We start from the raw sequence: 115343 nt of genomic DNA, 5'->3' as shown, positions 1-115343 counted from the left end.
CAGCATGTAGCCGCCGGTGGTGTGCTTCTTGATTTCGCGGGTATTGGGAATAGCATCATGGTTGAGCTTGATGCCCGGCACGCGCGACGGGTCGGAATACGATTCGGAGAGGATGAAGACGACGCTGCCGTCGCTCATCTTGCCGGTACGCGTCTTGTTGATCTTGGCGGCTTCGGCGAAATAGCGCTTGGCGACCTGTTTCATCGTCGCCTCGCTGTAGTCGCTCGGCTGGTCCATCACCTTGGGATGGGCCTGCCCCAAGAAGGAGACCAATGGGCCGTTGCGCTGCGCGTCATAAACGGAATCCCACATCGAGGGGATATAGCCCATGGTCTTGGCGAAGGCATTGGTGAAGGTATTGATCTGGCCGACCTGATAGCTGAAACCGGTGACCAGAAGCAGCGGCACGACGATAAGCACGATACGCAAGCCGGCGCCAAGGCTTTTGCGTTTGATACTGCCGTTGCCGCTTTTGGCGTCGAGCTTGGCATCGTTCTTATCCGCACGATCCGCACTCTGGCCATGTCCATGACTTTCGGCGACGCCGCCGGAGCGAGGTGCGAAACCGAATACCTTGCCATGCCGCATATCGAAATGGTTCAGCACCGCAAACAAGACGACAACCAGAACCATCGCGACCACGACCGCGGCGATCAGCCCGCCTGAACCGGAAGGGATGAAACTCATCAATGAACCGGCGTCCCCGTTGGAGACGAAACTCAGATCCGATGGAAGAATCGTCTCATAACGAACGTCGACCTTGAAATGCTCCACCACCGCAATCAGGATCACCAAGACGAGCATGACGGCAGTGGCGATCCAGAAACGGTTGAACACCATGATCACGGCAAGATAGATGAACCCCAGCAACAGCAGATTCAGAACGAAGACGAAATTGCCCTTCTCCCACATCTTGGAGACCATGCCCCACACGCCGGTCAGGGGGCTTGAAAGCTTCACACGGGTGTCGCTTTGGGAAACACCCTGCTGCAAAATGAGGGCCATGACGACGTCAAAAACCAAAAACAGCAGTGCATAGGCCCAGGCACGAATATGCAACCTCTTGGATTTCGTTTTCGCGCTATCAGACGAATGCCCGTCGGCGCCTACGACGTCATCGCGCACAGACGATAATCCATCGTGGATATCACGTGAATTCTTTTCTTCAGCGTTTTCCGTTTTTCCGTCCTTATTCATCGGTTTTCCTTCAGTCGATCACGTTTCATTGCGGCATCCAAATCCCGCACCCCTGTATCCATCATCCCCTTCAAAGCAAGAACAATAGCCATAAAACCTCATATTCCGGCTCTCGCAAGAAACGCCGGAAGAAAAACCATAGTGTTTCCTGCAGCGTTTTCAACAATCATAACGACACGATACTATATCCCCTTTTGAACGCTCTGCGGCAAATCCGCAATCATTCTTGCGGCTGATTGCTCTTGGCGAAGTCATGAGTCTAGAATCATGACGGTATATTTTAACGCAACAGGGGAAATGATGGACTGGTTTTTCAACATTCAACTGACCAAGGGCTGGCTGCCTACCTCGATGCTGATAGCTACCATCGTCGGTATTGCCCTCCTTGTCATTCTCAAATCCAAGGACGGCTGGCTCGAACCCCTTTTGAAACAACTCGGATGGGGCGTCGTCGGCGGCCTGGTCGGACGTGTCGTCGTCTGGCTGCTTTCCGACGTCTTCATGGTTTTCGGCGTCAGCCTGGGCAGCCTTGTGGAAACCAGCATCACCTACGGGCTTGCCGTGGTCTCGGCGCTTATCGCCGCGTGCATCGATTCCGGGAAGATTCGCCGAGTCATCGCCATCATCACCATCGTTCTGGCGGTGGTCACCTGCGCGTTGAAAGTCGACGGCATCTACGGCGAATACACCACCATAGGATCGGTCTTCGGCCACAACCAATTCTCCAAACTCGATCCAGGCACGGTCGGCAAAACAGACGGCAAAGCCGACAACACCGTCGAAAAGTGGAAAAAGCTCGGCAAGGAAGGCAAACTTCCGACGATGCCCAAGAAAGGCGCGGTGCATTCGGTCGATATCCCCGCCACCCTTTCGCATTTCAAGGCCCGCACGGCCAACGTCTACCTTCCGCCTGCAGCCCTGACGAAAAACCCACCAAAGCTGCCGGTCATGATCGTCATGGCCGGCCAGCCGGGCACGCCGGACCGCTTCTTCAGCGCCGGGGTACTCGGGGCTAAGCTCGACGCCTACGCGGCCAAGCACTATGGTCTGGCCCCCATCGCCGTCTCCCCTGACCAGAACGGGTCGCTGACCCACAATTCCCTGTGCGCCGACACACCAAAAGGCAATGCGGAAACCTATCTGACCCGCGACGTGACCCGCTGGATCAAGTCCAACCTTCCCGTGGAGCAATCACCAAGCAAATGGCTGATCGGCGGATTCTCACAAGGCGGGACCTGCGCCACCCAGCTCGGGCCTGCACACCCCGATCTCTACGGCCATATCTATTCCGCAGGAGGCGAGATCGAGCCGACCGCCGGATCGCACAAAAGCACGGTGAAGAAATATTTCGCCGGCAACGAAAAAGCGTTCGACAAGCATGTCCCGATCAACATCATCGAACGCCACTCGCCTTCGAAACAGACATGGTTCTCCGCAGCGGGCCAGGTCGATTCGAAATCGCAAAAGAACCAGAAGGCCATCTCGAAGGCGGCCATGAAGGCAGGGATGTCGGTGACCACGGTGGTCGTGAAAGGTACGGGACACGACTGGCACACCGTCAACGCCGGCATGAGTGCCCAAATCGACCTGTTCGGCAGCGAAACCGGTCTTGGCAAAACCGGCAAAAGCATCGATTCCTATCCTATGCTGGAAGTGGTCGCGGCCAATACCAATACATTCGGCGATTAAATGTTATTACAAAACAATTAAATCCATCATAATGTTATTATCAAATCAGTTATGCTGATCAAACGAGACGAAGAACGAAAGTCATTAAAGCATGCAGAATCACGAAGATCGGAAAAACAAAAAGACCGGAAGGGGCGGACCCTCAAGTTGGACGGTGCTTGGTCATGATCTCCTAAGCTGGACACGCAGCCATCTTTTCGCCATCATCGTCGCCGCAGTGTTCCTTGTCGTCAATATCTGCGACATGGTCTCCTCGGCCATACGGCACCTGCATGCTCCGGCCTATGGACGTAGCCTCAGCCTCACCGAAATCCTCTTCGGACGCATGCCGGGCGGCGGCAGGCCACACGACCCCTTCCAGCAGCCCCTGCACAGCCAGGACATCGTCCCTTGGCTGACGAAGATCCTGCGTTCCGCGGTGTTCGTGCGCAGCCCACTGATGCTCATCATCTATACCTTGCTGATTGTCGTCATCCTTTCCGTGGCGCAATCTCGGCTCGGAGCCCTGAAGACGACGTTTGCCGCACTGTTCAGCGCAGTCGTCGGGTCAACGCTTGGGATTCTGGTCTGCGTTCTTGTCGACATGGCCATGCACGACTGGCAGAGCATGGAGCGCCTGCCCGTCCTGCTTTCCCCGTTGACCATCATCGTCGGGGCGTTGATGGCGGAAAGCGCCTATGAATCCGTACTTTGGAGGCGGCGCATCCTGCTGCTCGGCTACACCGTCATCGGCACGCTGCTGCTTTTCAGCGGCAATCCCGGCGACTATTGCACGCTCGGGGCCGCGATTGTCGGCCAGCTCACCGGTCTGTTGATGCACGGCCCGGTCAAAGATCACATCGCGTGGAGCAACAGCACCGATTATGAGATCCGTCGTCTCTTCGCCTTCGCCCAGCTGGTGCTGGCTATCGGACCTCTGCTGGCGCTGACCTCGACCTCGCATCTGGGGCCATTGACCACATTCGGCCTTTTCACTTCCTCCATCTGGGGCGATTCCTCGCTGCTCACCTCCTGCAGCGTCAACCAATCGGTGACGAGCTGCCTGCGTCTGGTCGCGTCCCGACAGCATTTGGCGATAGCCGGCCTGTGGCTGCACCTGTTGCTGCCCATTGCCGCCCTTGCCTTGGTGGCATGGGGACTTTACCACGGACGCAGGCTGGCCGCGTGGGTGAGCATCGTGCTCAATGGCGCCGCCGTCGTATTTGCCGTGGTCTACTATGTCATCTTCCCCTTCACTCTTACGCCATTGACCCCGAGCATGGCCAGCCGCTACAACTTCATGCCTGCTTTCATCACCACTGCCCTGCCGCCGCTGGTGCTGATCATCCTGATGATTCGTGAGCTGCCGCATTTCAGCGTTTCGACCGGCTCGTCCAAGGTCCGCGCCGGCATTGCCGCCATAGTCGGCATGCTGCTGGTCACCAGCTGCGTCTATATCGGCTTTGCCGTGTCGGCTCCCGAGGACTTCAAGCCACGCCCGACCGTCAAGCTGTTGATGATAGACATGCTTCGCCGGCTTTTGCCCACCGGCTTCGGCGGCCGCAAACGCACCACGCTGATCGCGCCGCAAACCGAGTTGGCGGCATTGGTAAGCGAAGGTCTTACCGTCGTCTTTTGGCTGACGGTGCTTATCGTCTTCATCCTCTGGTTCCGCGACAACGTCACCCCCGACGAACGAGACCGCAAGAAGGCCGAAACGCTGGTCGCCCTCGGCGGTGAATCCATGAGTTTCATGACCACTTGGGAAGGCAACCACTATTGGTTCTCCTCCACCGGCCGTTCCGCCATCGCCTACCGCGTGCTGCACGGCATCGCCCTGAGTGTCACCGGTCCCTTCGGAGACGCGAGCGAATACACACAGGATCTGCGTGAATTCTCGAAGTTCTGCGACACAAAGGGCTGGTCCCCTTCCTTCTATGCCGTCCACGACGACCAACGCGAGCAGCTCGAAAAAATGGGCTGGTCCTCCATTCAGGTCGGCACCGAAATGGTCATCGACCCCAACAAGTGGGCGACGCGCGGCAAGAAATGGCAGGATATCCGCACCGCCATCAACAAGGCCAAGCGCGACGGCATCACCGACGTGCTGACCACCTACGACCAGGCCGGTTTCAATATCGACCAGCAGATCGTCGATATCTCCGAACAATGGGCCCAGTTGAAGGCGCTGCCGGAAATGAAATTCACGCTCGGCGGCATCGAAGAACTGAGAGACGACCGCGTGGCGCTGCTGTATGCCATCGACACGCAGGGCACGGTTCTCGGCGTCACCAGCTGGCTGCCCACCTACCGTGATGGCCGGGTCATCGGATGGACGCTCGATTTCATGCGTCACCGCACCGACAGTCCCAACGGCATCATGGAGTTCCTGATCGCCCGCATGGCCGAACGCCTGCGCGACCAAGGATTGGCGGACCCGGCCAACGCCATTGAATTCATGAGCCTTTCGGCCGCTCCTCTGGCTGGCATGGGTGAGAAAGCCGCCGTTGCCGCAGACAAGGCGGTCGAAGGCGATCAATCCGGGAAAGCAGAGGATCCGTCCGAAACCGGACAATCCGAGAATACGAATGATGACAACGCCGAAGCCAAACCGAAGACGGCATCACCCAGCGGAACGGAGATCATCGAACACGCGTTGCAGATCGCGGCCGACGTGCTTGAGCCTGCCTACGCTTTCAAGTCACTGTTCTTCTTCAAGAAGAAGTTCCAGCCCAGCCCGGCCCCGATCTACATCTGCTATCCGGATTCGGCCAAGCTCGCGCAGATCGGCATCGCCGTGGTCAACGCATACGTGCCCGAGCTCAAACCGAAGCAGGTCGTTGAAATCGTGAAATCCATGACTTCACCGGATAAAAGCAACAAAAAATAGGCGCTGTCCAAAACCTAACGGCACGTAAAAGGGATAGCGGCGAGTCATTATTGGCTGACTGCTATCCCTTACATTCAAAGGTTCATATTCGAAGCCGTGCAAATGATAAAAGACAGACAGCCGCGTAGAGGAATACAAGAAACTTCTACCAATGCGTCTGTGCAATTGTCACTTTTTACGTGCTTGCTTCGCTGCCTATGTAAAAGATGACATTTATTGCTGCTGTTTGTCATCTTTTACATAGCCCGATTCAGCAAGCACGTAAAAGTGACAAACAGACGAGCAAGACAACGTTCAAACTCATCGTCATTCCATCAATACACCAGCAGAAGAAAACGGGACGACACCTCCGACATTGCCACATGCCGAATCGGTTTTAGTCGTTTTCCGCACCTTCCAATCGCCGGCAATCCGCGCACAGCCCGAAGACTTCGAGGGTGTGCGAGCTGACGGTGAAACCGTGTTCTTCCGCGACTTTGTGGACCCATTGCTCGGGAGGTTCGATCTCCACCGTCTTGCCGCAGTTCTCGCAGACCAGATGATGGTGGTGCTCGCCGTCCTTGCAGATACGGAACATCTGCTGATCGTTCAAGTGGATGGTGTCGGCCCTGCCGTCGTCGGCCAGCGCATTGAGCTGCCGATAGACGGTGGAAAGGCCGATCCCCTGGCCGTCCTCGCTCAAAATCCGATAAAGGTCCTGTGCGGAAACGAAATCATCGCAAGCGTGAAGCGCCTTCAACACGGCGTCCTTCTGCCAGGTGTGCTGGCTGCCGCGTCTGCCACTGCGGGAAAGCATCCTCCGCGCAGAAGGCTTTCCATCATGCCGCTCGTAGGCTGTCACTATTCAAGACCTCTTTCATCACCACTGCTTGCCGGACGTAATCGCCCTCGTAAAACCGAAGAACGCCTTATAACGCACTCTGCATTTTACTCACATTTCTTCGACTTGAAAAGGAAAATTACGCTACTCTCATCGATTCAGATCGATTCAAATCGATTCGAGTAGCGTAATACATAATATGATTCTTCCTTGCCCCAACGTCAATACGGGAAAGTCACGTTGTCTATTGCCGCAGATCATCCCAGCAGCCGGTGGCTTCAAGCTCGTCGACCGTGCGCTGCGTATCGTCGGTCAACACCGTGATGTGCCCCATCTTGCGGTCCTGGCGCACCTCGGCCTTGCCGTAGTCATGGACGCACCACTCGGGGTGCTCGCCGATCAGCGCGCGCGTCGGAGCGACGTGCTGGCCCAGGACATTGGCCATCACGGCCGGGCTCAGGAGCTTCGGCTGCGGCAGCGGCCAGCCTGCGATGCCACGGATATGGGCGTCGAACTGGTCGATGGAGCAGGCCTCGATGGTGTAATGGCCGGAATTGTGCGGACGCGGGGCAAGTTCGTTGACCACCACGCGGCCGTCCTTGGTAATGAACAGTTCGATGGCCAAGGTGCCGGCCAGCTCGAACCCTTTGGCCAGACGCAGCGCGAGCGCCTTGGCTTCTTTGGTAATCTCGTCGCTGACCTTAGCCGGCGCGATGGTCAGGTGCAGGATGTTGTGGCGGTGCTCGTTGCGCACGATGGGGAACGTGACGAAATCCTTGCCGTTGCCGGAGATTAGAATCGAGGCCTCGAACGCGAAATCGACGAAGCCTTCCAAGACGGATGGCGGGAACGTTCCTTCCTTTTCGTCGCGCTCATGGACCTTCGCCAGATCTTCGGGGCCATGCAGAACGACCTGCCCGTGGCCGTCATAGCCGCCGCGACGGGTCTTGAGCACTGCGGGATAACCGATTTCCTCGATGGCCTTGTCGAGTCCCGTAAGGTCGTCGACCTGACGCCAAGGTGCGGTGGCAGTGCCGTGATCGTTGATGAACTGCTTCTCGAAGACACGGTCCTGCGTGACACGCAGCAGGTCGGTGCCTTGCGGCACGGCGACGCTGCCACGCACCTCATCGATCGCGTCGGCGTCCACGTTCTCGAACTCGTAGGTGAGCACGTCGCTGCGTTCGGCCAGTTCGCGGATGGCGGCCTTGTCGTCGTAATCGGCGGTGACCTGAAAATCGGCGACCTGGGCGACCGGGCAATCCGGCGTCGGGTCGAGCACACCGATACGGAAGCCGTGGTAGCGCGCGGAAAGCGCCATCATGCGCCCGAGCTGCCCGCCGCCGATGATGCCAATGGTCGCCCCCGGCATCAACTGCTTGATCTTCCCATTGGTCTCTTCAGACAAGCTCGGCATTGGATGCTTCCACCTTCCCCTTCGACGCCTCACGATAATCGTCAAGCGCTTTGGCTAATTTTTCGTCGTTGATGCTTAGAATGCTCACGGCCAACAGGCCGGCGTTCGTAGCCCCAGAATTGCCGATGGCCATGGTCGCCACGGGAACGCCGCCAGGCATCTGGACGATGGAAAGCAGGGAATCCACGCCGGAAAGCGCGTGCGATTTCACCGGTACACCGATGACCGGCAACGTGGTCTGCGCGGCGACCATACCCGGAAGATGCGCAGCTCCCCCGGCACCCGCGATGATGACCTTGATGCCGTTGCTGCGAGCGTTGTGCGCGAAATCCGCCATCAACTCAGGCGTGCGATGTGCGGAAATGACTTGTTTGGAATAGGAGACATTGAACTGGTCGAGGGTAAGGCAGGCGTGACGCATCGTCTCCCAATCGCTTGCCGAACCCATTATCACTGCTACTTGTGGCGTATGAGCTGCCATTGATACCTCCGGTATCCTTGGGGACAAACCCAGTCCCCACTCTACGCGACAGCTACGAAAAAGCTGGAGGACCCAACTGCATACGAAACATGCGATTTCATCAAAAATGCCACCGGCGACTACCGATGGCATCCAAGGCATAGTCTGATGGCTTATGACTATCGAACGAGCTCGATCTTCTCGGCTCCCGGCTTCTTCGAAGGCTTGTAGAGCACGAAACGATGGCCGATGACCTGCACCAGCTCAGCGCCGATCTGACCGGCCAAGGTCTCGCCGACCTCCTGCTCGTCGACCGGGCATCCGTCCTGCACCACGACTTTGAGCAATTCGTGCGATTCGAGCGTCTCCGAAGCCTGCTTGACCGCGGCGTCGGTGACCCCGTTCTTGCCGATCCACAGCAGCGGTGAAAGCTTGCTCGCCAGCGCCTTCAACTGTTTGATCTGTCGTTTGTTGAGTTTCGTTGCCATTGCCAAATCCTTTATTCCGATAGTTCACTATTCCCGCTTTGCCACCCACGACACCGCGGCACCTACAAAAGTGACCCCGGCGAGATTCGAACTCGCGACCTACAGATTAGAAGTCAGTTGCTCTATCCAACTGAGCTACGGGGCCAAACACCAAGTAGATATTGTAGCAGTACAGCCGAATGAGCGTTTTCGCTCTGCGATTTGCAATCGGATAGCAGACGCGAATGCCGGCAGCCTCTTTGTTAGACTGGAATCATTACTTCAGGAGCCAGGATGAGCAACAATACCAAGGCAAAGTCAACCGCGACACAAAGCCAGCATTCGTTGCCTGTCAAGCCTGCATCATCTCGTTTCCGCGCCATGTTGAGCGCACCGGCACGCGAGTTTCCCAGATATTCGATGCTGATTTTCGCTTTGGGATTCGTCTTTCAGTTCCCCGATTCCGCGTATATGGGCCGTCGCCTGCTGTTGTGGGTGCAACCGACACTGGCGCTTTTGCTCTATGTCGCCATGCTCAAGGCTCCCCGACTGGTCTGGCAACGTGTTGCGGCCTTGGCTTTGATCTTAGTGTGCATCTGGGCGTCGCCGTTTATGCGTCATGGCGGGCAGTTGCTGGCCTACATCGTCGAGGCAGAGGCCTCATTGCTCTTCGGACCACTTTTCGGCTACGTCGCCATTGTGGTGTCGGCTCCGTTGATGTGGGCACTGACCCCGATTTTGAATGACCTATCCGGCAACCACAGCATGTATTTCCTTGTTATGGCGCTCTATATACTGCTCGCCGGCATTCTGTTCATGGTCTATACCACCCAATCAACGAAGCTGCAGCGGGCCAACGCACAGCTCGCGCACGACGTCGACACCATCGAATCACTGACGCTTTCCCGCGAGCGCGCCAGCATGGCCAGTGAGATGCACGATTCCATCGGCCAACGCTTGACCGCCATGCACTACGCCCATGAGTCCGCGCTCAACGCCACGGCCGCCACTGAAAACCTCACCGACGACGAACGGGCAAAAATCGACAAGCCTATCGCAAGAGCCGACACCATCACTAAAGACGCCTTGTCCGAAGTCCGGCAAATGGCACGGGCGCTCGGCCCCTCGGCGCTGGGTCAGACGCTCACCAACGACTCCATCGAGGCAATGGCTCATTCCTTCGCCGATGCCGGCCTCAAGATGCGCACCGACATCATCGGCAACGTAAACCTACTCGATGCCGATATACAAACCCTGATATTCCGGGCCACGCAGGAGACGCTGACCAATGCCGTCCGCCACGCCCACGCCACCAAAGTCAATCTGACGCTCATCGTCAGCGGGGAAGAAACGACACTGAGCGTCGAGGATGACGGACCCGGCATCGATGCTGACGACATCGATCACGGCTTCGGTCTCTCGGCACTTGAAAAGCGCGCCCGACAAGCCGGAGGAACGCTCACCCTCGGCGAATCACAGGAACTCGGCGGTGCCAGCGTGACCCTGACGGTTCCGCTGACAGGCGATGCGGAAGCGGAAAGGACGGCACACAAATGACGGACGCTTCACCAATGGCCGGAACGAACAAGCTCATTCGCCTGCTGATCGTGGATGATCAGGAGCTCATTCTGACCGGCCTTGCCGAACTCGTTTTCTTCATGCCCGACGTCGAAATCGCGGCACAGAAACTCAGCGGCAAAGCAGTGCTCGCGTTGGGCAAAGCCACGCTCGATTCCATCGACGTCGCGCTCATCGACGCGCGTATGCCGCAGATGAGCGGCACGGAACTCATCTCCCGGCTGCACGCCGATTATCCCGGCATCAAATGCATCCTCTTGACAGCCTTCGACGAGGATGACAACCTCATCGCCTCAATGAAGGCCGGGGCCGTGGGTTATCTGCTCAAAGACGTCTCCACTTCCGAGCTGAACGCCGCCATCCATACCGCGGCTGCGGGAGGGAAAGTCATCGGCGCCAGCGCCACGGCACATGTCATGCGTCTTATCACACAGTCCAATAATGATGGCAACAGCGACGATAACAACAATGGAGAAAACACACGAACTTCGGCTCTGACACCACGGGACCAGCAAATCGCCTCGTTCATCGCCCAGGGCATGACCAATTCCGAAATCGCCTCAAAACTGTTCCTCTCGACCGGAACCGTGAAGAACCATGTCAGCCGCATTTTCTCGGCTCTGAATGTCCGCAACCGCACCGAACTGACCGCACTACTCAACGGAACGCTGGACTAGTACCCCGATACGGACGGGATAATCGGAACATACCGATTATCCCCTGAACATCAGCCACACATCATTCCCCGATTGCGGAGGCGATGATGCGCACGGAGTCCTGATACCGGGTGGCCATTCCCTGAACGCCCGTGGCCACGGCCCCTACGACAACAGCGATGACGAGGATGCCGAGCCAACCGGCCAGTTGCAGGTTCGGCACGCAAGCACCCACCAGTTTCAACAGGCCGGAATCAATGGAAAGCAACGCCACATTCGTGATGATGAAGGCGAGGAAAACCGCGCTTGCCGCCATGATCGCGCCGTCCAGGAACGACAAAACCCGCAGCTGGCCGACCTCGGCACCGGCCACGTAGGTCAACGCGGCGTCGACCCTGCGTTCGCCGGCCGAAATGCAGAGCCCGGCCACGACGCCGGCCAACGCCACCACCAGCGCGGGCGCCAAGATGGCTAGGATCCTGTCGAGCCCTGCGGCCTCATACCCTTTGACTCCCGGCGCGACATGGTCCATGGTCGAGGCGGACGTGGATATCGCGCTGGAGACAGTCATCGTCATGGCCAGTCCGATCACCAAGGGCATCACCGTGCCGCTCTGTCGGTCGATGCGGCCGCTCGACTGCTGCCCGGCCAGTCTCCAGGTGGCCGATGGCACAGGAATGGACGTCCACCATGAGGTGAACCGACCCAGCACGGCCGGTGCAGCCAAAGCCAGCGCGAACACCATCAGGAACATGCCGCCAATGACGGTCAGCAGCAGCATGGTCCCGGTCGAATCGGAAACAGCCTTGCCCGCCATGATCGCGGCGCGGCTCGCACGCTTCAGCGTCATACTCGACAGGGAGAGCAGCATCGCAGCCGCCGCCAGCAGCAGCACGACAAACGTCCAACGGCGGGCACCAAGGCGACGCGGCGGATTCTGCGACTGCCGCAACGCCTCGATCGGGCTGATCCGTGCCATGGAACGCATGGTGAACACCGTACCGACCAGCACCGTAACCCCGCCGAACTCCGCCCCCTTGACCAAGGCCGAATACACGCCCGTACCGACGTAGGGCAGGAAACTCCCCGTGTCCTGCAAAATCGGCAGGTAGAACCAATAGAAACGCCGAGCAACAGGCGGCACCAAGACGAACGCCACCACGTTCGCCAGCACGAACAAGACCGCCACCACCACGATCGTACGTATCAGCAGCTGGACCGGCGTGGCGCCCTGAAGCACCAACAGCGCCAGTTGACGTCGACGCTGTTTCAAGGCCGAGGAGACCACCCAGAGCACCACGAAGACGAACATCACAATCAGAAAGAACATCGGCAAGTCGATCATGTCGGCGATGGCATGACGGGTGCCGGTGCAGCCGGCATTGCAGGCCCGCTTCAGCGATTCCTGCAACGCCATGAAGAGCGACAATGTGTACTGGCCCACAATCAGCACCAAGCCAACCGCACCCCAGACCAACGGCGCGGCTTTCAAGTCCTTCAATATGCCTTTCATGCGTTCACTCCGTTACGGGAATCGTCGAGCCGTGCAGCCGGCGCGATCCTGCCGTCACGCACCTCGACAATCCGATCGCATTGTCTCGCGATTTCGGGGCTGTGAGTGACCATCACGACCGTTTTCTTGGGGTCGCGCGCCACGTCGCGCAGCACCTCGATCACCTTCCGGCCGTTGCCTTGGTCGAGCGCACCGGTCGGTTCGTCGGCAAAAATGATGTCCGGACTGGTCAAGAGCACCCGGGCCAGCGCCACGCGCTGCTGCTCGCCGCCCGACAGCTCGGTCACACTAGACTTGCGCTGAGCGCCCAGGCCGAAATAGTCCAGTATGCTCTGCGCCTTCTTGCGCGGGAAGCGCGAAGCACGCAGCGTGAACGGCAGGGCGAGGTTCTCCTCCACGCTCATGCTGGCCACCAGATTGTAGGACTGGAAGACGAATCCCAGATGGTTGCGTCTGAATCTGGTCAGCTTCGTGGGTTTCATACCGCCGATCTGCGTGCCAAGCAGCGAGACCGAACCCTGCGTAAACCTCTCCAGACCTGCCAGACAGTAGAGCAACGTCGACTTGCCGGAACCGGAAGGACCGACGATGGCCGTCATCTGGCCGGGGTAGGCGCGAAAATCGATGTCCTTGAGAATCGTGACCGAGTCGCCCTTGCGCGGCGAGACCGTCATCGTCAGTCCGTTGGCCATCACCGACGGCGTCAAGAGGCCGGGCTGGGTTGCGTCCATTGAAGCGGATGCCGGATACTGAGCGGCGTGCGGCATGTTTGCGGTGCGTGGCATATTCACGACGTGCGGCGTATTTGCGTTGTGCAGTGTATTCATATTGTTATCCTCACACGCCAATTGGCTCCACGCCCGGTGCCGAAAGTCACTGTTTTCCCCTAAGTGTTCGCAAATGGCGGAGGAAACCGGCCGAAAACAATGACATCGAAATGATCAATGGACAACGCCAGCTTCGCGTAAGTTGCGAATATGGCGGAATTGCAATGGAAATCCATGGTTCGTGTCGTAAAGCCACGATAAACTCGAGTCATGCATACGGACGAGGGAATGCCCCATACAGATGACCACAGCGAAGCCCGGCAGGCCACCGAGCCGTTTTCTGCGGCGCTTCCCTTCGACCATCGTGTGAGTGTGAATCAAAACCTGACCTTCGAATATGCGAAACCTGCGTTCGCTTCGGCCGGCATCGAATGGTGCGACGAAAACCTGGTACGACTGCATCTTTTCGATGCCGAAAAGCAAGCCACCAACACCGCTCTCCTGCTTTCCGAGCAATGCCCTTACCTTGTCAAATGTGCGGTCTTCGACGGCGAGACCAAATCGAAGCTTACGGAACGGCAGAACGTTTCGGGCTCTCTCCTGAATCAAATCGACGCCACAATGATGTTCCTCAACCGGCACAACCCTGAAAACGCGTGGCCGCAGACCGCCCTGCGCGAATCGCTTGTCAACGCCGTTTTGCACCGCAATTACGACAAGAACGGGCCGATTCTCATCAGTATCTTCGATTCGAGCATCGAAATCGTCTCCCCCGGCGGTCTGGTGGACGGTTTTGAGGTCAACGACCTGTTGAACGGGGTCAGCGAATCACGTAACGCATGGATTGCAGACGCATTCGAAGCCCTGCACTTAAGCGAGAACTGCGGCACCGGGGTGCAGCGAATCCTTGATGCCTATTCGCAGAGCCTTTCCAGCCCGCAGCTGCGTGTCGGCCCTGGATCGGTGGCGATGATTCTGCCCAAGCCGGTGCTCGACTCCGTATGGCCGGAGCAGACAGACGACGAAAATGCCGAAAGTGCCGAAAACGGCACTTCGAATGGCGCTAATCATGATTCCGGCAAGGAATCAGGCAGAGCCAAACGCTATACGTTCCCATTGGGCGGCCCGCATCTGTTCACCACGAATCCGGCCGAAGCGCTCAGCGGAAGCCGCGTGTTGGACGTGGCGCCTCTCCCCTCCGTGGTTTTTGCGGGTGAGAAAGCATGGAAGCTTCTTAACGGCGATTATGGTTCCCAGAAATCGGACTCGTTGCCCGGCAATGTCAAAGACGAATTGCGCGCATGGGCCAAAGGTGCGGAAACGGACCAATTGCAAATCAACACCCTTGAGGAGATCACCATGCATCTGATCTCAAAGAGAAAGAGCGCGATGAGTCTCAAGGAAATCCAAAGCCAATTGGGCACCAATTCCGGAGCAATGACCGACGTGCTCAAAGGCCTCACCGATCAAGGAAAGCTGCAAAGCATCACTTCGGCGGGAACAACAAGATACTCGTTGCCTTACTAGTGGCGAATTCGTAGTCTCACGCGTATTGTTTTACCTTGGCTGTCACGGCAATTCAGCGAAAAAATAGAGACAGACCAGTCGGCGGCACGAAATATGAAACCCTATTGAATCAAGAAGCCGGACACCCGTGATTCAGCATTGCCGCAACATACCATCAGTCAGTTGATGATCAGCGCCAGTCCGAGCAGCACAGCCAAAAACAGGACGTTGACGACGGTATAGACCAGCAGATAGCGGCCTTTCTTGTCCGGATACTTGCGTGCGATCTGCTGATAGGAAATGAGCGAGGCCATCGAGGCGATCAGCGTGCCCAACCCGCCGAGGTTGGTGCCGATAATCAGCTCACGCCACTGGCTGCAGAACCCGGAAAGCAGGATGGAGGTAGGCACGTTGCTGATGATCTGGCTCGAGGCGACGGCGACTTCCATCGGATGCTGGTTGACTATTGAGGCCACAAAATTCGAGAACTCCGGAACACGGCGCATGTTGCCGATGAAAATGAAGAACATGACGAACGTGAGCGGCAGACTCCAGTCGACCTTGAGGAACGCATGACGGTCGCAGACCAGGAACGCGCCGAACACCAAAACGCACATCAACCACAGCGGAATCGAACCACCGACCGTGAAAATGCAAATGAGGAACAGGATGGCATAAACTATCGCCCGCCAACCTCCGTAGCCTGCACCGTAGTTGAGCACGCGGATCTCATCCGGCTTCCCGTCGCTTTGCGGCGCGAACAGCGATTGCTCGATGCCCTTGTGCCCAAGCCCTGCAAAATCCGCCTGGCTGCTACGGCAACGGAACATGACGAGGATGACGGCCAGCAGCATGATCGCGGAAGCCAACGAGAACGGCCCCATGACATTGAGGAACTCCGAGGTCGGCATCTTGGAAACGGATTTGAGATACAGGTTATGGGCGTTGCCGACAGGGGTCAACATGCTGCCGGTATTGGCACCGATGGTCATCAATGTGGCGACGAGAACGGCCTTGTCCTCCATTTTCGCCATCACCAGCACCGAAATTGCGAACGGGATGAACGTGACCAGAGAGACGTCATTGGTTATGAAAATCGCCGAGAAGAACGTCAGGGAAACCAGCGCGATCACCAACGCGCTTTCGGTATGCACATGCTCGAGCAGCTTGGTGCCGATGATATGGAAGACGCCGATGCGCTGGAAGCCGCAGACCACGAGCATCAGGCAGACAAGCTGGGAAATGGTGTTCATGTGGATATAGCCAAGGTACTGACGGTCCGGTGGAACGATAAAACAGGAAATGATGGCGAGTATCGTCGCCACCACCAAGATGGTGTCGTTTTTCAGTTCCTTGACGATCCACTTGCGCATCAATACACCAGCCGAACCGGAAGGCGGAAATATCCGACATCATAACCGCGTCTCATCGATGCAGTCCTATCAAAAAACGCCATTGCCACATGGCACACCCAACCATCACCATCATCCAGTTTCCCCATCCATCACAGAGCCGATACAACGGCCGACGAAGACACATGCCGGCAAGAACCTAACCTTCACAGCAATGCGTGCATTCGTTCTCTTAATTCCTATTGTATGGGTATTTCAGAGTGGAAAAGTACGAAAAAACAGGCTTTTAGCGACCATTCCAATTTGCGACACGTAAAAACACGGGCAAAATCCTAGATTTCATTGGTCTCTTTTGTGTGATACAAAAGCGACCAAAATTTTTAAAAAAATCAAAGAAATTTATTGCGGCTTGTCGTATTGTGGGCGGCAGCGCACTCAGGCGACGGCGTTGCCATAGACCTGGGCCTGCAAATCCTTTCTGGCGGTCTCCATATTGGTGATCTCCCCCAAAATCCTGATTTTCTCTTCACCGTCAGGCATCTGCGCCATCTTACGCTTGGCCGCACCGATTCGGCGCATATAGCCCACATCGAGCAGCCGGGCGGTCAGTTCCGCAGCGTAGCGCTGTTCCTCCGGGGTCGGCGCACGAAGCTGTGCGGCGGCCGGATTGGGCACATCGGCGCCATTGACGGCCACCCCTCCGGTATTCGCATCGTTGGCATTGCCGTTCTGGTCGTCTCCACCCGGCAACGGCAGCGGCATGACGGCCAGCTCGTTGATGACCTGCTCAAGCATCGGCCCGCCTGCCTTGGTGAGGTTGTGCATCCAAAGCCCCTGCGGCGTGGCGTTGTCGGGCAGACCGCCGGCTGCGGCGATCGCCTGGAAGAGCGTTCGGAAAACCGGGGTCATGAAATCGGCAAGGGTGAGACGTGCGAACGCGTTGCCGTTGATGGCGCGTGGCACCTGAATGAGCACGGCCATGAACTGCTGCTCGCAGATGAACACCGCATCGTCCACACGGAAGTATGCCTGGTCTGCGGCATCCCTGTGTTGCAAGGCCTTGCGTGCGGCCGGGTTCGCATAGCCGTTTTCATCGTTGCGTCTATACGCATCAAAGCCATTGCCGCCACGGCGCTTGGTCGCATACGCGTCGTCGTCGCGCACGTGCAGCCGCCGCCTGGCGCTGTTGACCTCACGTCTGACGATGTCTAGATCGACGCCGATGCGTCGGGTCGCCTTGCGCGTGTAGATGTCAAGCAGTGAACGGTCACGGATCTGGGCGATCAGCGGCGCCGCGGCCTTAACCGCGCCCATCTGGCCGGTGGTATACGAGGTGTCGAAGCGGTTGATGGCGGTGTCGATGACGAAATCATACAGCGGTTTGGCATGGTCGATCAGCGAGCGAACCGCCTCGTTGCCTTGCTGGATGCGCAGGTCGCAGGGGTCGAGATTGTTGTCGGCGACGGCCACGAAGGTCTGCGAAAGGAACGCGGAATCCAAACCGAAGGCATGGATGGCGGCCTTCTGCCCTGCAGCATCGCCGTCGAACGTGAAGACGATACGCGAGCTCAGGGATTGGCCTTCGACCTTCAGCGGCCCGACGAGCTGGACGGCTCCCAAAGAATCGTCGGAGATGAGACGACGGATGATTTTCGCATGCTCCTCGCCGAACGCGGTGCCACAGGTGGCCACGGCGGTGTCGATACCGGCCAGATGGCACGCCATGACGTCCGTGTATCCTTCGACGATGACCGCCTGGCGTTTTTTGACAATGCTGGATTTGGCGAGGTCGATGCCGTAGAGCACCTGCGTCTTGCGGTAGAGCTGGGTATCGGGAGTGTTGATGTACTTGGCATTGATGTTGTCGTCGTCATAGAGCTTGCGGGCGCCGAAACCGAGCGTGCGGCCCGTGGAGTCACGGATAGGCCACGTGGCACGGCCGCGGAAATAGTCGTAGATGCCGCGCTGACCTTGGCGAGCCAAACCGGCGTCGAGCATCTCCTGCTGGGTGAACCCTTTGCCTGCCAAGTGCCGGACAAGATTATCCCAACCTTGGGGAGCGTATCCGCAGCCGAAACGCTCACAATCCGCCTGGCTGAAATTGCGGCCGCCCAGCAGCTTTCGCGCGGCGAGCGCCTCCGGTGTCATGATCTGGGAGACGAAGAAACGCTGCGCCTCCTCGTTGGCCTCGAGCAAGCGGGCACGCTTGGAGCCATGGTGTTCCTCACGGTTTCCGTCGCTTTTCTCGTAATGCAGTTCGATATGGTATTTATCGGCCAGAAGCTCGACGGCCTCGCGAAAATCGATGTTCTCACGGTGTTCGACGTAAGCGAAGACGTCGCCGCCGAGCCCGCAACCGAAGCAATGCCAGACACCCAGCGAGGGCCGGACGCTGAAACTGGGCGTTTTCTCATCATGGAAGGGGCACAGACCCATGAAGGTACCGGTGCCCGCGGCCTTGAGCGTCACCGTCGAGGAGACGATATCGTAGAGATCCGCCGTGGCACGCACCTTTTCCACGTCCGCTTTGAGAATCATTCCAGCCATAACTATCCACCTTACCGTGTGCCGTGCATGAGGGCAATCACAACGAATGCACCAAGGCAAAAATCAAGATTTCTTGATGACAAGACGCTGAAAAGACAGATATCGGCAAGCGCGAAGCTTCGACGCCGAACTGTTTCACCTTATCGGTTCAAAACAGGCTACCAGCAGCTTCAGCAGATCAGGGAGTGCAGGGTCATCGCCGAGCCGTCAGTCAAGCTGGCCACCTGGTCGATGGCCACGCGCAGCCGCTCGTCGTCGTTGGTGGACTCGTTCCAGTCTTCGAGGAACACGGTTTCCAGCGCGTCGGAGGGACGCGGGGAATCCGCCATCAGCACATCGACCAGGTCGGCGACGATCTGCTGTTCCTGGTCGTGCAGGGGCTCGCGTTCGCGCGGTGCCATGACGAAGTAGACGGCGATGCCCTTGAGCGCGACGATCTCGTAATTGGTCTCGTCGGGAATGACGACGTTGGCGCTGTAACGGGTCAACCTGCCCTGCCCGTACTTCTCGCGCGTCGCCTGCTCTACGGAACCGGCGAACCGGCCGATCAGCGAGCTGGTGATGTTCTTCAACTGTGCCAGTGCTTGCCTCGAACCGTTGAAATGCGAGGGGAACATATGTCGTTTCATCAAGCGGTGCAAGGCCTCTAGCAGTTCGTCCGGATCCCATTGCTGCCCGTACCATTCACGGGTCATCTCCACCACGCCGTCAAGCACGCGTGGGTCGGCCAGGGCCAGCGGGTTGAAGGTGCCGGTGGCGATGGCGTCCTCCACGTCGTGGACGCTGTAGGCGATGTCGTCGGAAAGGTCCATGACCTGGCATTCCATCGGCTTGGCGTCTTTCGGCGCTCCGGCCTTGAGCCAGTTGAAGACGTCGACATCATCCGGGTAGACGCAGAATTTCAGGCTTCGCTCCCCTTTCGGGTGTTTTGAGGCCTCGGCAAGCGTCCACGGGTATTTCACTGCGGCATCCAGCGAGGCGCGCGTCAGGTTGACTCCGGCGGAACGACCGTCGGTGTGAAAGACCTTCGGCTCGAGTCTTGTCAGCAGACGCAGGGTCTGCGCGTTGCCTTCGAAACCACCGATACCGGAGGCGATGTCGGCCAGCACACGCTCCCCGTTGTGTCCGAACGGCGGGTGACCGAGGTCGTGGGCAAGGCAGGCGCAATCGACCACATCCGGGTCGCAGCCGAGCATCGAACCGATCTGCCTGCCGATCTGTGCGACCTCAAGCGTATGTGTCAGCCGGGTACGTGCGAAATCATCGGTGCCGGCCACCAGAATCTGGCTTTTCGCGCCAAGCCTACGCAAAGCCGAGGAATGGATCAGACGCGCACGATCGCGCTGGAAGGCGGTACGGGATTGCGATTTCGGCGGTTCGGGAGCCCAACGCTCCTCGTCGAACGCGTCATAGCCCTCGTCCTGAAGCACTTGTTCGCCATCTGCGGTTTCCATCACACGCCTCGCTCCCTCAAACCATGCCATCAATCCAAGCCCCCAAGCCGGTTACGCAAGCATGGCCAATCGAATCCGTCGCTATGTATCCGATGATAGCCCACATCAGACGGCCAACCAATGAAAATTACGGAATCGACCGAGCTTTATGACGGAACAACACAAGCCGCCTGCCAAGTCTGGATGGCAGACGACTTGCGTTATCGCCGAACGCGCCTGAAACAGCAGTTTGAAACGATATCTTTTATCCTCCTACGATAGACAGCAGATACCCGGATTCCGCCGTTACCGGAGCTATACGCTGGCGACAATCAGCCTAGCAATTCCTTGGTGTCGGTCACGGTGATCAACGGCGTGAACAGCTTCATCGTCTCGATGGCCAGCTTCCGGTTTTCCGGGGTGCTGCCTGCGCACGCATCTTCGACCAGCCGGACGGCGACGCCGTCATCCGCCGCGGCCAACGCAGTCTGAAGCACACAGCAATCGGTGGCCACCCCGCACACCGCGATCTTCCTGGCACCTTGCACGGCCTTTTTCAGCTCATCACCCCACTTGCCGAACGTCGTTCTGCTCACCACAGGATGGCCTTTGGCAAGCTCGGCCGTCTCGTCGGTGAAGTCGTACATCGGGTCGTCCGGCGGCACAAGGAACTGCGGCCAGTCCTTGAAGTAGTCGACCCACGCGTCCCGCGGCTTGTCCGGCGCGATGTAGCGGGTGTAGGCCACCCGATCGCCGTAGGCCTTCGCAAGACGCTTGAAAGGCTCGTCAGTGGCATAATACGAGCCGTCGGCACACGCCCAGGTCGACCAATCGCTTTGCGCGAACACCTTCTGGCGGTCCACGACCACCAGCCATTCATCCTTGTCAACCATCAGTTGGCTCCTTCCTGTCGTTTGATGTCACTGCGTTGGAAAATCAAAGTGCCAAGCAGGCCGACCACAAGGGCCACGAACACGCCCAGATTCGCCTGCGCCCACATGCCGTCCTTGCCGCCGAACAGACCGAGCAGATAGCCCTGCCAGTTCAGCCAGCTCGCCGCCGAATTGACCACGAGCCCCCAGCCGAGAACCGTGCCTACCGCGAGGATCACCAGCGCCTTGACATTCCATGCGCCGTAACGGCCTGCGGGGTCGTAGAGATCGGTGCTGTCGTAATCGTGCTTGCGCATCAGCACATCCGCCACGAACATGCCGGTCCAGACGGCCATGGGCACGCCGAGCGTGATGAGGAAGCCTTGGAACGGGCCGATGAACGTGTCGGAGAAGAAGGTGACGTAGATGACGCCGATGACCGTGAGCACGGCGGTCAGCGCAGCCGCGAGCGTACGCGGCAGTTTGATGCCGAAGGAAAGCAGGTCGAGGCCGTTGGAATAGTTGTCCATAATCGCGCCGCTCATCAGTCCGAGCACCGCCACCAGCGTGAACGGCACCAGATACCATGTCGGCAGGATCGAGGCCATCGCGCCCACGGGGTCAAGGCCGACCTGCTTGTCGAGATTCGAGTTGGAGACCGCGAGCAGCAGACCGTAGACGATCAGAAGCACGTTGGCGATCGAGGCGCCGAACGTCGTCCATGCCACGATGCCGGCGTTGGATGACTTGCGCGGCAGATAGCGCGAATAGTCGGCGGCAACGTTGACCCAGCCCAGCCCGAAACCGGTCATGACGAACAGGCAGCATCCCAGCATCGCCGGCAGGCCGCCGGCGCGGGCCGAGCCGACTCGAGAAAAATCGATATTGCCCCAGCCCAGGATGAAGAAGCCGATGGTCACGATGCCGGTGACGATGGTGATGACCTGCTGGCATTTCATGATGAGGTCATAGCCGAAGATGCCGGCGACGACCACCAGTCCGACGACCACGATGGTCGAGATGAGCTTGGACGCGCTGGCGTTGCCCATGCCCAGCTTCTGCAGGGTCGACGACATGGCCAGCACCGCCGTCACCGTCAGCGAGATCTCCCAGCCCAATGTCGCGATCCAAGACATGGCTGCGGGCACCTTCGCTCCCTTGACGCCGAAAATGGCGCGGGTGATCACCATGGTCGGCGCGTTGCCGCGCTTGCCCGCGATGGAGACAATACCCACCAGCAGGAACGAGACCACGACGCCGATGATGGTGGTCAGCCCCGCCTGCCAGAACGAAATCCCGAAACCGAGCGCCCACGCCCCGTACGACATGGCCAGCACCGAGATGTTGGCCGCAAACCAAGGCCAGAACAGGCTCGAGGGCTTGCCCTTGCGTTCCGACTCATCGATGACGTCGATGCCTTGAGCCTCGACGCTCAGCGATGAACCCTTCGCTTCATCACTCATCATTCACCTTCCTGTTTTTCTTCGCCCGGCTATCTGCCAGGCAAAGGCCGTGTGGAATCACACAAGCACTTTTTGAAACCAGCCCTCGCTACGAAGCGGAAGCGAGACGGGGCACATGGCCACATCTCTGTCAGGTTTCATACAATCTTTCCTCTTTTTATATAGTCCTATCGGCTATCCGGATATGATAAAAACGTTTATTGTCACCTTATAGTCATTAAGACTATAACTAAGGATACAGAAACGCAATCGCAAATCAAGCCCCGGCATTTCATCGTTTACGGACTTTGACTTCCGCAAGCTCGTTCTAGGCCAGCCATCGCGTTCTAACGAGCCTCAATGCCTTGTCTTCATTGACTTTCAGCACAGCTTGGTCGATATGAATAATCGGTGGCCACCGCAACCCCAGCGGCCGCCGAACGAGAAATCCGTAGATGTTGTCTATAACTTCACAGCAACGACTTGGAGTTGAGTTTGCTCATATCCTGCGGATCGAGCACTTCCGAGGCATGCAAATAAAGCCGCGGGATGCGCGTGCGCAGGCAGGTGAAGATCTCGTAGCTGATGGTGTCGGCGGCACGCGCCCAATCGTCCGCGGTCGGCTCGGCGTAGTCCTCACCGCGGCCGGGCCCGAAGAGTTCGACGGTGTCCCCTTCGTGCACGCCGAGTCGTTTGGCATCGCCGTGCAGGTCGAGGATGAACTGGTCCATGCATACACGCCCGGAGACGCGCATCAGCTTGGGTCCCTCGGCGGTCATCACGCGCACCGGACCGCCCGGCTTGAGCGTATGCTTCGCGCCGGCCTCATCAAAGCCGGAGGCGGAACGGTGGATGCCGTCGGCATAGCCCAGCGGCACGATGGCCGTGCTGGTCGCCTTGTCGGTGATGTAGGTGCGTCCGTACGAAATTCCATGTCCCGCCTCGACACCTTTGACCGTAGCGAGCTGCGCTTGCAAGGTCATGGCCGGTTTCAAATCGTAATTTGCGGGCGTCCCCATCGCCGGATCGGCTTCATAGCCGTAAAGCCCGATGCCCGGACGGGTCAGCTCGAAGCGCGTTTCCGGTCGGGAAAGCGTGGCTGCGGTGTTGGCGATATGGCGGATGCGCGGCGGGATTCCGGCCTTTTCCATCCGCGCGGTGAACTGCTTGAAGCTTTCGAGCTGCTGGTCGGTCGCCTCCACGAATTCTGGGACGTCAGGCGCGTCGGCCACCGAGAAGTGGCTCCACTGTCCTACGATGTCGAGCACACCCTCGTGGGCGAGCGGCACCAGCTTGTCGAGCGCGGCCTGAAAGCCTTCGGCGGTGAAGCCGTTGCGGCCGAAACCGGTGTCGACCTTGACGTGCACACGTGCCGGCATACCGAGTTTTCGCGCCGCGGCGGCCACAGCATCGATGCCGTCGAGCGAACCCACCGAAATATCGATGTCACTGGCGATGAGCTCGATGAGCGGTGCGTTGCGTCCGTTGTACATCCACGTAAGAATATGGCAGCGGCTCGAATCGATGCCTGCCATACGCAGCAGCAGAGCTTCACGCGGCTGTGCGGTGCCGAGCCACGTCGCACCTCCCGCGAGCGCCGCCAGCGCAGAGGGAATGAGCCCGTGGCCGTAGCCGTCGGCCTTCACCACGCCCATCACGGCCGTGCCGGACTTCGGGCCGCCGACGACCTCGACCAAGTGACGCATGTTGTCGCGCATCGCCTTGAGGTCGACGATGGCCTGCCCCGGGTAACGTCGCAGCGCGGCGGCGTAGTTCGATTTGCCAAGTGCGGAAGAGTAAGGCCATTCGGGCAGTGCGTTCAAAGTCATAGTTCATATTGTCGCGCGCCAAAGTGATGAAGGCAAACAGGCGATACGGAACAATCACATGGACACGCGGAGGCGATGATGACCGAACAAGTCCGTGGGGTTTTCGGCACACCGCAAATACCTGCCATCCATTGGCATGCCCATTCACATCGCATCGGACACATGGCATCGAGCATACGGTAGGAAACCGAATCGTAGGTGGTTTTATGAGCGTTGGCAAAACATACAAAACATATCCGACGGTTCGACTATAGCCGCCAATGCCGCCTCACCTGTCGTGGCGCTGATAGACGATGCGCGTGTTGCCGCGATCGCCCATGTCGCTGACCGTAATGATCCCGCAACGCCGATACCCCGATTCCTCAAAGACGTGCTGCATCGCCTTGTTGTCCGGGTGGGTGTCGCAACGCACGTTTTTGTATGCCGCCGCCGCCCATTGCATGCACGCTCCCCCGCTATGGCCTTTCAGCCCGGAGGAAGCAAGGCGGTGCATGGTGGCGTATTCGTCGTCGTCCAGCCAAGCGCCCTCGGTCAGGTGCGCATATGTCGGCTCCACACCAAGAAACATCGCGAAATAGGCGAGTATACGTTCGGCACCGCCCTCACCTTCGGCATCGACCAACAGCATGCCGTTGCCGCCGCGAATATCCTCGTGGATCAGTTCGGCGGGAGGCCAGCTTTTGCCCCACTGGTTGGGGTTACCGGTGCGTCGCATCAGTTCGCGGGCCCGCTCGAAGATAGCCATAATTACATCGAAATCAGCTTCGCTCGCCCGACGCACGCGCATGGAACCGGTCAGAATTCCTGCCGTTTCCACGGTTGCTTCCGTGAGATCGCTCCCAGTATGCCTCTTGTGTTCTTCAGCCATTCCGTACCCCTTTTCAATAACTGATTATCATACTGACAGTCAACAAACAGTGGCGTGCATCAAATTGTTACGAACCAAGAAGGCCGTCAACTGGCAGTTTGTGCTGAATGGAATACGCACGAAGAAGACCGCTCGCGCAATTTTCGAGACGCTTGGAAAGCGCAGTCTTCATCCGGCTTGTTCATCACAAACCAAACGATATAGTTGTACATCGTTAAGTCCACTAGAAACATGTACGAACCGTTCCACGCTCTCTCCCTGCCTGCCCCGAACAACAAATACCGGGTTTCCAGAGCAACAGATTTATGGAACAGCGGCAGAACAGAATGACGATATATGCAAGAAAGCGGCATCGACGCCAATCGCCGGATGCCGCTTTCGTTTGTATTTCAATTTCAGCCCGCTTTCGCTCAGCGGACGCCAAAATCAGACCACCTTGCGCACGTACGGGTCGGAGCTGATGCCTTCGTCGAGGATCTTCTTGCACCATTCCTTCGCGGTGAAGAGGCTGTGGTCACGATAGTTGCCGCAGCTCTTGATGTCCGTGGCCGGCACGTCGTCCCAGGTCGCCTTGTAGGCGATGAACTCGAGCGATTCCTTCAGGGCCTTCGCCACGTCCTCGGTGCTGTGCTCGCCCCAGGTCAGCAGATGGAAGCCGGTGCGGCAGCCGAACGGCGAGCAGTCGATATAGCCCGGGATGCGCTCGCGCAGCAGCACCGCGATGGTGTGCTCGATGGTGTGCAAACCGCCGGTCGGGATGGCGTTCTCGTTGGGCTGCACCAGGCGCAGGTCATAATTGGAGATGACGTCGCCCTTCTCACCAGTCTCGGTGTCGATAAAGCGCACATACGGCGCCTTCACCTTGGTGTGATCGAGCTTAAAGCTCTCCGGTTCCGGCTTGTTTTCGTCTGCCATTTTCGGTCCTTTCGATTAGGTTCAACGTTTGGTTTCAGTGTAGTTGGCCGGGGTTATATTTCGGCGGGCCGGCGTCCCTACGAAACCCAAGCTCTAGCACAATTACTTGCAATACATCCGACAAAGTGATATAGTTTTTGTATGCAAAAGTTGCGCACTTACAAAAAATAAGCTGTTAGAAAGGCTTTGACATAATGAATTCTAGACATCGCACCTACGAGGAGCAATTAATACGAGATGAAATTGGCAGTTTATATTTTTTGCACGGAACCTTTAAAACTGCTGGGAACTTAACCGATTCGGCCTTTTCGGTTGGACATCTCAGTAAACTTACCGAAACCGGCCTTTGGGCAAAAATGTTCTTACGAGAAATTCAGCAAGATCTGAAAGCTAATCCTATCCCTGATTGGTATTTAACGAAAGAGACCAAAGAAAGTGTCCAACTTTCAAGTGAACGATCCTGCCTAAAAGTGAGAATCAACAAAAGAGACCCGTTTAACGAAAGCGGGCTGCACCCTGCAGGTCTTAGCAGAGCCAGACAAAGGGCATATACACAAGGCCCTTTGCGAGAAGAAAATTCTTTGCCACATGACCTAACAGATAATGCCACTCTGGATGGGGTCGAAATGTTTATCATCTGGTCACAGAATAAGGACGGCTCTTTTAATATCGTCGCAAAAAGACCGTATGGAAATATCGACTTCAAAGATGATACGCCTGTAAGTTTAGAAATTCCAATAGAAGCAACACCACAAAAACGCCGTATTTCTACGGCACATGCACCACTCTGGATTTTGGGAAATACCTTAAACTCAAAGAAGAAAGATGCTACGAAACTTGTCGCCCATGAACAGCAAAATAAAGATGATGAGTGAGCTCAATCCACAGAAAATAGATACGCTTCGCGAATTGAACGGTTGGACAATAGGACAACTTTCGGAAATCAGCGAGATTCCTAGACGCCGCATATCTGATATGTCGAAGTCTCTTACACCATTCAGGAAAGAGGATGCCGAAGCTTTGGCTTTGGCCAGCGGATTCCCAATATCCTTTTTCAGTACAGATGAAGAACAAACACCCGCAACTGAGCTAACATTTCGAGCACCCAGCAGAACAAATATTCGCGAAAAAAGAAGAGTTACGAGTGAATATCGAATGTTAAAAAATACCGCTCGGAAACTTACGAAAATCGCAGATTTAACGAGTCAGTGCAATTGGATCGATGCAATCGCCCCATCTGGGACACCTGATATAAATGATATCGAAGAATTGGCAGCTGAGATAAGAGCCCGACTTGGACTTTCCGCCTCAGGACCAATCGAAAATGTAATTTGGTCTTTAGAAGCGGGTGGAATCGTATCCGCCCCTTTGAGTGTTACTCCTAGCAACGAGGCAGCGAAGCCAGAGGGCGTATCGTTCCCTACTTCAAAATTCAATCCTGCGGTTATTGGATATTTTGCTCAGAGAAGGACTGGCGACGGTATTCGTTTTACCGTATGCCACGAATTAGGCCATATAGCATTACAACGTAAACGTCGTCCAGAATCACGCAAAATTATTGAAAGAGAAGCTTCATTATTCGCTGGAGCTTTTCTCATTCCACGTAAGGATGCGTTTTCGATTTTTACTCCCAAAATGACTTTAGACGATTTTATTCCTATTAAGATGCAGTATGCAACATCAATTTCGTCCGAAATCATGAGAGCAAAACAATTAGGAATTATAGATGCCGATCGACAAAAATCTCTTATGACACAAATGAGTATAAGGCATTGGAGGAAAAACGAGCCAGTAGAAATAGATGAAGAACATCCAGTTCTTTTTAAACAACTACTTGGAAACGCATGCGGAAATATAAATTCAGCTACCGATATCGAAATAAATCCCGGTCTTGCCGAACAATTTACAGGAGTTCCATTTAAATATTTGGATATTTGGTCCGACGGGGTACGGAAAAAAACTTCTGTTTGGGACACTGATGTCAATGAGCATGTTGAGAGCCGAAATAAAACCGAATAATCCTTTTATAGATAATTGAATATTAATGGGGTCTGCAATAAAAACTGTTGCAGACCCCACTTTTAAATTATTCTCTCCACGCCTGATGCCAGTTGACTGGCTGCGGAAGCTCGTTTAGCGGGGGTAGGGAGTCCATGATGTCTAGCGTTTTCATGCTGACAGTGATGACTCGTTCTACCAGATCGACTATGTAGCGTGGGTTGTCGCTGTAATCGTTGGGGTCGTTGACGATTCCGCTCTTTTTATCAGTACGGATTTGGTAACGGTCAATGAGCCAACCTATTGCACTCTTGCCGTTGACGACATAATCGTACGCTCGAAGAGGGATACCTTCGATGATGAGATTCTCGGCAACCTTGATGCAAAAGCAGATCTTTATCGCGCGATCGAGACCTACGGAATCGTCGGATGTTCTATGCATGTCTCATAACCGTGCTCACTTGTTCTTGCATAATACGTCGTTGTATTTCCCACTTTCTTATCGGACTTATCTTCAACCGATTATCTTATTCGAACTCGGGCTCGTAGCCGTCATCGACTTCCGACTCTTTGCCGAAAACTTCCACTTCGGTCAGACGTTTGCCGCTATCGTTCTTCAGTCGTTCCATCGCTTCCTGGTAGAGCACGAAATTCTCTTCCGCTTCCGTCAATCGTCGATAATCATTGGGACTGACGATGACAGCAGTGGGTTTATTGTTTTTCAAGACTACAACGGGATTATCGTCCTGTACACGTTTGAACGTCTGGCTTGCCTTACCGTGGTTGAATTCGCTCGCCGAGACCAAATTTTCTAAAAACACCGAACTTCCCATAACAACCTCCATAAATTATAATCCATATTATATACCATATATGTGTACTAATATCAATTACTTGTTTACAATCTCTTTGCTGCTTCTTTATAGACGGCCTCATCATCTCGGATTCCCACAATGATTATCGTCATCGATTCCTCGGTTCTTTCCAGAGAGTAGACGATTCTTATATCGTCATGTTTTAATTTAACTTTCATCAATCCGGTCAGGTTATTGCCACCTTTATTGCCAAGAGGCTTGCCGTATCCGCCTTCGGTAAAGGGCAAAGGGTTGGTCGAGATACGATGGATCGCTTTACGAACGTGACTGGCCCGCGGCTCGCCCAGCTTCTTGATATCTTTTCTCACTTCTTCTATATATCTGACACTCCACGTACCCAAACGAATCACCTCACTGTAATCTCAATGTCCTTATATTCAGGAGAGTATCAACCTCATGAGTAAAGACAAAATATTCTTGTTGAAATCTTTAAAAAATCAAGATTTTAGCCAACTAGTATTTAATATAGAGATAGTTATCTGCTCCATTGGATACGTAACCTATACAAAACAATCCTCTATCTCATTACATAACTTAAATAAACAATATCCGGCTTCCACAGCGATACCCACCGACGTTAGACGCTCACTTCATCTTGAGGCATTCAATGCTTTGCCTTTCAAATAATGGTTTGCTCCACGGCTTCATTGGTGTTTGCGGCGGAAAACTAGTAGAGTGGCGGAGGGACGCAAAATGAGATTTTCGTCACAGAATGGAAAAGGGTCAAAGGGAGAAAACGTCATGGCAACAGACAATGGTCGGGCAAATGACGGTCAGAAGCCCAAAACGACAGATGTGAACACCACGAATATCAACGCCAACAATGGCGACAACGGTAATCCCAAATCCCAAAGGACCGATGAAGTTACGGATTCTCAGTCCCCGATAGCACAAACGAACGGCAGCACTACACAAATGAGCGACAATATCCACGACAACGTCGATGACGATACCGACGACAGCACCGACGACGATACCAAAGCGTCCGCAACACTCTTGAAAGAGAAGGCCCTCGATCTGCATGAGAAGATACAGCAACGCCGCGTTCTCGTCATCTGGTCAATCGTCGCAGCAGTTTTGGTGGTCATCATCGTCATCGCCGGCTGCTACGCCTTCTGGTTCAGCAGGCACGGCGAGGAACGCGACTACCAGCAACTCCAGGCACTGGCGCAGAAGCCGAAGGGTATGACAAAACAAGGCGGTCTGCCCGCATTCAAAGCCAGTGATTACAACCCGAAGGCCCCAAGCGTTGACCTTTACGTCGATTTCTTCTGCCCGGGTTGCGCCACTGTCGAAAAAGGGCTTTCCACGCCGTTGGAAAAAATGCAGGAAGCCCGCCAAATCAATCTCTACATCCACCCGCTCAATTTCCTTGATTCCAAGACGGAAAACAAATACTCCACCCGTTCGGCGAGCGCCTTCGCCTATATCGCCTCGCAGGAGCCAGACAAATCGCTTGATTTGTCAACGGCCCTGTTTGAAAAAGGCTACCAACCGAACAAAAACAACAACCGCAACGTCAGCAATCAGGAAATCATCGAACAGGCCTTGAAAGCCGGCGTCAGCAAGAAGGTCGCTGAAGACGCGACGAAAGGCACCTACAACGATTACGTCGACAAGGCCACGAAATATACCACCGAGCGCAAGGAACTCTACGTTCAGATGCAGGATAATTTCCGCTTCTCGACCCCGACCATCTGCATCAACGGCACCATGTGGCCCTATCGTCATCTTCATGTGATTCAAGACATTGAACCCACGCTCGTCCATTCGCTCGGCCTCCACCGCGAGCAGGTCGGCGACGCCAAGATTACGCCTTCGATAGGCTCGGACGGCAAGGCGCTTGCAATACAGCAGAAGTATCTGTCATAAGCGAGTACGCGAAGACAAAAACCTCGCTGATATCACCGCATATCCGTTTCGTCACGGAAGCGTCAAACAAAGCCAAGAGGTTCCGCGGCAGCAATGAAGTTACAGCGGAACCTCTTTCATGGAGTTTCATCGGTTCCATAGAGTTTCATTGGGTTCCGAAAATCTCACAGAAGTCAGTCGGATTCCCCAATATTTAAGCTCTCTCAACCAATCCCACGGAACGTTTACCGCGCCAACCCTTCCTCGACGAAACCCGCCACCAGCCGTATAACGCCTACCTCGCACATTCAGACAAGGCTTGCCAACACATAGAGAACGGCGATGTGCGCGGGATAGAAGATGTAGAAGAAGTATTTGTCGCCCCGTCCTTTCGCACCGTTGTAGAGCAGGATCGGAATGATGGCGAAAATCATCATCCACTGCGTCTGGCCAGCCAGGGCATACAGCCCCGCGACCACGGCGATGGCCACACTCTGCCAGAGGGCGCTGTGCCTGACATTACGCAGCGCGTACATCACCGGGATGAGGAGCACCATGACGGTGTTCTCTGCCAGCAAAATCGCAGGATCGACCGCCGTCAGTATACGCAATACCCACATCATCACCGGGCTTTGCGTGCCGTCACCTTGAGCCATGAACGGGAGCAGAACGAGCGAAAGGAGGAACGGCAAGGCGAGCAACAGGATGCCTTCAACCGTTTTCTTCACACGGAAACCGCGGGTGACGGCGGCGGAATGCCTGCTCGCATATATCAAGTTCTGGTCAGGGACTGAACCGTTCTTTCCCGCTGCAGCGATATCGTCGCGGCCGGAAATGACACCGTGCACCGAGCCGGTGCGCTCATCGCCGCCCCGCACCCCTGCTCCAAATCCCGAAGCGGCTTTGTTTCCGCGCTTTTTGAAGGCGGCTTCGAAGCAATCGACGGCGGCCATGAAAATCGTGCCGATAAACAGGTCGCGGAAGATGTTGTTGACCAGTTCCGCCCCGTCATAGTTGACCACTTGCTGAAGCACCATGTCGAGCACGGCCATCAGGACCATGCACACGTAAAGCCTGATCATGTAGGTCTTTTTGCTGTGCGTGTGCGAGAAGCCGATGACACTGACGAAGAAGAACAGCGTGGCCACGGGCCGACCGAACCAGTCGAGCCAGTTGGGCGCGCCCTGCGAGGCGAACATCTGGTGGACGTGGTCGACCACCATCAGCACCACGCCGATCATCTTGATGTCGAAGGTCGTCAGTCCGAAACGCCGTTGCCGACTCGAGCCGGACAATCCGGACAATGCCGTTCGTTTTGGTTGATTCGTTACATCCATATTGCCGATACTGTTTTCCACTCAACTGTTCCTTATAGTCTGTACCATATATAAGTTCTTGTTTGGTTTAAATGTTCTGCCTACCGATTTTCCTCTGGAGCATTATGCAGCTTGTATGCACAAAGCTCTTCACCGATATTCGAGAATACGCTATTACGATCGCTTCGCCATCGTCCTTCAGGATGAAATTTAAGATGTAATATGTCAACGACCAGTAAAACTCTCTCCTCAAAACAGCTGAAAATCATTATCGCGTCTGTGCCTGTTACACGTTCACAACCCTCGTATCAGTAGACTTCCACGATATTTGTCTTGAGCGGACCACCGATTATCTCAACAAAGCGATAAACTTCAAAATAGTGACGTAATCGACAATTCGGCGACTTTGAAAGACACTTGGAAAGGAATCGGGTGATCAGGAAATGAGCGGTATCGGTAAACATTCCCGGTCGCGCGCTTCGTCAAAGCGTAGGATTCCATCCATTCTGACTTCCACGCCCCCGGACAGTGTCAGCGACGGCGAAACCCGTACACAATCCAACGGCGGCGTTATCGGACGCAACCAGTTGATCATCGGAGGCATCGCCGTAGCCATCGTGATGGTGCTGGTTCTGGTCATCGGCATTTCCATCGGCATCAATCAAGGCAAGAAGTCGAAACAGACACTTCCCGAAACCCAAGCCCAGGCCTATGACGATCTGCAAAGAGTCAAAGACAAGCCGACCAATTCCACCGAAGAGGGCGGACTCCCCGCCTACCGCGAAACGCAGCGCAATTCAGAAGCCCCGACCGTGGAAATCTATGAGGACTTCCTCTGCCCCTACTGCGGGGACTTGACTCGTGCGCTTGCGCCGACATTGGAAAAACTGCAGGAGGCGCGACAGATAAATCTGGAATTCCATATCGTCAATCTGTATGACACTCCTTCCACGAATCGGTATGCCACCCGGGCGGCGAATGCGGTGGCGTATGTATCCGAACACGATCCGAAACACGTCACGGCATTCGTGGGCGCATTGTTCGCCAAAGACTTCCAGCCCGACGCCGTTCATTACAAAGACGTCAGCGACAAGCAAATCGCCGCCCAGGCAATCAAGGCAGGAGTAAGCCGTGATGTTGCCGAAGCCGCGGTCAAGGCACCGTATGCTTCCTTCATCAGCAAGGCAACGGTCTATGACACCAAGCGGAAAGAGCTTTTTACCGATATGAATGGAAGCAAAGGGTTCTTCCCTCCGACAATCCGCATCAACGGAAAGGTCTCGAAACTCAACACCACCGACAACGACGGCAAAATCATCCAGCGGTTCATCACCAATCTGGGACTGCGGATACCGGATGTCGGAGTCCCCAGCGAGTTGCCGACAATCGGTCCGGACACTTCATACGAGGATTAGGAATAAAAGGCTTAGCGCTATCATGCAACGGCGGTTCAATCGCACCTGAACGTTAGCTCTGTAATAAAGCGATTTTTACGATATAAAAAGGGTTGTGGTCAACCGATGATGACACCGGTTGACCACAACCCTTTTCTCACCCTACCGAGCGTTGCCGCATTTCTGTTTTGCCACTAAAACAACGACGGCTGTTACTGTTTCGCGACGGTTACTTTCAGCTCGTCAGCGGATGCGTCGGCGTTGATCTCGAGCGTCGTTGCGAGCGTCTCGTGGGCGATCAGATCACGGAACTGCTCGGCCTTGGGCGCATCGGCCGCCGGCACATCGAGCTTGAGGCCGATGCGGTCGGTGATGTCGAGATCAGCGGCCTTGCGGGCGTCCTGCACGGCGCGGATGGCGTCGCGGGCGTAGCCTTCGGCGATCAGGTCGTCGTTGAGCTCGGTGTCGAGGATGACGAAGCCGCCGCCGGGAAGCGAGGCGGAGACGTCGTTGGCGCGGTCCTTGGCCTCGACCTCCTCGACCTGGTTGACCAGCGTGTACTCGCCCTCGACCAGCGCGAGGTCGCCGTTCGGCGTCTCGACGACGGGCGCGCCGGACTCGTCGACATGCCAGGCCCCGGACTTGGATGCCTTGATGGCGAACTGCACCTGCTTGCCCAGTCTCGGTCCGGCCTTGCGGGCGTTGACCTTGAGGTCGTACACGATCTTCAGACCGTGTTTGCCAGCGTCTGCGAGCGTAGAGAATTCCACGTCCTTGACGTTGAGCTCAGTCTTCAAGATATCGTCGTAATCGGCGACACCATCGGGATCGTCGACCAGAACGGTGAGCTTGGCCAGCGGCTGGCGCACGCGAATCTGGCAGGACTTGCGCAGCGAGAGCGTGCCGGAAACGACCTCGCGCACCTGTTCCATGGCGTCGACCAAGGCCGGCTCATCGACCAGCACACGGCCCAGCTCGGTCTCTTTACCTTGGTTGAGTTCACTGGTCGACTCGGCGTTCGCGCCGACATCGTGGGACTGCTCGTCGGCAACGGTGACAAACGGCCATTGCGCAAGGTGCACCGATTCCCCACCGGTCAGGCCGCGCCAGATCGACTCGGACTCCATCGGGGCGAGCGGCGCCATGACGCGCATCAGAACTTCGAGCACGGTGTAGAGCGTGTTGAACGCCTGCTCATCCTCGTTCCAGAACCGCTCGCGGTTGTTGCGGATGTACCAGTTGGTGAGCATGTCGATGAAGTCCTGCACCGTGGCACAGGCATCTGAGATGGCGAAGGTGTCGAGCGCGTGCTCGACCGCGACCACCAGGCGGCGGGTGCGAGCCAGCAGGTAGCGGTCCATGTTGGGCAGTCCGGCCACCTCGTCAGCGCGCAGCGCGCGTGCGTCGTAGCCCTTGCCGCCGTTGGCCGCATTGGCATAAAGCGTGAAGAAGTAGTACGAGCTCCACACCGGCAGCAGCACCTGGCGCACGGTGTCGCGGATGCCGTCGGCGGTGACGATGAGGTTGCCGCCGCGCAGGATCGGCGAGGACATGAGGAACCAGCGCATCGCGTCGGAGCCGTAGTCGTTGAACACGCCGTTGACGTCCGGGTAGTTGCGCAGGTGCTTGCTCATCTTCTGGCCGTCGTCGCCGAGCACGATGCCGTGGCAGATGACGTTCTTGAAGGCGGGACGGTCGAAGAGGGCCGCCGCCATGACGTGCAAGACGTAGAACCAGCCGCGGGTCTGGCCGATGTACTCGACCACGTAATCGGCCGGGAAGTGCTGTTCGAAGTATTCCTTGTTCTCGAAGGGGTAATGGAACTGCGCGAAGGGCATCGAACCGGACTCGAACCAGCAATCGAGCACGTCGGAGATGCGGTGCATATGCGACTTGCCGGTCGGGTCGTCGGGGTTGACGCGCGTGAGGTTGTCGATGTAGGGGCGGTGCATGTTGACCTTGCCCTCGCCATCACGCGGATAGTCGCCGAAATCGGCCTTCAGCTCATCGAGCGAGCCGTAGACGTCGACGCGCGGGTACTTCGGATCGTCGGAAACCCAGACGGGAATCGGCGAGCCCCAGAAGCGGTTACGCGAGATCGACCAGTCGCGTGCGTTCTGCAGCCACTTGCCGAACTGGCCGTCCTTGACGTTCTCGGGGATCCAGTTGATCTTCTGGTTGTTTTCCAGCAGACGGTCCTTGACCTTGGTGACGGAGACGAACCAGGAGGAGACCGGCTTGTAGATCAGCGGGGTGCCGCAGCGCCAGCAGTGCGGATAGGAGTGCACGTAGCTCTTCTCCTGGAAGAGCAAAGCACGATGGTCCTCGGGAACACGAGCGAGCGGGCCGTCGCCGGCACGCAGGTTGCGCAGGATCGGCAGGTTGGCGTCGAAGACGTACATGCCCTCATAGTCCGGGCAGGCGGAGGTGAAGGTGCAGCTGGCGTCGAGCACGTCGATGGAGTTGACACCGGCGGCGTTCAGCGTGTTCATATCGTCTTCGCCATAAGGTGCCTGATGGACCAGGCCGGTGCCCTCGACGGTGTCGACGTAGTCGGCGGCGAGGATCTGGTAGGCGTTCGGCCCGGGGACGTGGCCTTCGGACTCGGCCTCGTCTCCCGCGAAGTACGGGAAGACCGGCCAGTAGCGGCGGCCGACCAGTTCGCGGCCCTTGAGCTCGCGCACGACCTCGTAGTTCTCGCCAAGCTCCTTGGCGTAGGAGCCGAGCAGCGGCTTGCCCAAGTAGAACTTCTTGCCGGCGAACTTGCCTTCGGTGGGCCTGACCTCGACGTAATCGATGTCCTCGCCCACGACGATGAGGAAGTTGGTAGGTGTGGTCCAGGGCGTCGTGGTCCAGAAGACGGCGTAGGCGTCGTCCTCGTCGCGCATCTTCACGGCCACGGAGACGGTGGTGTCCTGACGGTCCTGATAGACGTCGGCATCCATGCGCAGCTCGTGCGCGGAAAGCGGGGTGCGGTCCTTCGGGCAGTACGGCAGTACACGGTAGCCCTTATAGGCCAGGCCCTTGTCGTAAAGGGTCTTGAACGCCCACATCACTGATTCCATATAGGTGGTGTCAAGGGTCTTGTAACCGTGCTCAAAATCGACCCAGCGGGCCTGACGGTGGACATAGTCCTTCCACTCGTTCGTATATTTGAGAACAGACTTGCGGCAGGCGTCGTTGAACTTCTCGATGCCCATCTCCTCGATCTGGTCGACCGATTCGATCCCCAGTTCCTTCTGCGCCTCAAGCTCGGCGGGCAGGCCGTGGGTGTCCCAGCCGAAAACGCGGTTGACCTTGCGGCCCTTCATGGTCTGGTAGCGAGGAATGACGTCCTTGGCGTAGCCGGTCAGCAGGTGACCGTAGTGCGGAAGGCCGTTGGCGAACGGCGGGCCGTCGAAGAAGACGAATTCGTTGTCGCTGTGGTCGCCGCTGGGATTGCGTTCGACGGATTTGTTGAAGGTATCATCCTTGTCCCAATAGTCGAGCACCGACTCTTCCATCTTCGGGAAGCTCGGGTTCGGCGCGACGTGCGCGCTCTGCTCGCCTACGGACGCTTTGGGGTACACATGTGAATTGGTGGTTTCGTTCACCGCACTCTCCTCGCTTGCAGGTTCCATTGCCATGTCCTGCGAGGACGATGCAGCTTCACCGCGCCATTGACGCGACACCCGCACACCGCGGTACCACCCCGCTTGTCGTATTGGTTCGCATTCCCGAATCAATCAGGCCATCGACACCATCGAGACCACAATCCCCCGAGATCGCAATTTCATACGACCGCTTGAAACAGGCTGTTTCGGGCCACCCCGTCGGTTCTAATAAGCCAGCCACACACCGTGCGGCACAACCGTTCTTCCGAAAGCTCCCCGCCGATAACGGATCCGCGCTTATGTTGCATACTATAACACCGGACGAGGATTGTGAAATCGCTCTGTCCGGTGCATGAACAATAAATATATATGGCTTTTATCTCTTTAGAAGACCTCGAAACCGTGGGCCTTGAACTGGTCACGGACACGCTTCTTCAGGTCCTTGGACGGCCCTTCCTTGGTCTCCAGCGGATAATCGTAGTGGAGCTCGTGCCACTTCGGACGACCAAGCTGGTGGAACGGCAAGACATCGATGTGCTCGACGGCATCGCCAAAGCTCTCGCAGATCTTGGCCACGTTCTCGACGTTCTCGACGCTGTCCGTAAGCCCCGGGACGAGCACGAAACGCACCCAGATCTTCTTGCCGGCCTTGTTGAGCCTCTGGCCGAAATCGATGGTCGGTGCCAGCTGGCTGCCGGTGACCTTGTGATAGGTCTCTTCGTCGCCGGACTTGACATCGAGCAGACACAAGTCGATGTCGTCGACCATCTCATCGGTCCAGTCCTTGTTCAGAAAACCGGAAGTGTCGAGGCAGGTGTGGATGCCTTCCTGATGCACCGCGTGGAAGACGCGGGAAACGAACTTGCCCTGCATCATCGACTCGCCACCCGAGAAGGTGACTCCCCCGCCGGTGCTCTGAAAAACGTCTTTATAACGCGTGACACGCTCGATCATATCGTCGAGATAGACCGGCTGGCCGTCACGCATCTTCCATGTGTCCGGGTTCTGGCAGAACTGGCAGCGCAACGGGCAGCCGCTCATAAACACCGTCATTCTGGTCCCTGGTCCATCGACCGACGTGTTGATATCCCATGAATGCACGAAGCCGATGTCGCCGGTGCGCAGTGCATTGATGCGATCGTGACGGTCCAATCCTATAGGAGATTGAAAGCCCGAAAGCCCGCCCATCAACGTGTGCTTCGCATATACTTTCGAAACCTTCAGCATATGCTGCGTCGTGGTTCTAAATTGAGTCGTTTCGGACATCATTGCCCTCCTTGTTAAATTCTTCATTCCATATTAACGGATTTTAAAGTAAAATCCCAGTCGCCCGGTGCGCCTCAAGCGCAACGTGATGCATGTGATATTCCATAGATAAACCGTCGCTTGTATCCCCGTCAAAGCCTGTTGAAAAACCTATGAAACATGAGTGAAGGGACGGAGCTGACGCTCCGCCCCTTCAGATCAATTATTCACCACGTTACTACCGTGAGTTCTGTCACTCGGTGACAGCACCCTGATGGAACGTACGGGAAATCACGTCGAGCTGCTGCTCGCGGGTGAGCTTGACGAAGTTCACCGCATAGCCCGAGACGCGCACGGTGAGGTGCGGATACTTCTCAGGATGCGCGACGGCGTCCTCAAGCTGCTCCTTGCGCAGCACGTTGATGTTGGCGTGATAGAGGCCGTGGCCATTGCCGGAATCCAGGATGCCGACGAGGTTGGTGACGCGCTCTTCCTCATCGCGGCCGAGGCCGTCAGGGGTAATCGTGTTGGTGAGGCTAATGCCGTCCAGCGCGTCGTTGTAGTTGATCTTGCCGACCGAGAACATGGACGGCAGCATGCCGTGCGAATCCATGCCGTTCTCCGGGTTGGCACCAGGGGCGTAAGGCTCGCCCTTCTTGTGTCCGCTCGGGAAGGAACCGGTCGCCTTGCCGTAGACCACGTTGGAGGTGATGGTCAGGATGGACTGGGTCGGAACCGCGTTGCGGTAGACCGGCAGAGCCTTGATCTGATCCATGACCGTGGAGACGGTCCACTTGGCGAGGTCATCGGCGCGATCATCGTCGTTGCCGTAGATCGGGAAGTCGCCGACCGTGCGATAGCCGACCACCAGGTCGTCATCCGCGCCTTCGACATATTCCTTCTCATGGCCTTCGAGGTTCTTCGCATCCTTGTTGTAGATAGGATAGACCTTCGCATACTTGAGCGCGGAGAGCGAATCTGCAGCAATCGACAGGCCGGACATGCCGCAGCCCAAGGTGCGGTAGACTTCCTTGTCGTGCAGAGCCATCTCGATGGATTCATATGCATACTTATCGTGCATGTAATGAATGATGTTCAGCGCTTCGATGTAGGTCTCCGAGAGCCACTCAAGGGCCTTCTCGTAGTTGTCCTTGACCTTCTGATAGTCAAGAGTGCCGTCGGCTTCGGGCTTGATCGGATCGATGATGCCCTTGTCGATGACCTGCATACCGGTCATTTCGTCACGGCCGCCGTTGATCGCGTAGAGCAGAGCCTTCGCGGAATTCACACGGGCGCCGAAGAACTGCATCTGCTTGCCGACACGCATCGGAGAGACGCAGCAAGCGATGGCGGCGTCGTCGCCCCAGTGGTCGCGAATGTCGCGGTCGGACTCATACTGGATGGCCGAGGTGGCGATGGAGGTACGAGCGCAATAACGCTTGTAGCCTTCAGGCAGCTTGGAATCCCAGAAGATGGTGATGTTCGGCTCTGGTCCTGGTCCCAGGTGATCGAGGGCCAAGGTGGCGAGCAGACGGAACGAGGTCTTGGTGACCATGTGGCGTCCGTCATCGGCGAAACCGGCGTCGGACCAGGTGGCCCAGTACGGATCACCGGAGAAGATGTTGTCATAGTCCTTGGTACGCAGGAAGCGGACGATACGCAGCTTCATGACGAGCTGATCGATGATCTCCTGAGCGTCGGACTCGGTGATCTTGCCGGCCTTGAGGTCGCGCTCGAAGTAGGAATCGAAGAAGGCGGAGACACGGCCGAAGCTCATGGCGGCGCCATCCTGGCTCTTGACGGAGGCGAGGTAGCCCATGTAGGTCCACTGCACGGCTTCCTGAGCGGTCTGAGCCGGACGAGAAAGATCGAGGCCATACTCGTTGCCGAGGTTGATGAGCTGCTTCAGCGCGGTGATCTGATCCGAATGCTCTTCGCGGAAGCGGATCCAATGCTCGATCTCGGCCTCGGTGAAGTCGTTGCGATAAGGAATCGAATCCTTGTCTTCCTTCTTCTTGGCGATCAGATAGTTGACGCCATAGAGAGCGACACGGCGATAGTCGCCGATGATGCGGCCGCGGCCGTAGGCATCGGGCAGACCGGTGAGGATCTTGTTGTGGCGGGCGAGCTTGATCTGCTTGGTGTAGACGCCGAAGACACCGTCGTTGTGGGTCTTGCGATACTTGGTGAAGATCGTCTTGATGTTGGGATCAGGCTCTTTGCCTGCTTCCTTGATGGCCTGCTCGACCATACGCCAGCCGCCGTTCGGCATCATGGCGCGCTTGCAAGGCTCATCGGTCTGAATGCCGACGATGACATTATCATGCTCTTTGTCCATGATGTAGCCGGGGCCGAAGTTGTCGATGCCGGCCGGGGTGTGGGTATCGACATCATACACACGCTGCTTGCGCTCTACGGCAAGCTGGTTGTTGTCGAGGTACTCCCACATTTCCTTCGTCTTCGGGGTCGCCGTGGCGAGGAAGGACTCATCGCCATCGTACGGCGTGTAATTCTTCTGAATGAAATCGCGAACATCGATTTCCTTCTGCCAGTCTCCTCCGACGAAGCCGTTCCAGGCCTTCGCCTGCAGCTCCTCGGCAGATAAAGCAGTCTGATCTACTGCGGTCATTTAGCACTCCTTATTAGTGGAGCAACGCATCTTCACGTTGCGTTCGATTCCCATTGTAGAGTGGTCTTCGTCACAAACACAGCCAAATAAATGTGACCTACATCACTTTTTTGCCTTTTTGTATGCAGCTTTGCTTTTCAAAAATGTTGGGAAAATACAAAAAGCCAATAACGACAACGGTTGTGGGCATTACAGCCGATTCTGAATTTGACGTATCAACAACTCAAAAAAATGTGATGTACGTCACTTTTTATATCAAGGGATAAAAAACTGGCCAATATATCCATACTTGAATATTGACCAGTTATTGGTTCCCCACCGAAGAACGGCAATCATGCCTCTTGGTTTTCAGACTCGGCATCATCCGAATCATTGTCCCAGGCATTCCATTTACGGTTCTGCTCATCCCAGATCAGGTTGCGTTCCCTGACGATCTTCCAAGCGTCCTGCGCATCCTTTCGGGACTTGTATGGACCACTTCGCTGACCTACGGGCGAAAGCTTGCCCAGCTCGGGCTTGCCCGTTGCCGTATTGAAATACCATTGTCTGCTCTCATCGTCATTCGTGTCTTGCGTATCATCGGCCATCGCAATTCCCCTCTATCGGCAACATGGTCTTTCTTACCTTAGCCCGGATCGGTTTCCCGTCGTCTTCGACTCGCCCGAAGGCGTAGCCGACAAGCTCAGCCACGCTGGTTGTAGTCGGCGCAGAGTGTGTTGATCGCATTCAGATATTTGTAGAAATAAATAAACGGACCGACGATAATGAGGGAGCCGAGGAAATCCCAAAGCCAGAAATCGGAAGCGGAGAGTTCACGGGCATAGCCGCGACGCTGCAGTTCATCGCCGATGCGATTGCTCATCTTGTGGTACCAGACCAATGAGGCGATTCCCAAAGTAATCGGACCGACCAGGAAGTAGAGCAGGCAGTAATGCATCGTCTTCTTGCCGTCGTAACGGCCGGCGACGGTATTGAGCGAATCGGTGGCGCCGGTCATAATGACGATATTGTAAATGCCCAAGGTAATGATGCCGAGCAGAATCCACTTGACCAGACTGCGCCCGGTATAAAGCTGACCGACCGGCGCCATGCCGGTCTGAACCGGGACGTCGTATCGGGGCTGGTATTGCTGAACCGTGGGATCGATCGGAGGATTCTGCGGTGCCGGCTGCGAGGTGGCGTACGCCGATTGGCCTTGCTGATATTGTCCGTCATTAAACTGCGAAGTCTCCTGCTGCTGAAATTCCGGCGAAGCAGGAGCATTGAACGGTTGCCGGCCCGGGCCTTGCTGCGGTTGCGCAACAGGCTGAATCGGCTGGAAATTCTGATTGCTTTGCGAGGTGAATTGCGGCTGGCCGGCCTGCGGGCCGGTCATTGCCTGCGGCATCGGCACCGTACTAGGCTGGGAAGACGGCGCGGGAACGCCTCCAACGGGAGAACCCGAAGGCTGCGGAATCGAGGGGAGCGGAATATTGGGCTGAGGCATCGGATTGCTCATGGTAGTATCTTTCTTCTCGCGGGCTGACGGTCTCTGACAGACTTCTTCGCCCAAAGCATAATGATAACCAGTTGGCACCACCAAATGCAAGCCGCTTCTGTCTTCGCTGATGTTGTGGAAGCGATCACTGATTTTCGGTCTGCCGATTAGAGCACACGGGAACCGGCAAACCGCCGTGTTTCCGCCCGACGCCACGTCTATTCGCGGAAAGCGCTGGTCACCGGCAGACGACGGTCACGACCGAACGCCAACGAAGTGACTTTGGGACCGAGCGGATACTGACGACGCTTCCATTCGGCACGGTCGACCAAGCGCATCACCGTGTCGACAGTACCCTCGTCAAAACCGTCTTTCAGCAGATCGGCACGACCGTGTGCCTTCTCGATGTAGGCCGCCAGGACCTGATCGAGCAGCGCATATTCCGGAAGCGAATCGGAATCCTTCTGACCGGGACGCAACTCGGCGCTGGGGGCTTTTTCGATGCTCGAGACCGGAATCATCACCCCGTCTTTCAGGGGCACGCCCGCTCCCCCGTTTTCGTTGCCTACGATTTTGAGGCCTCCGACGCCAACACCCGCGGCCGCCGCGCGGTTGCGCCAACGCGAAAGCTCCCAGACCCGGGTCTTGAGCAAATCCTTGATCGGGGCGTAGCCGCCGACCGCATCGCCGTAAATCGTGGAATAGCCACAGGCCAGCTCGGACTTGTTGCCGGTGGCGAGCGCCAGCAGGTTCTTGGAGTTCGAATAGGCCATCACGATGACGCCACGGATGCGCGCCTGCAGGTTTTCGGCGGCGATGCCGTCGAGCTCGAGCTGGCCTTGGAACGCCTTGAACAACGGCTCGATGGGCTGGATGTCGTATTTGGCGCCGATGTTGCGGGCCAGGTCGGCCGCATCGTCCTTGGAGCCGTCGGAGGAATACATGCTGGGCATGGAGACGCCCTGCACGTGCTCGCCGCCCACCGCGTCGGCCGCCATCGCGGCCACCAACGCAGAGTCGATGCCGCCGGAAAGGCCGAGCACGACACCGGTGAAATGGTTCTTGGCCATATAATCCTTAAGCCCCAGCACGCAGGCCGCATAGACCTCTTCATCGGGGTCACGCAATGCGGCAAGCGTGCCGACCTGTTGATGGCCGGCCGCGGAATCGAAATCGAAATAACTCAGGTCTTCGACGAACATCGGCGAGCGCTCGACAAGCGTGCCGTCGGCATCGACCACGAAGCTGCCGCCGTCGAAGATCAGGTCGTCCTGCCCGCCGACCTGGTTCAAGTAAATCAGCGGGGCATGGACCTCGTGCGCACGCCTGACGGCCAAATCAAGCCGCGTATGGGTTTTGCCTTCCTCATACGGCGAGCCGTTGATCGTCAGCAACACGTCGATGCCTTGTTCAGCCAGCTCGGCCACCGGCCCGCCGTCCTGCCAGATATCCTCGCAGATGGCGACGCCGACCTTCAAGCCCTCGATCTCGAGAACGACGGAATGCTGGCCGGCCTCGAAGATACGGAACTCGTCGAACACACCGTAATTGGGCAGGAAATGCTTGTCGTAGGTCGAGAAGACCGAGCCTTCGTGCAATACCACCAAGCGGTTGGTCGGTTTGCCGTCGACGTCACTCGCCTCGGAGGTCCCGACAGTTCCGACCACCACGTAAAGCGAGCCCAAACCTTCTTTTTGCAAGGTTTGCGCCAGTTCGTCGGCCTTGTCTGCAGCGGCCTTGCGGAAGGTGGCCCGGAATGCGAGATCCTCGATCGGGTAGCCGGTCAGAGTCATTTCCGGGAAAACAACGACCTGAGCCTTCTTGAGCGCAGCCATCCGGCTGAATTGCAGGACGGTGGCGGCATTGCCGTTGAGGTCACCCACGCAGGTGTCGATCTGGGCCAAAGCGAAACGTAGTTGAGTCATGTTTTCATCATATCCGCTGGTATGGCTGAGAAATACCCAATGAGCCAAACGTGGCAGAGCAGCGATCAGCGATGACTCCATTCATCGCCCAAGCGCAATGCGGCGTTGGCATAGAATTCCGCTGCGGGTTTGATGGCCCCATCAAGCGCGACGAACTCGGGGTTGTGCAGGCCATGACGGCCCGGCTGCCCGTTGGATCCGATGAACGCGAAGACCATGGGAGCCAGTTCGCCGTAATTATAGAAATCCTCACCGGCCATGGACGGCTTGATGGGCGCGAGCTCGGCGTAATCGGGAACGTCACGCGCGACGACTTGCGCCAGATGTGCGTCGCTGACCAGAGGGCCGGCAACGGTGTCGTATACGATATCCGCGGTGATGCCGTACGCGGCAGCCGTGGATTCGACCACTTCGCGGAATCGACGGGCCACCAGATCGCCGTCGTCCTGATAGAAATAACGAATGGTGCCCATGAAACCGGCATGAGCCGGGATGACGTTCCAGACGTCGCCGCCCTGCACTTGAGTAACCGACAGCACAACCGGCCGGAACGGAGAGACGTTACGGCTCACGATGCCCTGCAATGCCAGAATAGTCGAGGCCATCGCCTCCATGGGGCCCGTGCCGGCCTCGGGATAGGCACCATGGGTGCCGTCGGCGTTGAAGGTGACGCGGAAACGCACACAGCCGGCCATCATGGGCTCTTCCCCGACGGCGATCTGACCCGGCTTATAGTCGGGGTTGTTGTGGGTGCCGACGATGGCGTCGAGATGGCCCAACGCATCTGCGGCGATGACATGTTGCGCGCCCTCGCTGGTCTCCTCGGCCGGCTGGAAGAGGATGACGACCGAGCCTCGGATGCGATTGCTGTGCTCGGCCAACCAGAAGGCTGCCGCGAGCAAACCGCTCATATGGATGTCGTGGCCACAGGCGTGCATGACGCCTTCGTTTTTGGAAGGACGGTCCACACCGGAACGCTCACAAACCGGCAATCCGTCGATGTCGGCGCGAAGGGCGATACGAGGCCCCGGATTGTCTCCCTTGATTTCAGCCACCAAACCGGTTTCCAACGCGGTGTCAAGCACCGTGATGCCGTGCGACTGCAATTGGTCTCGGAGGTATTTGGTCGTCTCGAATTCCTTGAAACCCAATTCCGGATATTCGTGGAGATGACGACGTATGGCGATCAGATCATCCTTGATATCGATATGAACCGTCTGATCCGTCTGATCCGTCATAGCAACCTCATTTCCGTTAATCTCTTACTCTGTACCGCTTTTAATCACATCATCAAACATCATCAACATGTAGAGATGACGATTCCGCGCCTTTGTTACTGCTGACGCTTGAGAATGCGCTTGGCCAGCATGTTGGCGATGGCCTGCACCACCTGAACCAGGACGATCATGATGATCACCGCGGTCCAGGTCACCGTCGGATCGAACTTCTGATAGCCGTAGGCGATGGCGAAATTACCGAGTCCGCCGCCGCCGATGTAGCCGGCCATGGCCGACATGTCGAGGATCGAGATGAACAGGAAGGCGTAGGCCAGGATGAGCGGGCCGAGCGCCTCGGGGATCAGCACGGTGCGCACGATAGTGAATTTGGAGGCACCCATGGCCCGGGCCGCCTCGATGACGCCGGAATCGACGGGTACGAGATTCTGCTCGACCAGCCTCGAAGTGGCGAACGTGGCCATGATGACCATCGGGAAGATCGCCGCCATGGTGCCGATGGAGGTGCCTACCACCTTGATGGTCAACGGCTGCATCGCCGCCAGGAAGATGATGAACGGAATGGGCCGGACGATGTTGACGATGATGTCAAGCACCCGGTAGACCGTGGCGTTGGCGAACAGGTTGCCCGGGCGCGTGCCGTAAAGCACCACGCCGAGCATAAGGCCCAGGATACCGCCGAGGAGAAGCGTGACGAACACCATCTCCAGGGTCTGGGCGATGGATTGGAAAAGCATCGGCCTGAGCACCGACCAATCCTGCGTCGACGCCAAGGTCACGACGCCGGAAGCCGTGTTGTTGATAGCGCTGATAGCGTTCATCGTGTCTCTCCCCCATCATGATCTTCGTCCGTCTGCCCTGCCGATCGCCCGTCGCCATCCGCCGCGGCCGAAACCGTGCCGGCCTTGCGCGGCATGGGGCGCAGCACTGCCTCGCCGTACTCCACCGGCGCCTGCCGTGTACCGAAATCGAAGACGTCGCTGTTCAGGGCGAGCTCGCCGAGGAAGTCTTCGACAAGGGCGGCGTCCCCGGCCAGCTCGTAGGTCATCGCGCCGATGGCGGAGCCGGCCACGGTGTCGATGCCGCCGTAGACCAGATTGGTGGGTATCGCGTATTTGGAGATGAGCTCCGAGATGTTCTGGCCGGAAGCGGAAACCCACGAACCGTTCAGCTCGTTGCGCGCCTCCTTCTGACGGATGAGCACCGTGACGATGCGTCCGGCCCACTGGCGGTGGATGTCGACGACGCGCTCGGCGTCGGGAAGCCCCGAGATAGCCGTGGCGATGAAGCGCTTGGTCACCTCCTGCTCGGGAGAAGCGAAGAGGCTGTAGGCGTCTCCACGCTCGACCACTCGGCCATCGCTCATCACCGCGACATGGTTCGCGATCTGCTGGACGACGTTCATCTGATGGGTGATCAGCACGATGGTGACGCCAAGCACCTGGTTGACCTGCTTGAGCAGGTCGAGCACCTCGCCGGTGGTCTCAGGGTCGAGGGCGCTGGTCGCCTCGTCGGCCAGGATGATCTCGGGATTCGTGGCCAAGGCGCGAGCGATGCCGACACGCTGTTTCTGGCCGCCGGAAAGCTGCGAAGGATACTTGTCCGCCTGGTCGGCAAGGCCGACGAAACGCAGCAACAGGTTGACGCGACGCTCCAGATAGTCCTTGCGCCAATGGTCGAGCACCAAGGGATAGGCGACGTTCTGTGCCACCGTCTTGGTGGAGAAGAGGTTGAACTGCTGGAAAATCATGCCGATCTTCTGACGCAGCGGCCGCAGCGACGACTCACCCAAGGAGGTGATGTCCTGCCCGAGCACGCGCACCGTGCCGGACGTCGGGCGTTCCAAGGCGTTGATCATGCGCACCAAGGTCGACTTGCCCGCGCCCGAATAGCCGATGATGCCGAAGATGTCGCCCTTGTCGATGCTCAGCGACACGTCGTCGACGGCACGGGTCGACGTTCGGGCGCCTTTCGCCCTGAACTCCTTGACCACATGGTCAAGCTCGATGATTGGTTCCGCCATGTTCCTGTTTTCACCTCGGCATTTCGTTGTTCGCACGCCCTGTCCGGGCCCGTTCAAATCCTATTGACCGTCTGTCGACGGGTATCACTTGGCCTGCGCCGCGTCCTTCTCGATGTCCTTCATGAAGCCCTGCAGATCGGCGGCGCTGTACTTGCCGGCCAGCGACGCGCTGCCGTCGGACTTCTTCATGACCCCGTCCGAGACCTTCTTGGAATGGAAGATCTTGATGAGTTTGAGGTATGTGGGATTGCTCACGTCGGCGGCGCGGGAGGCGAAGATGTTGATGTAGGGGCGGGCCTCCTTGCTCTCGGCATTGTCCTGATAGATCGCGTCGGTGGCCTTGAGCCCTGCGTCCTTGACATAGTCGTTGTTGACCACGCCGGCGGATACCTGTGGATCCTTCAGCGCATTGGCGACCTGTTCGGCCTTCAGCGGCGCCACTTTCACCTTGGAGTCGGCAGTGTCGATATCAGCGGGCGTGGTGAACGCGGTCCAACGGTGCTTGAGCTTGATGAGGCCGGCGGATTTCAAAACGCCCAACGCGCGGGCCTGGTTGGTCTCGTCGTTCGGCACCGGGACGGTGGTGCCCGCCGGAATGTCCTTGATGTCCTTGTATTTGCTGGAATAGATGCCAAGCGGATAGACCGCGACTCCGCCGATGGGCTGCAGGTCCTTGTGGTTCTTCATGTTGTAGTTGGCCAGGTAAAGGATGTGCTGGAACTCGTTCAAATCAAGATTGCCGGCGTCCACGGCCGGGTTCTCGGAGGTATAGTCCTGGAAATCGACCAGATCGACATAGATGCCCTGCTTTTGCGCTTCGGACTTGAAAATCGGCCATTCCGGGTTGGTGACGCCGACCACGCCGATCTTGACCGGGTTGGATGGCGACCCTTTGGCCGCTCCGGCCTGGTTTGCCGTGAAACCACGATAGCCGAAGAAGGCGATGCCGACGACCAGAGCCGCAACCACCACGGCGATGATGATGTTGCGCGGGGTATGGTTGACCCTAACCACTTCATCCGAACGTTGAAAATCGGCAAGCAGTTCAGAGATATCCGCGGAATCGTCGTGCTGATGAGTATCGGATGACGTCATAAACTCTCCCTGAAATAAATCACAGTCGCTACCATACCCGAATATTACAGTCAAACACGGCCCGAACTGACTAATACCTTATAGATTCTGGTGATGACGCGGACAATAATCGCGTAATGACGACGATTCCTGCCGCCCCCCTCCCAGAGGCGGAGCCCATAGCACTTCGCCCACAGTCGGCGAGTTCCTTAGTCTATCGGCTTATCGACCTGGCAAGTCCTCAATCGGTGTGAAAATGAAACCTATGACTAATGTAATCATGCATACCACAGAGGGCGACATCGTCCTGAACCTCTTCGACGACAAAGCGCCGGAAACCGTCAAGAACTTTGTCGGCCTCGCAACCGGCGAAAAGGAATGGACCGATCCCGCCACCGGCGAGAAGTCGAACAAGCCCTTCTACGACGGCCTGACCTTCCACCGCATCATCAAGGACTTCATGATCCAAGGCGGCTGCCCGCTGGGCAACGGTACCGGCGGCCCGGGCTATGAATTCGACGACGAGATCGTCGAGGACCTGAAATTCGACGAACCCTACAAGCTCGCCATGGCCAATGCGGGACTGCGCCGCGGACGCGACGGCCGTCAGCATGGCACCAACGGCTCGCAGTTCTTCATAACCACCGTGCCTTGCCCCTGGCTCAATGGCCACCACACCATTTTCGGGCAGGTGGCGGATGACGCCGGCAAGTCCGTGGTCGACCGCCTGCAGAACCTGCCCACCGACGGCAACGACATGCCGCTGGAACCGGCCGGCATCGTCTCGGTCGAAGTAGTGAAGTAGAGTCGCCGTCATCCGTCGAACCCATGAAATGCCACGCCAGCAAAAGCAGCGTGGCATTTCGCATTCATACCTTCCTGTGCGCCGCCCCTTTTCATCCGAGTTCACCATCGATCACGTCGTGCGGAGCGCATATACAGAGAAAATCACACTTTTAGACCCATTTTCGTGATTATCTCTGCATCTGCACTTTCCATGCAGAGATAATCACGATTTTGCAGCATTTTTTGTGATTATCTCTGCATATTTGCCATGGACGCGGAGATAATCACACTTGCAGGGACCTAATAGAAAGGCAAACCGTCCCTTACATCTTGCGCATGTGCGGGACGGCGGAATCCTTGGCGCCGGTCAGGCGGTAGACGTCGAAAACGCCGTCGATCTTACGCACCGCGCTCAAGAGCGTGTTCATATGCTGCGGGTCGGCCATCTCGAAGGAGAACTGGCTAGTGGCCACGCGGTCGGAGCCGGTGGCGACGGTGGCGCTGATGATGTTGACACCATGGTCGGAAAGCACCTGGGTGACGTCGGTCAGCAGGTGCGGCCGGTCGAGCGCCTCCACTTGGATCTTGACCATGAACAGGCCCTTGGCGCTGGTCCAGGCGACCTCGACCACGCGATCGGGCTGTTGCTTCTCAAGATTGAGCATGTTCTGGCAATCGGCGCGATGCACCGATACGCCTTCGTTTTTGGTGATGAAACCGAGAATCTTGTCTCCGGGGACGGGCGTGCAGCACCGGGCCAGCTTGACCCAGACGCCTTCCACACCCTTGACCGAAATGCCAAGCTTATTGGTATCGCGGCGGCGCTCGACGTGCTTTAAAGGCAGGGCTTCCTGCTCGACGTCCTCTTCCACCTCGTCCTGCCCGGCGTCTTTGACCAGTCGCGAGATGACGTTCTGTGTGGAGACCTGGCCATCGCCGATGGCAGCGAACACGGCGTCGGCGTTGTCGAAATTGAGTTCGTCGGCCACTCCGACCAACGCCTGCGGCGTCAGAAGGTTCGAGACCGGCAGGTTTCGCTTGCGCATGGCGCGGGTGAGCTCGTCGCGCCCCTCGTCGATGGCCTCGCTGCGCCGTTCCTTGCTGAACCACTGGCGGATCTTGTTGCGCGCCTTCGGGCTTTTGACGAAGCTCAGCCAGTCGCGCGAAGGCCCGGCTGTTTCTGATTTCGAGGTCAGGATCTCGACGGTGTCGCCGCTTTCGAGCACGGTGTCGAGCGGGACGAGACGGCCGTTGACGCGCGCACCCATGGTGCGATGGCCAACCTCGGTATGCACCGCGTAGGCGAAATCGATCGGGGTGGCGTTGGCCGGCAGGGAGATAATCTTGCCCTTGGGTGTGAAGACGTAGACTTCGGCGCTGCCCAGATCCTCTTTCAGGGAACCGAGGAATTCGTCGGAATCCGGAGTCTCGCTGGTCCAGTCGGCCAGCTGCTGGATCCACTTGAGGTTGTCGGCCTCGCTCAGGTCCTGGTTCTCTTCGCTTTCGCGCTTCTTGTCGGTCTTGTCGGGCTCGCTCAACTTGCGTCCGGCCTGCCCGTTTTCCTTGTACTTCCAGTGGGCCGCGATGCCGAATTCGCTGCGCCGGTGCATGTCCCAGGTGCGGATCTGAATCTCGACAGGCTTGCCGCCGGGGCCGACCACCGTGGTGTGCAGGCTCTGGTACATGTTCATCTTCGGCATGGCGATGTAGTCCTTGAACCTGCCGGGAATCGGGCTCCAGCGGGCGTGGACGGCACCGAGGGCCGCATAGCAGTCCTGGATGGTATCGACGATGATGCGCACGCCGATCAGGTCGTAGATATTGGAGAAATCATGGCCTCGTACGATCATCTTCTGATAAATCGAGAAATAGTCTTTCGGCCGGCCGGTGACGGTGGCCTTGATGTGCTGGTCGGCGAGGTCTTCGTTGATCTCGCTGACTATCTGCTTCAGGTAGACGTCACGCTGGCCGGCACGACGGTTGACGAGCACGACGATTTCGTTGTAGATCTTGGGATAGAGGACTTTGAAGCTCAGCTCCTCAAGTTCGGTCTTGATGGCGTTCATGCCGAGTCTGTTGGCAAGGGGCGCATAGACGTCAAGGGTCTCCCGAGCCTTGCGCTGGGCATTGGCCGGTTTGACGTAGCGCCAGGTACGTGCGTTATGGAGGCGGTCGGCCAATTTGACGACCAGCACACGCACATCGCGGCTCATGGCCACAACCATCTTGCGGATGGTCTCGGCCTGCGCCGAGTCGCCGACCTCCATGCGGGTCAGTTTCGTGACCCCGTCGACCAGACCGGTGACGGTATCGCCGAATTCTTCACGACACTGATCGAGCGTGTAATCGGTGTCTTCGACGGTGTCGTGCAGCAGGCCGGCGGCGACCACCAACGACCCCATGCCGAGATCGGCCAGAATCTGGGCGACGGCCAGCGGATGGATGATATACGGTTCGCCGGAACGACGACGCTGGGTGCGGTGCTGCCAGACGGCACGGCGATAGGCGCGCTCAAGGATAGCAAGGTCGGCATCCGGGTGATGGGCACGGCAGGCACGCACGATGGGCTGCAACGGGTCGAGCGGGTCCGTGCTGATCTCGCAGCCCAGCATCTTCGCCGAATTGTTGTCAGAAACCGTATCGCCCATTCCCGCTCCCATCACCGTATCTCTGGTTTCATTCTATCTGATTAAAGGACGGAGCGTCGCTATCTGCTCGCCAACCCGGTGGAACCGAACCCGCGCTCGGCCCGATCGCTGCCGGGAAGCGTTGCCGCGGGGACGAACCGCGCCTCAACGTAACGTTGGATGACCAGCTGCGCGATACGATCGCCTGCGTGCAAAACCACGGTATGTTCGGCGTCGAGATTGATCAGCGGCACCTTGATCTCCCCGCGGTACCCCGCATCGATGGTGCCTGGCGCGTTCAAAACCGTCACGCCCGACTTGACCGCCAACCCGCTGCGTGGATGCACCAGCCCGACATAGCCGCAGGGAAGCGCGATCGAGACGCCCGTCGGCACCAAGGCGCGTTCGAACGGCTTGAGCTCGACGTCCTGTGTGCAGGTCAGGTCGGCACCCGCATCACCCGCGTGCGCATAACGCAGGGCAGGCACGTTTCCGTCGGCATCGGCCTTCAGGAGCACTTCGACGTTTTCCGGTTCGTTGTAGCTTTCGGCATAGGCCATCAGGCGGCGCACTCCTTGCAGACCGGGCCGTCGGGGCCCATATGGTCAAGTTGGCTGCGGTGCTTGACCAGGAAGCACTCCGAGCAGATGAACTCGTCTCCCTGCATGGGGATGACGGTCACCGAGGAATCCTCGTTGCTCAAATCCGCACCGGGCAACTCGTAATCCTCAGCGATGGCGTTCTCGTCGTCGTCGATGTCCTCGGCGGAGTCCCTGCTGCTTTTACTCAACGCCTGAAGGGATTCCTCGTCCTCGTCCTTGTTGCGAGGGGAATCATAATCTTGGGCCATTTCGCCTTCCTTTCTTTTGGTTCTCGGTATGTGCTACCGATGGCTGGCACCTCTAAATGTCTTTTACGGGCAAAAGGATACACGATTTCGCAAATTCGTAAAGTACGACACGAGGGACATAATGGAATAAAGTAAAATTCTTGTAGTTTTATTGTTGTAGGAAAGTGGTGCTCGCATGTCAATCAGTTCAGTTACGGATGCTCGGTTCGACCATGTCGACGAGGATGGCGAGCTGGTGTTCGTTTCGAAGGGATTGAAGTTCCGGATACCGGTGGATGACACGTTGGAGCATGCCATTCTCGAGGCACGCCAAATACTTAGCGAGGCCGAGGAAATCAATAGTCCAGGACTGGCGCAAACCCTACCAATATCAAGCATTCAGGCACTGATCAGAGCCGGCGCGCAGCCTGAAAAAGTGGCCGAGAAATACGGTCTGAGCCAGGCGTTGGTACGACGTTTTTCCGCCGCGGTCGAGACGGAAAAGCAATACGCCATCGAACAGTTCCTCGCCGTTTCCGCACCCAAAGGGAGCAAGGTCCACTCCGTCGAAGATCTGATCGCACGTACGCTCGCCGCCGCCCGCATCGGCATGGAATCCGTCAAGTGGGGCGCGACACGCCGGGGAAGAGAACCTTGGCTGATTACGGCGACATTCAGCACCCAGCGCAATCGTATACGCGCCGAATGGACGTGGAATATGCATGACAACACCGTCGAATGCCAGAACACGGCGGCGCAGATACTGCTCGGCGAGACGGACACCACGCGACAATCCGATCAGGTCAATGACAGAACACCTGATGCGAACGCCCAAAGCGACGGCTCTGGGCAATTGCAGGGAAACACGGATCGGACGGCCGCAGCAAGCGAGAAGACGGCACTAAACCACGAAGACAGGGAAACGGCCGCTTCGGCGTTCAGGACCAGTCCGGTGGTTTTGCCAGGTGATTCCGTGCGCTCTGCACGAATCGCCAGCACTGTGGCCGCCATGCAGGAACAGAACGATGACGGGATTGAGGCCCCGGGTTCCGATACTGCCAAGGATTCGGCCTATGGCGACCGCAACCAAACCGATTCCTCCACCACGGGGTCGGTCTCCTTGCCGTATCCTGTACCGACCACGAACCAGCCGCAAGCCTCTCCCATCAATGTTCAAACGCCAGCTTCCGCAACGACGACCGCATCGGCAGATTCGTTGTCGTTGCCTCTTCCGGATCGCACGCCTGCCGCAAAACCGCAGACGCTCACGCCATTCGGCGATGAGCCGGCAGCACAGGCGGGAAATGACAATTCCGACATTTCAGGAAACACCGACGACCAGGCAGACAGGCAATCTACAGACAATGGCCAGAATCACGATGCACACAAGCATGGCAAGCGCAAATCAGGGCGTTCCGCCGTGCCGAGCTGGGATGAGATTCTCTTCGGGGAGTGATCTGAACAAATTGAGTTAAGAGCCGTAGCCTGCATTCGCCGTAGACTTCGGCTTCATTATTGTCAATTCATCGTCGAAGGCATCACGGCACTTTGCAGACGTATCAAAACTGCAACCGGCAAAATCGGAAGAACAATCAGGCAATATCCGATCAGGCCAATCAAACTGACGTATCCAATCAAGTCTTATGCCACATCAATCAGGCACGGTATTTCGCGCTCGAGATGCGTCAGAGATCCGTGGACACCTTTGAGGCCCATCGCTCCCTCACTTTGCGTACGTGAATCGACAATCGTGACATTGTCTCTGGCACAGACGACCACGTCACCGATCAATGGTCTGATGCGAGTTTCGACATTGCCGTACAAACCGTCTTCAATCGCTTCGTCACGCGTGAATACCCGTGCGCAATCACCCAACTCTTCGCGCCAACGTCTGGCCATGGCATCGACGTCCGCACCCTCTTCGGCATAGAGCATCGTCATACGGGGCTCACCTGCGACCAATGCAACCTCATGTGTCAGTTCATCGCGATTCGCGATGTCGATCTGCTTGTCAAAATCGACTTCCACCATCCCATGATCCGCAACGACGACCATCAGGGTCCCGGGCTTCAATCCTCGTCTCAATGCCTGCAACTGCCCATCGGCATTTTCAAGCGCGGTCGCCCATTGTTCGCTGAACGGACCATAGTGATGACCTGCTTTATCGACATCGTCAAGATAGTAATACGTAATCCCCGGCCTGGCGGCAGCTTTGAGCGCGGCACGCACGCGCAGCTCCTCATGGCGGGAACCTTGGTATTCAGGGCCTCGCAAGGCCGCACGGGTGAGGGCCGAATGGGCGAATTTCGGCAGGCCCACGCTGGTCACACGCACACCTACCTCAACCAGACGCTCGAAAACCGTGGGCTGGCGCTGCAGGTCCTCCGGATCCGGCGCACCGGCGAAACTGATGAGTTGGCCCACTCCCCCTGTTTGCTCGTTGCGCTGGGTGAAACCGGTCATGCCGGTCATGCCCGGGCAGGTGCCGGTGCCGAAAGCCCCCATGACGATCGGCGTGGTGCTGGGAATGCAGGTGGCGATTGGCGCTGCGTTACGTTCCTGGTTCATCAGACCACGCAGATACGGAGCGTGCCCTGCTCGCATGGCCAGATTCCAGAAGCCCAGGCCATCCACCAAGACGATGACCGCCGAATCGGTTTCAGGAAAGCCCAGCGCTGCCCTCGCAGCTTCCGGATCGGGATGGATGGCTGTCGGCATCGCGTGCCCGATGGCGGCGCTCAAAGCGGGGAGAACCGCAGAAATATGACGGTTGCTGCCATACGCATCGATTTGGCGGAATTCCAACAGTTCGTCCATAGGCTCGACTTCAACACTCATATTCCCATTGAATCACTGCGCGACGAAAACCGGACCCGCAAGGTCCTTGCTTCATCAACAATGCCGGTCCGCCCTCGACGAGGGCAACCGATATGATGAGACGGATTGTTTGTTAACAGATAGAGGTGCTTTTCAGTATGGCTCAACGTCGCAAAACGGCCAAACCATCCTATGACCCGCACACGGTCAAGGAGAACATCGTCGAAACGCCACTCGACGATGAGATGAGCAAATCCTTCCTCGAGTATGCCTACTCGGTGATCTACGCGCGCGCACTGCCCGACGCACGCGACGGCATGAAGCCGGTGCAGCGACGCATCATCTACCAGATGGGCCAGATGAACCTGACCCCCGACAAACCCTATATGAAGTCGGCTCGCGCCGTCGGCGAGGTGATGGGCAAGCTGCACCCGCACGGCGACTCCTCCATCTACGAGGCCATGGTGCGCCTTGCCCAGCCCTTCGCGATGCGTCTGCCGCTGGTGGACGGACACGGCAATTTCGGCTCGCTTGACGACGGGCCTGCGGCCTCGCGTTACACGGAGGCCAGGCTTGCGCCCGCAGCGCTGGGCATGAACGCGAACATCGACGAGGACACCGTCGACTTCTCCCCCAACTACGACAACAAGCTCAAAGAACCGGACGTGCTGCCAGCCGCCATCCCGAATTTGCTCGTCAACGGCGCTTCCGGCATCGCGGTGGGCATGGCCACCAACATGGCCACCCACAACCTCGGCGAGGTGGTAGCGGCGGCGAAATACCTGATGAAGCACCCCGACGCCACGCTCGACGAGCTGATGGATTACGTGCCGGGGCCGGACTGGCCGGGCGGCGGCATCATCATCGGTCGCGACGGCATCCGCGAAGCCTATGAGAGCGGCCGAGGAACCCTGACCACTCGTTCCGCCACACACATCGAAAACGTGACGGCCCGTAAAAAGGCCATCGTGGTGACCGAACTGCCATTCATGGTCGGCCCCGAACGTGTGCTCGAACGTATCTCGGAAGGCGTGAAGAACCACCACATCGAAGGCGTCTCCGGCGCCATCGACCTGACCGACAGACACAACGGCACACGCATCGTCATCGAGATCAAAACCGGTTTCGACCCCAACGCGGTACTCGCCCAACTGTTCAAGTACACACCGTTGGAAGACAACTTCACCATGAACAACGTGGCGCTCGTCCACGGCCGTCCGCACACCATGGGTCTCAAAGAGATGCTCGAGGTCTGGGTGGAGCACCGACGCAACGTCATCCACCGCCGCAGCGAATACCGGCTGCGCAAGGCGCAGGAACGACTGCATCTGGTCGAAGGCATGCTGCTGGCGATGGTCGACATCGACGAGGTCATCCAAGTCATCCGCACCTCCGAGAACGCCGACGCCGCCAAGACACGCTTGATGGCCGTCTTCGATTTGGATGAGATCCAAGCGCAATACATCCTTGACCTGCGGCTGCGCAGGCTCACCAAGATGAGCCGCATCGAACTCGAGGCCGAACAGGATGATCTCAAAAAGCAGATCGAGGGTCTCAATGAGATCCTCGCTTCCGGCGAACGCCTTGACGAGGTCATCGTTTCCGAAATGGACGAGGCCGTCGAGAAATGGGGCGACCCGCGACGCACCGTGCTGTTGGAACGCCACGAGGACGGCAGCCTGACGCCGGTGCGTTCCCTGGCTTCCTCAAGCTCCGCCATCGACGGCGCCAACGCCAACCCGGACTCCTCTGCTCTGGCCGCCATCCGCGTGGAGAATACGGTATCCCAGGCAGCTGCGGATGTCGAAGCCGCAAAGAAGGCCAAGAAGGCCGGCAACGTAGAGGAAGCCACCGCCGCGTTGCGCCTCGACGACGAACCCTGCGCCGTCATGTTAAGCGCCACCGGGCTCATCGCCCGCACGTCTTCGAGCGCCGTCGACCTTTGGCAGACTCGCGAGGCAAACGGCAAACGCGCACACGATGACCAGATCGTTTCGATCTTCGCTTCGACGACGCTTTCCAGCTACGGGCTCATCACTTCCGCGGGACGTTTGGTTCTGGCCCATGTCGCGGACCTGCCGAACCTGCCAGCGAGTGAGAACCTCAGCGTTTCCGGCGGAGTGAACGCCGACGAACTGCTGGGCATGACCACCAGCACCGAGCCGGTTGCCGGCGAGCACGTCGTGGCGGCCATCGCCATGGGCGACGCTTCCGGCAAGGACGAATCCGGGAACGCAGATGCCGCAAAGGCATCCGACACCGACGCCGCCACTACCCCGCTGGCGATCGGCACGCGCAACGGCATCGTCAAGCGCTGGAACCGCGAATCGCCCAGTACCATGGATTCCTGGCCCGTCATCGACCTGAAGGACGGGGACGCCGTCGTATTCGCCGCGCCCGCCGCCGACGATGACCGTATCGTCTTCATTTCCTCTGATTCCTCGCTGCTGACTTTCGAGGCCAAGGTGGTGCGTCCGCAAGGCCGTAGCGCAAGCGGTATGAACGGCATCAGACTGGCCGAGGGTCAGCATGTCGTCGCCTTCAACGTCGTACCGGCAGGCAAGATCGCCTGGACCTATGACGAGGGCGAAAACGGGTTGTATTCGGCCTCCGGAGCCGTCGTGCTCACCGTCGCCGGAGATGACGCGTCCCTGCCCGGCACCGAAACCGGAGCGGCCAAGGTGACGCCTCTGGAGATGTACCCGACCAAGGGTCGCGGCACCGGTGGTGTCCGCTCGCAGCGCTTCCTCAAGGGCCAGAACACCCTGACCTGCGCCGCCATCGGCACCTATCCCCTCTACGCCAGCACGTCCGGCGGCACCCCCGTCGAGCTACCCAAGCCCGACATGCGCCGAGACGCCTCGGGCGTGGATCTGCCCGCGCCGATCGAGTTCGTGGCATAGAACGAATAGATGATTAAAATGGCCGCAGTCTGTAATTTCCATCTTGACTGCGGCTATTTATTTTTTCTTTAAACCGTTTAACATTGCTATTGCATCGCGCCGATATGCGAAACCGGAAAGCACAAATGCATCATAGCGAAGGCTCCTTCTTTTTGAACAGGACAATCAACAACAGCGCACAAGCCACCAGCGGCAGACAGAAAAGCGGTACCCCGGAAATACCGCGGCACACGTCGATAAGCCATCCGCCGAGCCACGAACCGACCAGCGACGCGACGCCGGAAAACGTGCCGGTCCATCCGTAAGCGCGCGAGAGCATGGAACCCGCCACGCGAATCCTGCCTGTCAGCAGGTCGAGCGTCGGGCTGATCAACAGCTCCGAAAGACTGAAGGCTACGGCGAATGCCACAATCTGCAGCGCACCGCTCGGGGCCAACAACGCGCCGAACGCGATGACAAACGACGCGAATCCCAACAGCAGGATCGTGGTATCCTTCACCTTGCCGAGCGTGTGGACGAGCAAGGGATATTGCAGGATGAGAATGAAGACCGCGTTGCCCATATAGATCGCGTTGGACGCGGTCTGCGTGTGGAACCCCGCGTAGGAACCGATCGGCACGACCAACGACCACTGCGCGTAGACGGTCCAATAGATGAACGTCAATGCCAGCAGAATCGGGAAAGCGCTGTCTGAAGTGAACAGCTTCTTCCAGCCTTGCTCACGCTCGTCGCGTCCAGCGGATACATCTTCTGACGCGACATTGGCCTGCTCATCTTCCGGCGGGCTGAACCTCAGTAATATCATCAGCAGCGAAAGGAGCGCATACAACGCGATCGAAACCAACACCAGACGCCTGAACCCCAGCAACGCGAACAGGCCTGCGCCTATCGCCGGGCCCACCAACGCACCGGAATTGACAGCCATCGAGCGCAACGTCACCATTCTGCGCGAGGTGGCCCGGCGCATCAGCTCAGTCTTGACCGCCAGGCTGGCGCTACTGCTGCCCAATGATGCTGCTGCGGAACACAACAGATACACGGGCAGTGTGGCGTTCGTGGCGAAAACCGCCAATCCGCATGCACGCAGGGCGAGGCCGGCGACCGCGACGGGCTTCGCGCCGATTTTCGACATCACCGTTCCGCAGAGCGACGAGCACAACGGCCCAACGCCCGACAGCACTCCGAGAATCAGACCGGCGTCGGCGGCGCTGAACCCGAGTTTCAGCAGCTGGACGGTCAGCAAGGGATAGAGCATATAGGTCGTCATCCCGGTGACGACGACGGCGATCAGCAACGAATAACCACGGTTTTCACTCGTCATCGTTGGCCGCCTTAAGCGTCTGGGGCAGCTGAAATGGATGTGTCGTTTCGCACTGATACGGACAAGCCAGATTCATCTGCTGCAGCAATCTGCATGCTCAGCGGTAACACTGACGAATCACCCACAGAGGTTACAGCGGTTTTAGCTATTTTGACAAGACAAATTACAGGTTCGAAAGAAAGTAGAGCTATTGGCACCACAATCATCTTCCTTAATAGATCACGGTGCCGGTTACGATACATACACCACCAGTTGCATGTACCAGAATGAGGCCGATACTATCACCAACCAGGCGACTTTTCCATTTCGTCCGTTGAGCTACCGGCCTCTTGCCTTTGGCTATCGATACAGTTTCATTCCCTGCGGCGACGGCGTGAAACCGGCGGTACGCAGCAGCTGCGTGAAGCGATTCAGGGCGGTCAGTGGCTCGCCGTTGACATCACGGAAGGTCACGCTGCCGCGTCTGTTGCCCAGCCGACGGCCCGATGCATACTGCGAGCGCAAGGTATCGGCCAGTTGTGTGATGGCACGCTGAAACTCGAAATCAGTGGCTTTGAAGCAAAGCAGATGATGACTGGACGGGATGGCGTAGAGTATTGGCTTGCCTTCGATGAAGACGACCATGGAACCGACCAAACGCCGAGGCTGGACCGGCTTTCCACGTTTACGCGCGGATCCAACGGTAGCATTAGCAGACAGAGTATCGTTCAACAAAACCGACGACTTGCTTATATCGCGTTGCCTCTCATCTGCCTGTGAATCTCTTATCGCTTCAACAGCGTCAACGTCGGCAGATTGAATGGCAACCGAATCGTTCTGTTGATCGGCTTCGACGCTGCTGTTTTCGGCGACATCTGCCGAATCGTCGGATATGTCTAACGACGGCCATGCAACCGCCCCACCGACAAGGCTGGCGGGGTCGGCAGCATCGAGCGCCACCGCAAGCGGAGCGTTCTGTGTGCGCCACTGGCGCAATTGGTCGATAGTGGTGCGTTCGGCGAACTGCACTGCGGAAAGACCGCGAACGAACATGCCACGAACCAACGTGCCGGCGGCTTCCATCTGTTTTAAGACCGGATAGATATCGGAAAAACTCAAATCTCCCGGATCCATATCCATCAGCGGAGGGACAATGATGCCGTAACGGTCAAGCAGCATCTCGACCTGTGCGATGGCACGCTGCTCCGGCTTTACGTCTTGAGATTGCGGCACAGCCGACCATAATCCCGCCAACGTCCCCGGCAATTGCGGACGTCGCTCGACCCGCGCACGGCCGTATAGCCGATGACGGCTGAGCGACGCTCTTGCATACGAATGACGCGAAGCTTGAGAGCCGCTGCCATTTTGCAGCAATGCGCGAACCGAAGCGAACGACGAATTGGTGACCTGCCCTCGCCACACCAACGACCACACTGCACGTTCGAAACCGGAGTCACCAGCAGATGACATTCGTATTTCTCCGGTCAAAGGGTCCACAACCTCCTGAGGTTGGTCACCGTCATGAAGTCGCCATTGCGCTTCCAGCTGTTCCGCACGATAGGAACCGCCAAGTCCCAATGCAGCCATGATGCCGTTATCGGCCGAATTTTTATGATCATCACCATCGTTACTGACATTGCTCAGCAAGGGAGAACCAGTAAGATAGAACGCGATTTTGCCAGGCTTTGTGGCTGACTCAGGACTAGCGGATGAGCTTTCATCCTTGGAACCCATCCAAATGACCTCGCCGACCGAAAGAAGCTCGTCCAGCATTGACGGGCTGAAGTCCGGCACTCTAGCTGGGAACACCGACGATTCCCACATCGCCGCAGGCAACGGCATGCCTTCCAGTTGTTCGATGACGCGCAACAGGCCGTCCGCTCCGGCAAACCGCGGCCAGACAACTTGAGAGTCCGGCCGAATATCTTCTGCTTCATCGTCAATTCCATCTTGGTCAACGACAGTCTGATAATCATCCGGCATATGTTCGAAAGCGGAACCGTCGGCTTTTGCACCAATCCCCTGCCTCACCAGCAGCCACGATTGATAGATTTCAGCGCTTACAGGTTTGAGAGACTTGCGCGTCAATGTCTGCGAGCGCGAGCGGATGCGACGGAAGACTTCGCGGTGCAGATATTGCGGACTCGGCATACCGTTGACGAATGTTCCGACCATCAGCACACCACGAGCTTTGAGATCATCGAGCTCATGAACCGCCGTGGCCGCGTCCAAGCCGAGTTCTTTGACGACCTGATCGGCGCTGAACGGCCCATGCGTTTTGGCGAAACGCACCATTCGGCCTGCCACGTCATCAGGCTCGAGTTCGTTCCAGAACTGCCGATGGCTCAGTTCCTCTTCGACCTGTGCGATAGCCTTCGGATCGAGCGCATCGGCGATATGGCCGCTTCCGAGCAACTCCTCCAAGACATCCGGATCCATCGCAAGAAGCGAAGCACGGCGTTCGGCCTGGGGTGAATCGTATTCGTACATCACCGATCCTACAAAACCGAAGAGCAGGTTTTGCGCGAACGGCGACGGGCTTTGCGTTTCAACGTCATGGATTTCGATCTTGCCGTCATCGATATCGGTCATCAGCCGCTTCAATGCGGGCAAATCGTAGACGTCCTGCAGGCATTCGCGGACGGTTTCCAAAATCAACGGGAAATTATGCTGTGTCTTCGCCGCGGCCAAGAGCTCCGAGGCGCGCAGACGCTGTTGCCACAGCGGTACACGTTTGCCGGGGTTCATCCTCGGCATATAGAGCGAACGAGCGGCGCATTCGCGGAACCGAGTGGCGAAGAGCACCGAGTCGCCGATCTCCTCCTCCACGTCTCGCAGCAACTCGTCGGCGTCGAACTGGAAGAGCTCTACGGCTCCCACATGGCTGTCCTGCTCGGGCAGACGCACCACGATGCCGTCGTCGGTGGCGTAGGTCTGTCCGTCGAAGCCGTATTTGCGCTTGAGCCGGTTGGTAATGGCGAGCGCCCATGGTTCGTGCACACGACGACCGAACGGCGAATGCAGGATGACGCGCCAGTCGCCTTCCTCGTCCTGGCACCGTTCGATGACCAGGGTTTTGTCGGTCGGCAATGCGCCGGTAGCAGCCTTCTGTTCGGCCAATAAGCGTGCAAGGTTGGCTCTGCCGTTATCGTCCAAACCATTGTCGCGCAGGCGTTGCTCGGTGGCGGCATCGAAATGAGGCTCGGCGTTGTCATTATCAGATTGCGATGATTGCAAAGGCGAAACTGAAACTGAGGCCGATGCCGATATCAGACCGTTGCCGATCTCGCGGACGAACGCGCCCAGCAACGCCCCGAATCCCGCGTCGCGGCCAGGCCCTTCCCCGTGCCAGAACGGCAGCCGCGCGGTTCGTCCGGGAGCCGGGGTGACCACCACGCGGTCGTTGGTGATCTCGTCAATTTGCCAGGTGGAGGTGCCGAGTGTGATGACGTCGCCCACGCGGGATTCGTAGACCATCTCCTCGTCCAGCTCCCCCACTTTCTTGCGCCCCGAACCGGCATCGGCCTCAGGCAGGACGACAGTGTAGGTGCCGCGGTCGGGAATGGTGCCGCCGCTGGTGACGGCAAGACGCTGAGCTCCGGGACGAGCGGAGATAATGCCTTGTTCGGCATTGAGTTGCAGCGGAGGTCTGAAAGCCGAGAACTCCTCGGAGTTGTAGGCACCGGTCAGCATACCGACAACCGCATCGAACATGTCGCGTGAAAGCGTGGCGAACGGGGCGCTTCGACGGACAGCCGCATACCAATCGTTGGTTTTCAGATCGTCCATCGCCGCCGCGGCAACTGTCTGCTGCGCCAAAATGTCAAGAGGGTTATGGCGTACAGCCAATGGCTCGATTTCACTGCGTCTCATGCTTTCCACGGTGGCCATGGAGGTGATCAACTCCTGCCGGGTCAACGGGTAGAACAGCGCGTGGGAGACGCCGCCGACACGGTGGTCCGCCCTACCGACGCGTTGCAGGCCCGATGAGACGGACAGCGGCGGCGCTACCTGAATGACCATGTCGACCGAACCCATATCGATGCCGAGCTCGAGACTGCTGGTGGCGACCACGCAACGCAGACGGCCATGTTTCAGGTCGTCCTCGATGATCTTGCGCCGTTCCTTGGAAACGGAACCGTGATGCGCCATGGCGATGGCCTCGGACTTTGAATGCGAGCCAACCAATGCACTGGAGGAACCGACGACGGAATCGTAATGTTTGCCGTCGCCGTAGGAACGATTATCGACTTCTACCCCACATTCAGTTTCGGCGTATAGGTCGTTGATACGTGCAGTCAATCGTTCAGCCAGTCCGCGCGAGTTGACGAACACCAACGTGCTGTGATGCTTAAGAATCTCGTCCAAAATGCTGCGCTCGACGGCCGGCCAGATGGAGTGCGAAGCAGAGGCAGTCGGCGAGGAATAATCGCCTTGCTTGGCCAGGGAATTCGAATGATTCGAGGCATCGTCACTATTCCCGTTCCGGCCTGCGCAGTCTTCCTGAGTTTCTGCCAACGCACGCATGGCGGGTGTGACGCCGCTAATACGACGAGAACCGCCATCGCTATGAATTGCAGATCCTACACCCGGCTTTGCGGATTTTCCACCGACGCCTCCAACATGGAACCCGCCCTCATCATCGCAGGCGGTGCCCAGCGCCCCCATATCCGCGACGGGTTCGACGATGTTCAAATCCATATGCACAGGGTCGGCGGCATCGACAATCGTGACAGGCTGGTCTCCGCCCAAGAAAAACGCAGCTTCCTTCGCCGGGTTCACCGTCGCCGAAAGCCCGATTCTTTGCGCTTTCCGGCCTGTCAGCAGGTCAAGCCGTTCCAGGCTCAACGCCAGATGCGCCCCACGTTTGGTGGCCGCAAGCGCGTGCACCTCGTCGACAATGACGGTCTCGACGCTTTTCAGGATGCGCCGGGCCTTCGAGGTCAGAAGCAGATACAGCGACTCGGGAGTGGTGATCAGGATATCCGGCGGATGCGCGGCGATGCGGCGGCGCTCCTTGGCCGTGGTGTCCCCCGAACGGATGGCCACGTCGATGTCAGGCGGGTCGATACCGTCAGCGACGCATTGCGCGGCGATGCCCTCCAACGGCACCCGCAGGTTGCGCTCAACGTCGGCTCCCAGAGCCTTCAACGGCGAGATATACAGGACTTTGACACCAGGCTTCGTCGCGCCTTCAATCTTTCCCTCACGACCCGGCCTGCCTGTTTTGGCCTTAGCCGTCGGTTTGCCAGACTTGTCAGACTTATCGGAACAATCCGATGATTCCTCTCTTTTGCCCGGCTTATCCGATTTGTCCGCCTTGGACCTGGCGGCAGGTTCTGCGTGCTGAACGAATTGCCTGCCAATCAGCCCGTCTATGGCGGACAGGAAAGCCGCCAACGTTTTGCCGGAACCGGTAGGCGCGACGACCAGGACATGTTCACCGCTTTTGACATGCGGCCAAGCCTCTTGCTGGGCGTTCGTGGGCGCAGCAAACGCACGCCTGAACCACTCCCGCGTAGGAGGCGAAAACAGGTCCAAGCATTCGTACATATGTTCGATTATCGCAATGCCTCAGGACGTCGCAGCCGAGTCATGAAATCTTGACAGGCACCTTACGCCGCAGCATTTCGTGCATCAGCACCATGAGCACGAGCAGGACCAGCATGTACCACGGGTACAGCGCTATCGAGATGTGCTGGGCGACCAGACCGAACACGGGAGGCATCACCAGCGACCCCGCATAGGCGCAAGCCATCTGCACCCCTATGATCGCCTGCGAGCGCTCTGCACCAAAAAACGAGGGGGTGGAGTGGATGACGCACGGATAGATCGGCGCACAACCCAGGCCGACCAATACCAGACCCGCGACGGTGGCGACATGGCCCGGCAGCGGCAGCAACATGATCATCAGCCCCAGCCCAAGAACCACCTGCCCGATGCGAATCATGGTGGGGTCGTCAAATTTCATGGTCATGAATCCGCTCAACGCACGTCCTGCGGTGATGCCGAGATAGAAGAGGCTTGCCAGAGATGCAGCGGTGACTTTGCCGATGCCGTCGTGGCCGACCATGTAGCTTGAAGCCCATAGGCCTGCGGTGGTCTCGATGGCGCAATAGCAGAAGAACATTACGAGGATCTCTTTGGCGCCTCGGATGGCCAGCACCCCACGCACACCCAACGGTTTGACAGGCTTGGATTCCGTCGCGGACTTGGTCTCGGTTTCTGCAACAGCTTCGACATCGTCAACAGGAGCCTTGTCTTCACCTTGATCCGAGCCGACCGCCGTCGGAACGTCGTTGCGGTTCTTCCACAAGGGCAGAGAGAATACGATGATCACCGTCAGCACGATCTGAATGATGGAAATGTATCGATACCCCCAAGGCCAACCTTGCCCGTTGGAAAGCGCGAATCCCATGATGTAAGGGCCTACCGAGGCACCGATGCCCCACATGCAGTGTAGCCAGCTCATGTGCCGACTGGCGTAGTGAATGGCCACGTAGTTATTGAGGGCAGCATCCACGCCGCCGGCTCCCAGACCGTAGGGAATCGCGATCAGGGCCAGCACCCAGTAATTGGGCGCTACCGAGAATCCGAACAGCGCCACTGCGGTGAGCCCTACCGAGACGGCGGTCAGCCTGCCGGTGCCGAAACGCAATGTCATCCGGTCGGAGAGCAACGCCGAGACGATGGTGCCGGCCGAGATGATCATCGAGATGCCGCCGACCCAGGAAAGCGGCACACCCATCTGCGGCCGCATGCTCGGCCAGGCTGCGCCGAGCAGAGAGTCGGGCAGACCCAGCGAAATGAACGCCAGATAGATGACGGCCAGCAGCAGATTGGTCACGATAGCTCCTTCGGGTCATGACATCGGTTTCAAAAATGTCGGTTCCGACAACCGAATGAAAGACAACGTTTTCATTCTCTCATACCGGTGGGGACGAAAAAACCGGAACAAAACACCTTCGTCTCATGATACAAAACTTCGTATCTCCACAAGACGAACGTAGAAATAAAGACTCTCGCGACAAAGCCCGGTTACTATATAGAGCTTTGCCCATATCGCAATAATTGAGATATGGGCAAAGCAATTGTCGCATTCGTTATCAGGTGTCGATCTTGGTGCGGTCGAAATCGTCGGCGTTGTCGACGATGAACTGGCGGCGCGGCGGCACCTCGTCGCCCATCAGCAACGTGAAGATGGCGCTGGCGTCCTCGGCCTCCTCCATGGAGATGCGACGCAGCATCCGGCTGCGCGGGTCCATGGTGGTGTCGGCCAACTGGTCGGCGTCCATCTCGCCCAGGCCCTTGTAGCGCTGCACGTCGGGGTTGTAGGTGATGCCCTGACGATCGAGCTCGGCGAGCTTGCCGGCCAGTTCGTCGTCGGAGTAGGTGTAGATGAACTCGCCCTTATGCTTGCCCGTCAGAGCGATGCGGTGCAGCGGCGGGACGGCGGCGTAGACATGGCCGTGGGTAATCAGCGGTCGCATGAACCTATAGAAGAGCGTCAGCAGCAGGATGCGAATATGGGCACCGTCGACATCCGCATCGGTCATCATGATGACCTTGTCGTAACGGGTCTGGGTGACGTCGAAGTTGGCGCCGCTCCCCGCACCGATGACCTGGATGATCGCCGAGCATTCCTTGTTGGCGAGGATCTGGGTCATGCTGGCCTTCTGCACGTTCAGGATCTTGCCGCGGATCGGCAGCAGCGCTTGGAAGCCGGAGTTGCGTGCCGCCTTGGCCGTTCCCAGAGCGGAATCGCCCTCGACGATGAACAGTTCGGCCACATCGTCGTTGCCTGGCTGGCAGTCGGAAAGCTTGGCTGGCATGGAGGCGGATTCGAGCGCGTTCTTACGGCGGGTGACCTCCTTGGTCTTGCGCGCCTGGACGCGGGCGTGCATCTCGCCGACGATCTTTTCCAAGACCCGTCCGGACTGCTCCTTGAAGCCGCGGCGCGACCCGTTGATCATCTCGCCGAACTGCTTGTCGGTCATTTTGGCAACAATCGGACGCACCGGGGCGGTGCCGAGCACGTCCTTGGTCTGGCCTTGGAACTGCGGTTCGGCAATGCGCACGGTGACCACAGCCACCAAGCCGGCGAGGATGTCGTCACGCTCGACCTTGCTCTTGGTATCTTTGAGGTTGACCTTGAGCTTGCGGGCGTTGGCCTCGACGGCCTTGCGCACCTGCTTGGTGATCGATTGCAGGAATCCGTCGACGTGCATGCCGCCGCCGGGGGTCTCCACCACGTTGACGAAGCTGCGGATGGTGGTGTCATAGCCGTTGACCCAGCGCAGCGCGATGTTGACCGAGCAATCGCGTTTGATCTTCTCGGCATGCAGGTCGCCGTTCGCGTCGACCGCCTGCGTCTCTTCGGTGTAGTCGGCGTCACCGGAGATACTCCAGACGGTCGAAACCGGTTCGCCTTTCGAAAGAAAGTCGACGAAATCCTTGACGCCGCCCGTATGCAGGAACTCTTCGACGCGCTTATGCGCACGCGCAGGCTGACCGTCGGTTTCGACGTTCAGAGAGGCGTTGCCGTCATCCTGAGACCCGCCTGTTTTCAATTGCGTATCATCGGCCGACATCCGAGCTGCGGAATCGGCTTGCCCGGCATTGTCCGCTTCAGGTTCCCCGGCGCTGCCGGATGTCGATTCCCCATCCGCCGCCATATCACTCTGGCCATCTTCGCCCTGCCGAGTCTTCGACGCAGGATCACCTTCGTTGCCGTCGAATGCCGCCGCCAACGTGGGCGTCTGCCCAGCGCTTGCAGCATCCGAATCCGTATCCGAATCGGCGCGTATACTCCCGGATTCTTGGGGTCCGTCCACCTCGAACATGTCGTCTACGGCAGCATCGCCGGTTTCCGGGATGTTTTCGTCGATGACGACTATTTTCAGGCCCGGTACCAAAAAGCTGGTCTGGCGGACACGGTCGATGAGCTGCTCGTAGCTGAAATGCGCGGTGTCGTTGAAGATCTCCGGATCGGCCCAGTAACGGATACGGGTACCGGTGGTTTTAGGCGTTACCTTGCCGATGACTTCAAGCTCGGTCGGTTTGTTCTTTCGGGTCTTCTTGAACTTGTTGTCGGGCGAACGATGCTCGGCGTCAGGGTCGTCGTAGACACCGGGATGGCCCTGATGGAACGCCATATGGTAGGTCTTGCCATTGCGGTCAACCTCGACGTCGAGTCGCGAGCTCAGCGCGTTGACCACCGAGGAGCCGACACCGTGCAGCCCGCCGGAAGCTCCGTAGGAGGAATTACCGAATTTCGCCCCGGCGTGCAGCTTGGTCAGCACGACCTCGACACCGGTGAGCTTGGTCTTCTTCTCCACGTCCACGGGGATGCCACGACCGTTGTCGGCCACTTCGACGGAACCGTCGGTATGCAGCGTGACCACGATTTTATTGCAGGCACCGGCGAGCGCCTCGTCGACGGAATTATCGATGATCTCCCACAGGCAGTGCATGAGCCCCTGGCTGTCGGTGGTGCCGATATACATGCCCGGGCGCTTGCGTACGGCGTCGAGCCCCTCCAGTACGGACAGGTCCTTGGCACTGTATTCCTCAACCATTCGCTTTCATACCTACCTTAACAAAAGAAATTCGGTGTTGAGCCACGAATTATCACCATACCCAACAGCCTCGCCAAAGCCATTCTGCATTACAGAGTAGTTGGTCGGCGTCTACCGACGAAGGCTTTCAACGTCTCGTCCAAGCTCAATATCGAAACGAATCCGAGCATCGAACACTACCGGACAATCAGATTTCCTCTCACGGATCCATCAGATAGACAAAACCCGCCGCACAAAAGCGGCGGGCCTCGAAAGCATGATCACTGGTCCAGGAAGTCGCGCAACGTCTGCGAACGTGACGGGTGACGCAGCTTCGACATGGTCTTGGACTCGATCTGACGGATGCGTTCACGGGTGACCCCATAGACACGGCCGATATCGTCCAGCGTCTTGGGCTGGCCGTCTTCAAGACCATAACGCATCTTGATGACCCCTGCCTCACGGGGCGAAAGCGTCTCCAGCACCTGCTTGAACTGCTCCTGCAGCAGGGAGAACGCAACGGCTTCGCTCGGCGCGATCGCGTCGGTGTCCTCGATCAGGTCGCCGAACTCGGAATCGCCGTCCTCGCCTAACGGGGTGTGCAGCGAAATCGGCTCACGGCCGTACTTCTGCACTTCCTGCACCTTTTCGACCGGCATGTCAAGCTCGCGGGCCAGCTCGTCAGGCGTGGGCTCGCGGCCCAGATCCTGCAGCATCTGGCGCTGGACACGGGAAAGTTTGTTGATGACCTCGACCATGTGCACGGGCACACGAATCGTACGGGCCTGGTCGGCCATGGCGCGCGTGATGGCCTGACGAATCCACCAAGTGGCGTACGTGGAGAACTTGAAGCCCTTCTTCCAGTCGAACTTCTCGACCGCGCGGATCAGGCCCAGGTTGCCTTCCTGAATCAGATCGAGGAAGAGCATGCCGCGGCCGGTATATCGTTTGGCCAGCGAGACGACGAGACGAAGGTTGGCCTCAAGCAGGTGGTCCTTGGCTTTCTTGCCGTCGTTCGCGGCCCATTTAAGCTCACGCTTGCGCTTGAAATCCATGCCTTCGGACTGGGTTTCAAGCAGATGCTGGGCGTAGAGCCCGGCCTCGATACGCTCGGAAAGGTCGACTTCCTGCTCGGCGTTCAGCAGGCTCACACGCCCGATCTGCTTCAAGTAATCCTTGACGGGATCGGCGGTGGCGCCGGCCGCGACCACACGGCGCTTCGGATTGCCTGAGGGGGTCAGATTGTCATCGTCGTCATCAGTGTTGCTGACCACGAACGCGCCCTTGGCCTTCGGCAGTGCAGCTGCCTTGCGATGGGAAGCGGCGCTGTCGTCGTCCTCGTCCTCATCGTCATCCTCGGGCTCGGAATCCCCGTCCTCGTCGTCTTCATCCGGCAAGGCAGAGGAGTCATCGCTCAAATCGTCGAAATCCTCATCCTGGTCGACTTCCTCAACATCGTCGACATCTTCAAGATCGGCATCCTGAAGTTCGTCATCGTTTGCAATATCCTCGGAATCCTCTTTGATGTCAATGGCATCATGATTTTTCGCGGGATTATTGCCGTCCTTCTTTGTCTTTTTGGACGACTTTTTTACGGCAGTGGTTTTCTTGGCTTTCTTCGTCTTGGCCGTCGCCTTACGCGTAGTCGTTGAAGAAGACGAACGGGTGGCCTTCGACTTACGAGTGACTTTGCTGTCCTCGCTTTGCTCAGCCTCTACGGTTGTTGCCTGTTCCTTCTTGGCCAAACGTACCCTCCTCAAGTGAACAATCATTATTCCCACGCCCATCAGACGGCGCGAATCCACCACATTAGAAAAACCAGTGACTATAAAAGTCAACCATCAAACAAGGACGATTATTCCCATTGATCATGATTGGCTTCGTCAAAAATTGCGAAAATGCCCATCCACCTTTGTTCTGTTTCCGTTTTCCGCTCCACAACGCCGAAGAGCTCCTTCGCAGGTTTACATCCGCCAGGCCGGACGCAAACCCTGATCGAGCGCCGAGCAGATGATCCTCGCCAGCGTGCATTGCCCGTCCAAGCGAAGCGCCTGACGGGCATAGTCGAGCGCATCATCGCTACCCACCCACCATGACCCGTATGCAGCGACGGTCAGCGGCTGCACCTCGAAACGTCCGCAGACCAAGGTCGACATATCGACGAGCATGTCGATTCCGCACGCGCAACGTTGAAGATCGGGAGAGGCTTCGGCGTCATTGAAGGCGGCGTCCAACAAGCGATAGAGGCGGATGACATTGGCCGGGTCGTGGGGTTCGGCCGCCAAGTCGAGCATCGCCTTGACCCCGATCTCCGTGCTCGTCGCGCCCACCAACGACATGATCAGGGCATCACGCGTGGAAAGCATATCCGCCATGGCCACGCAAATCGCCAAAGCATTGCTTGCTGACATGCTGTGCACGTGATTGCACAGGTTCTCGTTCCATTCACAGAACGGGGCATCGAGCCAGTCGCGGTTCGCCTTGGCGATTCCTTTCTCCATCTTGCACTGCTGCAACCGTCTCGCCAAAGCTTCCAGTCGCTCGTCTTGAGGTTCTTGTTCGAAGTCCTCGCCTGCGAACGCGGCATCCTGCGCTATCGCGGCGTCAATGATACGTTCGTCTACGGAGTCCAGATCGACCGGCCTGTCGAACCGGTCACAGCAGCGATGCCTCGTCTGGTTCCCGCTGGCGCCCGACGCGCAAGCGGGAACCGACATCGCCGGCATCGAGTGTTTCCGGGCCTTCGCCCCTCGTCTTGTGCCGCCGGCAGAGCCTATTCCCGGCTTCCCGCGACCATCCGCAGCGTGTTGCGGCCGTATGTACGCAGGCTTCGGCTCGAGATGTCTTGGCGACGTCTTGCCTCCGGCCTTGGCTGATGTGTTCTTTGCCATGATTGCTCCTTTTTATTATCATTCCGTCTTCATCGGCATAGCCGTCAAACGCGGAAACACATCCTGTCTGATTCACTATGGCACACTTCGGCTGTTTTCCGTGCCGATTTCGGCCACTGTGGTCGAACGCTCATAAACGTTGGAAATCCGCCGTTTCTCAAGCTCATACAGCGATGTGAATAACCAAGTAGGCTGATGTGGATAATCTTGGAACCTATGGAAGCTTGTGTGGATAACCGTGTCATCGACCGACGTATCGCCGAACTGTGCCAGGAATGGATGCACGATGATGACCACAATGTCGTGGCCGCGAATCTGCAACCGACCCTGCAGGCGGTCTTCGACGAGGGCTTGGGCGCCAATCGCGGTGGCAAACGGCTCCGCGCGCTCCTTGCCTTGGCGGCATTTCGCAGCTATAGAACCGGTGACGAATCAGCGAAGAAATCCGTTGCGACTCATCAACCAGAGACGCCAACAGACAATACAAACCTTGCCGGCATGCATACCAGCAAGGATGCTGATAACGTACCATCGGCCATGCTCGATCTGGCCTGCGCCATCGAGATCTACCAGACCAGCGCCTTGATCCACGACGACATCATCGACGACTCACCGCAGCGTCGCGGCCGCGCCAGCGCCCACGTCGCGTTGGCCCGCAACGACGCACCCGACAATTTCGGGACCGGGCTGGCCCTGATGCTGGGCAATATGCTCGCCACGGCCTCGCTCGACATCGCGTCGAACGCTCTGGAAAACCCCGAATTGCAGCACGCCAACGCGAACCTGCACACCTTCCTTGCGATGCAGAGGGCAGTGGAAATCGGCCAGACCTTGGATCTGGGAGCCGAAACGATCAGCCTTGAGCACCCGCATGAACTGATCGAGGCCTCGCTCAACGTCTTCGCGTGGAAAACGGCGAGCTACACCACCATCGCCCCTCTTGAGCTTGGGCTTTGCGCAGCCGGCATGGCTCCGGTTGCCGCCCATCAAGTCGCACGCGAAATCGGTCTGCCTTTGGGCGTGGCGTTCCAGCTGGCCGATGACCTGCTCGATGTCATCGGGTCGTCGCAATCCACCGGCAAACCGGTCGGCGGCGATATTCGTGAAGGCAAACACACCGTTCTGCTCGCAGACGCCCTGCAATCGGCCAATGAAACGGATCGGGCCATGCTGATCAACGCTTACCGGCAGCCCGGCCGAAGCGATGCCGACGTAACGCATGTGCTCAGTCTCTTCGCCTCAAACGGAGCCATTGACATCTCACGTAAACGCATCCACAAGTTATGGCAGCAAACGCAAAATGCCATCGGCAAAACCCATATATCCCCAGCCGGCCGAGCGACGCTGACGGCTTCCTGCGCACGTTTCATCGACGACGAACTGAGGTGACCGGTCTCAGGCCCGTCGCGTACCGAATCCTTGACGTACCTTGTGGCATGTAATATTAAGACATTCGTACCTACCAGTAACCAAGGGACACAGCCAAGTCATGAGCGAAGCCGAAACGCAACCGCAAAGCCAACTGATCGACGGGCGTTACCGCGTCTTGGGGCCGATTGCGGACGGCGGCATGGCCACGGTCTACCGGGCCAAAGACGAACGACTCGAACGCGTCGTGGCCATCAAGGTGATGCACACGCAGCTGGCCCAAGGCCCGCACCGCGACCAGTTCGTCGCCCGGTTCCACCGCGAGGCCCGCAGCGCCGCTGCCATCAGCAACCCGCATATCGTGCAGGTCTACGATTCCGGAACGGCCGGCGGCCGCGACTATCTGGTCATGGAATACGTGCACGGTGTCAATCTGCGCCACGAGATGAACGAACGCGGCACCTTCAGCGTCCACGAGACGGTGCGCATCATCTCCCAGACACTCGACGGGCTGGCCAGCGCACACCGGGCCGGCGTGGTGCACCGCGATATCAAACCCGAGAACATCCTTTTAAACGACCGCGGGCGCGTGCAGATCACCGATTTCGGGCTGGCCAAGGCGATGAGCGAGGCGACGCTTTCGACCACCGGCATGCTTTTGGGCACGGCGGCGTATCTGGCTCCCGAAATGATCGAGAACAATCTCGCCACACCTCAAGGCGACCTCTATTCCGTAGGCATCATGGCCTGGGAGATGCTGGCCGGGCAGGTGCCCTTCACCTCGGACAACCCGGTGACGATGGTCTTCAAACACGTCCACGAGGATGTACCGGCGCTTCAGGGCGTCTGCCAAGGCATAGACCCTTCGATTTCGGCCTTTGTGGCTCATCTGACGGCCCGTACAGTCGAAAATCGTCCCGTGGATGCCGCGGCCGCGTTGCAGGAGCTGAAAACACTGAGCTCGCGTATCGGCGTCGACGGCTGGCAATACCGCTACGTGCCCGCCGATACCGAAGCAGCCGGGCAGGAGGCCACTTCCCCGCTTGTCGGCACTTTGCCGCCGAACCCACCAGCCGCGACTGGTGAGGATACCAAGCCGTCGCCCATTTCACCCGAGCTGCCGGCGGCTTCCGCTTCCCCTGCCTACGAAAAAACGCAAGCCATGAGCCCCGGCACCTACGAACACCAGTCCTCCCCCAACGCGGCCACACAGGCCATCGGCGGGCGGACCCTGGCCAACGACGGGACGGCGGCCGCGAACAATCCGACCATGACCATCGGCTTGATGGACGCGCCTACCGAAGGACAGGTCGAGGAACCGAGCGGCGATAATCCAACCGCCAAGACCATGCCCCAAAAACGTTCACGCCTTCGCAAGCCAGTGGTCATCACGACCATCATCCTGGCGCTTTTGGCGCTGCTTATGTCAGCCGGCGCGGCATGGTGGTACTTCCTCGGCCCAGGAAGCTACTACAGCGTGCCCAGGCCCGAAGACCTGAGCTGCAGCACCAACAGCGCCTGCCGTATCACCGCCGTCAAATGGAAACCGTTCGAAAGCACGCTCAAGGTGGCCGGCGTCCCCTTTCAGGTGTCCGAAGAATTCAGCGACAAGGTCAGCAAGGGCGAAGTCATCTCCACCGATCCCGGCGACGTGGGAGGACACGTAAGCAAGCGCACCGGCGCCAAACTCAAGGTGATCGTCTCCAAGGGCGTCCGGCATGTCACCGTGCCCAAAGACATCCTCGACCCCACGAGTGCCGCCGGCAAAAAACCGATGGAAACCCTCTCCCAGGCCGGTTTCACCAACATCGTCCATGATGAGAGCAAGGACGAATATTCCGTAGACCTGCCCGCAGGGGCCGCGAAATCCATCTCGCCCAAGCCCGGAACGACGGTTGCCCACAACCGCAAGGTGACGCTGGTGCTTTCCAAGGGACCGATGCCGGTGAGCATGCCCGATGTGACCGGGCGAACGAAGGATGACGCGCAGGCGGCGTTCGACGACGCGAAACTCAAGCCGAACTACAGCGAGGAATTCAACGATTCGGTGCCGGCGGGTTCCATCGTCTCCACGTCGACCAAGGCCGGCACGCAGCTGCATTGGGGCGACAAGGTCGATGTCGTGGTCTCCAAGGGGCCCGAGACGGTGACCATTCCCGACGTGCGCGGCAAGAACGAGAACGACGCCCAAAAGACGTTGGAAGCCCTGGGGCTGAAAGTCAAGATTTCCGCGCCTTTGGGCGACCTGACCCATCAGGTTCGTTTCCAATCCCCCGACCCCGGGGCGCAGGTTCGTGTGCGGGGCAACGACGGCAACCCGACCGTCATCACGCTTACCGTGGTCTAAGGCTTATTCGCGGGCCTTGCAAAGCTTCCGCACTCCCCTGCTAAGGCGACGCTTATTCGCAAACCTTTCGAAGTTTCGTACCCGGCTGCTAAGGCGACGGCTTCGCGTCATGGATGCTGGCCGTTGTCAAAGGTTCAGTCAAGAGTACAGTCAAGGCCAATCACGTCAATTCGTTTGACCTGATTGGCCTTATCCGATCGGCCCGCATCATCAGGCCTCTTGACCTATCCCGTTTGTTCGACGTGTCCGGCCGATCGCGCTGTCGTGCCGTGTCACCTGTCTGATCCGGTCGCGGTTTCTCAGGCCTGTTTCGTTTGTTCGAGCTGGGCGGCCTCTTGCGCCTTTTTCATGCGCGCTTTGACCGTCTGCGCATATTCGTCAACGTATTCCTGACCGCTGAGCTTGCCGATCTCGGCCATGACATGGTCGGTCAGCTCGCGCAGCTCGTCATGGGTGATGGTGTCGGGATCTACTTTACGCACCGAAATCGGCTTGCCGTAGATCACCTTGGTATGCCCCGAACTCGGGATGACCTGGCCGGGCATCTGTATCTTCCTGCTGCCGATGACGGCCGTGGGAATGATGTCGCAACCGGTTTCCAGCGCAAGCTTTGCCACGCCGGTGTGCCCCCGATAAAGCCTTCCGTCGGGGCTACGCGTGCCCTCCACGTGAATGCCGAAGAGATGCCCGTCCTCGATGATCTCGCGAGCGTGGGCGAGCGCTCCGAGCGATTTCGAGCCACCTGAACGGTCGACCGGGAACACACCGACGGAGGTGAACCACCATTTGATGAACTTGCCCTTGAGCCCCTTGCCTTCGAAATATTCGGCCTTGCCCATGAAATGGATCATGCGCGGGCTGGTCAGAGGAATCAGCGCGTCGTCGATGACAGCCAGATGGTTCGAGGCGATGATGGCGCCGCCGGATTTGGGAATATTTTCGACGCCGACACCTTTGGGATGCATACGCCAACGGGCGATCGGGCCGAGTCCCTTCACAAAGAACCAATAGAGCACGAGCTCTTACCTCCCTGAAATCTCGCACGTCTGAAAGGCATGCGCTCGAAACACAATTGGCCGACCGCTGGGTTAGAGTGGTCGGTATGACTAGCCTCAAGGATAGCAACAGCAGTGACGACAAACGGGACGACGCCGATTCCCACGCGCGTTGCGACGCCGGTTTGGGTGAAAGCGGAGACACGCAGGATATACACCCGGATACCGCCGAACTTGAGGAAGCATGGAAACGCTTCGAGGACGAACACGCCGAGGACCTTGACGATATCAGCAGCAGTCGCCAGGCCAAACGTTTCGAGAAACACGCAAAACGGGAGGAGAAGAAGGCGCAGCTCTCCATCGAAGACATCACGCCGGACTCCTTTGCCAAGGGATCCTCTTCGTCTTCAAGGCCCCGTGGACCAAGGGATTTCGAAGGTTCCAGCTGGCTTGACGTCGACGACGTCATGGATGGCTTCGATGACTTCACGCCCCCGAATCCCGACCTTGGGCACCTGGACCCGGTAAAAGTCGTGTTCTGGGGGTTGCTCATCGTCGGCATCGCAGGCCTGATCGCCGCTGTCTTCTTTCCAAAATTCGCGGGCATCATGGGCATTGTCTTCGGACTGTGCGCCTTAATCGGAGGCGCGGGGCTCTTGATCACGCATAAGGGATTCCATCAGACTCAGACGGATTATTTCGACGATGGGTCCAGGGTCTGAAACCTTCGATATCTTTCACCACCACAACCTGCTACATATAAAACAAACGGCGGTTGGCAAAATCTCTGTCAACCACCGTTTGCTTTATATCCGACAACAGCAGGCTACCGGATAACCAGCACGGATTTCACTTCTTTTCGTTCTGTCCGTGGCACATCTTGTACTTGCGACCGGAACCGCAAGGGCACGGATCGTTCTTCTTGGTGCCAGGGAACGTCCTGCCATCGGACCACGGGCTCTTGAGCTCGTCGGCCTTCGGACGCTTGTTGGCCGGAACCTTGCCTTCGGCGTGGCTCATCGGCGCCGGGCCGACGATGCCTGGCTCGGTGTTGGTGCCGGCCTCTGCCTCTTCGGCAGTATCGGCTTCGTCGGCATCCTCATCGGCGGTATCCGGATCGGCCGGGGCGGAAGCGACTGTGGCCTTCGATTCCGCGGCCTCCCCGTCGTCAACGGATCCGACGCCGGCCGCCTGCGCAGCCTTGTCAACGGCCTCGTCCTCTGCGGAGGATTCGGCAGCCTCTGCCGCTTCGGTCTCGGCTTCGACGTCTTCGGTCTTGGCGACCTGCTGGATGTCGACGTGGAAGAGCAGCTGGATGCTCTCCTCCTTGATGGCGTCGATCATCTTGTTGTACATCTGGAAGCCTTCGCGCTGGTACTCGACCAGCGGATCACGCTGGCCCATGCCACGCAGGCCGATGCCGTCCTTCAGGTAATCCATCTCGTAGAGGTGTTCACGCCACTTCTTATCGAGCACCGCAAGTACCACACGGCGTTCGAGCTGACGCAATCCGTCGTCGCCGATCTGGTCCTCGTAGCCCGCATACTGCTGCTTGGCGTCGTCGACGATGAATTCCTTCACCGCGTCAACAGCCTTTTCACCCTTGAGGCCTTCGGCCTTCTTCTTGGCGTCGTCCTGTTCGACCGAAATCGGATAGACCGTCTTCAGCGCGCTGAACAGCCCGTCCCAATCCCACTCTTCGGGCTTGTCGCTGCCGTTGTTGGCGCCCTTGATGTAGCTTTCGACGGTCTCGTCGATGAAGCGCAGGATATCCTCGTGGATATCGACGCCGCGCAGCACCGCCTGGCGCTCAGCATAGATGACCTTGCGCTGCTTGTTCATCACGTCGTCGTATTTCAGGACGTTCTTACGCATTTCGAAGTTGCGGGATTCCACGGACTTCTGCGCGGTGCGCACGCCCTTCGAGACGCTCTTGGATTCGATGGGCTCGCCCTCGGGCAGACCCTTGGCCATCACGCGTGCGACGAGCTGGGTGTTGAACAGCCTCATCAGGTCGTCTTCCAAGCTCAGGTAGAAACGGGATTCACCCGGATCGCCCTGACGGCCGGAACGGCCTCGCAGCTGGTTATCGATACGACGGGACTCGTGGCGCTCGGTGCCGAGCACATACAGGCCTCCGAGCTTGGTGACCTCTTCGTGTTCGTCCTTGGCCTGTTCCTTCATTTCGGCCAGGGTGCCGGGCCAGCGCTTCTCGTACTCTTCCGGCGTGTCGTCGGCGGAATAGCCTTCGCTCTTGAGCTTCTGGTCGGCGAGGAACTCGACGTTGCCGCCGAGCATGATGTCGGTACCACGGCCGGCCATGTTGGTGGCCACGGTGATGGCGCCCTTGCGACCTGCGACGGCTACGACCGCCGCTTCCTTCTCGTGGTGCTTGGCGTTCAAGACCTGGTGGGGAATGCCGGCCACATCCAGCAGCGAGGAGACGACCTCGGAGGACTCGACGGAGGCGGTGCCGAGCAGCACCGGCTGGCCCTTCTTGTACCTCTTGGCGACATCCTTGATGATGGCGGTGAGCTTTTCCTTCTTGGTGCGGTAGATCAGATCGTCGTTGTCGACGCGGATCATCGGCTTGTTGGTCGGAATCGGCAGCACGCCCAGCTTGTAGGTGTTCATGAACTCGGCGGCTTCGGTCTCTGCCGTACCGGTCATGCCCGCGAGCTTGTCGTACATACGGAAGTAGTTCTGCAGGGTGATGGTGGCGAAGGTCTGGTTCTCGGCCTTGACCTCGACGCCTTCCTTGGCCTCGATGGCCTGGTGCAGGCCTTCGTTGTAGCGGCGGCCGGGCAGCACACGGCCGGTGTGCTCGTCGACGATGAGCACTTCGCCGCCGGTGACAACGTAGTCCTTGTCGCGCAGGAAGAGTTCCTTGGCCTTGATGGCGTTGTTGAGATAGCCGATCAGCGCGGTGTTGCTGGGCTCGTACAGGTTGTCGATCCCCAGGAAGTCCTCGACCTTGGTGATACCCGGGTCGAGGATGCCGACGACCTTCTTCTTCTCGTCGACCTCGTAGTCTTCGTCGCGCGTCAGTTTCAGCACGAGCTTGGCGAACTGGCGGTACCAGCGGGTCACACCGCCTTCGGCCGGGCCGGAAATGATCAGAGGCGTACGCGCCTCATCGATAAGAATGGAGTCGACCTCATCGACGATGGCGTAGTGGTGGCCGCGCTGCACCAGCTCGTTCTTCTCCCACGCCATGTTGTCGCGCAGGTAGTCGAAACCGAACTCATTGTTGGTGCCGTAGGTGATGTCCGCCAGATACTGCTTGCGGCGCTCCGCAGGCTTCTGGTCGGTGATGATGCAGCCGACGTTCATCTTGAGGAATCGGAAGATACGGCCCATCAGCTCGCTCTGGTAGCTGGCGAGGTAGTCGTTGACCGTGACGATATGGACGCCCTTGCCTTCCAAAGCGTTGAGATATGAAGGAAGCGTGGCGACCAAGGTCTTGCCTTCACCGGTTTTCATCTCGGCGATGTTGCCCCAGTGCAGAGCCGCTCCGCCCATCAGCTGCACGTCGAAGTGCCGCTGGCCGAGTGTGCGCTTGGAGACTTCACGCACCGTGGCGAAAGCCTCAGGCATGAGCTTGTCCAAATCCTCGCCGTTGTCGAGACGTTGCTTGAATTTGGCCGTTTGCCCGGCGAGCTCCTCGTCGCTCAGGGCCGCAATCTCGTCCTCGTGTGCATTAGTCGCCTTGGCCACGTTCTCAAGTTTCTTGATTTGGTGGCCCTCGCCCATGCGCAGGGCCTTATCGACGATATCTACCAATTTCGCTCCCTAGTTCGTTTCCCATAAACGAGCAAGACCAAGCCAACCGAGGCTTGGCACAGACTAACGTTAATCTTACGCGGCGGCGCAGATTTTCCCTTTATTCAGAGATAAAGTTCACAAAACAGGACAGTTCTCACCTCGATATGAATCGACCCACCGATTGATTTCGGTGGGTCGAAAAACGCTACATTGACGAAATCCACTTACCGAAAATCCGAATTGTCGGAATTTCTGTTGTCGAGACACGCCATCAAATCATATCTGCTTTTTGCTCTTAGCCGCCTTGTTCGCCTTCTTGACATTTTCGGCGGTGTCGATCTCGAAGACGCCGTAGCTCCAGCCGTGGCGACGATAGACGACGGAAGGACGATTCGTCTCACTGTTGACGAAGAGGAAGAAGTCGTGTCCGATGAGCTCCATCTCGTAGAGGGCCTCGTCGATGGTCATCGGATCGGCGATATGCAGCTTGCGGCGAATGACGATGGGGGTATCGCCGACCTGCACCTCGACGCTCTCGCCGGGCCCGAGATCGGTGGAGAGCGGATGCTCGATCTCTTCGGGCTCCTGCAATGCCGGGGGCTCCGGATTGATCGGTTCGTCGAGAGGCAGCACGCCCATGTCGACGGTCTTCTGCTCCTTGCGGGTCGGGCGATGGGACTTGCGACGGTCGCGGACGCGACGCAGGCGCAGCGTCAGCTTGTCCAACGCAATATCGAGAGCGCTGTATTCGTCTGAGCTTGAGGCTTCGGCACGCACCACGGTGGCTCCGGCCTCGATGGTGATCTCGACGCGTTTGGCGGTATCGGCCTGACGTGGGTTGCCTTCACGGGATACGACGATCTGTGCACGCGCAGCGTCCGGGGCAATCGACGTGACACGCTTCATTTTCGTGTCTACGACATCACGGAACTTCTGATTGACTTGCATGTGACGTCCGGTAACGACTATATCCATGGTCGACCTCCTGTTAGGTTCGGTGGCGTTTGATCCACCTATGTGCCAGCAGCAACATCATTGCCGTGCTGCTAATTTCCAGTCTAGCGTCTTCACTTGGGGCAAGCTGGATGTACACCGAAAATACGCCTTTCGCTTGTACGCCACGCCACGGGCAATACTTTGCTATAATTGGATGTTTGTGAGACCTCTTGATGGTCGCGGCCGCACCTGGCACGTCCAGGGTGGCTGAGGAACTTCCGGGCTCCGCAGAGCACGATGGCGGATAACGTCCGCCCAGGGTGACCTGAGAGCAAGCGCAACAGAGAACAGACCGCCCGGCTTTGGCTGGGTAAGGGTGAAACGGCGGTGTAAGAGACCACCGGGCCGCTGGCAACAGTAGGCCGCTGGCAAGCCTCATCGGGAGCAAGGCCAAGCAGAAGGCACGTCGGTACTTTCGGGCTTCGACACGGGCTGCTCGCCCGGCCTTCGGGTAGGCCGCTGGAGCCTGGCGGCAACGTCAGGTCGAGATGGATGGCCATCCGCGTGGCGACACGCGACAGAACCCGGGGTATACGAGGTCTCACTTCACTTTTATATCGAATACCGACAGTTGTATTGCCATCTGTGTCGTCTGGACATGGAACGGTTAATCCTCGATTTGCCGCTGTCAAATGGGATACATGGTCACGGATCTGCACGGAAGCAAGAAAGGGGCCGGACACGGCAGATCATTCCCTACTATGCCCGAGCCCCTAATAAAGCGATCAGATCAGATATTTGTTCTCATTATTCCAGGCCGATGCTTTTGAGGTCGTGGACGATGAGCCGGTCGACGGCGAGGACGCCGGATTCGGCGGAGAGCAAGACCCCCCGCTTGCCTTCGGACGGGTAGCTGTAGGAGCTGAGCACGTGCAGGCCGTCGTTGACGTAGACCTCGACCGAGCCGCGGTCGACATAAACGTGCAGCTTGAGCTCGTCGGCGTTGAGCTCGGCGTCGGTGAGCTTGGCGGCGCGGTAGCCGCGGTCGCCGCGGGCCGCGGCCTGTCGGTCGACCACTACCGTTCCGGCCTGCGCGTCGTAGGCCACGTAGGTGTAGGAGCCGTCGGAAGTGGCGTGGACCTTGAGGCCCGCGCGCTCGGCGGTGGTGTCGTTGAGGTCGATGTCCAGTTCGATCTCCACGGCTTCGGCGTCCTCGTCGACCAGGGCCTCCTCGTTGGCCTCGATGGGGCGGGCGACGTGCTCGAAGGTGTTGATGCGCAGCCGGTCGGTTTCCGGGACGGGTACGGTGTGCAGGTCGCCGTCTTCGCCGAGATAGCATTCGCGGGGCAGGGTCATCTGGCCGCACCAGCCGTCGGACTGCATGGGGGCATGCTGCTTGAATGGGCTCATCCAGCCGTACATGATGCGGCGGCCGTTGGCTTCGAACGACTGGGGAGCGTAATAGTTCGCTCCGCAATCCAACAGCCGGAGTTCGGTTTCGGGTTTGAACGCCTCGCCCGGCTCCCACGTGCCAATCATGTATACGGCATTGCTGTTGTTGCGGTTCATGTAATCCTGCGCCTCCGCGCCCATAGCGGAGAAGACGATGACCCACTTGGTGTTGCCGTCCTTGTCCTTCAGCGGGAAGAAGTCGGGGCACTCAAGCATATAGACGTCCGGGTCCGGATCCTGGAAAAGAACATTCTTGAACTCCCAATGGACCATGTCGTTGGAGGTGTAGAGCCAAAGCTGGCCGTGATCGTTGACATCCGAGACGCCGTGCACCATGTACCAGACGCCGTCCCACTTGAACACCTTCGGGTCGCGGAAGTGCTGGTGCACCTTTTCACGCGGACAATCGACCACCATGCCAAGCTTGTTGAGCTTGGTGGCTTCGTCGTCCTCGGCGACGGCCGCCATCTGGACCTGCCACTGGCCGCCAGACGGATCGATGCCGTTAAGATAACGCTCACCGGTGTAGTAGAAACGCAATTTGCCGTCGTCGTCGATCACGGCCGAACCGGAGAAGACGCCGTCCTTCTCCTGCTCAAGGCTCGGGGCCATAGCAATCGGCTCGCGGCGCCAGGCAGCCATATCGGCGCTGGAGACGTGGCCCCAGTGCATCGGCCCCCACTGCGTGCCGTAAGGGTGCAGCTGGTAATAGACGTGCCAACGGCCCTTGTAGTAGCACAGGCCGTTCGGGTCGTTGATCCACCCGCCATTCGAGGCGATGTGGTACTTGGGATACCAGCGGTCCTCGCGCTCAAGAGCGAGCGTGGCGACGCCCGCTTCGGCTTTGGCAAGCTCCTCGCCGTGGTCGCGTATCGGGGTATAAACAGGAGATTCGGTGGTCATCTTTGATCCTTTTCTCATATATGGTAATTATTGTTATCCGTGTAAGGCCCCACACCTTGATCGACACGGAGGCCTTACATCGCTATGGAATTTTGTGGTTTCGTCTGTATTGTCAGAGACAAGCCAAACCGTTGGACAATCAGGCGGGAAGCTCGTCGCTGGCGGCCTCGGCCTGAATGGCCTGACCTTCAGCTTCGGCCTTCTTACGGTCCTTGACACGAATGAACGGATCGCCGCCCACCTGCTGGTCATCCTTTTTGATGACAAAAAGACCATAGATTACCGCAGCCAATACGATGGCGGAAATGGTGAGGAAAGTGACGCGGTCGCCCATCTTGTCATGATAGAGGCCCAGCGGAGTGGACATCACGGTCTGGCCGAGCGAGGAAGCCACATGATAACCGACCATGTAGAGCGTCGCCGATAGTTTCGTGTTGTAATGCAACGTGAAGTAACGGAACGTAGGAAGGCTGAAGAGCGGAACCTCGATGGCGTGGAACATCTTGACCACCGAAATCATCACCGGGTCGTGGAAAATGCCGCACAGGCCGATACGCAGGCACATCACCACACCGCCCAAAAGCAGCGAGTTGCGCACGCCGATATGGTCCATGATCACCGGGACGATGCCCATCATCGCGGACTCGCAGAACACCTGGATGGCGTTGAGGTTGCTGTACCAGTCATTTCCTGCGGCCTTGCTGGAGAAGAGGCTGACATAGTAGTTCGGGAACATCTGCTGGTCGAAGACCGTGTAGAAGGTGTTGGTGAAGAAGATGAAGACAACCATCGCCCACAGCGAGCCCATACCGAGCACGGAAACCATTTCCTTGACGCTCGGGTTGCTGTGCGGAGCATTCGGATCCGCATCCTTCTTCATTTCCTCGACCTGCTCGGCCGGACGCCAGAAGGCGTAGACGCAAAGCATGCCAAAGCCGAAGAGGGAACCAAGCCAGAAGTTGTACATCATATTGATATTGAAGAGACGGCCGGCGATCAGCGCCACGATGGCGTAGCCGAAGGAACCCCACGCACGCGACTGGCCGTATTTGAAGTTGAAGAAACGACTGCAACGTTCAGTCAGCGCCTCGACCAGGGAACAGCCTGCCATGAAGCCAGCCGAAAGCACCACCGAGCCAAGCAGTGCTCCAAGAAACTTCATGGATCCGCCGGCCTTCAGCATCGGGGCATAGATGAACTGAGCGAACGGACCCACCAACGCGGCGATGCACGAGATCACGATCACCAAACGACGCTTGATGACCAGGCTATCCTGGATAACGCCATACACAAACATGAGGATAAGCGTCACCAGCGAATTGATGGAGTAGATTTCACCCTGCTGGGCTGAAGTCATGCCCAGGCCCTTGGTCGGATCGGTGAGCCACCTTGAGAAGAAGGACCACCAGATGCCCCACGAGCAGAAGAACATGAAAATTCCTACGGAACTTTCAAGATAAGATGGGTTTCGATATGTATTAGCGCCTTTGACTGCCATTGTCGTCAGCTTTCTTTTCGAATAATTGCTTCTTTACAATTACATCATTTCTTTCTTCATCGTCTCTTACGCTGCCTTCAACATTTCATTCAGCTTTGACATGGAAATGACTCGATAACTCTATAACGAATCAACAATAGATGTCAAATCTAACTATTAAATGATAACTTGTTGGCGATCATCGTCTTAAAAAGAACAATCATCGTTCTCCATCATCATCAAACAGCTCATGGGCGACCCGACGCAGCGTTTCCGGATCATGGCCCTTGCGTCCTCCGGCGCTCCAGAAGCGACGACGACGTACCTGAAGTTCCAAGCCTTCCGTTTTTAGCGCAATCTTGCGCCCCAGTTGCCAGGCGGCATCTTCGAAAACGCCTTGTTCACGGGCTTCGGCCGCTACGCTTTGCGCCAGCTTATCGTCAACGCCCTTGCGTCTCAATTCCATGGTGGTTCCACGGAAACCGAGCATCCGCCCCGCACAGCTGCGCACCACAGCACGCGCGTATTCCTCATCATCGATGAGATGGACATCCACCAGACGCATCACCACATCCTCGGCGACCTGAGGATCATAGCCCTTGTCGATCAGTCGCCTGATAAGCGCTCCGGAAGAACGGGCAGCGGCATCGAGCAACGTCAACGCCGCCTCGCGACAGGCATCCGAATCGGCCGGATCATCCGGTACACGTTTCACAGGTGCTCCACCGCGATATCTGCGGTAACGGCTTTTGCCGCGTCCGCGTCCGTATTTGCCGTATTTTCCATGCTTATGCGAGCCGTCGAACGTGTCGTCGGCATCGAGGCTGCCCCCGAAACCACTGGTGTAATTGCTGGCTATCGCGACCGCATGGGTGTGGGCCCTGTTCGGCCTTTTCGACCGTGCCGATGTCCGGCGCCGGTCTGAGACCGTATCATCGTCAGCGTTGCCATCGTGTGAATCGAAGGCGGACGAAGCTGTAACAGCACCGCCTGTCAAGCCTGAATCCGACGAGCCCCCACCACTGCTGCCTGCCCGTCTCTCAACGACACGACCGCCATCGGTCGAGCCATGGTCGCCATCTTCGGATGACACATCCGGCAGATGGCGACCCTGCAAAAAATCCTCGACACTGATCATGGAGTCGGCCCCGGAAAACTAGGCTTTCGCCTCTGAACCCGAAGACGGGGCACTCCCAGCAGATGCGCTTGCAGCTGCGGCATCGCCGGCATCCGAGGAACCGGAATCCTGCGAAGTGTCGCCACCGTCTTCAGGTTTCGAATCGTCTTCAATCAGGCCGTATTTGATCTTCACCTTGCGTTCGATCTCGTCGGTCAATGCCGGATTGTCCTTGAGGAACTGACGGACATTCTCACGCCCCTGCCCCAGTTGGTCACCTTCGTAGGTGAACCACGATCCGGACTTCTTGACGACATCGCACTGGATCGCCATATCGAGCACAGAGCCCTCCCGGGAGATGCCCTCCCCGTAGAGGATGTCGAATTCGGCGAACTTGAAGGGCGGCGCCATCTTGTTCTTGACGACCTTGACCTTGGTGCGGTTGCCGACCGCCTCATCACCGTTCTTCAACGTCTGGATACGGCGGATGTCGAGACGCACGGAAGCATAGAACTTCAGCGCCTTGCCACCGGTCGTGGTCTCCGGACTGCCGAAGAAGACACCGATCTTCTCGCGCAACTGGTTGATGAAGATGGCGGTGGTGTTGGACTGGGCCAACGCACCGGTCATCTTGCGCAGCGCCTGGCTCATCAGCCTGGCCTGCAGACCGACGTGGCTGTCTCCCATCTCGCCTTCGATCTCGGCCTTGGGCACCAAAGCCGCCACCGAATCGATGACCACGATATCCAGTGCGCCACTGCGCACCAGCATATCCGCGATCTCAAGCGCCTGCTCGCCGTTGTCTGGCTGGGAAATGATCAATTGGTCCGTATCGACACCGAGCTTCTTGGCGTAGACCGGATCGAGCGCATGTTCCGCATCGATATAGGCAGCCACGCCACCGGCCTTCTGCGCATTGGCCACTGCGTGCAGCGCCAACGTGGTCTTGCCGGAAGATTCCGGACCGTAGATCTCGACGATCCTGCCGCGGGGCAGACCTCCGATTCCGAGAGCCATATCAAGTGCCAGCGAACCGGTGGGAATGACCTCGACGTCCTGCACCGGTTTGTCGCCGAGCCGCATCGCCGAGCCCTTGCCGAAGTCCTTTTCGACCTGTTTGAGCGCGGTATCGAGCGCCGCCTGCTTGCGCGGGTCGATGCCATGTTCGCCATTGGCTTGGGGCCCGGCGCTCTTGGCTTTGCCGCCCTTGGCGGTTTTTGATTGCTGTGCCATCGTTCTCCTTTACGTTCGCTCCTGCACTACCAGAATAAGGAGCAATCCGCTACTTATGCAAGCGAAACAGGGTTATGTGGTCGAATGCTTGCCTTTTCGACACGCCGTGGTTTTCCGGGCTTTTGGGCCTCTAACCCCGTTTATTCGTTCCTGACTAACAAAATAATCATAGAACAAGATACGAACATTTGTTCGAATAGGCGCGCCGGAAGGCCTGAAACAATCGAAATCTATTTCGCCGGAAGCGGCGGCGCATTGTGGTCCTTGCCCCAACGGCGCGAATCCGGAATCTGCAGCTGGTCGCACAGCACATTCCACACGACGCGCGGCTCGACGCCGTCTGCGAGCGCCTCGACCACGGTCATGTCGTCAAGCGCCGTCAATACCTGATCATGCGCCAGCGAACGCCCGTACGTGCGTCCAAGCACCTCTTCCAGCAACTGCCAAAATTCACGTTCTTTCACGCCGACAAGTCTACCAGCGTCAACGAATACGAATCCATATGCGAAACCACAAGCCGTCAACAGCACAAAAGCCCACCGGCCATAAGCCGATGAGCTTTTATAATCAAGCGGTATGAACCCGTGAGGTCACGCCTCGGTGTAATCGAGGTAATCCGCTACCATCCGCAGCATCTGCGAGGTGCTCAAACCCAGCGATTCGGCGATGGACGCCAGCAGTTCGGAGCTGGCCTCCTTCTGCCCGCGCTCCACCTCGGAAAGATATCCGAGCGAAACGCCGGCCTTTTCGCTGACCTCACGCAGCGTCTTGTGGTCTCGGGTACGCAGGTCGCGCAGCACGTGGCCAATCGCCTCGCGCAGCGAGACGTCGCGACCGTCTCCCTCGGTGTCGTGTTTGCGTGCGGCCGCCCTCGGCTTGGACTGCTCGGCATCCTCTTCCTGCCACATCCTGTTAAGCACCGCCTGGCGTTCATCCTTCGCCTTCTTGGCGGCACGGGCCTTCAAAACCTGTTGTTGCGCGAAAGCCACTGCGCGCTTTTGAGCAGGGGTCAAATCCCTGTTGCGCGCATTGCTTGGGCGCCTCGCCTCTGATGCAAGCGTGTTCATTCTCATCTGCTCCTGTGGTCGAGTCATCGTTTCCATTACGCCACCCCTCCTTGTTTCATGCTGTTCGTTCTGTCACTTTCATCAACAGCTAAGAAGGGAGTTTATTCCTCTGTGAGCGATGTGAGCTGCATCACAGACTGCAATACGTCCAGCACCGTAAGGTGACGTATCTCTTCTCGCGAACCGGTAAGCCGAAGCTCGACGGCCACGGTTCGCCTTGCTTCGCCATCGCCTGAACCGGGAACGCTGATGCCGACATAGACCAAGCCTTCGGGCTTGTCTCCGTCAGGGCCCGGGCCGGCGACGCCGGTGGTCGACAGGCCGAGTATCCGACCTCCATATTGCGGCTGCCCATAAAGGGCAGCGGTCCGCTCGGCCATCTGTCGTGCCACTTCCGGATGCACCGCACCCTGAAGGCGCAGCAGATCGGAATCGACACCGAGCACACTCGCTTTGGCACGAATGTCGTAGGTGACCGCGGATCCGAGAAAGACTTCGGAGGCACCAGGTATACGGACAAACGCATCGGCGAGCAGACCTGCCGTCAGTGATTCGGCAGAGGCGATCTTCCACCCGCGAGTCTTGGCACCCTTGAGAATGCCTGCGGCAAGCGCATCACAACGTGGTTGAATCGAAGGAACGGTGCCGCTCGAGGTCAATTCCCCCATATCGCGTATCGTCTCGGAGACATTCCCCGGTGTCTTTTTACGTTCCATCATTGCCTTCCCAAAACCGAATCGAGCCGATCATTATATTCCCGTCGTCAACGGACGAGATATAAAATCACCCCAAGCCACCTACCAATCGGTAGGTAACAGCTTGGGGTAGATTTTATCGAAGCCTCAAGAACTTTTCCGAGTCCGCACCACATTACGGACATAGACATATCCGGAATACAGGCAGAGAATCAAAGCGACGTCGATGATGAATTCCGCCAACGAGTAATAGCCGAACCACCATACGGGGGCACCGTTGGCGATATGAGCGAACGTGGGACCACCGCCGCGAAGCGCCACCAGGCCCGGATTGCCGATCGTCGAATCGAGCGCCCATACCGGCATCAGGAGCATGCCCAGGCCGATGCACTGGGTGAGCGTCTTGTATTTGCCGGCCTTGTCCGCCGCGATGACCTTGCCGCCGGTGTCAATGACGAAGAAGCGCATGACGGTGATGCCGATCTCGCGGATGAGGAACAGCGCGGTGACCCACCACGGCACTTCGCCGAAGACGGAAGCCACCACAAGCGCCGAGCAGATCAGCAGCTTGTCGGCGATGGGGTCCATGAGTTTGCCCAGCTCGGTGACCTGGTTATAGGTGCGGGCCATCCAGCCGTCAAGCTTGTCGGTCGAAGCGGCCACGATGAACAGCATTGCCGCGGCGAAACGCAGCCACGGATTGTGCTGCCCCCAAGCGCCTGCCGCGATATCGGCCCATAAAAAGATCAGGACCAGCACGATGCGCGTGTAGGTCACCAGGTTCGGTGGGCTGTTCCACCCGTCCAGAAGCGATTTTTTCCCATCTCGTTGTTGCATACTCATTACCTTAGCGCGGCGGCGATACCGAGGTGTCGCCTAAGCCGCTTCGGTGTCGCCTTGGGAAGCCGACGGCGCCACTGCTCCGGCCTTGCCTTGGATGAAGTCGAGGACCTGGGTCAGATCCTGGGGCTGGACCAGGACCTCGCGGGCCTTGGAACCCTCGGACGGGCCGACCACGCCGCGCGATTCCAAGAGATCCATCATGCGTCCGGCCTTGGCGAAGCCGATGCGCAGCTTGCGCTGAAGCATCGAGGTGGAGCCGAACTGCGTGGTGACCACGAGCTTGGCCGCTTCGAGCAGCGTGTCCATGTCGTCGCCGATCTCCTCGTCGGGATGCGACTCGTTCGCCTCGGCCTTTTTGGCCATCTCCTCGATGTCCTCGCGATAGTGCGGCTTGCGCTGGGTACGCACGAATTCGACGGCCTTGCGGATCTCGGACTCCCCGACCCACGAGCCCTGCACACGGATCGGCTTGGCCGAACCCATCGGCAGGAACAGGGCGTCGCCTTGGCCGATCAGCGATTCGGCGCCGGTGGAGTCGAGGATGACCCTCGAATCAGTGGCCGAAGAGGTGGCAAAGGCCAGACGCGAGGGGATGTTGGCTTTGATCAGACCAGTGATGACGTCGACGGACGGACGCTGGGTGGCGAGCACGAGATGCACGCCTGCGGCTCGTGCCAGCTGGGTGATGCGCTGGATGGAGCTTTCGACGTCGTTCTTGGCCAGCATCATCAGGTCGGCCATCTCGTCGACGACCACGAGAATATACGGATATGGAGCGACCTTGCGTTTCGAGCCGAGCGGGACATGGACTTTGCCGGCGAGCACGGCCTTGTTGAAGTCCTTGATGTGGCGGAATCCGAAGAACTGGAGGTCGTCGTAGCGGGCGTCCATCTCCTTGACCACCCATTCCAAAGCCTGCGCGGCTTTCTTCGGGTCGGTGATGATCGGGGTCAGCAGGTGCGGGATACCGGCGTAGGCGGAAAGCTCGACGCGCTTGGGGTCGACCATGATCAGACGCACCTGCTCGGGGGTGGCCCGCATGATGATCGAGGTGAGCATGGAGTTGATGAAGCTGGACTTGCCGGAACCGGTGGCGCCGGCGACCAGCAGATGCGGCATCTTCGTGAGATCGGCGGTGACGATATGGCCTTCGACATCCTTGCCGACGCCGGCGAGCATCGGGTTCGGGTCGTTCACGGCCTTGTCGCTGCGCAGCACGTCGCCCAGATGCACGATCTCACGGTCGATGTTGGGAATCTCGATGCCGATGGCGGACTTGCCGGGGATCGGCGAGAGGATGCGCACGTCAGTGGAGGCCACGGCGTAGGCGATGTTGCGTTGCAGGTTCGTGACCTTCTCGACCTTGACGCCCGGGCCGAGCTCGACCTCGTACTGGGTGACGGAAGGCCCACGCAGGAAACCGACGACCTTGGCATCGATGTTGAACTGGTGGAACGTCGCGCTCAACGCCTTGATGACGTTGTCGTTGGCCTGGGTGCGGGCCAGATGCGGCTTGCCCTTCACCAGAATATCAAGGCTGGGGAGGTGGTAGGGCTGGTTAGTCTCCTCATCCGCGGCGTTCTCGGCCTCGTGTCTGGCCACCGCATCGTCACCGTCATGATTGGCGACGGAAGCGGGCAGATTCGCCGCTCCCCCGGCGATGCCTTGGACTTGCGGCGTCACGGGGTCGGCAGCGCTGCCGTCCTTGCCGACCGCAGCCCACGGATCGCCTGCCTGGCCACTAGCGGAGGCCTGCGAATCCGCAGATGCTCCATACGGCCCCAACGCGCCTGCCACCCCAGGGCCCGCAAAAGCGCCAGGCTGAACGCCTGTAGCGCCGCCAGCGATTGCCAAGTCGGCGGTTCCGTCGCTTCCGAATCCGCCTGAACCGTTCGGCATGGATGAAGACGGCACTGCCCCGTCAACGACTTGTTGGACTTCGCCGGTGACCGGATCGACCATCGGCTGTCGATGCCCCTCAATGATTTGTGTCTCGTCAGTCTCGCCATTGAGATCGGCAGCCCTGTCAAAGGCCTCGTCGCCGGCATAACGTTCAAGTTTCGCGATGTCGTCGCCGTCATTGCCGCCATGGCCGAAAATGCGAGAGAAGAACGCGCCGATACCACGTTTGCGAGGCTGGGTTGACGCGTCGGCATCGATGCTTTCGTCCTGCCCATCATGGGTCGGCACGCCCTCGGCAAGCTGCAACGTCTCATCACCCACGCGCACTTCGTTGGGAAACTGCTCGCTTTGAATGCCTACACCGGTGTTTTCGACGGTGTCGCCTTCGCCACCATTCTCGCTTTTCCGTCGTTGCAACCAATCCTGCAACTGTTCGGGAATCTTGGTGATATCCAACTTGACGATGAGCAGCAGCGAGAATATCGCCACGACGACGAAAATGATGACGGCGAATACGCTCGAAAGTCCCCAAGCCAACGGCGAGCCCAGCACGAAGCCAAGCAGGCCGCCCGCACTGCGCAGCACATCCATATCGAAGTCGCGCGACGGCGAGGCGACGATGGCATCGATGATCGAGCAGATCGACCAGAAGAGCAGCGCACAGCCGATGATCAGACGCAGGTTGCGCTTGTGCTTGGCCGGGTCGAGCAGCACCTGATAGGCCACAACCAGCAGAAAAATCGGCAATACGACGCTCATCATGCCGAACAGGCCCGCGGCGACCATGTGCAGCCAATGGCCGAGGAAACCGTCTACATGGAACCATTCGGAGGCACAGAACATGATCGCGACGATGACCAACGCAAAGAAACCGGCGATACGGCACAAGGTGGCATGACGCTCGAAAAACGTCGCATCGGCAGGCGGCATGACCTTCGTCGCCTCGATATCCTTACCTGAAGTTGACCCGTTCGCTTTGCTGCGACGGGTCTTCGCGCTCTTGCCGTTCGTCTGTGTCTTACGTGCCATAACAACTGTGATTCTACTTCAAGCCCGTCCCCTCGACCCCGTCAAACGGCCAATCTGCCCAACCCTTTCAAATGCCGGCGGGTTGCGATTGCCCGCAAATCCCTGAAATATTTCGCAGACAGCTTCGCGCTTATTGCCAGCGACTTCGTAAAGGCTCGCCCATAGTGATAACGTCGCCCATGGCCTTACGATGGAAACATGGTCATGACACCTGCCGAACGTGCGAGCGCTGTCGCATTCTCGTACAAAAACTGCGAGCTATCGGGCATCGTAGTGAGCGATGCGATGGTGATGGCCGCCAACGGCTATCAGCGCGGCACCATAGCCCTCTCGGATTTCGCGAAAGCACCCGAACGCCACGCACAACGGCCGAGCCAAAAAGCGTCTGCATATCAAAAAGATGAAGACGACAACGCCGGAGAACACTCATCGGTTACCGTTGCGCACTCAGGCGGCAGGATTGACAACGGCCAGCACGATCAAGCCGACATTGGCGCAGAAACGCAGCTTCGCGACGACCGAATTTTCGCCCGCTGCGTACGGCTCATCGATTATGGATGGCCGGCATACGGCGGACTTGACGAGCTGAAAACCATTCATCGCGGCCTGTTCGTCGGGGCAATGACCGATGCAGGAATGGTGCGCGGCGATGGTGAAACCTGCATGATGCACGGTATCGACGACTTCACAAACCAACCGAATCGCGCGAACGACCGGGAAATCCACCAGAATCGCCAACGACAAAGCCCGTATTTTCCCGCTTCGCTTATCGCAACCGGGGCGGCCAACATCTTTTCGCAGCTGGGCGAGCAAGATTGTTTTTCAGGGCTTGACCGTGCCGGTTTCATCCGTGCTCTGGCAGGTGTCTTTGACGAGTTGAACGCCCTGCATCCCTTCACCTACGGCAACGGCATGGTGCTGCGCATGTTCGTCTCCGAACTCACACATTCCGTGGGCTGGGACCTGAACTGGGGCACGGTCACGTTCGAGAGCTATCGGAAAGCGACCGGCCTTGCGTTGCTCGAACACGACATCTCAGGGTTGGAGCGCATGTTCGCCTCGATCATCCGACTGGCCAACCCCACCCGTATCTTCCTTATCTCGGGCTGGGACCAAGGTCCCGCGCACTGAGCTTCTGCCGTTATCAGTGAGAAAAGTACTTTTCAAAGCCCGGTTTGGCGCTTTCCGACTGATTCACATATAACTGTGGAGAAAAAGCACTTTTTGAGGCCGGTTTTGGCGCTTTTCTCATCAATGCCGTGCAAAAAGCTCCTTTTGTGGCGGCTTTAGCCGTTTTCTCAACGGGTAGCGATGTCGCCCAAGTGATGGGCTACATGATGCTCATCGGCATGGGCATCGGCTTCGTCGTATTTGCCAGCATCCGCACGAGAAACGATATCCAGCGCCTTGGCCGGCAGATCTTCGTCGAGCGCATTGAGCCAATGGATGCGCGGGTCGCGGCCGAACCAGCCCATCTGCTTGCGGGCCAGGCGCTTGGTCTTCTGGGCGATGTCGGCGAACGCCTCGTCCTCGCTCATTTCGCCGTCAAGATACGCCTCGATCTGGGAATAGCCCAAAGCGCGCGAGGCGGTGACGCCGAGCAGCGGACGAATGCGTCGCACCTCTTCGACAAACCCCTGTTCGCGCATCTGGGAAGTGCGGATGTCGATGCGCCGGTCGAGCTCCTCGCGCGGCAGATCAAGGCCGATCTGTACGGAGTCGATGACATAGCGGTATCGCGGGAGACTTGCGGAATAAGGCCTGCCAGTGATCTCGATGACCTCCAGCGCCCGAATGGTGCGACGGGCGTTGTGCGGGTCCATACGCCCGGCGGCTTCCGGATCCTTGCGCTTCAATTCGTCATACAACGATCCGGCGCCTTCGGCCTGTTCCCTCGCTTCGAGCCGGGAACGAACCTCGGGGTCGGTGCCGGGAAACGAAATGTCGTCGATGGCCGCGCGCGCGTACAGGCCGGAACCGCCGACCAGAATCGGGCGTACCCCCCTGCCTTTGAGCTCGGTGATTTCCCGGCGCGCCAGTTTCTGGAATCTGGCTACGGTCATCGTCTCGCCGGGGTCGATGATATCGAGCAGATGGTGCGGTACCGCGGCCTGCTCCTGCGCACTCGCCTTGGCCGTACCGATATCCATCAAGCGGTACATCTGGTAGGCATCGGCATTGACGATTTCGGCCTTTTGACCGCCCTTCGCAAGCTGCTGCGCCAAGGCTATGCCCAATCCGGTCTTGCCGGACGCGGTAGGGCCGATGATGGAGACGACACGGGCCACGTTGCTCTTCGTTTCCATACCCTTTACCTTTCGTTCGACCGCGGGCGAACCCGATAGTGGTGATTCTAACGACCGGTATCGCCTACGATATTCACGTCGGATTTTCAGCCGATATTCAGTTTAGATAGATGGCTCTCGGTAAGATGGGAAGACGTGATATTAGATCGACACGAACGCATCAACACCGCCGAAATCCAGGCAAGGCTCGAGAAAGTGGCCCAAAACGGCACGGACGCCGCCGGCTCACAGCTGTTCCCGGCGGACGAAATCACCGAATTCATCGACATGATGCAGGTCTACGAAGGCGCGATGTACGAGATCAGCACCAAGCTCGAAGTGCTCGACAGCGAGTTCCATGTCCATTTCGCCCATGACCCCATCCACCATATGGAACGCCGGCTCAAATCCGTCAATTCGATTCTCGGCAAACTCAGGCGCCGCAACCTGCCGATGTGCACGGAGTCGATACGCGACAATCTCTTCGACGTGGCCGGCATCCGCGTGATCTGCAACTATCGCGACGACGTCTATTCCGTAGCCAACTACCTTTCCAGTCAATCCGACATCCAGGTGCTGCGCGTCAAGGACTACATCAAAAGCCCGAAGCAGAACGGCTATCGCAGCCTGCACGTCATCTACGCGGTGCCGGTCTTCCTTTCCAACGGCGAGCACTACACGCCGGTCGAAGTGCAGTTCCGCACCATCGCCATGGACTATTGGGCCAGCCTGGAGCACGCCCTGCGCTACAAGTCCGACCTGCCGGATGCAAAGCTCACCGAGCATTCGCAGACGCTGCTCGACTGCGCGCGCAGCCTGCAGAACATCGAGACGCAGATGCAGAACATCCACCGCGATATCAACGGCGCCCCGCAGCAGGAGGAAGCCCCGACCTCGCAAGCCTTCAACCCCAATAAGTGACGTCGCACAATACACGATAGTTTTCGTTCCATACTGGTTTCGCCGGTTTCTTTTCAGCAAGGAACCGGCGAAATCGTTATGTAAGGCGCAATTGTTATGTAAACGATATTGAGAGACTAGAAGTCGAAATTGTCCGGGTCGCCGCCGGTTCGCACACCGGTTTCAAGACCGGCTATTTGCGACATTTCCTCTTCGCTCAGCTCGAAATCGAACACGTCGATGTTCTGCCTGATGCGCTCGTCGTGCGTGGATTTCGGAATGACGATGACGCCGCGCTGCAGGTGCCAGCGGATGACGACCTGGGCGGGTGATTTGCCGTATTTCGCACCGATCTGCGCAAGCCGCGGCGAAGAGAGCAGCGAACCGCCGGTACCGCCGAGCGGACTGTAGGCCTCAACGGCGATGCCCTGTGACTTGACGAAATCGACCAGCTCCTGGTTGCCGAACTGCGGCGAGGACTCGATCTGGTCGACCGCCGGTAGCATCCCCGTGCCGAGCCCCTCCAATTCCTTCACATGATGCTCCTGCAGATTGCACACGCCGATGGCACGGATACGACGGTCGCGATAGAGCGCAACCATGTCCTTCCACGCCTGCTGCCAGCCGTCTGCCGGCCAATGGATGAGATAGAGGTCCACGTAATCGGTGCCAAGACGGTCAAGGCTCTCATAGAACGCCTCACGCGTGCGTCCTTGACGGATATCCTCGTTCCAAAGCTTCGTCGTCAGGAAGATCTCGTGGCGGGCAACGCCGGAACGACGTATGCCTTCTCCCACGGATCGTTCGTTGCCGTAAACCTTCGCCGTATCGATATGGCGGTAGCCCGAGCGCAGCGCGACATCCACCGCGTTGGCCGTGGTCTCCCCCTCCGGGGTCTGGAACACGCCCAATCCCAGCTGAGGGATGGTGATGCCATTGTTCAATGTGATATCCGGAACCTTGTTGTCGGTCATTGCCGCCTCCATGATGTGTGTGGTCGTTCCCAAACGTCTCGGAACAAACCCTTCTATGCTTTCCATGCTAATCGTGCAGCATCATAATCTCCGCTCTACGTGAAGCGCAACGCTTCCTTCGACCACTGTAAGAGACGGAAGACCAGGCAGCGTATTCTCGACCCCTCAAATCCTACGTTGTTCACACTCAGCCAATTGCCAGTAACTGCGGATAGACTGATAACCATAACCAACAAGTGTCAATGAAAATCGACAAAAGGAGCAGGCATGGCTTTCGGGAACAGGCCTGAAGACAACAACACGCAACAGCCTTACGGGCAGCCGAACGCATACGGACAGAACTACGGGCAACAACAATACAGCCAATACGGCCAGCCTCAGGGGCAGCCTTACGGCCAAGGCCGGAACATGCAGTACGGACAGCCGTACGCGCAACCGCAATACGGACAGCCTGCATATGCGGGTGCGGGTGCCGGGACGGCGGCCCCGACGATGACGATGAACGGGCAGACCGCCTATTCCTTCGAACGCGCACGCCACGTCTCCACCACCAAGGCCTACGGCGAGATGACGCTCGGCCTGCTCTTGACCGCTGTGGTCGCCGTGTTCACCCAGATGACCGGCGCACTCGAGGGCTTCCTGATAGCCACGGGCATGATCGGCTGGATCGGCCTGGCCGTGGTGCAGGTGGCCATCGCCGTCGTGCTGGGCTGGCGCATCGACAGGATGAGCGTAGGCGCCGCACGCGCCATGTTCTATCTCTATGCTGCGCTGACCGGCTTCACGCTCGCCACCATTTTCTACACCTACAGCCTGCCGTCGATCGGCATGGCGCTGGGGCTGTGCGTCGCGTTCTTCTTCGTGTTGACGATGCTTTCGCTGACCACCAAGAAGGACATGCTCAAGGCCGGCCCGATTCTGTTCGTCGCGCTTCTGGTGCTGCTGGTCGGCGAAGTCATCATGATGTTCTTTGCTCCCTCGCAGACCACGCTCATGATCACCGGAGCCATCGGCCTCATTGTCTTCGCCGGGCTGACGATGTACGACGCCCAGCAGACGAGAGCCATGTTCGATGTGGCTGAGCAACGCGGCGATACCGTGATGCTGAACCGCATCTCAATCATCTGCGCGCTGAACCTCTACCTCGACTTCATCAACATGTTCCTCTATCTGCTGCAGATTTTCGGCGACAGCGACAACTAAAAGCCGACTAACCCAAGGCCCATAGCACATACTCAATCGGGGATGACAGACGATTTCTGCCATCCCCGATTTGTTATCTATCGAGTGTTTCCAACTACTGTCATCGTCGGACTCCAGCCTCTACTTCATCAGCCGACGCAGGACATATTGGAGGATGCCGCCGTTGCGGTAGTACTCGGCCTCGCCTGGGGTGTCGATACGGACGGTGGCGTCGAATTCGATGGGCTTGAGAGTTGGGTTGCCTTCAGCTTCTGGCTTGGTGGCGATGACGTGGACGGCCTTGGGAATCACACCGTTGTTGAGCGTCTCGATACCTTGGAAATCGTAGGTTTCCGTGCCGTCGAGACCAAGCGATTGTGCGGACTGGCCTTCGGGGAACTGCAGGGGCAGCACGCCCATGCCGATGAGGTTGGAGCGGTGGATGCGCTCGAAGCTGCGGGCGATGACGACCTTGACACCGAGCATCAACGTACCCTTGGCCGCCCAGTCGCGCGAGGAGCCGGTGCCGTATTCGCTGCCCGCCAACACGACCAACGGGGTGCCAGCCTTGCGGTAATCGAGCGAGGCATCGAAAATCGTGGTCGGTTTGCCTGCCTCAAAATCATAGGTGAATCCGCCTGGGCGTATCTCTTCGCCCACCGAGGCGAGCAACTGGTTGCGCAGACGGATATTGCCGAACGTGCCACGCACCATGACCTCGTGGTTGCCGCGACGGGAACCATAGGAGTTGAAATCTTTCGGCTCGATGCCATGGTCCAGCAGGTACTTGCCTGCAGGGCTCGAGGCAGGGAACGCACCGGCCGGCGAGATGTGGTCGGTGGTCACGGAGTCGCCAAGCAAGGCCAAGACGCGAGCGCCGCGCACATCTTGAACCGCCTGCGGTTCGGCGCTCATGCCGTCGAAGAAGATCTGGCGACGCACATACGTGGAGTCCGGATCCCACGCAAAGCGTTTGCCCGACGGTACGTCGAGGGACTTCCAGCGTTCGTCACCCTCAAAGACGTCGGCGTAGTCGCGTACGAACATCTCACGGTTGACGGCAGTCGAGACGACCTTGGCTATCTCCTCATTGGACGGCCAGATGTCGCGCAGGAATATCTCTCGTCCGGTTTTGATGTCTGTGCCGAGCGGCTGGGTTTCAAAGTCGAAGTCGAGGGTGCCGGCGATGGCATAGGCGATGACCAGCGGCGGCGAGGCCAGATAGTTCATCTTGACGTCAGGGCTGATGCGGCCTTCAAAGTTGCGGTTGCCTGAAAGCACCGAGGTCATCGTCAGGTCATTGTCATTGACCGCCTTGGAAATCTCGGGCAGCAGCGGGCCGGAGTTGCCGATGCAGGTGGTGCAGCCGAAACCGACCAGCTCATAGCCGAGCGCATCCAAGTCGTCCTGAAGGCCGGCTTTCTTGAGGTAGTCTGTCACAACCTGCGAACCCGGGGCCAGCGAGGTCTTGACCCACGGTTTTGGCTTGAGACCGTGGGCCCGGGCAGCTCGGGCGAGCAATCCGGCGGCGATCATCACCGAGGGGTTGGAGGTGTTGGTGCAGCTGGTAATCGATGCGATGGCGACGTCGCCGTTCCTGATCTCGAAACACCCGCGGAAATCGGTATGTACCGGCACCGGGTTCTGGCAGGTCTTCGGCGTCTCGTAATCCGGCAGCGTCTTTTCGAACGTCTCCTTGGCCTCGTCGAGCCTGATGCGGTCCTGCGGACGCTTGGGACCGGCGATAGAAGGAACGACCGTGCCAAGATCGAGTTCCATATACTCGGAATATTCCGGCTCCACATAATCAGGGTCGCTGGTGTCGCCCCAGAGTCGATTGGCCTTGGCATAGGCCTCGACCAGCGCGATCTGCTCGTCGCTGCGACCGGTGAGGCGCAGGTAGTCGAGCGTGACCTGGTCAATCGGGAAGATGCCGCAGGTCGAGCCGAATTCGGGACTCATGTTGCCGATGGTGGCGCGGTTGGCCAGCGGCACGGAAGCGACACCGTCGCCGTAGAACTCCACGAATTTGCCGACCACGCCGTGCTCGCGCAGCATCTGGGTAATGGTCAGGACCACGTCGGTGGCGGTGACGCCTTCGGGAATGGAGCCGGTGAGCTTGAAGCCGACCACACGCGGCACGAGCATGGAGATGGGCTGGCCGAGCATGGCCGCCTCGGCCTCGATGCCGCCGACGCCCCAGCCGAGCACGCCCAGGCCGCCGACCATGGTGGTATGCGAATCGGTGCCGACACAGGAGTCGAGGTAGGCCAGATCGCGTCCGCGCTCCCCTGGTTTGCTCATCACGATTTTTGCAAGATATTCGATGTTGACCTGATGGATGATGCCGGTGCCCGGCGGCACCACGCGGAAGTTCCTGAACGCCTGTTGCCCCCAACGCAGGAAACGATAGCGTTCGCCGTTGCGTTGGTATTCGCGGTCCATGTTGCGCGTCACCGCGTCGGCGACGCCGTAGTGGTCGATCTGCACGGAGTGGTCGATGACCATGTCGGCCTCGACCTGCGGGTTGATGACCTCGGGATCGCCGCCCAGGTCCGCTACAGCGTCACGCATGGTGGCGAGATCGACGATGCAGGGCACGCCGGTAAAGTCCTGCATCAGCACACGTGAGGGCCCGAACTCGATCTCGTGGCTGGGTTCGGCGTTCGGATCCCAGTCCAGCAGCTCGCGAACCTGGTCTTCGGTGACGTTGATGCCGTCGATGCGGCGTAGCAGGTTCTCGACCAGGACCTTCAGCGAATACGGCAGGTGCTCGATGCCGGGCAAATCGGAGATTCGATAATAGTCGAAGACTGCGTCTCCTACATGTAGAATATTCAGTTGGCGGTCGCTCAATGTCATATCTCGATCTCTCTTTCGTCATGATTCTTGATATCACATAACTATTGCCATTATCAGACACAAGTAAGTCGATGGAGTTACCAAAGCATTCCTTAACAGAAAAATATCGCCAAATCGTCTCTATTCCAATGATTTGTCATGTTCAAAATATGAGACCGTCCATTCAGACCACCAAATTTGTCATTCGTTCCCGTTCTTGGTGCCGCCAAGTCCTCCCAAAAACAAGACTTTTCACATTAATTCGCCAAAAACAGGCATCTTGGTGCACCAACACCCCTTGAAATCGAGAATTGGAACATACATTTGTGATTTCAAGGGGACTTGGATGCACCAACATACCTAAAAAAAGAATATTCGGCGTCGTATATGAATGTATATTTGTGTACGACGAAATCAGGCGAAAAATATTGCCGCATTAAAGGCCAATGACAGCAACCGTCTCCACCACATGAATCGGAGCATTATCGTTTCCTCTTCATGAAGACGGGACGACAAGCCAAAAGACGGCCAAAGAGATCGGCAATCGTCTGGATGCCTGCGAAGATGACAATCGAGAGCACAAGCACGATGATCGTGGCGACCAACGTCCATCCGGTCGGGAACTGGAGCTCGAAGAAGTTGGAGACGATCGGGATGAACATGCCAATCAGACCCGCAGCAGCAAAGGCAGCCACCAAGACGCCGCGCCAGGACTTCAGCGGTTGGGCCACGCGTGCCATCACCAGAATGCCCAGCACGAAGACGATGATGGCGCAGATGTCACGCAGCTTCAACAGATCGCCCGGCTTGGAGACGTTCCAGCCCATGAGGCCGGGCAACGTCCAAGCGGTAAGCAGGACGGAGAGCGCCACCGCGATGCCGCCCGGCAAGGCGAAACGCACAACGCGCCCCAGGAATCCCGGAATATAGCGCCGGCTGTTCGGCGCGAGCGCAAGGATGAAGGCCGGCATGCCGATGGTCAACGCGCCGATGTACGTGATATGGCGCGGCAGGTACGGGAAGGGAATGAACGTGCAGACCACACCGAGCGAGATCAGCGCGGAATAGACGGTTTTGACCAGGAAGAGTGAGGAGACGCGTTCCATATTGGCCATGACCTGACGGCCGCGGGCCACGACGCTGGGCAGGTGGGAGAACTTGGAATCAACCAGCACGACCTGCGCCACGGCCTTGGTGGCGGGTGCGGCGTTGCCCATCGCGATGCCGAGATCGGCCTCTTTCAAGGCCAACGCGTCGTTGACGCCGTCACCGGTCATCGCCACGACGTGCTTGGTCTCGTGTAGAGCCTCGACGATGGCCTTCTTCTGCTCGGGCAAGACACGGCCGAGCACGTCGACGTTCTCCATGACCGTGGAGAGTTTCTTGACGTCACTGGGTAGCTCGCGGGCGTCCATGGCCACCGGTTCGCGATCGCCGGTCAGACGAACCGTCTTCGCGATGGCGCCGACGGTTGCCGGGCTGTCTCCGGAGATGATGCGGCAACGCACGCCCTGGTCACGGAACCAGGCCAGCGTCTCCTCGGCGTCGTCGCGGATATGTTCTTGGCACAGTACCAGCGCGACCGGCCGGGAGGCGGAGATAAGACGCGGATTGTCGGCGAAAGCGGTTGCCGCCTGAGAATCGGCACAGGCACCGGGAGCACAGGCGATCAGCAGCACGCGCATGCCTTGGTTGGCGTATTTGGCCACCATGTTCTTGGCGGCTGTATGTTCGCCCGCGAATCCGCTGAACAGCATTTCCGGGGCACCCATATACCAGATGTCACCGCCGCGCACGATGGCGCTCCATTTGCGGGCAGAAGAGAACGGTACGCGGGCGTCGACCGGTTCGTCGCGCACTCCTTTGGCGTTCAAAGCCTTAAGCACCGCGGCACCGGTGCCGTTGGGGTTCTCTTCATTGGCCAGATCGTAGAGCGCCTGCACCACCGCGGTTTTCTCGTCATCGGTGGTGCCGACGGTCACGCTGGCATGTACGGCGTTTTCGCCGGACGGGGCATCCACCACGATATCGGCGTCGGCGCTAGGACCTACGACATCAGAAGCCCCAAGCATGACGACCTGATTGAAGACGATGCCGCCGTCGGTGATGGTGCCGGTTTTGTCGAGGTTCAGCGCATCCACGCGTGCCAGCGTCTCCACGCTTTCCAGCTCCTGAATCAAGGTGTGCTGGCGGGCCAGACGCATGGCGGCGATGGCGAAGTTGAGCGAGGTCAGCAAAACCAGTCCCTCGGGAATCATGCCCACCACCCCGGCCACGGCCGAGACGATCGCCGAACGCCAGGCCCCGGTCGAGAAGGCCACCTGCCAACCACCCACGGTGCGAATCTGCGAGGCGACCAACAGGATGCACAGCGGGATGACGATGACGGTCATCACCTTCAGGATGGTATTGATGCCGCGGCTCAGGTCGGAAACGGTCTTCTTATAGACCTTGGCTTTGGCCGTCAGCTTTGCTGCATACCCCTGCTCGCCCACCGCATCGACCCGGACCAGCGCCATGCCGGAAGTCGCGTTGGAACCGGAGTAGACCTCCGCACCCTCGCCTTTCTTGACGGTTCGCGACTCGCCGGTCAGCATGGATTCGTCGAGCTCAAGACCCCATGTGTGCACGATGGTGGCGTCGGCCGGCACTTGTTCGCCGCTACGCAGCCAGAGCAGATCGCCGAGCACGATCTGTTCATGTTCGATTTCGACGTCCTGGCCATCACGACGTACCAGCGAGCGCGAGGCGACCAGGATTGAAAGCTTGTCGAGCGTGTGTTTGGCCCGCATTTCGGTGAACACGCCGATACCGGAATTGATGATGATGACCAGTCCGAAAACGGCGTCTTTCCATTGGCCGGTCAGCAGCACCAGGACCATGGCCACGAAAATGATGGCGTTGAACAGTGTAAAGACGTTTTCGCGGATAATCTGCCCGAACGAACGCGAGCTTTCGGTGTCGACTTTGTTGACGTTACCCTGTGCGACCTGTTCGGCGACTTCGGCTTTGGTCAGGCCCGTCTCCGAAATCCGAGGAAGCCGGTTCGCGCTCCTCCTCTGTGCTCCGCCGTTGCCGTTATCGGCAGCATTCCTGTTGTCGCTGCCTTGCCCGTTTACCGGTGTTTCGCCAGCCACTTGGCCTGCGCCCTGCCCAAACATCCCGGTGGTACTCATTGGTTGCCCCTTCACGCGTGCCTTATCCAGCCCATACGTGGCTCACGGCCGCTGATACGATTCCTTGCTTGCCCGCCGACATCTGAAAACACTGGTGCGGTCTGTTCCTTGTTTCCAAGTATATGCTGTGTCACCTTATCGTATCGGCTGCGTTCGCGATGAGCCTTCACCGCATATTTACGGTAACGTCACGCTGATGGTTTTGGGATGCGGATTGTCGTTGATCGCGCTTTGCACGGCCTGGTCGAACGGAACCGTGCCATTGCCCTGCCCCGTCGGCACTATCCGCAAGATTTCGGCATAGGTCTTCGCATCCTTCGGCGGATTCGCCGAATTGACCAATATCACCGGGATACCGGCGTCGCGCGCAACCTGCAAGGCCTCGGTCCAACTATTGCGCTGGTTTCCTTGCATATCGAGACTGTCAACCACGAAGGCGGTAACCGGCCGTCTGGTCATATCTTTGAAGGATTGAACCGGATTGAGTGTAGTACTTCTGTCCGGCATAGGAGCGTAAACAGCCTTGATATCGGCTTTTTGCAACGTTTGCAGCACCGTCCGGTCGAGTTCTTCATCGCCGGTGGTGACCACGCCGATCAGGATGTCGGATTTGTCGACGCTGTCGTGATTGATGTGGCCAGCCGCCGTTGCAGTATCGCCTACTGCGGCATTTTTGGGGGCACAGGACGCGAGCGCCGGCACGGCCGACAAGGCCATGCAGACACTCAGAACGATTCCCAATCCCCGACGCATCAACGTATCTGTCTCACTCGCCGTTACGGGCGAACAACGCCACGGTCTCGACGTGATGGGTCATCGGGTAGATGTCGAACGCCTGAATCGATTTGAGGCTATAACCCAACTTGGTCAGCGTGGCCGTGTCGCGGGCGAGGCTGGTTGGGTCGCAGGCGATATAGATAATCGAGTGCGCACCCGCCTCGGCCAGCTGACGGCAGACCTGCGCCTTGGCTCCGGCACGCGGCGGGTCGAGCACGACGATATTGGGATTCGCAAGTTCTTCGGGCACACGACGCAGGCAATGGGAAACGTCGCCCTGCAGCGCGGTGACATTGGCGTCCTTGGCGATATGCAGGTTGCGTTCGGCGTTGCGCACGGCCATGCGCCCGCCTTCCACTGAGAGCATTCTGGTATGGCCGAAGGTCTTGGCCAACGGCACCGTGAAGAGACCGGAACCGGAGAACAGGTCCCAGAGCGTGGCGGATTGCACGCCGGAAAGCTCCTGGCTGACCAGCCTCATCACATATTTGACCAGCGTCGGCGGGGCCATGCGGTGCACCTGCCAGAACCCGTCGGCCTCGACGCCGTACTTGTAGCGCTTGCCGTCCACATCCACGACTTCCTTCAAACGCTTGGAGCCGGCGTGCAGATGACCGTTGACCGTGATGGCAAAATTGTCGCCGATGGCCTCAAGCAACGTTTTGTTCGACACACGGGAAGTATGGATATCGCGGGGTTCGGGAACCGCGACGCGAATTTTGGCGCCGGGCTCAAACTGCTCGTCCCAGAGTTTCCGGTCGCGGGCGACGGCCAGCAACGCGCGGCTGGCCAAGGGCATCGTATCGATGCGTACACGCGTATGCGAGGCCCGACGACGCATCGAGGCACGACCTTCCTCGTCGGCGATCAGCTCGATGCGGGTGCGCCAGTGCAGGCCTTTTTCGTCGTTGTCTCCGTCCATGCGAGCGACCGGCACCTCATCGATGTCGAGATGACCCATGCGCCGCATCTGATCGGTGACCACGGCGGATTTCCATTTGAGCTGGCCGGGCAGCGAGACGTGGATCAGATCGGCGCCGCCGACTCCCCCGCCCTGTGCAAGAGGCCCGGCCAACGGCCACAGCGGCTCGGCACGGTCCTCAGAAGCCTCCACGACGTCGACGACTTCGCCGGTCCAGAAACGGTCGTCACGATCGTGCGGCTCGTCGAGTTCGATGGTGTCCAGTTCGCCGGGCAGCGCGAAACGCACAAAGACCACCCGCCCGTCGATATGGGCGACGCAGCGCCCCTGATCGGCGTAACGTTCGATACGTACTGTGGCTTGCATGCTGACCTCTGCTTCTTGAATACGTGCGGACGCGACCCAGTAGCGGCCTTTACGCACTATTATCGTTTTTCTTTTTGACTATGCCGACGATATCAACCATTATCACAACCGGCATACCCTCATGACTGGAATAACTAGTCTATCGTTGACCCTTGTCCGTGGATTTCGGGATATCCATGCCTTTAGTCGAATAAGACATTCGCAACATTTGCCGACTTCATAGCGCCATCGACACCTTCATTTTTCGGCGGATACTGTCTTCTCCGAATCGGCGGCATTCACCCCGGCGTTTGCACCATCTGCGATGGCATTGCTGACAACGTTTCCGTCTTCGCCATCGTCACCACCGTCGCCATCATCGTCAGACTTGAACTTGGGATGATGTCTCATCGGATCGGCAATCAGAAGGTAGGAAACCCAGATCGCCAACGCCCAGAACGGCAGACCCATCAGCAGGCGCGTGGTGCCCAACCAAGTGACATGATTGGTCAAGTACAGCGGCACCTGCACCACCAGCCGCAGCGCGAACACGCCGATCCACATGGCCGTGACGATGTCGTAGGCACGCATAAGTCTCTTGTCGCCTCGCCAATCGGCAAGCCAGGCACGAAGATGCTCGGTGGGCAGAGAACGGATGAATTCAACCAGAAAACCAACCCCCGGCACCCGAATGGCCAGGGTAATCGCCAATACCACGATGTAAACGGCATTGGTGATGAATCCGTACATGTAATAGTTGCGGGCCTCATGCGTGTTCCATGCCCAGATCAGGCAGATGGCGATGGAAATCAGCCCGGCCAACGCGCCGAGCACCGTCTGCCGCTGCACAAGGCGCACCAGCACCAGAAGCACGGCAAGCACCGCCGAGACGATAATCGTCGCTTTAAGATCCGAGGTGACAACGAACATGACCACGAAGACGAAACCAGGCAGCATCGATTCGATGACTCCGCGAATCCCGCCGATGGCATCGATGACGGAGAAATCCTCGCCGTTCCCGGCAGCGGCCAGTGCCGCCAATCCCTGACGTTTTTTGGTGTCGCTCATCGTTTCCGTTCCGTTTGAGAATATTTGCCACGTTTGCCGTGTTTGTCACGAATTATTTGCCGATAGGTTTTATCGTCTCGAACTGAATATCGCCGGTACATCATTCGCCGGCCCACCCGTAACGGGCGAACCGGCGAATCAAACACATAGCGAATCAGCGCAATTCCGAGAACATCGGGCCACGCGAGATCGTGGTCTGCACCTCGGTCTGCTGGTCGGCGACGAACGGGCCCTTGATCCGCTTGGGAATCTTGTGGTCCTTACCGTCCTTGTCGGCCTCGGCGGCCGCTTCGTCGGCCTTGCGCCGCTCTTCAGGCGAAACCGGCGCATGCATCGGGATCAGGTCGCGCGGTGCCAGCGGCTCTTCACCACGGTCGACCACGATATCGGAGAAGAACTGGTTCAAAGCCTTGGTCTCCGGGCTTTCCGGATGAGTGGCGGCACGACCGGAGAAGATGCCGCGAAGCATCCAACGCGGCCCATCGACACCGACGATACGGGTAATCAGCTTTTTGCCGCCCTTGACGACGACCGGCAACTTGATTTCCGTGCCGAAAACGCCCGGTTCCTTGCTCGCTTTCGGGTTGGCGGCCAGCAGATCGTCACTCACCCCGTCCCAAAGACTCAGGGTCTTGGGAGCCGCGAGCGCTTCGATCTCCAGGCTGGAGGTCTTGTAGGAAATGGTGCAGCCAAGCACCTGGCCGCTGGCACGGTTGGCCTTGACCCTCAGTTCGATGCCCTGCATGAACGGCAGATAATAGGCGCCCATGTCAAGATACTCGTCGTAATTCGGGGCTTTTTCCTCTTCGATGTCCCACGGCCCGTAAAGCTCACCACGGTCGGGATAGGCCTCGCTCGGCTCGTCGGGAACCTTGTGGCCCTCGACGGCATCTGCCTCGTCCTCGCTCTCCTCCGTTTCCGCGCTCCCATTGCTTGCGTTTTCGGCATCAGTGCCGTTATCGTCAACACCGGAATCAGCGGCCTCGTCCTGTGCTTCGGTATCCTTGACCTCGGCTTCATCTTCGTCTTCGTGATGCTTCTTCTTGCCGAATCCGAACAATCCCATAGTTCCTCGTTTCAAAACCTCGAATGATGGTTCAAGCCTATCACCGGGCTACGTCCCAGCACGGCTCGCATTTTTCTATGCCATAAAAAGATGTGTGCCTAGATGTCGTAGACCACGCTCAACGGCGCATGATCGGACCAGCGGGTGTCGTAGCTCGGCGCACGGTCGATGTCGAAGGAGACGGCCTTTTCCGCCAAGCCCGGAGTGGCCAGCTGGTAGTCGATCCTCCAACCGACGTTGTTGTCGAAGGCGCGTCCGCGCTGGCTCCACCAGGTATACGGGCCCTGCACGTCCCCGGCCAGCTTTCGCATCACATCGACGAAATCGTATTGTGCCGGGTCGAGCCATTGGTCGACATACGCGCGTTCCTCCGGCAGAAAGCCGGAGTGCTTCTCGTTGGCCTTGGCGTTCTTGATGTCCAGCGGGGTGTGAGCGATGTTCATATCGCCGCATAGCAGCGCCTGACGGCCGCCTTTTTCGGCTTCGTCTCGCAGCTGAGCCATACGCTGGAGCATACGGTCGAGGAAGCGGTATTTCTGTGTCATCTTGTTCGGGTCATCGGTGTTGCCCGCGTGTACATAGACGCTGGCGACGGTGAGTTTCATGCCCGACGGGGTGGTGACGTCGGCCTCGATCCAGCGGCCGGAATCGACGTCCTCTTCCAAGTCCATCAGCCCGTAGCGCTGCTCTTCGATCTTGAGATCGCTCAACAGGCCGACACCGGCACGCCCCTTGATACGGCAGACCTCATCCATACGGCCAAGCTTGTCAGCCTGCGAGACCTTGCCGGCCTTTTCATATCCATCCGCCATGGCGCTGAAGATCGGGTCGATCTCCTCCTGCGGGGCGCGGACCTCCTGCATGCACCAGATGTCGGGGGTTTTGGCCTCGGCCCAGTCGAGCACGCCCTTGCGTTTGGCCGCACGGATACCGTTGAGATTCGAAGTAGTCACTGTTATGCTCATGCCGCCAGTCTAGCGTGTCACGGGCACAATGGACCCATAGACCGCGACGCACAAGCAGCGCAAGCCGTATTCTTCCAGTCGATATCACTTTCCCGGCGCAAGATGCTGGTTGCACATATGAAAAATCCCGCCACACTTGGTGACGGGATTGACGAAACGTTGCCGGCGAATCCTATCGGGCGTTTACCGGCACAATCTGCCGAAAACTCAGTCCAGACCGAGCTGCAGATGACCGCCGGGGATCGCATCGAGCAGATCCTTGGTGTACTGCTGCTGCGGATGATCGAAGACCTCGTCGGTGGTGGCATGCTCGACGAGCCTGCCCTTCTGCATCACCACGACCTCATCGGCGATCTGACGGACCACGGCCAGATCGTGGGTGATGAACAGGTAGCTCAGCCCACGTTCGGCCTGCAGATCGTTCAACAGCTGCAACACCTGATCCTGTACCAATACGTCGAGGGCGGAAACGGCCTCGTCGCAGACGATGACGTCCGGGTTCAGTGCCATGGCACGTGCGACGGCGATGCGTTGGCGCTGGCCGCCGGAAAGTTCGTTCGGATAACGCTGCATCACCGACTGCGGCATCTTCACCAGATCAAGCAGCTCACGCACACGTTGCTCACGGCTCTTTCTGTCGCCGATCTTGTGGATACGCAGCGGCTCCTCAATGGAGCGATAGATGGAATACATCGGGTCGAGCGAACCGTATGGGTTCTGGAAGACCGGCTGGACATGTCTGCGGAAGTCGAGCAATGATTTGCCCTCGAACTCGCTGATATCCTTGCCTTCGTAGGTCACTGTGCCACTGGTGGGTTTCAGGAGCTTCAGCACCATGTTGGCCACGGTGGACTTGCCCGAACCTGATTCGCCTACAATCGCCAAGGTCGTTCCGCGCTTGACCGAGAACGACACATCGTCGACGGCCTTGAACATTTCCTTCTTGCGCGGCAGCTTGAATTCCTTGGTCAAGTGGCTCACCGTGATGATGTGCTCGCTCTTCTCGAGCGTTTCCTCACCTTTGACATGGTGCTCCATCAAGGACTCGGTGTTCTCGCCGTGTTCCTTGGCGGAAATGATGCGCTGCGATGCCAGCGACGGGGCCGCGGCCACCAGACGCTTGGTGTAGGGATGCTGCGGATGCTGAAGCACTTCGAGCGAAGGACCGGATTCGACGACCTGGCCCTTGTACATCACGACGATCTGCTGGGCGCGTTCGGCGGCCAGGCCCAAATCATGGGTGATGAAGAGCACTGCGGTGCCCAGTTCATCGGTCAGGGTGTGCAGATGGTCGAGAATCCTCTTCTGCACGGTGACGTCGAGGGCGCTGGTGGGCTCGTCGGCGATCAACAGGTCAGGCCGGCAGGCCAGGCCGATGGCGATCAGCGCACGCTGCAGCATGCCGCCGGAGAACTCATGCGGGTACTGGCGGGCACGGGTGGCCGCGTCGGGAAGCCCGGCCTCCTGCAACAGACCGGAAATACGGTCGGTCATGGTGCTGCCGAGCACATACTTCTTGGCGATACTCCAAGCCTTGTCGTCGTTGACCCCGGCCTTGATCAGGTCATCGGCCACGCGCCAACGGGTCTCGGAACCCGGAACCCATTCCTGCTTGAAATAGTCCATCTTCTTACCGGCTTTGTCGGCATTCACGCCGGCTTCGCCAAGCGCGACCTCGGCGGCCTTCAGAAGGTCAGGAAGCTCCTTGGAGCCGATGAAGGTCTCATCGTCCTCGCTCTTGACCGCGACTTCTCCGCCGGCCAAAGCCTTGGCCAGCTTCGAACGCTTCTCGTGGGAGATGTCCATGTGGTTGGCCTTCAGAGCCTCTTCGACCTGGGTGCCGATGCGCCAGACGGGGTTGAGGTTGCTCATCGGATCCTGCGGGACCAAGCCCATCTTGTCGCCCAAGAGCTGCTCATACTGTTTGCGCGTATAGCCGGAGATCTCCTCGCCTTCCAGCTTGATGGAGCCGTCCACAACGTGACCGGTGCCGGGGAGCAGACCCAAGACCGCCATGGCGGAAGTGGATTTGCCGGAACCGGATTCGCCTACAATCGCGACCCACTGGCCCGGATAGACGTTGAAAGAGGCATCGCGTACGGCATGCACCGCACGCTTGTCGCCGGTGGTGAAGTCGACCTTCAGGTCTTTGACCTCAAGGATCGGCCCCTGCTCGCGCTGCATTTCAAAGAGTTTTTCGTTCTTTTCGCTTTTGCTGTTCATTTCGCTCATCGTGTTTCCTCCGCACTCACGCCGTACGGCTCTTGGGGTCAAGCGCGTCCTTGACGGCGTCGCCCATCATGATGAAGGCGAGCACCGTGATGGCCAGCGCGGCCGACGGATAGAAGAGGACGGAGGGATCGGTGCGCAGAATAGTCTGCGCGTTGGAGATGTCGCCGCCCCAGCTCACGGTCGTGGTCGGCAGGCCGATGCCAAGGAAGCTCAGGGTCGCCTCGGAGACGATGTAGGTCCCGAGCGATGTGGTGGTCACCACGATGATCGAGGCCATGGAATTGGGGAGAATGTGCCGCATCAGGTTGCGCCAGGGAGTCGAACCCAAAGCGGTGGAAGCGGTGTTGAACTCGAGGTTCTTGGTCTCCATCACCGCCCCTCGCGAGATTCGCGCGGTCTGCGTCCAACCGAACAGTGTCAGCACCAGCACGATCTTCCAAACCGAACCGGAGGTGCGGAACATCTGCAGCACAACGATGGCGCCGAGCAGCAGCGGGATGGCCATGAAGATATCGGTGAAACGGCTCAGCACCGCATCGATCCAGCCGCCGAAGAAGCCGGCGAGGGCTCCGATCAGCGAGCCGACGACCATCACGAGCAGCGTGGTCAGAATGCCGACGGAAAGCGAGGTGCGGGTGCCGTAGACGGTACGGGTGAAGACGTCGCAGCCCTGGGTGTCATAGCCGAAGGGATGACCGGCGCTGCCCTTTTCCAGGGAATGGTCCAGCTGGCAGAAGTTGGGGTTCTGGTGGGTGAAGACACCCGGGAACAGCGCCACGAAGATGACGCAGAGGATCAGTATCGCCGAAACGATGAACAGCGGGTTCTTGCGCAGCGTTCTCCACGCATCGGCCCACATGCTGGTGGCAGGTGCGGATTCGTCGACCGAATCGACTTCCTGCAGCTTGACGGCATCCGGCGGTGCCACGTACCGCTCCTGCCCTGGAAGCACACGGGAATCGGCCATGGTTGTATTTGTTGTTGTTTCGCTCATTTGGTCTCCTCCCCCACTCACGCGTACCTGATGCGCGGATCGAGAGCCGCGTAAAGCATATCGACAATCAGGTTGCATACCACGAAGATCAGGGTCAGCAGCGTGACGATGGAAACGACCATGTTGCTTTCGCCCTTGAGGATGCTCTGATAGGTCAGGAAGCCGATGCCGTGGACGTTGAAGATGGTCTCCGAGATCATCGCGCCGCCCATCAGCGCTCCCAGATCCTGGCCCAGATAGGTGACCACGGGAATCAGGGAATTACGCAGCACGTGACGGACGATCACCGATCGGTTGCTCATGCCTTTGGCCCGGGCGGTACGCACATAGTCCTCGGCGATGTTCGAGGAGACCTCGGAACGCGTCAGTCTGATGATATAGGCCATCGAAACCGAACCAAGCACCATGGCCGGCATCAGCAGGTCGAGGAAGCCGGGATCGCTGCCCGCGGTGACCGGCAGCAGACGCCACTTGACGCCGAGGAAGTACTGCGCTAGGAAGCCGGTGACGAAGGTCGGCACGGAAATCAGAAGCAGGGAGACGATCAGGATGACGGAATCGTACCACTTGCCCTTTTTCAGTCCCGAGATGATGCCGAAGATGACACCGAAAACGGCTTCGAAGACGAAGGCCATCAACGCCAGCCTGATGGTCACCGGGAAGGCCCTGCCTATCTCGTCGATGACCGGCTGTCCGGAGAATGTGTTGCCGAAGTTCAGTGTCAGCGCATTCTTCAGAAACAACAGATATTGGATGATGAATGGCTTATCGAGGTTATACTCCGCGCGAATCTGGGCCGCGACCGCAGCATTGACCGGTTTGTCGCCGAACATCGCCTTCACCGGATCACCGGGAAGCGCGAAGACGAGGGCGTAAACCAACAACGTTGTGCCGAGAACCACGGGGATCATCTGCAGAATACGGCGCAGAAGATACTTGCCCATCGGTTAACTCCTTATTTTCCTAAGCCTAGGATTGGCCAAACTGCTTGAAAGCACTGATAATCCCTTCGGCTTTTAGACATATGTCTGTAAGTGTAGCGCAGACACAAGTCAAGAATGTTAAGAAAAATGTGGAGACGATGCCATAAAAGCCTGTCTCCACATCATCTCAGCCGCATATCAATACCGGATAAAACCGATATTACTTATGCAATTGGCTATAAACCGGCAGATTCTGCCAGTCGACGGCCAGGCCTTTGACCCCCTTGGCGGCCACACCGTGCGCATTATCGTAATACATGGGAATCGCAGGCAGGTCGTTCAAAAGAATCTCCTGCGATTGGCTGTAGATCGCGTTGGCGGCATCGGTGGAAGGCGCCGCGTAGGCCTCGTCCATCAGCTGATCGAATTTCTGGTTCTGGTAATCCCCGTCGTTGGAACCGCTGCCATGGGCCGCGGCGGAATCGTATTCCTGGAACAGATAGTTCTCGGCCGAGGGATAGTCAGGCTGCCAGCCGGAGCGGAAGCCGCCCTTGATACTGCGCTTGTCGACGGCGTTGCGGAACTCCTGGAAGGTCGGCATCGGGTCGGCGGCCACGTCGATGCCCAGCGTGTTCTTGATGGAGTTGACCATGGCGTCGTAGATCGCCTTGTAGGGGCCGTCCGAGTTGTAGGAGATGGTGAACTTGTCGTTGTCTTTGGAAATGGCATCGGCTTTGGCCCACAGTTCCTTGGCCTTGGCGGCGTTATAGACAAGGTTGTCCTTGCCCTTGAGGCCCTTGGAGAATCCCGGGGTCTTGGGCGAGGTGAAATCAACCGGCTGCGTACCCGTGCCGTTGAGCACCTTGTCGATGATGCCCTGTCTGTCGATGGCCTTGGAAATGGCCTGACGACGCAACGTGCCCTCTTGCGTGCCCGACACGAAATGCGGCAGGTTCGAGGGGATCGTGAACATCTGGATGATCGAACCGGGCTGGTTGTATGCCTGTACGTTCTGGTCGGTT

At 58.3% G+C, this 115343-nt stretch carries 81 protein-coding genes, 1 tRNA gene, 1 other RNA gene and 1 pseudogene (2 of these 84 only partly in view); 19 read left to right on the top strand and 65 right to left on the bottom strand.

Annotated features, from left to right (window positions below; translation table 11 throughout):
• On the bottom strand, nucleotides 1–1197 hold the 5' portion of the coding sequence (locus OZX71_RS03300) for an LTA synthase family protein (protein WP_277160493.1). 1029 nt of this gene lie to the left of the window's left edge; the window shows 1197 of its 2226 coding nt (coding positions 1–1197); it begins with the start codon at nucleotides 1195–1197; its stop codon lies off the left edge, out of view.
• A gap of 297 nt (nucleotides 1198–1494) precedes the next feature.
• Between OZX71_RS03300 and OZX71_RS03295 the strand changes: the two genes are divergently transcribed.
• Both OZX71_RS03295 and OZX71_RS03290 read left to right on the top strand, forming a co-directional pair.
• Nucleotides 1495–2886, top strand: coding sequence for an alpha/beta hydrolase-fold protein (locus tag OZX71_RS03295; protein ID WP_277160492.1), 1392 nt, complete (start codon nucleotides 1495–1497; stop codon nucleotides 2884–2886).
• A 91-nt stretch (nucleotides 2887–2977) separates the two neighbouring features.
• Nucleotides 2978–5755, top strand: a complete 2778-nt coding sequence (locus OZX71_RS03290) for a DUF2156 domain-containing protein (RefSeq protein ID WP_277160491.1) — start codon at nucleotides 2978–2980, stop codon at nucleotides 5753–5755.
• Between the two features lie 376 nt (nucleotides 5756–6131).
• On the opposite strand, the gene OZX71_RS03285 is transcribed toward OZX71_RS03290, so the two are convergent.
• The 5 genes from OZX71_RS03285 to OZX71_RS03265 all read right to left on the bottom strand — a co-directional run bounded on the left by OZX71_RS03285 (nucleotide 6132) and on the right by OZX71_RS03265 (nucleotide 9085).
• On the bottom strand, nucleotides 6132–6551 hold the full coding sequence (locus OZX71_RS03285; RefSeq protein WP_277160490.1) for a transcriptional repressor: 420 nt from the start codon (nucleotides 6549–6551) through the stop codon (nucleotides 6132–6134).
• Nucleotides 6552–6819: 268 nt separating this feature from the next.
• A complete protein-coding gene (purK, locus tag OZX71_RS03280; protein WP_277147104.1) occupies nucleotides 6820–7992 on the bottom strand; it encodes a 5-(carboxyamino)imidazole ribonucleotide synthase in 1173 nt (390 codons plus the stop codon).
• Nucleotides 7976–8473 (bottom strand): 5-(carboxyamino)imidazole ribonucleotide mutase, encoded by a 498-nt coding sequence (gene purE, locus OZX71_RS03275; protein ID WP_277160489.1) that lies wholly within the window; start codon nucleotides 8471–8473, stop codon nucleotides 7976–7978. The genes purK and purE overlap by 17 nt, the downstream gene beginning before the upstream one ends.
• A gap of 158 nt (nucleotides 8474–8631) precedes the next feature.
• Nucleotides 8632–8940, bottom strand: a complete 309-nt coding sequence (gene yhbY / locus OZX71_RS03270; RefSeq protein ID WP_277160488.1) for a ribosome assembly RNA-binding protein YhbY — start codon at nucleotides 8938–8940, stop codon at nucleotides 8632–8634.
• Between the two features lie 71 nt (nucleotides 8941–9011).
• A tRNA-Arg gene (locus tag OZX71_RS03265) sits at nucleotides 9012–9085 on the bottom strand.
• Between the two features lie 128 nt (nucleotides 9086–9213).
• On the opposite strand from OZX71_RS03265, the gene OZX71_RS03260 reads away from it, so the two are divergent.
• Both OZX71_RS03260 and OZX71_RS03255 read left to right on the top strand, forming a co-directional pair.
• A complete protein-coding gene (locus OZX71_RS03260; protein ID WP_277160487.1) occupies nucleotides 9214–10476 on the top strand; it encodes a sensor histidine kinase in 1263 nt (420 codons plus the stop codon).
• Complete coding sequence (locus OZX71_RS03255; protein WP_277160486.1) at nucleotides 10473–11174, top strand: response regulator transcription factor; 702 nt, start codon at nucleotides 10473–10475, stop codon at nucleotides 11172–11174. The genes OZX71_RS03260 and OZX71_RS03255 overlap by 4 nt, the downstream gene beginning before the upstream one ends.
• 61 nt (nucleotides 11175–11235) lie before the next feature.
• On the opposite strand, the gene OZX71_RS03250 is transcribed toward OZX71_RS03255, so the two are convergent.
• Nucleotides 11236–12666 carry a hypothetical protein gene (locus tag OZX71_RS03250; RefSeq protein ID WP_277160485.1) on the bottom strand — a complete coding sequence of 477 codons (1431 nt, stop codon included), beginning with the start codon at nucleotides 12664–12666 and terminating at the stop codon, nucleotides 11236–11238.
• Nucleotides 12663–13493 (bottom strand): ABC transporter ATP-binding protein, encoded by an 831-nt coding sequence (locus tag OZX71_RS03245; protein WP_277160484.1) that lies wholly within the window; start codon nucleotides 13491–13493, stop codon nucleotides 12663–12665. Before OZX71_RS03245 ends, OZX71_RS03250 begins: the two co-directional genes overlap by 4 nt.
• 210 nt (nucleotides 13494–13703) lie before the next feature.
• Here OZX71_RS03245 and OZX71_RS03240 point away from each other — a divergent pair, with 210 nt between their 5' ends.
• Nucleotides 13704–14960: an ATP-binding protein gene (locus OZX71_RS03240; RefSeq protein ID WP_277160483.1), complete on the top strand. Its 1257-nt coding sequence runs from the start codon at nucleotides 13704–13706 to the stop codon at nucleotides 14958–14960.
• 158 nt (nucleotides 14961–15118) lie between these two features.
• Here the strand turns inward: OZX71_RS03240 and OZX71_RS03235 are convergent, their stop codons facing one another.
• The 8 genes from OZX71_RS03235 to OZX71_RS03200 form a co-directional block, all read right to left on the bottom strand.
• Nucleotides 15119–16312, bottom strand: coding sequence for an SLC13 family permease (locus tag OZX71_RS03235; RefSeq protein WP_277160482.1), 1194 nt, complete (start codon nucleotides 16310–16312; stop codon nucleotides 15119–15121).
• A gap of 414 nt (nucleotides 16313–16726) precedes the next feature.
• On the bottom strand, nucleotides 16727–18838 hold the full coding sequence (dnaG, locus tag OZX71_RS03230) for a DNA primase (protein ID WP_277160481.1): 2112 nt from the start codon (nucleotides 18836–18838) through the stop codon (nucleotides 16727–16729).
• A 170-nt stretch (nucleotides 18839–19008) separates the two neighbouring features.
• The gene (locus OZX71_RS03225) at nucleotides 19009–20292 is read right to left on the bottom strand and encodes a deoxyguanosinetriphosphate triphosphohydrolase (RefSeq protein WP_277160642.1); all 1284 of its coding nucleotides are present in this window, start codon (nucleotides 20290–20292) and stop codon (nucleotides 19009–19011) included.
• Between the two features lie 311 nt (nucleotides 20293–20603).
• Nucleotides 20604–21164 (bottom strand): cysteine hydrolase, encoded by a 561-nt coding sequence (locus tag OZX71_RS03220; RefSeq protein ID WP_277160480.1) that lies wholly within the window; start codon nucleotides 21162–21164, stop codon nucleotides 20604–20606.
• Nucleotides 21164–22609, bottom strand: a complete 1446-nt coding sequence (locus tag OZX71_RS03215) for a cytosine permease (protein WP_277160479.1) — start codon at nucleotides 22607–22609, stop codon at nucleotides 21164–21166. Before OZX71_RS03215 ends, OZX71_RS03220 begins: the two co-directional genes overlap by 1 nt.
• Nucleotides 22610–23055: 446 nt before the next feature.
• Nucleotides 23056–24414, bottom strand: a complete 1359-nt coding sequence (gene alr, locus OZX71_RS03210; RefSeq protein WP_277160478.1) for an alanine racemase — start codon at nucleotides 24412–24414, stop codon at nucleotides 23056–23058.
• A gap of 268 nt (nucleotides 24415–24682) precedes the next feature.
• Nucleotides 24683–25282: an N-acetyltransferase gene (locus OZX71_RS03205; protein WP_277160477.1), complete on the bottom strand. Its 600-nt coding sequence runs from the start codon at nucleotides 25280–25282 to the stop codon at nucleotides 24683–24685.
• 426 nt (nucleotides 25283–25708) lie between these two features.
• On the bottom strand, nucleotides 25709–26197 hold the full coding sequence (locus tag OZX71_RS03200; protein ID WP_277147133.1) for an S-ribosylhomocysteine lyase: 489 nt from the start codon (nucleotides 26195–26197) through the stop codon (nucleotides 25709–25711).
• Between the two features lie 194 nt (nucleotides 26198–26391).
• Between OZX71_RS03200 and OZX71_RS03195 the strand changes: the two genes are divergently transcribed.
• A complete protein-coding gene (locus tag OZX71_RS03195; protein WP_277160476.1) occupies nucleotides 26392–27072 on the top strand; it encodes a hypothetical protein in 681 nt (226 codons plus the stop codon).
• Entirely contained in the window at nucleotides 27044–28216 is a 1173-nt protein-coding gene (locus OZX71_RS03190; protein WP_277160475.1) for an ImmA/IrrE family metallo-endopeptidase, read from the top strand. The genes OZX71_RS03195 and OZX71_RS03190 overlap by 29 nt, the downstream gene beginning before the upstream one ends.
• 67 nt (nucleotides 28217–28283) lie before the next feature.
• On the opposite strand, the gene OZX71_RS03185 is transcribed toward OZX71_RS03190, so the two are convergent.
• From OZX71_RS03185 to OZX71_RS03175, 3 genes are all read right to left on the bottom strand, one after another.
• Nucleotides 28284–28637: a type ISP restriction/modification enzyme gene (locus OZX71_RS03185; protein ID WP_277160474.1), complete on the bottom strand. Its 354-nt coding sequence runs from the start codon at nucleotides 28635–28637 to the stop codon at nucleotides 28284–28286.
• Between the two features lie 85 nt (nucleotides 28638–28722).
• Nucleotides 28723–29028 carry a type II toxin-antitoxin system Phd/YefM family antitoxin gene (locus tag OZX71_RS03180; RefSeq protein ID WP_277160473.1) on the bottom strand — a complete coding sequence of 102 codons (306 nt, stop codon included), beginning with the start codon at nucleotides 29026–29028 and terminating at the stop codon, nucleotides 28723–28725.
• A gap of 65 nt (nucleotides 29029–29093) precedes the next feature.
• The gene (locus tag OZX71_RS03175; RefSeq protein ID WP_277160472.1) at nucleotides 29094–29411 is read right to left on the bottom strand and encodes a type II toxin-antitoxin system RelE/ParE family toxin; all 318 of its coding nucleotides are present in this window, start codon (nucleotides 29409–29411) and stop codon (nucleotides 29094–29096) included.
• A gap of 400 nt (nucleotides 29412–29811) precedes the next feature.
• On the opposite strand from OZX71_RS03175, the gene OZX71_RS03170 reads away from it, so the two are divergent.
• Complete coding sequence (locus OZX71_RS03170; RefSeq protein WP_277160471.1) at nucleotides 29812–30942, top strand: thioredoxin domain-containing protein; 1131 nt, start codon at nucleotides 29812–29814, stop codon at nucleotides 30940–30942.
• A gap of 287 nt (nucleotides 30943–31229) precedes the next feature.
• On the opposite strand, the gene OZX71_RS03165 is transcribed toward OZX71_RS03170, so the two are convergent.
• The gene (locus OZX71_RS03165) at nucleotides 31230–32279 is read right to left on the bottom strand and encodes a TraX family protein (RefSeq protein WP_277160470.1); all 1050 of its coding nucleotides are present in this window, start codon (nucleotides 32277–32279) and stop codon (nucleotides 31230–31232) included.
• A gap of 401 nt (nucleotides 32280–32680) precedes the next feature.
• Here OZX71_RS03165 and OZX71_RS03160 point away from each other — a divergent pair, with 401 nt between their 5' ends.
• On the top strand, nucleotides 32681–33652 hold the full coding sequence (locus OZX71_RS03160) for a thioredoxin domain-containing protein (protein ID WP_277160469.1): 972 nt from the start codon (nucleotides 32681–32683) through the stop codon (nucleotides 33650–33652).
• Between the two features lie 191 nt (nucleotides 33653–33843).
• On the opposite strand, the gene ileS is transcribed toward OZX71_RS03160, so the two are convergent.
• From ileS to OZX71_RS03110, 10 genes are all read right to left on the bottom strand, one after another.
• Nucleotides 33844–37224, bottom strand: a complete 3381-nt coding sequence (gene ileS / locus OZX71_RS03155; RefSeq protein WP_277160468.1) for a mupirocin-resistant isoleucine--tRNA ligase — start codon at nucleotides 37222–37224, stop codon at nucleotides 33844–33846.
• Between the two features lie 384 nt (nucleotides 37225–37608).
• Nucleotides 37609–38490: a pyruvate formate-lyase-activating protein gene (pflA, locus tag OZX71_RS03150; protein WP_277160641.1), complete on the bottom strand. Its 882-nt coding sequence runs from the start codon at nucleotides 38488–38490 to the stop codon at nucleotides 37609–37611.
• Nucleotides 38491–38722: 232 nt separating this feature from the next.
• Nucleotides 38723–41098, bottom strand: coding sequence for a formate C-acetyltransferase (gene pflB / locus OZX71_RS03145; RefSeq protein WP_277147155.1), 2376 nt, complete (start codon nucleotides 41096–41098; stop codon nucleotides 38723–38725).
• Between the two features lie 332 nt (nucleotides 41099–41430).
• A complete protein-coding gene (locus tag OZX71_RS03140; RefSeq protein WP_277160467.1) occupies nucleotides 41431–41685 on the bottom strand; it encodes a hypothetical protein in 255 nt (84 codons plus the stop codon).
• A gap of 95 nt (nucleotides 41686–41780) precedes the next feature.
• A complete protein-coding gene (locus OZX71_RS03135) occupies nucleotides 41781–42596 on the bottom strand; it encodes a DUF4234 domain-containing protein (RefSeq protein WP_277160466.1) in 816 nt (271 codons plus the stop codon).
• Nucleotides 42597–42793: 197 nt separating this feature from the next.
• Entirely contained in the window at nucleotides 42794–44500 is a 1707-nt protein-coding gene (locus tag OZX71_RS03130) for an NAD+ synthase (protein WP_277160465.1), read from the bottom strand.
• A 65-nt stretch (nucleotides 44501–44565) separates the two neighbouring features.
• Complete coding sequence (locus OZX71_RS03125) at nucleotides 44566–45738, bottom strand: amidohydrolase (protein ID WP_277160464.1); 1173 nt, start codon at nucleotides 45736–45738, stop codon at nucleotides 44566–44568.
• A 95-nt stretch (nucleotides 45739–45833) separates the two neighbouring features.
• Nucleotides 45834–46556, bottom strand: coding sequence for a methionine ABC transporter permease (locus OZX71_RS03120; RefSeq protein WP_277147165.1), 723 nt, complete (start codon nucleotides 46554–46556; stop codon nucleotides 45834–45836).
• Entirely contained in the window at nucleotides 46553–47758 is a 1206-nt protein-coding gene (locus OZX71_RS03115) for a methionine ABC transporter ATP-binding protein (protein ID WP_277160463.1), read from the bottom strand. Before OZX71_RS03115 ends, OZX71_RS03120 begins: the two co-directional genes overlap by 4 nt.
• A gap of 84 nt (nucleotides 47759–47842) precedes the next feature.
• A complete protein-coding gene (locus OZX71_RS03110) occupies nucleotides 47843–48853 on the bottom strand; it encodes a MetQ/NlpA family ABC transporter substrate-binding protein (protein WP_277160462.1) in 1011 nt (336 codons plus the stop codon).
• A gap of 244 nt (nucleotides 48854–49097) precedes the next feature.
• Between OZX71_RS03110 and OZX71_RS03105 the strand changes: the two genes are divergently transcribed.
• Nucleotides 49098–49637 (top strand): peptidylprolyl isomerase, encoded by a 540-nt coding sequence (locus OZX71_RS03105; protein ID WP_277147171.1) that lies wholly within the window; start codon nucleotides 49098–49100, stop codon nucleotides 49635–49637.
• A gap of 304 nt (nucleotides 49638–49941) precedes the next feature.
• Here the strand turns inward: OZX71_RS03105 and OZX71_RS03100 are convergent, their stop codons facing one another.
• Genes OZX71_RS03100 through OZX71_RS03090 form a run of 3 tightly spaced genes read right to left on the bottom strand, consistent with a single transcriptional unit; the run spans nucleotide 49942 to nucleotide 53095 of the window.
• Nucleotides 49942–52266 (bottom strand): bifunctional (p)ppGpp synthetase/guanosine-3',5'-bis(diphosphate) 3'-pyrophosphohydrolase, encoded by a 2325-nt coding sequence (locus OZX71_RS03100; RefSeq protein ID WP_277147173.1) that lies wholly within the window; start codon nucleotides 52264–52266, stop codon nucleotides 49942–49944.
• Nucleotides 52267–52325: 59 nt separating this feature from the next.
• Entirely contained in the window at nucleotides 52326–52805 is a 480-nt protein-coding gene (gene dut / locus OZX71_RS03095) for a dUTP diphosphatase (protein ID WP_277147175.1), read from the bottom strand.
• On the bottom strand, nucleotides 52805–53095 hold the full coding sequence (locus OZX71_RS03090) for a DUF4193 domain-containing protein (protein ID WP_277147177.1): 291 nt from the start codon (nucleotides 53093–53095) through the stop codon (nucleotides 52805–52807). The genes dut and OZX71_RS03090 overlap by 1 nt, the downstream gene beginning before the upstream one ends.
• A gap of 175 nt (nucleotides 53096–53270) precedes the next feature.
• On the opposite strand from OZX71_RS03090, the gene sepH reads away from it, so the two are divergent.
• On the top strand, nucleotides 53271–54530 hold the full coding sequence (sepH, locus tag OZX71_RS03085) for a septation protein SepH (protein ID WP_277160461.1): 1260 nt from the start codon (nucleotides 53271–53273) through the stop codon (nucleotides 54528–54530).
• A gap of 185 nt (nucleotides 54531–54715) precedes the next feature.
• Here sepH and OZX71_RS03080 read toward each other — a convergent pair whose 3' ends face one another.
• Complete coding sequence (locus OZX71_RS03080; RefSeq protein WP_277160460.1) at nucleotides 54716–55912, bottom strand: nucleotide pyrophosphatase/phosphodiesterase family protein; 1197 nt, start codon at nucleotides 55910–55912, stop codon at nucleotides 54716–54718.
• A gap of 137 nt (nucleotides 55913–56049) precedes the next feature.
• On the opposite strand from OZX71_RS03080, the gene OZX71_RS03075 reads away from it, so the two are divergent.
• The gene (locus OZX71_RS03075) at nucleotides 56050–58794 is read left to right on the top strand and encodes a DNA topoisomerase IV subunit A (protein WP_277160459.1); all 2745 of its coding nucleotides are present in this window, start codon (nucleotides 56050–56052) and stop codon (nucleotides 58792–58794) included.
• A 130-nt stretch (nucleotides 58795–58924) separates the two neighbouring features.
• Here OZX71_RS03075 and OZX71_RS03070 read toward each other — a convergent pair whose 3' ends face one another.
• The 6 genes and pseudogenes from OZX71_RS03070 to OZX71_RS03045 all read right to left on the bottom strand — a co-directional run bounded on the left by OZX71_RS03070 (nucleotide 58925) and on the right by OZX71_RS03045 (nucleotide 72542).
• Nucleotides 58925–60115 (bottom strand): MFS transporter, encoded by a 1191-nt coding sequence (locus OZX71_RS03070; RefSeq protein WP_277160458.1) that lies wholly within the window; start codon nucleotides 60113–60115, stop codon nucleotides 58925–58927.
• An 882-nt stretch (nucleotides 60116–60997) separates the two neighbouring features.
• Nucleotides 60998–65647: pseudogene (locus OZX71_RS03065) on the bottom strand (DEAD/DEAH box helicase); the annotation flags it as partial.
• A 40-nt stretch (nucleotides 65648–65687) separates the two neighbouring features.
• Nucleotides 65688–66941, bottom strand: coding sequence for an MFS transporter (locus tag OZX71_RS03060; RefSeq protein WP_277147190.1), 1254 nt, complete (start codon nucleotides 66939–66941; stop codon nucleotides 65688–65690).
• 259 nt (nucleotides 66942–67200) lie between these two features.
• Nucleotides 67201–69672, bottom strand: a complete 2472-nt coding sequence (locus tag OZX71_RS03055; protein WP_277160456.1) for a toprim domain-containing protein — start codon at nucleotides 69670–69672, stop codon at nucleotides 67201–67203.
• A 260-nt stretch (nucleotides 69673–69932) separates the two neighbouring features.
• Nucleotides 69933–71396, bottom strand: a complete 1464-nt coding sequence (locus OZX71_RS03050) for an RNA polymerase sigma factor (RefSeq protein ID WP_277147194.1) — start codon at nucleotides 71394–71396, stop codon at nucleotides 69933–69935.
• 219 nt (nucleotides 71397–71615) lie between these two features.
• Nucleotides 71616–72542, bottom strand: a complete 927-nt coding sequence (locus tag OZX71_RS03045; protein WP_277160455.1) for a hypothetical protein — start codon at nucleotides 72540–72542, stop codon at nucleotides 71616–71618.
• Between the two features lie 228 nt (nucleotides 72543–72770).
• Between OZX71_RS03045 and OZX71_RS03040 the strand changes: the two genes are divergently transcribed.
• Both OZX71_RS03040 and OZX71_RS03035 read left to right on the top strand, forming a co-directional pair.
• Nucleotides 72771–73931, top strand: coding sequence for a polyprenyl synthetase family protein (locus tag OZX71_RS03040; protein ID WP_277160454.1), 1161 nt, complete (start codon nucleotides 72771–72773; stop codon nucleotides 73929–73931).
• Between the two features lie 100 nt (nucleotides 73932–74031).
• Entirely contained in the window at nucleotides 74032–76257 is a 2226-nt protein-coding gene (locus OZX71_RS03035; protein WP_277160453.1) for a Stk1 family PASTA domain-containing Ser/Thr kinase, read from the top strand.
• A gap of 299 nt (nucleotides 76258–76556) precedes the next feature.
• Here the strand turns inward: OZX71_RS03035 and OZX71_RS03030 are convergent, their stop codons facing one another.
• Complete coding sequence (locus OZX71_RS03030) at nucleotides 76557–77273, bottom strand: lysophospholipid acyltransferase family protein (protein ID WP_277147202.1); 717 nt, start codon at nucleotides 77271–77273, stop codon at nucleotides 76557–76559.
• Nucleotides 77274–77359: 86 nt separating this feature from the next.
• On the opposite strand from OZX71_RS03030, the gene OZX71_RS03025 reads away from it, so the two are divergent.
• On the top strand, nucleotides 77360–77974 hold the full coding sequence (locus OZX71_RS03025) for a DUF308 domain-containing protein (protein ID WP_277147204.1): 615 nt from the start codon (nucleotides 77360–77362) through the stop codon (nucleotides 77972–77974).
• Between the two features lie 127 nt (nucleotides 77975–78101).
• Here OZX71_RS03025 and secA read toward each other — a convergent pair whose 3' ends face one another.
• Together secA and raiA are read right to left on the bottom strand one after the other, a co-directional pair.
• A complete protein-coding gene (secA, locus tag OZX71_RS03020; RefSeq protein ID WP_277147206.1) occupies nucleotides 78102–81035 on the bottom strand; it encodes a preprotein translocase subunit SecA in 2934 nt (977 codons plus the stop codon).
• Between the two features lie 258 nt (nucleotides 81036–81293).
• Nucleotides 81294–81992 carry a ribosome-associated translation inhibitor RaiA gene (raiA, locus tag OZX71_RS03015; protein WP_277160452.1) on the bottom strand — a complete coding sequence of 233 codons (699 nt, stop codon included), beginning with the start codon at nucleotides 81990–81992 and terminating at the stop codon, nucleotides 81294–81296.
• Between the two features lie 182 nt (nucleotides 81993–82174).
• Between raiA and rnpB the strand changes: the two genes are divergently transcribed.
• Nucleotides 82175–82561, top strand: an RNA gene (gene rnpB / locus OZX71_RS03010) — RNase P RNA component class A.
• 199 nt (nucleotides 82562–82760) lie between these two features.
• On the opposite strand, the gene OZX71_RS03005 is transcribed toward rnpB, so the two are convergent.
• From OZX71_RS03005 to OZX71_RS02965, 9 genes are all read right to left on the bottom strand, one after another.
• Nucleotides 82761–84326 (bottom strand): glycoside hydrolase family 32 protein, encoded by a 1566-nt coding sequence (locus tag OZX71_RS03005; RefSeq protein ID WP_277160451.1) that lies wholly within the window; start codon nucleotides 84324–84326, stop codon nucleotides 82761–82763.
• A 121-nt stretch (nucleotides 84327–84447) separates the two neighbouring features.
• Nucleotides 84448–85806 (bottom strand): MFS transporter, encoded by a 1359-nt coding sequence (locus tag OZX71_RS03000; RefSeq protein ID WP_277160450.1) that lies wholly within the window; start codon nucleotides 85804–85806, stop codon nucleotides 84448–84450.
• Between the two features lie 199 nt (nucleotides 85807–86005).
• Nucleotides 86006–86500, bottom strand: a complete 495-nt coding sequence (locus OZX71_RS02995; protein ID WP_348519532.1) for a regulatory protein RecX — start codon at nucleotides 86498–86500, stop codon at nucleotides 86006–86008.
• A 441-nt stretch (nucleotides 86501–86941) separates the two neighbouring features.
• Nucleotides 86942–88135 (bottom strand): recombinase RecA, encoded by a 1194-nt coding sequence (gene recA / locus OZX71_RS02990; protein WP_277160449.1) that lies wholly within the window; start codon nucleotides 88133–88135, stop codon nucleotides 86942–86944.
• Nucleotides 88136–88365: 230 nt separating this feature from the next.
• Entirely contained in the window at nucleotides 88366–88599 is a 234-nt protein-coding gene (locus OZX71_RS02985) for a DUF3046 domain-containing protein (protein ID WP_277147217.1), read from the bottom strand.
• Between the two features lie 126 nt (nucleotides 88600–88725).
• A complete protein-coding gene (locus tag OZX71_RS02980; RefSeq protein WP_277147219.1) occupies nucleotides 88726–89238 on the bottom strand; it encodes a helix-turn-helix transcriptional regulator in 513 nt (170 codons plus the stop codon).
• Nucleotides 89239–89303: 65 nt separating this feature from the next.
• A complete protein-coding gene (locus OZX71_RS02975; RefSeq protein WP_277147395.1) occupies nucleotides 89304–89834 on the bottom strand; it encodes a CinA family protein in 531 nt (176 codons plus the stop codon).
• A 210-nt stretch (nucleotides 89835–90044) separates the two neighbouring features.
• On the bottom strand, nucleotides 90045–90734 hold the full coding sequence (gene pgsA, locus OZX71_RS02970; protein WP_277147221.1) for a CDP-diacylglycerol--glycerol-3-phosphate 3-phosphatidyltransferase: 690 nt from the start codon (nucleotides 90732–90734) through the stop codon (nucleotides 90045–90047).
• Between the two features lie 39 nt (nucleotides 90735–90773).
• Nucleotides 90774–93671: a DNA translocase FtsK gene (locus tag OZX71_RS02965; protein ID WP_277160448.1), complete on the bottom strand. Its 2898-nt coding sequence runs from the start codon at nucleotides 93669–93671 to the stop codon at nucleotides 90774–90776.
• 198 nt (nucleotides 93672–93869) lie between these two features.
• Between OZX71_RS02965 and OZX71_RS02960 the strand changes: the two genes are divergently transcribed.
• Complete coding sequence (locus OZX71_RS02960; RefSeq protein WP_277160447.1) at nucleotides 93870–94802, top strand: Fic family protein; 933 nt, start codon at nucleotides 93870–93872, stop codon at nucleotides 94800–94802.
• Between the two features lie 167 nt (nucleotides 94803–94969).
• Here the strand turns inward: OZX71_RS02960 and miaA are convergent, their stop codons facing one another.
• Entirely contained in the window at nucleotides 94970–95977 is a 1008-nt protein-coding gene (miaA, locus tag OZX71_RS02955; RefSeq protein ID WP_277160446.1) for a tRNA (adenosine(37)-N6)-dimethylallyltransferase MiaA, read from the bottom strand.
• A gap of 135 nt (nucleotides 95978–96112) precedes the next feature.
• Between miaA and OZX71_RS02950 the strand changes: the two genes are divergently transcribed.
• Complete coding sequence (locus OZX71_RS02950) at nucleotides 96113–96877, top strand: GTP pyrophosphokinase family protein (RefSeq protein WP_277147227.1); 765 nt, start codon at nucleotides 96113–96115, stop codon at nucleotides 96875–96877.
• 116 nt (nucleotides 96878–96993) lie between these two features.
• On the opposite strand, the gene OZX71_RS02945 is transcribed toward OZX71_RS02950, so the two are convergent.
• Complete coding sequence (locus tag OZX71_RS02945; protein WP_277160445.1) at nucleotides 96994–97830, bottom strand: aldo/keto reductase; 837 nt, start codon at nucleotides 97828–97830, stop codon at nucleotides 96994–96996.
• 267 nt (nucleotides 97831–98097) lie between these two features.
• On the opposite strand from OZX71_RS02945, the gene OZX71_RS02940 reads away from it, so the two are divergent.
• The gene (locus tag OZX71_RS02940; RefSeq protein WP_277160444.1) at nucleotides 98098–99033 is read left to right on the top strand and encodes a Bax inhibitor-1/YccA family protein; all 936 of its coding nucleotides are present in this window, start codon (nucleotides 98098–98100) and stop codon (nucleotides 99031–99033) included.
• A 120-nt stretch (nucleotides 99034–99153) separates the two neighbouring features.
• Here the strand turns inward: OZX71_RS02940 and acnA are convergent, their stop codons facing one another.
• The 11 genes from acnA to OZX71_RS02885 form a co-directional block, all read right to left on the bottom strand.
• Complete coding sequence (gene acnA / locus OZX71_RS02935) at nucleotides 99154–101874, bottom strand: aconitate hydratase AcnA (RefSeq protein ID WP_277160442.1); 2721 nt, start codon at nucleotides 101872–101874, stop codon at nucleotides 99154–99156.
• Between the two features lie 461 nt (nucleotides 101875–102335).
• Nucleotides 102336–105029, bottom strand: coding sequence for an HAD-IC family P-type ATPase (locus OZX71_RS02930; RefSeq protein ID WP_277160441.1), 2694 nt, complete (start codon nucleotides 105027–105029; stop codon nucleotides 102336–102338).
• Between the two features lie 177 nt (nucleotides 105030–105206).
• Nucleotides 105207–105740, bottom strand: coding sequence for a hypothetical protein (locus tag OZX71_RS02925; RefSeq protein ID WP_277160440.1), 534 nt, complete (start codon nucleotides 105738–105740; stop codon nucleotides 105207–105209).
• Between the two features lie 55 nt (nucleotides 105741–105795).
• Nucleotides 105796–107094 carry a TRAM domain-containing protein gene (locus OZX71_RS02920; protein WP_277160439.1) on the bottom strand — a complete coding sequence of 433 codons (1299 nt, stop codon included), beginning with the start codon at nucleotides 107092–107094 and terminating at the stop codon, nucleotides 105796–105798.
• A gap of 237 nt (nucleotides 107095–107331) precedes the next feature.
• Entirely contained in the window at nucleotides 107332–108141 is an 810-nt protein-coding gene (locus tag OZX71_RS02915) for a DUF3159 domain-containing protein (protein WP_277160438.1), read from the bottom strand.
• A gap of 154 nt (nucleotides 108142–108295) precedes the next feature.
• On the bottom strand, nucleotides 108296–109207 hold the full coding sequence (locus OZX71_RS02910; protein ID WP_277160437.1) for a DUF3710 domain-containing protein: 912 nt from the start codon (nucleotides 109205–109207) through the stop codon (nucleotides 108296–108298).
• Nucleotides 109208–109305: 98 nt separating this feature from the next.
• The gene (locus OZX71_RS02905) at nucleotides 109306–110172 is read right to left on the bottom strand and encodes an exodeoxyribonuclease III (protein WP_277160436.1); all 867 of its coding nucleotides are present in this window, start codon (nucleotides 110170–110172) and stop codon (nucleotides 109306–109308) included.
• 207 nt (nucleotides 110173–110379) lie between these two features.
• On the bottom strand, nucleotides 110380–112404 hold the full coding sequence (locus tag OZX71_RS02900; RefSeq protein ID WP_277160435.1) for an ABC transporter ATP-binding protein: 2025 nt from the start codon (nucleotides 112402–112404) through the stop codon (nucleotides 110380–110382).
• Nucleotides 112405–112420: 16 nt separating this feature from the next.
• Nucleotides 112421–113398, bottom strand: coding sequence for an ABC transporter permease (locus OZX71_RS02895; protein WP_277147250.1), 978 nt, complete (start codon nucleotides 113396–113398; stop codon nucleotides 112421–112423).
• A 17-nt stretch (nucleotides 113399–113415) separates the two neighbouring features.
• Nucleotides 113416–114342: an ABC transporter permease gene (locus tag OZX71_RS02890; RefSeq protein WP_277147251.1), complete on the bottom strand. Its 927-nt coding sequence runs from the start codon at nucleotides 114340–114342 to the stop codon at nucleotides 113416–113418.
• Between the two features lie 199 nt (nucleotides 114343–114541).
• A protein-coding gene (locus OZX71_RS02885; protein WP_277147253.1) for an ABC transporter substrate-binding protein crosses the window boundary here: on the bottom strand, nucleotides 114542–115343 show its end. 830 nt of this gene lie beyond the right edge of the window; the window shows 802 of its 1632 coding nt (coding positions 831–1632); the start codon falls outside the window, past its right edge; the stop codon is at nucleotides 114542–114544.

Source organism: Bifidobacterium sp. ESL0764, from assembly GCF_029395515.1.
Taxonomy (GTDB): Bacteria; Actinomycetota; Actinomycetes; order Actinomycetales; family Bifidobacteriaceae; genus Bifidobacterium.
This window is presented reverse-complemented; position numbering and strand designations above follow the sequence as displayed.

Excerpts from the sequence above, each read along its gene's own strand:
- pflB (WP_277147155.1), bottom strand. The coding sequence starts at position 41,098 with ATGACCGCAGTAGATCAGACTGCTTTATCTGCCGAGGAGCTGCAGGCG.
- OZX71_RS03075 (WP_277160459.1), top strand. The coding sequence starts at position 56,050 with ATGGCTCAACGTCGCAAAACGGCCAAACCATCCTATGACCCGCACACG.
- OZX71_RS03235 (WP_277160482.1), bottom strand. The coding sequence starts at position 16,312 with ATGCGCAAGTGGATCGTCAAGGAACTGAAAAACGACACCATCTTGGTG.
- OZX71_RS03260 (WP_277160487.1), top strand. The coding sequence starts at position 9,214 with ATGAGCAACAATACCAAGGCAAAGTCAACCGCGACACAAAGCCAGCAT.
- OZX71_RS03140 (WP_277160467.1), bottom strand. The coding sequence starts at position 41,685 with ATGGCCGATGATACGCAAGACACGAATGACGATGAGAGCAGACAATGG.
- OZX71_RS03130 (WP_277160465.1), bottom strand. The coding sequence starts at position 44,500 with ATGACTCAACTACGTTTCGCTTTGGCCCAGATCGACACCTGCGTGGGT.
- OZX71_RS03000 (WP_277160450.1), bottom strand. The coding sequence starts at position 85,806 with ATGGCAGTCAAAGGCGCTAATACATATCGAAACCCATCTTATCTTGAA.
- OZX71_RS02915 (WP_277160438.1), bottom strand. The coding sequence starts at position 108,141 with ATGAGCGACACCAAAAAACGTCAGGGATTGGCGGCACTGGCCGCTGCC.
- OZX71_RS03220 (WP_277160480.1), bottom strand. The coding sequence starts at position 21,164 with ATGGTTGACAAGGATGAATGGCTGGTGGTCGTGGACCGCCAGAAGGTG.
- miaA (WP_277160446.1), bottom strand. The coding sequence starts at position 95,977 with ATGGAAACGAAGAGCAACGTGGCCCGTGTCGTCTCCATCATCGGCCCT.
- OZX71_RS02920 (WP_277160439.1), bottom strand. The coding sequence starts at position 107,094 with ATGCAAGCCACAGTACGTATCGAACGTTACGCCGATCAGGGGCGCTGC.
- OZX71_RS02945 (WP_277160445.1), bottom strand. The coding sequence starts at position 97,830 with ATGACCGACAACAAGGTTCCGGATATCACATTGAACAATGGCATCACC.
- OZX71_RS02910 (WP_277160437.1), bottom strand. The coding sequence starts at position 109,207 with ATGGGATTGTTCGGATTCGGCAAGAAGAAGCATCACGAAGACGAAGAT.
- OZX71_RS03285 (WP_277160490.1), bottom strand. The coding sequence starts at position 6,551 with ATGCTTTCCCGCAGTGGCAGACGCGGCAGCCAGCACACCTGGCAGAAG.
- OZX71_RS03225 (WP_277160642.1), bottom strand. The coding sequence starts at position 20,292 with ATGGAAACCGCAGATGGCGAACAAGTGCTTCAGGACGAGGGCTATGAC.
- OZX71_RS03160 (WP_277160469.1), top strand. The coding sequence starts at position 32,681 with ATGAGCGGTATCGGTAAACATTCCCGGTCGCGCGCTTCGTCAAAGCGT.
- OZX71_RS03190 (WP_277160475.1), top strand. The coding sequence starts at position 27,044 with ATGAACAGCAAAATAAAGATGATGAGTGAGCTCAATCCACAGAAAATA.
- pgsA (WP_277147221.1), bottom strand. The coding sequence starts at position 90,734 with ATGCAACAACGAGATGGGAAAAAATCGCTTCTGGACGGGTGGAACAGC.
- OZX71_RS02930 (WP_277160441.1), bottom strand. The coding sequence starts at position 105,029 with ATGAGTACCACCGGGATGTTTGGGCAGGGCGCAGGCCAAGTGGCTGGC.
- OZX71_RS03055 (WP_277160456.1), bottom strand. The coding sequence starts at position 69,672 with ATGGTTGAGGAATACAGTGCCAAGGACCTGTCCGTACTGGAGGGGCTC.
- OZX71_RS03240 (WP_277160483.1), top strand. The coding sequence starts at position 13,704 with ATGCATACGGACGAGGGAATGCCCCATACAGATGACCACAGCGAAGCC.
- sepH (WP_277160461.1), top strand. The coding sequence starts at position 53,271 with ATGTCAATCAGTTCAGTTACGGATGCTCGGTTCGACCATGTCGACGAG.
- raiA (WP_277160452.1), bottom strand. The coding sequence starts at position 81,992 with ATGGATATAGTCGTTACCGGACGTCACATGCAAGTCAATCAGAAGTTC.
- OZX71_RS03070 (WP_277160458.1), bottom strand. The coding sequence starts at position 60,115 with ATGACGAGTGAAAACCGTGGTTATTCGTTGCTGATCGCCGTCGTCGTC.
- purE (WP_277160489.1), bottom strand. The coding sequence starts at position 8,473 with ATGGCAGCTCATACGCCACAAGTAGCAGTGATAATGGGTTCGGCAAGC.
- OZX71_RS03105 (WP_277147171.1), top strand. The coding sequence starts at position 49,098 with ATGACTAATGTAATCATGCATACCACAGAGGGCGACATCGTCCTGAAC.
- OZX71_RS03250 (WP_277160485.1), bottom strand. The coding sequence starts at position 12,666 with ATGAAAGGCATATTGAAGGACTTGAAAGCCGCGCCGTTGGTCTGGGGT.
- OZX71_RS03295 (WP_277160492.1), top strand. The coding sequence starts at position 1,495 with ATGATGGACTGGTTTTTCAACATTCAACTGACCAAGGGCTGGCTGCCT.
- pflA (WP_277160641.1), bottom strand. The coding sequence starts at position 38,490 with ATGTCCGAAACGACTCAATTTAGAACCACGACGCAGCATATGCTGAAG.
- OZX71_RS02980 (WP_277147219.1), bottom strand. The coding sequence starts at position 89,238 with ATGGAAACGATGACTCGACCACAGGAGCAGATGAGAATGAACACGCTT.
- OZX71_RS02940 (WP_277160444.1), top strand. The coding sequence starts at position 98,098 with ATGGCTTTCGGGAACAGGCCTGAAGACAACAACACGCAACAGCCTTAC.
- OZX71_RS03205 (WP_277160477.1), bottom strand. The coding sequence starts at position 25,282 with ATGGCTGAAGAACACAAGAGGCATACTGGGAGCGATCTCACGGAAGCA.
- OZX71_RS03290 (WP_277160491.1), top strand. The coding sequence starts at position 2,978 with ATGCAGAATCACGAAGATCGGAAAAACAAAAAGACCGGAAGGGGCGGA.
- OZX71_RS03125 (WP_277160464.1), bottom strand. The coding sequence starts at position 45,738 with ATGACGGATCAGACGGATCAGACGGTTCATATCGATATCAAGGATGAT.
- OZX71_RS03090 (WP_277147177.1), bottom strand. The coding sequence starts at position 53,095 with ATGGCCCAAGATTATGATTCCCCTCGCAACAAGGACGAGGACGAGGAA.
- acnA (WP_277160442.1), bottom strand. The coding sequence starts at position 101,874 with ATGACATTGAGCGACCGCCAACTGAATATTCTACATGTAGGAGACGCA.
- OZX71_RS03215 (WP_277160479.1), bottom strand. The coding sequence starts at position 22,609 with ATGATGAGTGATGAAGCGAAGGGTTCATCGCTGAGCGTCGAGGCTCAA.
- dnaG (WP_277160481.1), bottom strand. The coding sequence starts at position 18,838 with ATGGCTGGAATGATTCTCAAAGCGGACGTGGAAAAGGTGCGTGCCACG.
- OZX71_RS03035 (WP_277160453.1), top strand. The coding sequence starts at position 74,032 with ATGAGCGAAGCCGAAACGCAACCGCAAAGCCAACTGATCGACGGGCGT.
- recA (WP_277160449.1), bottom strand. The coding sequence starts at position 88,135 with ATGGCACAGCAATCAAAAACCGCCAAGGGCGGCAAAGCCAAGAGCGCC.
- OZX71_RS02890 (WP_277147251.1), bottom strand. The coding sequence starts at position 114,342 with ATGGGCAAGTATCTTCTGCGCCGTATTCTGCAGATGATCCCCGTGGTT.
- OZX71_RS02895 (WP_277147250.1), bottom strand. The coding sequence starts at position 113,398 with ATGAGCGAAACAACAACAAATACAACCATGGCCGATTCCCGTGTGCTT.
- OZX71_RS03045 (WP_277160455.1), bottom strand. The coding sequence starts at position 72,542 with ATGGCAAAGAACACATCAGCCAAGGCCGGAGGCAAGACGTCGCCAAGA.
- OZX71_RS03195 (WP_277160476.1), top strand. The coding sequence starts at position 26,392 with ATGAATTCTAGACATCGCACCTACGAGGAGCAATTAATACGAGATGAA.
- OZX71_RS02960 (WP_277160447.1), top strand. The coding sequence starts at position 93,870 with ATGGTCATGACACCTGCCGAACGTGCGAGCGCTGTCGCATTCTCGTAC.
- OZX71_RS03115 (WP_277160463.1), bottom strand. The coding sequence starts at position 47,758 with ATGGCGGAACCAATCATCGAGCTTGACCATGTGGTCAAGGAGTTCAGG.
- OZX71_RS03245 (WP_277160484.1), bottom strand. The coding sequence starts at position 13,493 with ATGAATACACTGCACAACGCAAATACGCCGCACGTCGTGAATATGCCA.
- OZX71_RS03200 (WP_277147133.1), bottom strand. The coding sequence starts at position 26,197 with ATGGCAGACGAAAACAAGCCGGAACCGGAGAGCTTTAAGCTCGATCAC.
- OZX71_RS02900 (WP_277160435.1), bottom strand. The coding sequence starts at position 112,404 with ATGAGCGAAATGAACAGCAAAAGCGAAAAGAACGAAAAACTCTTTGAA.
- OZX71_RS03080 (WP_277160460.1), bottom strand. The coding sequence starts at position 55,912 with ATGAGTGTTGAAGTCGAGCCTATGGACGAACTGTTGGAATTCCGCCAA.
- OZX71_RS03110 (WP_277160462.1), bottom strand. The coding sequence starts at position 48,853 with ATGACGTCATCCGATACTCATCAGCACGACGATTCCGCGGATATCTCT.
- yhbY (WP_277160488.1), bottom strand. The coding sequence starts at position 8,940 with ATGGCAACGAAACTCAACAAACGACAGATCAAACAGTTGAAGGCGCTG.
- OZX71_RS03185 (WP_277160474.1), bottom strand. The coding sequence starts at position 28,637 with ATGCATAGAACATCCGACGATTCCGTAGGTCTCGATCGCGCGATAAAG.
- dut (WP_277147175.1), bottom strand. The coding sequence starts at position 52,805 with ATGGCCTATGCCGAAAGCTACAACGAACCGGAAAACGTCGAAGTGCTC.
- OZX71_RS03135 (WP_277160466.1), bottom strand. The coding sequence starts at position 42,596 with ATGAGCAATCCGATGCCTCAGCCCAATATTCCGCTCCCCTCGATTCCG.
- alr (WP_277160478.1), bottom strand. The coding sequence starts at position 24,414 with ATGACTTTGAACGCACTGCCCGAATGGCCTTACTCTTCCGCACTTGGC.
- purK (WP_277147104.1), bottom strand. The coding sequence starts at position 7,992 with ATGCCGAGCTTGTCTGAAGAGACCAATGGGAAGATCAAGCAGTTGATG.
- OZX71_RS02965 (WP_277160448.1), bottom strand. The coding sequence starts at position 93,671 with ATGGCACGTAAGACACAGACGAACGGCAAGAGCGCGAAGACCCGTCGC.
- OZX71_RS03005 (WP_277160451.1), bottom strand. The coding sequence starts at position 84,326 with ATGAGAAAAGGATCAAAGATGACCACCGAATCTCCTGTTTATACCCCG.
- OZX71_RS03180 (WP_277160473.1), bottom strand. The coding sequence starts at position 29,028 with ATGGGAAGTTCGGTGTTTTTAGAAAATTTGGTCTCGGCGAGCGAATTC.
- OZX71_RS03255 (WP_277160486.1), top strand. The coding sequence starts at position 10,473 with ATGACGGACGCTTCACCAATGGCCGGAACGAACAAGCTCATTCGCCTG.
- OZX71_RS02905 (WP_277160436.1), bottom strand. The coding sequence starts at position 110,172 with ATGAGCATAACAGTGACTACTTCGAATCTCAACGGTATCCGTGCGGCC.
- OZX71_RS03170 (WP_277160471.1), top strand. The coding sequence starts at position 29,812 with ATGGCAACAGACAATGGTCGGGCAAATGACGGTCAGAAGCCCAAAACG.
- OZX71_RS03025 (WP_277147204.1), top strand. The coding sequence starts at position 77,360 with ATGACTAGCCTCAAGGATAGCAACAGCAGTGACGACAAACGGGACGAC.
- OZX71_RS03120 (WP_277147165.1), bottom strand. The coding sequence starts at position 46,556 with ATGAACGCTATCAGCGCTATCAACAACACGGCTTCCGGCGTCGTGACC.
- OZX71_RS03100 (WP_277147173.1), bottom strand. The coding sequence starts at position 52,266 with ATGGGCGATACGGTTTCTGACAACAATTCGGCGAAGATGCTGGGCTGC.